We start from the raw sequence: 115,343 nt of genomic DNA on the forward strand, positions 1-115,343 counted from the left end.
ATATTTCGTAATCGCCGCCGTCAGCGTCGTCTTGCCATGGTCAACGTGACCAATCGTGCCGATGTTACAATGCGGCTTGGTGCGTTCAAATTTTTCCTTAGCCATCTTGGGCCTCCATCAATTTTCGCCGGAGCGTAAGTCGTCTTCGTTAGGGATCGCCGCTCGAAGAGAGCGGCGAAATTTGCTTATGTGTGTTTCTCGATAACCTCGGCGGCCACAGCTTGTGGAACCGGGTCGTAGTGATCGAAAGTCATCGTGTACTGGGCGCGGCCCTGGCTCATCGAGCGCAGGTTGTCGACATATTTGAACATGTTGGCCAGCGGCACCATAGCCGTCACCACCTGATCGATGCCTCGTGCTTCCGTACCGGCAACCTGGCCGCGACGGGAGGACAGATCACCGATCACGTCACCCATATAATCTTCCGGCGTCACCACCTCGACCTTCATGATCGGCTCAAGCAATTGTGCGCCAGCTTTCTGAGCGCCTTCACGGAAAGCAGCACGGGCAGCGATCTCAAATGCGAGGACCGAGGAGTCAACATCGTGGTATGCGCCGTCGAGCAGCGTGGCTTTCACGCCGAGCATTGGGAAGCCAGCGACTGGGCCGTTGTCCATGACCGACTGGATGCCTTTTTCGACGCCCGGGATGTATTCCTTGGGCACGTTACCGCCAACGATCTTCGATTCGAACTCGAATTCTTCGCTCTCGGTGTTTGGCTCGAACACGATCTTCACGCGAGCAAACTGACCGGAACCGCCGGACTGCTTCTTGTGCGTGTAGTCGATTTCAGCAGCGCGTGTGATCGTCTCGCGGTAAGCAACCTGCGGAGCGCCAACATTGGCTTCAACAGAGAATTCGCGCTTCATGCGGTCGACGAGAATGTCGAGGTGCAATTCGCCCATACCGGAAATGATCGTCTGACCGCTCTCCTCGTCCGATTTGACGCGGAATGAAGGATCTTCAGCCGCCAAGCGGTTGAGCGCGATGCCCATTTTCTCTTGGTCACCCTTAGTCTTCGGCTCAATAGCAATCGAAATCACCGGATCGGGGAATTCCATACGTTCCAGAATAACCTGATTGAGATTGTCGCAGAGCGTGTCGCCCGTCGTGGTTTCTTTCAGGCCTGCGATAGCAACGATGTCGCCTGCGTAAGCTTCTTTGATGTCAACGCGGTCGTTAGAGTGCATCTGCAACATGCGGCCGATGCGCTCTTTCTTGCCCTTAACGGTGTTCGTCAACGAACCGCCCGTTTCCAGATGACCGGAGTAGATGCGGCAGAACGTCAACGTGCCTACAAAAGGGTCGTTCATGATCTTGAACGCCAGCATTGAAACAGGCGCTTCGTCCGAGGACTCGCGGGTTGTTTCAGTTTCCGTTTTAACGTCGATGCCTTTAATGGCTGGGACGTCAATTGGGCTTGGCAAGTAATCAGTAACAGCTTCAAGAAGCGGCTGTACGCCCTTGTTCTTAAACGCAGTTCCGCACATCATCGGGAAGAACTCAACAGCGATACAGCCCTTGCGGATAAGCGCGCGCAGCTGGTCGTTGTCAGGCATATCGCCCTCGAGGTAAGCTTCCATCGCAGCTTCGTCTGCTTCAACAGCCGTCTCAATGAGAAGCTCGCGGTATTCTTCGGCCTGATCTTTGAGTTCGTCGCGAATGTCGCGAACATCCCACGCAGCGCCGAGGTCTTCGCCCAGCCATACGTGCTCTTTCATCTCGATCAGATCGACGATGCCTTCGAATTCGCTCTCAGCACCGATTGGCAGCTGAAGAACGCATGGCGTTGCACCGAGGCGCTCTTTGACCATCTCGACACAGCGGAAGAAGTCAGCGCCGGTCTTGTCCATTTTGTTGGCATAGATCATGCGCGGAACGTTGTATTTGTTGGCCTGACGCCAGACAGTTTCGGTCTGCGGCTCAACACCGGCATTGGCGTCCAGTAGAGCAACGGCACCATCGAGAACACGCAGCGAACGCTCGACTTCAATGGTGAAGTCAACGTGGCCGGGCGTATCGATGATGTTGTAGCGGCGCTTCTTGCCATCACGGCCTTGCCAGAAAGTCGTGGTCGCAGCGGAGGTGATCGTGATGCCACGCTCCTGCTCTTGCTCCATCCAGTCCATGGTCGCAGCACCTTCGTGCACTTCGGCCATTTTGTGGATCTTGCCGGTGTAATAGAGAATCCGCTCGGTCATCGTCGTCTTACCAGCATCAATGTGAGCCATGATGCCGAAGTTGCGATAATCTTCGAGTTTATATTCGCGGGCCATTATTCAGGTCTTTCGAATTCGGGGGAACGGGTTACGCGGTTACCAGCGGTAATGGGAGAAGGCACGGTTGGCTTCAGCCATCTTGTGAGTGTCCTCACGCTTTTTGACAGCAGCGCCACGGTTGTTGGCCGCATCCATCAACTCGCCGGAGAGGCGCTCAACCATTGTCGTCTCGTTGCGCTTGCGGGCAGCAGCGATGAGCCAGCGGATTGCAAGAGCCTGACGACGCTCGACACGAACCTCGACGGGAACCTGATAAGTTGCACCACCAACGCGGCGGGAGCGAACCTCAACCTGTGGGGCAATGTTTTCCAGAGCGGTGTGGAACATTGGCAGCGCTTCGGCGCGGGCCTTTTCCTCAACCTGATCGAGAGCGCCGTAGACGATCTTCTCGGCAATGGATTTCTTGCCGTCCAGCATGATGGAGTTCATGAATTTGGACAGGACGAGATCACCGTATTTTGGATCCGGGTTGATCTCACGTTTTTCTGCGCGGTGGCGACGGGACATCTTTTATCTACCTTATTTAGGACGCTTGGCGCCGTATTTCGAACGGCGCTGCTTACGGTCTTTAACACCTTGCGTGTCGAGTACGCCGCGGATGATGTGGTAACGCACGCCTGGAAGGTCTTTCACGCGGCCGCCGCGGATCATGACTACGGAGTGCTCTTGGAGGTTGTGACCCTCGCCAGGGATATAGCCAATGACTTCAAAGCCGTTGGTCAGGCGGATTTTAGCAACCTTACGCAAAGCCGAGTTCGGCTTCTTCGGGGTCGTCGTGTAGACGCGTGTGCAAACGCCGCGCTTCTGCGGGTTTTGCTCCATCGCCGGAACCTTAGAGCGCTTGACCGGTGCCTTGCGCGGGTTGCGGACCAACTGGTTGATCGTTGGCATGAAAACATCCTTCAAATGTCAGACCGCCTGCCCACAATGAACAAACGACCGAGTGTCGTGCGTTGGCGAGGCTCAGGGTTCCCTGCTCCACAAGCAAAAAGCACCATCCGGCTTGCGTGTTGCAGCCGAGGCGCCCTCGTCTCGCAGAGGATCGGATGTCTCTCCGATCATGCCTCTTGAATCTGTTACTCGTTAGGTCAAACTCTGTTTGAGACCGCTTGCTCCAGCGCGCGTCGCGCCGAAATTCAGGACTCACATAAGCTCGGAGTGCGCGTTATCTACGACTAGCCGTGGATAACGTCAACCCCGCCTTGCCAAGAATTTGCCGCTTGTTGCAGCCCCTGCGCCGCCTGTAAACGGCCAACAATCCGCAAGGGGCGAGCTGTAGCGTTGGCCTTGCGATTCACGCCTTACATCTGGGGAATTTTGTCCCCGCTTCGGCTGGTTTTTGCAGCTTCAGCAATGCGTTTTTCGCGGGTGGCTGGCGTCTTGGCGAGTTTGACCCAGCGCAGCACATTGCGCCGATAGGATGGTGCCATGGCATCGAAATTCGCTTCCGCCGGAGGATGGGCCACAAGCGCGGCGCGCAGGTCGTCGGGCACGATCAGGGCGTCCACGTCATCCATGAATGTCCAAAGGCCGCTTTTCTTGGCCTCTTCGACGCTGCGCAGGCCGGATTCGTGCATCCGCCCTTCTTCCGTCAGTTTCGCCACGCGGTCCTTATAACTTTTGGCCCAGTGCTGGGTCTTTCGGCGGCTGAGCAATTGCATCGTGCGGGTGTCGTCCAGCTTGCGGCGGATGCCGTCGATCCAACCAAAACACAAAATTTCGTCGAGCACTTCCTCGCGTGAGACATACTTCTGCGGTGCCGCATCCTTTTTCCATGTCACCAGCCAAATACTGGCGTCTTGAGCGTGATTAGCTTCCAGCCAGTCGCGCAATTGCGCGGCGTTGGTGACTTCCACCTGTTCGTAGTCTTCGGTCTTCGTCATCGCATGTTAGGCCACCTTGGCCAGCAATTCGCCTTTGATTGAGGGCGCAACCCGCACGCGCAGGTGGAGCGAACCGTCTTCCATGTCCTGACGGTCCAGCACGTTGGCGTTTTGGTATATCCAGTTGAGATGGTTCATCTGGTCGATTGGCAAATCGAACTCGACCACGCCATCGGGCCCTGCAATGCGGTTTTCGATTTCGGCCAAAAGGCCATCGACCCCCTCGCCCGTGACCGCAGAGACCAGATGCGGCGGCTGATCGGTTTTGGTGCGTGTATCGCGGATCGCCTCAAGGGCATCTTTGTCGAGCAGGTCGATCTTGTTCCAGACTTCCAGCACGTTGGCATAGCCGTCTTCGCCGATGCCGAGCTGGCTGAGAATCGCGTAAACATCATCGCTTTGCGCCTGCGTATCCGGGTCAGCGATGTCGCGCACGTGGAGGATTAGATCCGCCTCGATCACCTCTTCAAGTGTGGCGCGGAAGGCGGCGACTAGGTGCGTTGGCAGATCGGAGACGAAACCTACGGTATCCGACAGAATGACGAGCGTGCCTTCCGGCAGGTGCAGACGGCGCAATGTAGGGTCCAACGTGGCGAACAGCATATCCTTGGCCATAACACTGGCGCCGGTGACATGGTTGAACAAGGTGGACTTGCCCGCGTTCGTATAGCCGACAAGCGCAACAATCGGGTGTGGCACCTTTTTGCGCTTGGAACGGTGGAGCGAGCGGGTGCGGCGCACTTTCTCCAGCTCCTTTTCCAGCTTGGTTATGCGGTCCTGCAACTGACGACGGTCTGACTCGATTTGTGTCTCGCCAGGGCCGCCAACTGTGCCCATCGAGCCGCGCTGACGTTCAAGGTGGGTCCACGAGCGCACCAGGCGGCCACGCTGATAATTCAGATGAGCCAGATCGACCTGCAAGCGGCCTTCTTTGGTTTGAGCGCGGGCACCGAAGATTTCCAGAATCAGACCCGTTCGGTCGATAACCTTGGCATTCCATTCTTTTTCCAGATTGCGCTGCTGAACGGGTGTCAACGGATGATCGATCACCACCAGCCCTACCTCCAGCGCTGATATCATGCCCTTCAATTCCTCCACTTTGCCGGAGCCAATAAGCGTGGCGGGCTTGAGTTTAGAGAGTGACAGCAGGCCAGAATGAACGATGTCCAACTCAATAGCACGGGCAAGGCCCAGCGCCTCTTCCAGCCGCGCGGAATCACTGCGCCTTGCCAGCGCTTGCGAAGCCTGTTCGTGGGAGACAGCGTTTGGCCCCAGAACGGGCACGATAACCATAGCCCTATCTGCCGGGCGTTCTTGGGAAGTATCAACTTGAAAGCGCGGTTTGCCGCGTTCGTGTTCAGCCAAAGGGGCGTATCCTGTGTGTTGCCGTGTCGGTTGCGGCGCGCCTTGGCATCAAGAGCTGCCGCCTTCTTCGCCCTCGAACATCTTCATCGGTTCACCGGGCATTATTGTGGAGATGGCGTGTTTGTAGACCAATTGCGAGTGGCCATCGCGCCGCAGAAGCAGGCAGAAATTATCGAACCACGTGACAACGCCCGTCAGCTTCACACCGTTGACCAGAAAGATCGTCAGCGAAATTTTGTTCTTGCGCACGTTGTTGAGGAAGGCGTCTTGTAGGTTTTGCTGTTTTTCAGCCATGGTTTTCTCTGATCTCGCACCATTTGCGCTGCCATTGTGCAGCAATTCGTTTCAACGCGCCAGAGTCTTTCAATGACCTCAGCGCGTGCGCCAATAATGGGTGTTCAGCAGGCCCAAAACCGCCAAAGCCTCAAGCCGCCCCAGCAGCATCACGATCATCAGGCCGATCTTGGCCGCATCGGGAAATTCACCATAGGTTGGCCAAGCCTGCGCCAACCCCGAATCCCAGCCGGAATTGTAAACCGGCCCAGCGGTTGAAAACGCGGCGATGGTGGCTGTGAGCGCAGCCTCAAATGGAATGCCCGAAGAAGCGATGAATATCGTGCCAACAGCGATGATGAGAATGGCGACCACGAAAAATGACCAGATCGCCTTCATCAGGTTTAGGTCGTAGTGCTGTGAGCCAAACCGTTTGCGCGCTACGGCGTTGGGGTACACGAGCCGATCCAGCTCGTTCCAAGACTGCGTTGCCATCGCGCCGAGGCGGTAATGCTTCAATCCGCCTGATGTCGAAAATGCGCTGCCGCCCAACAGCACGATAAAAAGCACGATGCCGAGCGGCAGAATGCTGAATATGCCAGGCCTGCTTTGCAGGCCGCTTGTCGCCACCAATGACGAAGCGTTCATCAGGCTTTCAGCCAAAACATTTGCATTTACGCCAGTGCCGGAAACGCGGTTGAGCGACCACACCAAGGCGAGGGTCAGCACAAACACCAGCGCCAGCACGGAATAGCTCTCACGGTGCTCCCGCAGCCGACGCCACTGGCCCTCCAACAACATGCGGTGCCAGAATACGCTGGTCGCTCCAAGAATAAGAACAATCGCAAAGATGACCATTCCTGCCGTGCCCAGCAGCAGATCGAGGCTATCGTCCACGGGCAGAAAACCGCCTGTCGATACCGCTGTCATAGCCAGCGTCGCCGCATAAAAGGGACGCAGGCCAAGCGCCGAAAGGGCAAGAAAGGCGAGCAGCGTAACCAGCAGATAAAACGCCCCAAAATTCCGCAACAGGTTCAAGACACGCGCATAGCCGGCAACTTCGCGGGTGCGGCCCTCCATAGAAATGGCGTTGGCCGTCAATCCGCCAATGCCCATAGGTGCCAGAACGGTGAAGACCGTCATGAGCGCGAGAAACCCACCGAGCCACTGGATCTGAATGCGCCAGAAGATGACCGATTGCGGCAGGCTCTCAAGGCTGGCAAACGTGCTCGCCCCCGTTGTGGTGAGGCCGGAGACACTTTCAAACAGGCCATCGAGAAAGTTCAATTCGGTCAAACCCACCAGCGGAATTGCGGCGCAGAGCGGAATGATGAGCCAGACGCACATCATCAAAATCAGCCCTCCAATCTGCGAAATCTCGCCTGCCCTGTCGCGCGTCGCCAAGACAGGTGCGGCAAACAGAAAAGAACCGAGCAGCGCATAAATCGTAAGGCGTTCCGCGATGGCCCCATCGCCTTCCAGCAGGGCCACAAAAATTGGCGCGATAAGCGAAACGGATAGAGCGAGCCCCACGCAGCCAAGATAGAAGACGACGGCCAGCATCTAGCGGCTCGCTTCGTGCATGAAGAAAAAGCGGGCCATGCGCCTAGAAGAAATCCAGGCTGACCCGGAACATCTGCTCAACCTGTTTCACGCGCTCGGCGGTGGCGAAGATGACGATGCGGTCCTTGGCCTTAATCATCATGCCACCGTCCGGCATAATGACTTTTTCGTCGCGATAAATGGCACCGATGCGAACGCCGTCCGGCAAATCGATTTCCCGCAGTGGAGTGCCTACCAGCATGGAGGTTTCAAGCGCTTCCGCTTCGATCACTTCCGCCGCACCATTCTGCACCGAATGGACACCGCGGATGCGGCCCCGGCGAACATGTTGCAGGATTTTAGAGATCGTCACCGCGCGCGGGTTGACGTGCGCGTCGATGCCCAGCGTCTTGGTGAATTCGTAATACGAGGTGTTGTTGAGCAGCGCGAGATTGGAATCGCAGCCAAGCCGCTTTGCCATCACGGATGAAAGAATGTTCACCTGGTCGTCATTGGTCAGCGCGACCATCAAATCGGCGCTGTCGATGCCTGCTTCCATCAGCACCTTTTGATCCAGCGCGTTGCCATGCAAAACCACGGTGCGGTTGAGCGTATCAGCCACGGCCACGGCGCGCTCTTGCGAGGCTTCGATGATCTTCACCCGCGCTTTTGACTGCCGCTGCTCGATGTTTTCGGCCACATAATGCCCGATATTGCCGCCACCGATGATCACGATGCGGCTGGCCGTTGGCTCATCATGGCCGAAGATGGACAGCGTGCGGCGCACCTTATCGCGCTTGGCAACAACATAGGCCAAGTCGCCCGCCATCATGGCGTCTGAGGAATGGGGGACGAACAGCGTGCCCTGCCGCCAGATGCCCACCACGACTGCATCAAGATCGGGAAACAATTCGCTCAACTGCCCCAACGGCGTGTCGATCACGGGGCAATCGTCAAGACATTCGATCGCCACCATCGCCACTTCGCCATCGGCAAAGCGCACAGCGTCTGTTGTGCCGGGCAGCGCGATACGGCGGAGAACCATTTCGCCAACTTCGATTTCCGGCGAAATGATCACGTCGATGGGCATGTTTTCGCGCGAAAAAAGATCGCCAAATTCTGGCCGCAGATAGTTCTGTGCGCGGATGCGGGCGACTTTAGTTGGAACATTAAACAACGAGTGCGCCACCTGACAGGCAACCATGTTGACCTCGTCATACAGCGTCACCGCAATGATCATGTCCGCTTCTTCTGCACCCGCAGCCTGCAAGATTTGGGGTTGCGAGCCGTGGCCTACAAAGCCGCGCACATCAAGTTGATCACGAATGGCCTGAACAAGGGTGGGTGAATTGTCGATGACAGAGACATCGTTGTCTTCCGCCGCCAGCCGCTCGGCGATGCCGTAGCCAACCTGCCCTGCCCCGCAAATAATGACGCGCATGAGTGTTCCGTGTCCCGCTTATGCCCCGAACGGGCGCGATGCCGAACCGCTCTTATAGACCAAGCGATTTCAATTTGCGATGCAAAGCGGACCGCTCCATGCCGACAAAAGACGCAGTCTTGGAAATGTTACCGCCAAAGCGCGTAATCTGCGCGTTTAGATAGTCACGCTCAAAGGCCTCCCTCGCATCGCGCAAGGGTAGCGACATAATGTGCTCGTCAGACGTGTTGGGCGTGGTCGGAAGCATATCAGAAATCTCACCCGGCAGACGGTCCGCACTGATCGGCTCTCCATCATCTCCACGAGAGAGAATCATCAATCGCTCCACATTATTGCGAAGTTGGCGTAGGTTTCCCGGCCAGGAATGCGATTGCAGAACAGCCATTGCATCGTCACCGATCACGCATTTTTGCACGCCGGATTGCGCCGAGATCTGACCCATAAAGGCATCGATCAATTCACCGATATCGTCACGCCGGTCTGCCAGTGCAGGCACCTGCACGGGAACAACCGCGAGACGATCAAACAGATCTTGCCGGAATGCGCCTTCAGCAATCCGCGCCTCCAGATCGACGGAAGTTGAGGACAAAATGCGCACGTCTACTGCTACTTTCTTTGAGCCGCCAACGCGCTCGAATTTCTGTTCCACCAGAACGCGCAAGATCTTGTTCTGCGTTTCGCGGGGCATTTCGCCCACTTCGTCAAGCAGAAGCGTGCCGTTGTGGGCCTCTTCCAACGCGCCCACCTTGGGTTCGCGCCCCTCGCCCGGCTCCACGCCGAAAAGTTCCGTCTCCATGTTTTCGGCGGTTATGGCAGCCGCATTGATGATGATGAAAGGACCATCGCTGCGATGAGATTGGCGATGGATGGCGCGGGCCACCATCTCCTTGCCCGAACCGGAAGGCCCGATAATCATTACCCGTGAATTGGTCTGCGCAACCTTGTCGATGGTCGAGCGCAACTGGTTCATCGCCTGCGACGAGCCGATCATTTCCGGCATATCAGGCGTGCGCTTTTCAAGATCCGCCACCTGTTTGCGCAAATTCGACGTTTCCAAAGCCCGTTCGGCCACGAGAATCAGACGGTCCACCTTGAAAGGCTTTTCAATATAATCATAGGCACCAATCTTGATGGCGGAGACGGCGGTTTCGATGTTGCCGTGGCCGGAAATCACCACTACCGGCAGGCCGGGATGTTGCTCACGGATGACGGCGAGCAGTTCCAGCCCGTCAAGGCGACTGCCCTGCATCCAGATATCGAGAAAGATCATCGATGGGCGGCGGTCAGAAATGGCGGCTAGCGCGGAATCGCTGTCGTGGGCCGTGCGGGTTTCGTGGCCCTCGTCCTCCAGAATCCCGGCTACAAGGTCTCTGATGTCGGCTTCGTCATCGACCACTAGAATGTCAGACGCCATTCGATATTCCCTCCAAAACGATTGTTTCCCCGCAATCGTGATTAAACATTTTCAGCCGCCGTTTGATCTTCTTCACTGTCGCTTTCGCTTGCGCTGGCAATAATGGCCGGTATGACCACGCGCACCATTGCCCCGCGACCACCGTCTGCCACTTGGGGCGCGTCGCGCAACTCGATTGTGGCGTTGTGCTCTTCCAGAATTTTACCGACGATGGCGAGGCCAAGGCCCGTGCCCTTCTCTCGAGTCGTCATGTAAGGCTCCAGCAGGCGCTGACGGTTTTCCTGCGGCAAGCCCTTGCCGTTATCAATGATTTCGACCGTATGGTTCAGCTCACCGGGCAGCAAACGGATGGTGATGGTTGGCCGCTCGCCTTTTTCAAACTCCACATCTTCCATCGCCTCAGTTGCATTTTTGATGAGGTTACCGAAGGCTTGGCCCAGGAGCCGAGAGTCAAACTGCGCTTTGGCCGGTTTGTCGGGCAGTTCAACCTGAAAATCGATTTCCTCGTTCGACACTTTAAGCAGGAAGATCGCCTCGCGTAGCGTCTCAACCAAATTGCCCTGTTTCATGCTGGGCTTGGGCATACGCGCAAACGAGGAAAATTCATCGACCATGCGGCCAATATCAGCAACCTGCCGGATGATCGTCTCGGTGCATTGGTCGAAAACCTCGCGATCCTCGGTGATCTTCTTGCCATAGCGACGGCGAATGCGCTCTGCCGACAATTGAATTGGCGTGAGAGGATTTTTGATTTCGTGGGCAATGCGCCGCGCCACATCGGCCCAAGCAGACGTGCGTTGGGCGGAGACAAGGTCTGTAATATCGTCAATTGTGATGACGTGCGATTGCGACTGCTCGTCAGAACTCTCCACCGCCACCTGCACGTTCAATATCCGCTCGCGGCCATCATGGGCCAGTGTGATCTGCTCAAGATAACTCGGCCTGCCCGATTGCTGGGCCTTGTCGACCACATCTGCCAGCGCCGGACTGATCTCACGCAGCGGGCGTCCAATCAGGCTTTCATCGCCGTCATGGGCAATCAGCGCTTCGGCAGAAGAATTGGTGATCGCCAGACGTCCTTCCGGGCTAACACCGATGACGCCAGCTGTGACGCCGGACAGCACGGCTTCGGTGAATCGGCGGCGGCGGTCGGTCTGTTCCTGGTTTGCAAGAATTTCATCGCGCTGCGAACGCAGGTTCAGCGTCATGGCGTTGAATGTGTCAGTGAGCGAGCGCAATTCGCCCTCGGTGCGCACGGTTGACACCTGCCCTTCAAGATTGCCGGCACGCACTTCGTCTGCTGCCGCAATCAATTGCCGGATAGGCGCCACCAACCTGTCAGCAACCGCAATGCCCATCCAGATTGCGGAGAGCAGAACAGTTAGGCAAATGCCCACATAGAGCAGCGCAAACGCGATTTGCAGCGGGAGCCTTCCGGATTCAAGACTTTGATATTCGCTGGTGATTTCCCGCATCAACTGGATGGAATTGAGCACTGAAGGGTTCACCCATTTCAACGTCCACAGATACGCGGCCCCATCGAGATTGCGCACGGGCACGAGGCAGGCTGCGAAATTGGTTGTGTTGGGCGCGAGACATGACCCTCTGCCCGCTGCTGCCTGAACCAGAAGATCAGCAGGGGCGCGAGGAAGTTCTTCGCTGCCAGGAATGTTGCTGACAACGATTTGCTCGCCGTCCTTGTTGAGCACAAAAGCCCCCCGAAGGCCGTAGACCCGCGCTTGGCTCGACATGAACAGCACGAAGCCTGACCGGTCGAGCGCAAACTGTTGACCGTTGCGCGAAAGCGAATTCGACATGGCTAGCGTCTGGCCCTGCAATTCCTGCATCGCCTCGCCAAGATAGGATTGGGCGACGCTGACCGAGTTGTCGATGATGGTGCGTGAACGCTGATCAAATATGCGGTCCAAGCCCAAATCGAGCGTGATGCCTGCAATGATCGCCACCAGAATGGCGGGAAACGCTGCAACGATGCCGAACAATCCGACGATGCGGATATGCATACGCGCCGCTGCCCTGCCCCTGCGCCGCGCTTCCAACAACGTCATTACCTCACGCCCGACCAGCAGCAAAAGCGCTGTGACAAAGACGCCGTTGACGACCATCGTGGTTACGATGACTGGAAAAGTCGGTTCAATCGGCGTCAGGCCGAGCAATATGAGGAAAGAGACAACGCCAAAAACGATGGCGAGCAGAACCAGAACCAGTCCAAATTTTCGGGCGTAGCGCAGAGTCGACAACCGCGAGACTGGCGGGTCAAACATCATTTCTGCCGAAGCTGCATCCGTCGAAGCCATGAGCGCCGTTCTGGGAGGTCTTTTGTGACCTATGTGCAACAAATGTGGCCGAAATGCAACAAATTCACTGGGTCAGCTAACTTAATCCACGCATCACTTCGATGTTCAATTCGCGGATTTTTTTGCGCAACGTGTTGCGGTTCAAGCCCAGCACTTTCGCTGCTTGTATCTGATTGCCCTTGAACGCACGCAGCGTCATTTCAATCAGCGGGCGCTCCATTTCGTGAAGCACTGTCGTGTAAAGATCTTCGATGGGCGTTTCGTCGTTGTGGGCGTCCAGAAGCGCGCGGGAATATCCGGCCACAGCAGATCGAACGCTCTCGTTCGTGCCGTCGGCAAAGTCGGTTGTTTTGTTGCCCGGGCGGGCGGAGGCAAGTTCTTGCTCCACCTGCTCGGCACTGATTTGCTCTTGCGGGTGCAACGCCACAAGGCGCTGAACAAGGTTTTCCAACTCGCGCACATTTCCCGGCCACGCATAGGCGCGTAAACGGTCGATAGCGGCATTGTCGAAAACTTTGCGCGGCAGGCCGTTGCGCTCCGCCTGTGCAAGGAAGTGACGGGCAAGGTCCGGCACATCGGCAATGCGCTCGCGCAGGGGCGGCAAACGCAGCGGCACGACATTCAACCGATAGTAGAGGTCTTCGCGAAACTGGCCGCGATCAATCAAACTGGTGAGGTTTTGATGGGTTGCAGCCACGATCCGCACATCCGTCGAGATGGGCGTGCGGCCGCCCACGGTCGTGTATTCGCCTTCTTGCAATACGCGAAGAAGACGGGTTTGCGCTTCCATCGGCATATCACCGATTTCATCGAGGAAAAGCGTGCCACCATTGGCCTGCTCAAAACGGCCTGCGGAGCGTGACTGTGCGCCGGTGAACGCGCCGCGCTCATGGCCGAACAACTCAGATTCAATCAATTCTCGCGGAATGGCCGCCATGTTGATAGCAACGAAAGGGCCGCTCTTGCGCTTGCCAAATTCGTGCAGGGCGCGGGCGACGAGCTCTTTGCCGGTGCCGGATTCGCCGTTAATCATCACCGTCAGATCGGTCTGCGTCATGCGTGCGATAAGCCGATAGATCTCCTGCATGGCAGGCGAGCGGCCCACCAGCGGCATGTTTAGTTGGTCTTCACTCTCTGTCGGTGCGGGCTTGTTCAGAGGCTGCGCCAAAGCGCGCTCGACCGTGGTGACGAGTTCCTTCAGATCAAATGGCTTGGGCAGATAGTCGTATGCCCCCTTCTCTGCCGCCGTGATCGCTGTCATGAACGTGTTTTGTGCGCTCATGACGATAATCGGCAGATCGGGGCGCACGCGTTTGATGCGCGGCATCATGTCGAAGGCTGTCTCGTCGGGCATGATGACATCGGTGATAATGAGATCGCCCTCGCCTTCAATAGCCCACCGTGAAAGCGTGGCGGCGTTCGACGTCACACGCACCTCGTATCCCGCTCGCGACAGCGCTTGCGAGACAACTGTGCGGATGGCAGCGTCGTCATCGGCAACCAGAATTTCAGCCATTGGCCGCTTCTCCCTCTCGCTCTGTCTGCGGTTCGCGCCACATTGGCATCAGCACTTCAAATGTCGTGCCATTCGCATCGCTCTCGCACGAAACGATACCGCCGTGATCGCCCACAATCTTGGCAACCAGTGCAAGACCGAGGCCGGAGCCGTTCTGCTTCGATGAGATGAAGGGATCAAACATATAGGAGCGCAGATCGTCCGGCACGCCGGGGCCGGTGTCCGAGACTGTCATGGAGATTGGCAGCGACACACGTTCCGGCGAACCGGGGGCAGCGATGCGAATGCCAGGGCGAAAGGCCGTGCGCAGGGTCAATTGCGGTTCGGGCGTGTCGCGCATGGCTTCGCTGGCGTTCTTCACCAGATTGAGAAAAACCTGAACGAGCTGGTCACGGTTTCCCAAGACAGGCGGAAGCGACGGGTCATATTCCTCGACAATCGCAACATTCTTGGCAAAGCCCGTGCGTGCGACCTGTTTCACCTGCTCCAGAACCGAATGAATGTTGACCGGATCGCGCTCGATGGGCCGCTCGTCGGAAAAAACCTCCATGCGATCAACCAGGCGCACGATACGATCTGTCTCGTCTGTAATCAGGCGTGTCAGCGTCCGGTCGTCTTCGCTGCCAGCCGCCTCCAGCAGTTGTGCTGCGCCGCGTATTCCCGATAGCGGGTTTTTGATTTCGTGGGCAAGCATGGAGGCCAACCCGGTGACCGTCCGCGCCGCACCCCGGTGGGTCAATTGGCGGTCCATCGTCTCTGCAATCGAGCGCACTTGCATCAGCACAACCACTTCGTTGGGTCGCTCGTTGTTGGGAGAGACATAGACATCAACCAGTTTCTCCGCCCCTGTGCGAGGCGACGAGAGGTCCATTCGGTATTCGCTGATCGGCGAGTTGCTGCGCCGAACTTGGGCGATCAACGAAAGCAGCGGCGATCCTTCAGTAATGTAATGGGTAACCTTGCGTTTCAGCAGAACGGAGAGGCTGGTCTGAAAAAATATCTCTGCCGATGTGTTGGCGAAACTGAACACGCCGTCACCATCAAGCATGAAAACGGGATGAGACAGAGCATTGAGCACCGACAGTGGCAACAGCGCTGCATCGCCAAACACGCTTTTGGATTCGGTCAGAACCATTTCAGGCAGCTTTCGCCGTTAACGCGTTTTCAGGCTCAACAAGCGCGAACAGATCGAAGGCCACACGCAAAATTTCCGATACATCACGGCTCGTCATCATGGCGCGTCTTGTATCGGAATAATCCTGCGAGACTGGAAGATGGGCGCAATACCAATCGAGATGTTTGCGCGCGTTTCTGATGCCCAGTTCCAGCCCATAGTGAGAGAGCATCGCCTCGTAGTGTTCGCATACCAAGTCGGCAAAATCCTTGCCGCTTGGCCTTTGCGGTACGACATGTCCCGCAAGCGCTTCGCCGAGCTGGCCCGGCAACCAAGGCGCACCGTAGCTCGCGCGGCCCACCATCACACCGTCAGCGCCGCTGGCGGCCAGTGCTTGTCGGGCGGTCGCCGCGCTGTCGATATCGCCATTGACGATCAGCGGCACGGAAATCTCTTCGCGCACGGCGCGAACGGCGTCCCAATTGGCCTGGCCTTTGTAAAACTGGTTCCGAGTGCGGCCGTGAACGGTGATCATCTGCACACCAGCTTCAACGGCGCGACGGGCCAATTGCGGAGCGTTGATGGAGTTTTCATCCCAGCCAAGCCGCATTTTCAACGTTACGGGTTTTTCGGTCGTCTCCACCACCGCATCAATAAGCGTGAGCGCGTGGTCCAAATCCCGCATCAGCGCCGAACCGGAATAGCCGTTTGTTACCCTTTTTGATGGGCAACCCATGTTGATGTCGATCACGTCCGCACCAGCGGCCTCGGCAATCAGCGTCGCTTCGCGCATCCATTGGGGTTCTTTGCCCGCCAATTGCACGATGTGCAGCGGTAGGCCTGCGCTTTCGGCCTTCAGCCGCATTTCCTCTTGGCCGGTGGTGAAGGCTTCGGAGGCAACCATTTCAGACACAACCATGCCTGCCCCAAAACGCCATGCGAGACGGCGGAACGGCGCGTCGCTCACGCCAGACATAGGCGCAAGAAAAGCGGTATTGCGCAGGCGGTGCGAACCGATGCGCAATTCGCCTGTGCTTGCGCCTTCGCGCCTGTTTGTTGTGCAATTCTCATTCATGGCGTTTTTCTAAGCACCGTGCCGCACGATAGCAAGCGAACTAAGAGCGCAGTTGCGCCTTTGGGTGCCCCGTGCCAAATCGGCTGCATGAGTGAACCCTTGAAAATTGCAGCCATCATCGTCGCCGCAGGCCGTGGCGCACGTGCCGGCGTGGCTGATGGGCCAAAGCAATACCGCATGTTGGGCAGCAAGCCCGTGCTTGCGCATACCCTACACGCATTTGTCCACCATCGGGCGGTTACCAGTGTTCTGACCGTAATCCACGAAGACGATGGCGCTAGCTATGCGAAAGCCGCGCCGGAGAACCCGAAGATTCTCCCTCCCGTTCACGGCGGCGCGACGCGTCAGGCGTCAGTGTTTGCTGGCCTGCAAGCCTTGGCACAAGATGCGCCGGACCTGGTTTTAATCCATGATGCAGCACGGCCTTTCTTGAGCGCAGCCGTGATCGACGCGGTGATTGCGGGCCTAGGTGAAGCGAAAGCCGCCCTGCCCGCCACAGCCATTGTCGACACGATCAAACGCAGCGCAGAGGATGGCAGCGTGGCGGATACGATCTCCCGCGATGGATTGTTCGCTGCTCAGACGCCACAAGGCTTCGACTTTGCGACGATCTTGGAGGCTCATTCAAAGGCCGCAGCAGCAGGGCTGAACGATTTCACTGACGATTCCGCGCTGGCCGAATGGGCGGGCCACAGGGTTGTTCTGGTGGCCGGAAGCCGCGACAATCTCAAACTGACGACGCAGGACGATATCGAAAAGGCGCAAAGCTCAATGGGCGAGCAGATAACGGACGTGCGCGTGGGCCACGGCTACGACACGCACCAATTGGTGGCTGGCGAAAAAATTACGCTCTGCGGAGTGGAGATACCGTTTGAGCGAAAACTGTCCGGCCATTCCGACGCTGATGTGGGCCTGCACGCGCTCACCGATGCGCTGCTGGGCACGATTGCAGACGGTGATATTGGCTCCCACTTTCCACCTTCCGACCCGGAGTGGAAGGGCGCACAATCCGATCAATTTCTGGCCCACGCCGCCTCGCTGGTCCGTGCCGCGGGTGGCACGATCACCCATTGTGATGTCACTCTGGTGTGCGAAGCGCCAAAGATTGGGCCGCACCGCGATGCCATGCGGGCGGCAATGGCGGCTATTTTGGACATGGATGTTACCCGCATTTCTGTCAAAGCAACCACCAACGAACGCATCGGCTTTATCGGGCGCGAAGAAGGCATGGTCGCGCTGGCAACTGCGACCGTTGTGATGAATGGCACAACGCTATGATCCACCCTCAAGCACAACAATTGATCGAAGCAGCAATTGCACAATCCGTCATCATCTCCACCGCAGAAAGCTGCACAGGCGGCATGATTGCTGCCGCTTTGACAGATGTTGCAGGCTCCTCGGCAGCGTTCGACCGTGGTTTCGTGACCTATTCCAACGAAGCCAAAGCGGAAATGCTCGGCGTACCGCTGGAACATACGCAAGGCCCGCCCGGCGCAGTGTCGGCGCTGGTCGCGCAGGAAATGGTGGCCGGCGCGTTGGCGCGTTCTGCTGCAAATCTGGCTGTGGCCGTCACAGGCATAGCCGGCCCGGGCGGCGGCAGCGAAGAGAAGCCGGTTGGGCTGGTTTACGTGGCCGTGCAACGCGAGGGATCAAGCGCAAACGTACGAGAATGCCGCTTTGCGGAAAGCCACGGCGCGACGACGCGCGAAGCGATCCGCCAAGCGACCGTCGATACCGCGTTGGAAATGATGCTGGCGGCGCTCTAGGCGTTCACGTCCTGGCGGCCATAGAGCGCATCCGCACGCTCCTCAAACGCCTGCGTAAAATGGGCGAAAGCGCGGTCGAACATTGACCCCATCAACATCGCTAGAGTGCGGCTTTTGAATTCGTAATCGATGGAGAAATGCACATCGCACTGATCGTCGCCGACCTGTTCAAAATGCCAGCGATTGTCGAGATATTTGAACGGGCCGTCGATATAACTCGCTTGAATTTTCAGCGCTTCGCGTTCCAAAATCACTTGGCAAGTGAATGTCTCGCGGATGGCCTTATAGCCAACCGTCATATCAGCCAAAGAAATCGTTCGACCGGCTTTTTCACGCTCAGAATTGACTTTAAGAGACTGACATAACGGCACAAATTGCGGATACTTTTCGATATCCGCTACCAGATCAAACATATCTTGTGCGCGGTGGTTTACGCGGTGAATCTTGGAGAATTTGGGCATTGCCTCAGGCCGCGCTCATCTGCGCTTGCCTTGCGGCTTTCAGCTTCGCGAAGTCTTCACCAGCATGATGAGACGAGCGGGTTAGCGGGCTGGACGATACGAGCAGAAAACCTTTTGCATAGGCCGCCGTTTCGTAAGACTTGAACTCTTCCGGCGTCACAAAATGGCTAACTGCATGATGCTTTTTGGATGGTTGGAGGTATTGTCCAATGGTCAGGAAATCCACATTTGCCATGCGCAGATCATCCATCATTTGAAGCACTTCATTGCGCTCCTCGCCCAGTCCGACCATCATGCCGGACTTGGTGAACATAGTCGGATCAAGCTCTTTCACACGCTCCAACAGCCGCATCGAATGATAATAGCGTGCGCCGGGGCGAACGGTCAGATAGTTGCCGGGCACCGTCTCAAGATTGTGGTTGAACACGTCAGGCTTGGCTGCAACCACGATTTCCAGCGCCCCATCTTTGCGCAGAAAATCCGGCGTCAGAACTTCGACCGTGGTGTTGGGCGAGCGTTTGCGGATTGCAAGGATCGTATCAGCAATATGCTGCGCCCCACCGTCATCGAGGTCATCGCGGTCAACCGAGGTGACGACAACGTGGTTCAAGCCCAGCTTCTCCACCGCATTGGCGACATTTTCCGGCTCTTTGAGATCCAGCGCAGCGGGCTTACCCGTGCGCACGTTGCAAAACGCACAAGCCCGGGTGCAGGTGTCGCCCATTATCATCATGGTGGCGTGCTTTTTCGACCAGCACTCGCCGATATTGGGGCAACCGGCTTCTTCGCAGACGGTAACGAGATTGTTCTCGCGCACGATGTTCTTCGTCTCGGTAAAGACTGGAGACGAGGATGAACGAACCCGAATCCAGTCCGGCTTTTTCATCACCGGCTGGTCAGGCCGATGGGCCTTTTCAGGGTGCCGCGGACGGTCGCCAATCGTGTCGAGAAGTGTAGCCATAAAAACCCTGTGCGCCCCTTGTGGATACTAGCGAGACTGGCGGCTCTTGAAACCGCGATAAAGCGCAATGCAAAGGCATGCACCAATCGTTGCAGTCACCAGCGTGTCGATGAAACCCTCTGTTTCAAGCCCGATCAAGCCAAACGCCCATCCGCCGACCACGCCGCCCAAAATGCCGAGGCCAATATTAGCCAGTAAGCCATAGTTGCCCTTCATAAATTTTTCAGCCAACCAGCCAGCCAGTCCGCCGATAATGATCCATCCGATAAAGTTCATTATTCTGTTCTTTTCCCGCGCTTCAGGCGTTTTCAGGAACGGGCGGCGCGGCAGCGACAAGCGTGACGCTTTCACCACAACCACATGCCGAGGTTTGGTTGGGGTTGTTGAACACAAAACCGGTGCGCAGGGTTGTCACTTCATAGTCCAACTGCGTTCCAAGCAGGAACAAGGTTGCGGCCGGGTCCACGTATACAGCAGCATCGCCCAGATCGACCTTGTCATCGCCCGCATGTTCATCTGTGACCATGTCGATTGTGTATTCCATGCCAGCGCAGCCGCCGTTCTTGATACCGATGCGAATGCCAAGCGCATCAGCATCAGCACCAGATACAATTTCGCGCACCCGGTCCTTGGCTGCGTCTGTCAAAGTGAGAATCGCGAAGCGGCTCATGTGGCTCTCCATGTCGTTGCACAAAACATAGGGTGCAGGTGGCCTAACTGCAATGTTTTGGATGCTCCAGTCGATGCAATGATGATGCGGCGCTCCCGCGCAGCATCATTGCATCAAAGCACTAAGACAAATTTTAGAAATTCCATGCAGTTTACAGACAAGCAAGGGGATTTTCATGTTTCGAATAGCAACAGCGTTGCTTGGCGCACTCGCACTGGCCGGATGTAACGAACAATCAGGCGACCCGAATTCCAAAGTAAAGCCGGCGGAATACGGAATGGCCGCACAGCCGACTGTGCTGGTGTCGGGCGAAGGCAATTACCACTGGATAAGCGAGTTCGTGGATGGCTTCCGGTTAAGCGCGGTCACTGGAAACCCTGCGACAGTCAAGCAACTGGCTCGCAACGGTTGCGCGGTCGCTCAACCGACCGATGAACAGGAATTCCATAGCGTGATGACATACAGCTCGGGCATGAGTTCGCGCATTTTCGCCTACAACCGTGCCGATTTGCTGGCGGAAGCCGCTACTTATGTGAAAAGCGCGAAAAACAACCGGCGGCCCTATCAATATATGATAGGTGGCCGCACGCCGAAGGAAGTCTTGAACGTCAACGACGTTATGATCGCCAAGCAAGACAAGCCGGCCTATCTGGTGCTGATTTCCGGCGTCGAAAACGTTGTCTGGAACATCCACCCGGCGGAAGGCGCGAAGATCGACCAGATCGTCTTGGTGGGCGAAAATACCCAAGGCATTGCCAATGTGCCGGAGGGCACGAATGTTCACTCAATTATCGGCTCAACACCAAAGAAATGTGGTGGGCGGGTTTGGTTTCGCTACACCGAGAACGGACGTATTCCGCGCAAATTGAACGATCCAACCAGCGGATGGGACAAAGACGCGCTTCGTGAAGGGCTTGAGAAAGTCACCAAGAACCATCGAAAATTTGCCCTTTGGTTCCGTAAGACGTTCGGCAAAAACCTGGAGAAATCCACCATACAGATGGACCGCGCAACGCATGTCCTGTTTGGGCAAATGACGACTGGATCACCCAAGATCACCTATCAGCCGATTGCAGGCTCGGTCGTGCATCTCGCGCGGCACGATCACTACCATTTCGGCGATCAAAAAGAGTTTCGCGCGAAGTTTGAAGCGCAAGTCATGGATTTGCTGAACAAAGAAATGGGCATCTCGCTCGACGAATTGGCCAAAAAATAAGGGGCACAGGCAATGAATATCAACACAATATTTTGGGGTCTCTCGCTGCTTCTGGCCATCTTCGGTTTCGGCATTCAGATGTTCGGCGGCTACATGATGACTACGAAAGCGAATGCGTTCTTCGCGCCGACAGGCTTGCCGGATACTGAATTTAAGAAACTCCAGGTCGAAAATGCTTATGAGTCCAAACGCGGTTGGAAAGATTCCTACGTAGCGATGTTACAGCCTGATAAATTGGTCGCGGACAGAGCAATCAGCTTTGAAACGCGGGTTCCTATCAAAGCCATTGCGAATTCAACGGGCATCAAGATTGACAACGATTTGACGTTGAAGCTTGCTGCGGAAAAATGGGCCGCAAACTATGGCCCTAAGGAGTGCGGAAGGGCCAAATTGCGTTTGGCCGATTCCTGCGAGGTGTCTGTTGCAAGAGTAAAGATAAAAGAACCACGATCCGGCAAAAAATACGTCTCAGCATATTTTCGGTTGCTATATACTTTGAAGGAGCCGCAAACCCTGCCATCTGAAGATCGCAGTTATCGTTTTGTGTCCGATGCAATGCCCAAGGCCAAAACAGCAAAGCGACATAAAGCTTCAAAGACATATAGCTTTGAATCGGCTGCAAGGTATCGCGCCAAGGAATATGCAAGCACTGCAAGACTCTGCAAAAAACTGATCAAGAGGAACGGTTTGTGTTCCGCAAACATACTTCTCAATGCATATTCGTCCCGCAAAAGCAAAAGTGGACGTTGGGGGATGAGTTCAACAACACTGGCGGCAACCCTGGTGGACCTTGGTCCCCGTGAGGACCACTTGGCAAACGCCGGGGGCTAATCGGCCCTCAAATATACCAACCGAGTGCTACCTGAGCTTCCTCAGAAAGGCGCTCAGGGGTCCAAGGCGGGTCAAAGCTCATCTCCACGCGAACGCCCGACACGCCTTCAACAGCACCAACCGCGTTTTCCACCCAACCGGGCATTTCCCCCGCCACAGGGCAACCCGGCGCTGTGAGAGTCATAACAATGTCGACCATGCGGTTATCGTCGATGTCGATCTTGTAGATCAGGCCGATTTCATACACATCGGAGGGAATTTCGGGGTCGTAAACCGTTTTCAGCGCAGCTATGATATCGTGCGTGAGCCGCTCTAGTTCCTGGGGCGGAATAGCCGAGCCGGTTTTATCAGAAATATCCGGCACATGCGGGCCGCCTTCCGGCAGCAGATCGTCGCGCAGGTTTTCATCAACTTGATCGGTCATGCGAAAAACTTCCTAGCCTTTTCCAGCGATTCTACCAAAACATCGACTTCCTGTCGCGTGTTGTACATGCCAAACGAGGCGCGGCAAGTGGAAGTAACGCCAAAACGCTTCATCAAAGGCTGGGCGCAATGGGTTCCCGCGCGGACCGCCACCCCTGCCCGGTCGATAACCATCGACACGTCGTGGGCGTGGATTCCGTCGAGTTCGAACGAGAAGATCGCGCCTTTGCTCGGCGTGTCGCCGATGATCTTCAACGCATTGATTTCGCGCAGACGCTCGCGGCAATAGTCGCGCAGATCCATCTCGTGAGCCTCGATGTTTTCACGGCCAACGCTCTCGATATAGTCGATCGCAGCGCCAAGGCCGATGGCCTGGACGATGGGCGGCGTGCCTGCCTCAAAACGATGGGGCGGGTCGTTATAGGTCACATCGTCCAGCGTGACGTCGAGGATCATCTCGCCGCCGCCCTTGAACGGCTGCATGGCTTCAAGCGCCTCTTTGGTGCCGTAGAGCGCACCAATGCCTGAGGGGCCGTAGAGTTTGTGGCCCGTGATGCAATACCAGTCGCAACCGATATCCTGCACGTCGACCGGCATGTGAACCGCGCCCTGCGAACCGTCGATCATCGTGCGGATGCCGCGCTTGCGCGCCTCGGCGCAGACGGTTTTGACATCCACAACCGTGCCCATGACATTCGACATATGGGTGATGGCGATGAGTTTGGTGCGCTCTGTGCAAGCAGCCGCGATGCTCTCGGCGGTGATGCCGCCATGCTCGTCGCAATCCACCCAGACAAGCTTCACGCCCATGCGTTCACGCAGGAAATGCCACGGCACGATGTTGGAATGGTGCTCGGCGATGGTGAGAACGATTTCATCGCCCTCGCCCATATTGTTCATCGCCCAGCCATAGGCGACCAGATTGATGGCTTCCGTTGTGCCGGAGGTGAAAACGATGTTCTCGTCGCTCTCGGCGTTCAGAAACCTACGTAACTTCGAGCGGGCAGCCTCATAGGCGTCCGTCGCGGCATTAGACAAATAGTGCAGACCACGGTGGACGTTTGCATATTCGTTTTCATAGGCGTGGCTAACCGCATCAATCACCTGACGCGGTTTTTGGGCCGAAGCGCCATTGTCGAGATAGACCAGTGGTTTCCCGTGCACTTCGCGGTGCAAAATGGGGAAATCAGCACGGATCGCATCAATGTCGTAACCGGTATTCATGGTTCAGGCTCCCTCGGCGCTGCGTTGCCCCTTATGTGGCGTCACAGACCGCAAATTGACATGCGACTTAACCGACGCTCGCGCTAGACATGTTTGTCCAGCCAGACGTCCATTCGCGCTTCCAGCGCTTCTTCCAGCGGCTCGTCTATCATCTCTTGAAACGCTTCCGCCACAAATGCCTTGATCAACATGCGACGTGCGCGTTCTTCGGTTATGCCACGGGCCATAAGGTAGAACAGGTAGCTTTCTTCCAAATCTGTCACCGTCGCACCGTGAGCGCACTGCACATCATCGGCAAAGATTTCAAGTTCCGGTTTGGCAGAGAAATCGCAATCATCCGAAAGCAGCAGCGTGTTGCAGGCCATTTGCGCGTCAGTGAGTTGCGCTGGCTGCGCCACATTGATCTGGCCTTGGAACACACCACGACCGTGACCAGTAGCCACGTTGCGCATCAATTCGTTGGCGTTGGTATTCGGCACCAGATGATCGATGCGCGAAGTCACATCGATGTGTGCCTTGCCGCCCACCAGATTGACGCCCGCAATGTTCAACTCGGCCTGTTCGCCAGCCATGACAAAATTGATCTCTTGGCGAACGACATTGCCGCCGACATTGAGAATGAAAAGATTGAGAACAGAACTTTTGCCAAGCGTTGCGTTGAAACGGGCAAGGCGCGTGGCTGCGTCTCCGTTTTCGTTTGACAGGATGTAGTTGACCGTGGCGCCCTCACCGATTTCCAAATCGACAATTGCAGACGAAAAATAGTTGACGCCGTCTTTGCCAACCACACGGTCGATTATTTCACATTCGGCTTCTGCACCCACTTCGATGCGGTTGCGTATAGCGCCGATAACGTTTTCCTCGCCCGTATGCGCGTGGGCAAGGCCGATAGCCCTTTCGACTTTGGCACCGGCGTCGACTTTCAGCGTTGCACCGCCATTAGCGAAAAGCGTGTTCACCTGTTCTACAGCGTTGGCGGCACCTTCGGCCAATTCAAACCCGTCAGGAATTCCAATTTCAGCGCTTACGCCTGCTGGTAGATCTTCTTCCCAATCAAAGAAGTAGCCATCTCGGAAATGCAAAACCGTTGCATCTTTTGCCAACCGAACAAAACCCTTCGCAGCATCTTTCGCTGCTTCAACACTTGGCTTTTCGGCCAAAGCGTATTTGCCGGCCAACAGCGAACGCATGTCGGTGTAGTGGAAATATTCGATCCGCCGTGTTGGCAGACCGGATTGCTTGAGCGAGGCGAGCGCAAGCTCCCGCAGCTTTGCAAGGTTGGGCGTATCGCCTGCGTGGGGCTTTGCAGCCTCAAAAAGAGCGGTTTCACCTTCGGTGAAAATCTTGGTTGTATGGGCTGTCATGGTTTATGCCGCCGCTGCCGCGATGATGTCGGCATAGCCCTTCTCTTCCAGTTCCAGTGCGAGCGATTTGTCGCCCGATTTGATGATCTTGCCGTCGGACAGCACATGCACCGTGTCGGGCACGATGTGGTCGAGCAGACGCTGGTAGTGGGTGATGACGATCACTGCGCGGTTGGGGTCGCGCAGATGGTTCACGCCATCGGAGACGACCTTCAGCGCGTCAATATCGAGGCCGGAATCCGTCTCGTCCAGCACGCAAAGTTTTGGCTCCAGCAGGCTCATTTGCAAAATCTCAGCGCGTTTTTTCTCGCCGCCGGAGAAGCCTACGTTCACAGGACGCTTCAGCATGTTGAATTCGATTTGCAGATCTTTCGCCGCAGCGCGGACCTTTTTGATGAAGTCGGGCGTCGTTAGTTCCGCCTCGCCGCGCTGCTTGCGCTGCGCGTTCATGGCTTCCTTCAGGAACGTCATGGTCGGCACGCCGGGAATTTCCACCGGATACTGAAACGCCAGAAACAGGCCAGCCGCTGCACGCTCGGAGATGTCCATTTCCAGCAGGTCTTCACCGTTGTAAGTGATCGACCCTTCGGTGACTTCGTAGTCCTCCTTGCCCGAAAGCACATAGGAAAGCGTGGATTTGCCCGAACCATTCGGCCCCATAATAGCGGCAACCTCGCCGGCTTTGACCGACAGATTCAGCCCTTTGATAATTTCCGTGCCGTCTTCTTCGATACGCACATGCAGATTTTTGATTTCAAGCATTTTAGTTCTTCCAATACGGCCTAACCGGCCACCCATTTCATGTTCTTCTGAATTCCCTGCACGATCACCAGCGCGAAGGGTTCATCCCCGCCGGAGCCGTGCAGTGTTTTTCCGTCGAGCCATTCGATGACCCATGTTTTGTCTTTCGCCGGATAAATATCCGCAATCGCATCCGCCTTGCCCCGCCACTGCCCCGGAGCAAACACCGAAATAATGCCCGACTTGCCGTGCATTACGAGGTCCAACTCCATCCCCGCCTTCTTCAAGGCGCGAACGAGAATGGGATAGAAGTCCTCGCTGGTGGTGACGGGGTTGAAGGTCATTGTGTTATCCAAAGCCGCGTTCGCGGATCGTGTGGCATGGATTGTCCCGCTCATAGCAGGTTTCGAAAAGATCGTCCCAATCAGGGTTAAAGCCTTCAATCAATTCGAGCTTCCAAGCACGTCGATATTTCTTCAGTTCCTTCTCTCTTTCGATGGCAGTGACGATACTGTCATGGCGTTCATACCAGACCAGGTCCCTACAGCCGTGTTTGCTGGCGAAGCCGGGAAAACGAGCTGACTTATGTTCATGGGCTCGCCTTTGGAGTTCGCTTGTCACACCGGTGTATATCGTGCCGTTGCGTTTACTCGCCATGATGTAGACCCAACCGGACATTCTATCTAGCGCCGTCATTCCGGGGCTGCGAAGCAGAACCCGGAACCCAGAACGGAGAGTTCTCGGCACTGGGTTCCGGGTTCTCGCCATGCGAGCCCCGGAATGACGGAGTGAAAAACATCACCCCACACTCCCCTCCAGCGATATCCCGATCAGTTTTTGCGCTTCGACTGCGAATTCCATCGGTAATTCCTGAATTACCTCTTTCACAAAGCCGTTCACGATAAGCGCGATGGCTTCCTCTTCCGGGATGCCTCGCTGGAGGCAATAGAAGAGTTGGTCGTCCGAAATTTTCGACGTTGTTGCCTCGTGTTCCAGCTGGGCGTCTTGGTTCTTCGTCTCGATATACGGAACCGTGTGCGCGCCGCACTGATCGCCGATCAGGAGCGAGTCGCACTGCGTAAAGTTGCGCGCATCGCTGGCCTTACGGCCAATGCTCACGCGACCGCGATAGGTGTTGGACGAACGGCCCGCCGAAATGCCCTTGGAGATAATCCGGCTGGTCGTGTTCTTACCCAGATGTAGCATTTTGGTGCCGCTATCGACCTGCTGCATCCCGTTGGACACGGCAATCGAATAAAACTCGCCGCGCGAGCCGTCGCCGCGCAGAATGCAACTTGGATATTTCCACGTGATCGCGGAGCCGGTTTCCACCTGCGTCCACGAAATCTTGGAATTCTTGCCACGACAATCGCCACGCTTGGTCACAAAGTTGTAGATGCCACCCTTGCCGTTCTCATCGCCCGGATACCAGTTCTGAACCGTCGAATATTTGATCTCGGCATCGTCCATCGCCACAAGCTCGACCACAGCAGCGTGAAGCTGGTTCTCGTCGCGCTGGGGCGCCGTGCAGCCCTCCAGATAAGAAACGTAAGAGCCCTCTTCCGCGATGATGAGCGTGCGCTCGAACTGGCCGGTATTCTGCTCGTTGATGCGGAAATAGGTCGACAATTCCATCGGGCAGCGAACGCCTTTTGGAATGTATACGAACGTGCCGTCGGTGAAGACCGCACAGTTGAGCGTGGCGAAATAGTTGTCCGTCACAGGCACAACCGTCGCCATGTATTTCTTCACGAGGTCTGGGTAGTCCTTGATGGCCTCGCTGATGGAGCAGAAAATCACGCCCGCTTTAGCAAGCTCATCGCGGAATGTGGTGACGACCGAAATTGAATCAAACACAGCATCCACCGCCACGCGGCCAGATTTATACATCTGTTCGCCGAGGTCATCTTCGCCGTCGTCGCCAGCATCGCCATTCTTGGCGGCCAGCGCCTCCTGGGTTTTCGTCACGCCCGCAAGAATTTCCTGCTCGCGCAGGGGAATGCCGAGTTTCTCGTAGGTTTTCAACAGTTCGGGATCGACCTCATCGAGCGACTTGGGGCCATCCTCGAAATTCTTCGGCGCGGCGTAATAATAGATGTCCTGATAGTCGATCTTGTCGTACTCGACGCGCGCCCAATCCGGCTCTTCCATTGCCTTCCAGCGCTCGAAAGCGTCCAGACGCCATTGCAGCATCCATTCGGGTTCGCCCTTCTTGGCGGAGATGAAGCGGATCGTGCTTTCATCCAGCCCCTTGGGCGCCTTGTCGGATTCGATATCCGTTGAAAAGCCGTACTTATACTGGTCGATATCCAGCGTTTTGACGGTGTCGATGGTTTCCTGAACGGCGACCATGGTTTTTCTCCAGATTTGTGGCGCAGCGTTATGCGGCGCCTGAAATTTCTTGTTGTTCGTCCCGCCCGACCATTTCGGCCAAACGGCGGGTTATGCGTTCAAACGCTCGTTCGAAATGGGCAACATCAGCCTGCGTTGAGTTCCAACCCAAACTCACCCGTATTGCACCGCGGGCGATTTCTTCGTCCACGCCCATTGCTTCAAGCACATGGCTGCGGCCAACCTTGCCCGATGAACAGGCGGAGCCGGATGAGACAGCAACGCCGTCGAGGTCAAAAGCGATCAGTGCCGTTTCGGCTTTCAGGCCGCGCACCGAAAACAAAAGCGTGTTGCCGATGCGTGGTGCACTTTGGCCGAAAACTTCAATTCGATCCTCCGCCAAATCCTGCTTTGTGCATATAGGAATGAGCATGCCCTCTATCGAGTCCCGCAACTGCGTTATTTGGGCATAGTCAGCGGCGTTTTGGGCGGCTTCTGCGGCCGCTGCTCCAAATCCGGCAATCGCGGCAACGTTTTCCGTGCCCGCACGGCGGTTTTTCTCCTGCCCGCCACCGCGAATCGCAGACGGAATATCCAAGACCTGATGGGCAATCACCAAAGCGCCAATGCCCTGCGGACCGCCGAGCTTGTGAGCCGAGAGCATCAGGAAATCGACGCCCAATTCCGCCACATCAATCGGCATGCGCCCTGCGGCCTGCACGGCATCGCACAGTGTATAGCCGCCTTTAAGACGAACCTTTTGGGCCAGCTTGGCAACTGGCTGGATCACCCCACTTTCGCTGTTGACCAATTGCAGCGCCATATACGGTACGCCTTGGGCGGTGTCGTGAGCATCCAGCATGGCGTCAAACGCGGCTTCATCGACAACGCCATTCGCAAGTACGGGAATTTCAGAAATCTGCGAGGCTTTGAACCGCCCGCCCTCCAAAACGCAGGGGTGCTCGGTCGCCAAAACATACAAATGCGAGGCCGGGCGTGGGGTGCCATCGCTGGTTATGTCTGGTGTCAGTGCCAGATGGGCCGCTTCCGTCGCGCTGCCGGTGAAGACGACTGCATCTTTCTCCGCACCCACCAGCGTCGCCACCTGCGCACGAGCGCCTTCAATCGTTGCTCGCGCCGCGCGCCCCTCGCCGTGGATCGAAGACGGGTTACCGCAAGCATGCATCGCAGCGATCATTGCATCACGCGCAGCAGGGCGCAGGGCGCTGCTTGCATTGTGATCCAGATAGGCACGATTCGGCGTCATGGTCCTACGGTTTCCTCGGTTTTCGCACGCCCGCCACAGGTGTGGAGCGATGCACTTGCATCCAAACAGCGCTAAAGGAGTGCAGCCCGCCGTGTTTTCCTTGAAAAAGGCAGCGTACTTGACCTATGTAGCGGTTCGAAAAGGGCGGACACGCCGCCCCCAACAGATTTGAACAGTTCTAAACTAGGGATAAGAACCGCCCATCGCCCCGTCAAGCGGGGCCAGCGGTCTTTCTGGTCGCACCTCGTGAAACGATTGTTTCAACCCCTTGGGGTTTGCAAACTACGGCGGTGCTAATAGCCAGACCCAAGCGAACGGACCGAGCCGGAGTGCGACGATGCCTGAAGTTATTTTTACCGGTCCTGAAGGACGCCTTGAAGCCCGCTATCAGCCTTCAGAAGACAAGAATGCGCCCATCGCGATCATCCTGCATCCGCATCCGCATCCTCAGTTTGGCGGCACGATGAACCATCCCATCGTCTACAATCTGTTCTATATGTTTCAGGAGCGCGGCTTCACGACCCTGCGCTTTAACTTCCGGGGCGTTGGCCGCAGTCAGGGCGAATTTGACCACGGCATTGGCGAATTGTCCGACGCCGCCGCCGCTCTCGACTGGATTCAGGGTCTACACCCCGATTCGACAGGCTGTTGGGTCGCTGGCTTCTCTTTCGGTTCCTGGATCGGCATGCAGCTTTTGATGCGCCGTCCGGAAATCGAAGGCTATATGTCGATTGCCCCGCAGCCCAACATCTACGACTTCGCCTTTCTCGCCCCCTGCCCGTCTTCCGGCCTCATCATTCACGGCGAAGAAGACCGCGTTTCGCGGCCCGAACACGTGCAAACGCTGGTCGACAAACTGCGCAGCCAGAAGGGCATCACGACCACCCAGATCACCATGCCGGGCGCTAACCACTTCTTCACCGAGCACCAGGAAGAACTGATCGACGAGTGCGCGCTCTATCTCGACAAGCGGCTGGGCTATATCGAAGGCGGCATCGAAGAGACGATGCTGCTGCGGTAATAACAAAACGTGATGGGTCTGATTGGACGGGGTGGTTCGGTCTAGGTAAGCTGAAAGACCGCGCCCCACCTCAAGGACAGCTCATGCGTCGACTTACTCTCGAACTTTTCAGCCATGGCGTGGTTCTCGCCATCGGTTTCGCTTTGGGCATATATTTTCTACCGATCCTGACTGCTCCACCTTCTCCAGATGCTTCAACGCTGGAACAAGCGGCGAAAGACGCGGTCTTCGAAGTTGCCTTGGCCGAGGGTTTACGCGGCAACGACACGCTTCATCGGGGGGAAGGCAAGGTCAGTATCACGCGAACGCAAATCGTCCATACAGGTCGGCTCGCGCCGGGACCGGATTATATGGTCTATCTTGTGCCCCAATTCGTTGAACACAAAGACGAGTTTGCTCCGCTGAGAGAAAAGAGCCGCGTGATCGGCTCGGTCAAATCCTTCAACGGTTTCACACTGGATCTGCCGGGTGACGTTGACCCCGCTCAGTTCACAACCGTGCTTATATGGTGCGAAGCCTTCGGAGAATTCATCGCTGCGGGGAAGTATCGATAACCTACTGATGTTTGATCAGACACTCAAAATGAACTGCGCTGCATGATCCCTGTCTCGCGACGCCCATCCTTGGGGGTGGCGAGTGATGAAAGCCAGACCGCCGTCAGCAGTCCGATAAGCTTTTACTTTACGCACGGTGTCAGGCACCGAAAACTCTTTGAACCCTGCCTTTGATAGATAACCTTCAAGCGCGCGCTGCTGATAGCCAAGGGTAGTGAAAACCGACTTATGTGGCCTCAAAGAAGTGAGCTCATCTTCCAGCGCCTTCAGGCAGATGTCTTCAATTTGCAGCCATTCACGCCCCATCGGCGGTCGTGAAACCAATGTATCTATCTTGGCCAAGTTGCTCCAAGCCATCAAACTCCGATCTGAACACAACTCATCGGCAAATGACCAAAACGCAGACGGATTGCGCCGCTCCATCATCCATCTTGTTGATGCAACGGCTCCAGCCAATTGGTCTAAAGTATGCCCCACTTCGCTTATCCTTGGACCGCCGGCCTTTCCGACATAGAAGATTGAACCAGCGCTGCCAGGTGAGTAGGAAGGGCCGACAGCAGTAGCGAACGGTTCGGGTGTTGCCCACGATGACAAGGCAGAACTGTTGGCAAGTTCGCACAATTCCTCCCAATTTTGTCGTCTTATGAGGCTTTGTTTGAGGGCGATCATCACGCTTTCACTCAAGCAGCGCTCAGTTTTTCCATCACCTCGTCGCTGATTTCGAAGTTTGAATAGACGTTTTGCACATCGTCGTCGTCTTCCAGCGTGCCGATGAGTTTCATCAACGTTCCGGCCTTGTCTTCGTCAACCGGGATGGTGTTTTGCGGCTTCCAGATCGTATTGACCGATTCCGCTTCACCCAAAGCCGCTTCGAGGTTCTTGGAAACTTCGCCGAGGTCTTCAAAGGCGCACAAGATGGTGTGGCCCTCACCCTCTTCCGACATGTCCGAGGTCACGTCGTCGGCACCAGCTTCGATGGCGGCTTCCATCACCGTATCCTCATCGCCCACCGATGCGGGATACTTGATCTCTCCTACCCGGTCGAACATGAAGGACACAGACCCCGTTTCCCCCATTTGCCCGCCGTTCTTTGTGAAATAAGACCGCACCGCGCCAGCAGAGCGGTTTTTGTTGTCCGTCAGACATTCCACGATGACCGCCGTGCCGCCGGGGCCATAGCCCTCGTAGCGGATTTCGAAATAATCATCTCCGTCACCCGCTTGCCCCTTGTTGACAGCACGGAGGATGTTGTCCTTCGGCATGGAAAGGCCGCGGGCATTGGCAATTGCCAGGCGCAGGCGCGGGTTTCCGTCCGGATCCGGTCCGCCCATTTTGGAGGCGACGGTGATTTCCTTCGACAGTTTAGCAAACTGCTTTGAGCGCACAGCGTCCTGACGACCTTTGCGGTGCATGATGTTTTTGAATTTGGAATGGCCGGCCATGTTCCAACTCCGCTTCTTTGAACCTGTTTGGCCGCTTATAGGCAAGCCGCCAGAGAGGGGCAAGACAGAGCCAACACATCAGGAAGGCGGGCAAGGCTAGCCAAACAATTCCCGGCTCAGCCGCTCGTGATAAGCTACCAAATTCGCATGCGCCTTCACCATACGGCCCGATGGCGTGTCCAAGGTACACGGAATCAGACCTTCCAAAGCGCCAAACAGGCTCGCGTCAATGCTGCTGATTTTGTCGCCCATGAAATAGCGCTGATCGCCCAACTGGGTGGCAAGCGCATCGACATCATCCTGGGTCATCGCCTCCATCTGCTCGCGGGTGTGGCGGCTTAGCCCCGTCATGTGGAGCATCTTTGTGATGTTCCTGTTGACCACTTTGAAGATGATGCCGCGCAGCAGTTTTGGCGCGTCGGCAAAATAACCGTCGCGCACAGCCTGCGGATGGTCGGCCCAGCGGTAATGGGCATTGAGGTAATAGAAGTGATCCTCAATCAGACGGCGGAACGCTGTCGCATGGGCACGTTGAAGGTCGCTGAGGTGACTGTCAAAATCGATGTTGTGGACCTGTTCCAGATGGGTCTGAATGTGCGCCGTATCGGGGATAAGCGTGCCGCCATCATCCAGCACGGGCAGCTTGCCACGCGGGGCTTTGCGCACGTCGGAAACTTCCGTCGTATAGTCGAGGCCCGACATGGCCAGCAGCGCCTCGCCTTTTACCGCAAAGGGGCTGGGTGAGCGGGTCCCAAGGCAGGGAGCGAAGGTGAGAAGTTTGAGCATGGGAGGTGTCTTTCGCGGCTGTGGTGTTGTCTGACAGTGTTGTAACCCATCACTGCTGACAGCATGGTGTCAGTAGTGAAATGCGAGTATACCCCATGAGACGCGCTGACCGCCTGCTTCAGATTATCCAATTGCTGCGCCGCGCGCGCGGGCCGATCACGTCTGCGCAAATGGCAGCGGAGCTGGAAGTCTCGCAACGCACACTCTACCGCGATATCGTCAGTTTGGAGAGCACGGGCGTTCCCATTCGCGGCGAAGCGGGCATTGGCTATGTGCTGGAAGACGGCTTTGACATGCCGCCGCTGATGTTCACCACGGCGGAACTGGAAGCGCTGGTTTTGGGCGCGCGGATGGTGGACGGGCGCGTGGATAGCCAGCTTTCCCGGGCCGCAAAGGACGCCATTGCCAAGATCGAGGCGGTTGTGCCGCCCGGCCTGAGGGAAGTCTTGCTGGACACGCCACTCTACGCTCCGCTGTTTGCGCCGCGAGACGAAGAACGTGACGCGCTGGTGCAGACCATCCGCACCGCCTTGCGGCAGGAGCGCAAACTTGCGCTGCACTACCGCGATCTGAAGGGGGATAAAAGCCAGCGGATCGTCTGGCCGATCCTGATTTCGCTGTTCGCGGATGTGACGGTTTTCGCAGGCTGGTGCGAGATGCGCGAAGACTTTCGCACCTTCCGCCTCGACGGTGTTGTCGCCTGCGACGTGCTGGACGCCAAACTGCCTGAGCGCCGCCGCAGGCTCTATGCACGATGGCGTTCAACGCAGGCGGCAAGTTACCGCGAAGGCAGTTTGGCGAAAGCGCGGGGGGCGCAGGTGTTTGGCATTTGACCTCGATCTTGAGGCTCTTACGGTGTGGCAACGATTCGCAAATCATCAAGCCAGACCATGCTCGACACGCCAGCCACCCTTCCCGCCGTCCGCGCCATCACCGCAGACAAGCGCGACGTGCTGCGCGATGTTTTCGGCTACGACAATTTCCGCCCCGGTCAGGAGGAAATTATCGACACGCTGATCGGCGGCAAATCGGTTTTGGCGGTTATGCCAACGGGCGCGGGCAAATCGCTGTGCTTTCAGGTGCCGGCATTGGCGATGGATGGACTGTCCATCGTCATCTCGCCCTTGGTCGCGCTGATGCAAGATCAGGTTGCCGCGTTGAAACTGGCGGGCGTAGCGGCGGAAGCCATTCACTCGGCGCAGGACCGGGAGGCCAATGTGTCCGCCTGGCAGAGGGTTGCGTCAGGCGAGACGCGCATCCTCTACATGGCGCCGGAACGGCTGATGACAGAACGGATGCTGGATGCGCTGTCGCGGTTCGAGATCAGCCTGTTCGCCATCGACGAAGCGCATTGCATGTCGAAATGGGGGCCGTCGTTCCGACCCGAATACGCGCAGCTTGGCGTTTTGGCGCAGCGCTTCCCCGGCATCCCCATCGCGGCGATGACGGCAACGGCAGACGAAGCAACGCGGCGCGACATTGAACTGCAATTGTTCGACGGCACGCACCGCACTTTTGTCTCCGGCTTTGACCGCCCGAACATCACGCTGAACGTTGCGGTGAAGCAGCGGTGGAAAGATCAGTTGCTGGATTATCTCGACGCGCACCGGGGCGAAAACGGCATCATTTACTGCCTGTCGCGCAAGAAGTGCGAGGAGGTTGCCGAAATGCTGTCAGGCGAAGGTTTCGATGCCATCGCCTACCATGCAGGGCTGGACAAGGACGACCGTTCGGCGCGGCAGAACAGATTTGTAACCGAAAGCGGTGTCGTTATGTGCGCCACCATCGCCTTCGGCATGGGCATCGACAAGCCGGACGTACGTTTCGTGTTTCACACGGACCTGCCCGGTTCCATCGAAGCCTATTATCAGGAAATCGGTCGAGCGGGCCGCGATGGCGATCCGGCGGATGCCCATATGCTGTTTGGTCCCGGCGATATCCGTCTGCGGCGGCAATTCATCGAGCAGGAGGACAGCGAGGACGACCACAAACGCCGCGAGATCAGCCGGCTCAATTCGCTGATTTCCTATGCAGAAGCCCAAGGTTGCAGACGCCAGACGCTGCTTTCGTATTTTGGGGAGACGACTGAACCGTGCGGAAATTGCGACAATTGCAAAAGCCCGGTGACGCTGAAAGACGGCAGCGAAGAGGCGAATTTGGTCATTTCGGCCATTTTGGAAACCGGAGAGATTTATGGCCAAGCGCACATTATCGACGTAGTGCGCGGGGCGGAGACGGAAAAGGTCCTCAAAGCAAAGCACGACAGGCTGCACTGCCACGGCACCGGCTCCAGCATTTCGCGCCCGCAGTGGCAATCTATCGTTCGGCAAATGGTGGCGGCCGGTTTGGTGGAGATTGATATCGCCGGTTATTCAAGCCTTAGGCTAACGGACAAAGGCAATGCGTTCACGAGAGGTGACGGGGCATTTAACTACCGCGAGGAAGAACCGCGCCTTCGCCGCAAGACAACCAGCGATTCCGGGCCGTATCGTCCTGCCGTCGCGCTCGATTTGTCCGACCGGGATATGGATCTTTTAGGCGCGCTGAAAAAGAAACGGCTGGAATTGGCGCAGGAGCGCAACGTTCCTGCTTATGTGATTTTTCCCGATAAGACACTGGCCGAAATCGCCAGCCGCCGCCCGACGAGTATTGAAGAGTTCGCGGAGATTAAAGGGGTTGGCAAAAGCAAATTGTCAGCTTTTGGCGCTCTGTTTATCGACGTTGTGAAAGGATATTGAGAACGATGATCACCTTGCCCCTCAAAGGTGGCTGCCAGTGCGGGCAACTGCGCTACGAAATCAACGCCCTGCCCCAAACCCTCTATTGCTGCCATTGCACGGAATGCCAGGCGCAATCGGCCTCCGCATTCGGCACCTCGCTTCGGTGCGACGGGGCGTCCGTCAAACTCTCGGGAGAGGCCAAGAGCTTTCGGCGCGATAAAGGCCGTTCGACAGAAGTGGAATGCTTGTTCTGCCCCTATTGCGGATCTCGCGTTCTACACAGGCGAGACTCCAGTTCGGTCGATTGCAGTATCAAAGGCGGCTCGCTGGACGACAAGCATGGAATGGAGCCAGTCGGCCACATTTGGACGCGCAGCAAGCAGGGTTGGGTAGAATTGCCGGACGAGACGCTGCAATTCGAAACGCAGCCCGAAGACGGCTATGTCGAATTGATCGCAGCCTTCTCCAAGCGCTACGGCCCGTAGGCTCGCCATAGATAGACGGCGCTGACCAAAAGCCCAAACGCGATCACCAAAAAGCGCATGACGGGTTGGGACAGTTTTTTCGACAAAACACCGCCAGCCGCCCCGCCAATTGTGGCCCCAGCCATCATGGCGAAGGCTTGAGGCCACGCCACTAATCCCGTTGATGCAACTACACCTATACTGACCAATGCAATAACTGTCCCAGCGGCGTTCTTCATCGCGTTGGCAATGTGGGCGTTCGTGTAGCCAGCGATTGTAAACGAAGCGAGCAAGATAACGCCCAATCCTGCACCAAAATAACCGCCGTAGATCGAAAAAAAGAACAGAAGAACACGGCCTAGAATGTCAGACCCCCTGTCAGCTAGCAGTCCTTCAATGCCTTTTCGTATTTGACGACCGGCAGCAAAAATAATCACGGCGCTAAGCATCAACCACGGCAGCAGCTTGGTGAAAGTCCCTTCGCCAAGCCAAAGCAAAACCAAAACACCAACCAGACCACCAGCAGCACAGATGGCCATATCAACCCAAAGTCTGCGGCCTAAGCCAAGTAATTCGTCTTTGAACGCAGGAACGGCAGCAGCATTGCTAGGCAAAAGCGCCACAAAATTGGTTGCGTTTGCGACCAGTGGCGGCAGACCCGAAGCCATCAGAACAGGAAAGGAAATGAATGTCGCGCCACCCGCGATGGAATTAAAAACTCCGGCAATGATGCCGACAAAGAAAAGGATGGCCAGTGTCGTCAATTCCATATCAGGCGTCTTTCGCTTCTTTAGCGGGGGCGAAAACACCTCCAGACATTGGCTGTGGACAACCCGTCGTCGTCGGGAAAGTAAGTGGCAGATCGGCGCGGGCACGAATTGCCAGATATGCGAAGGCTTGCGCTTCCATCATATCGCCATCGAGATTGACGTCTTCGGCTGAGTGAACAGAAGCAGAGTATTCGCCAGCCAACTCCCGCAGATCAGACATGATCGCCCTGTTGTGGCGACCACCGCCGCAGACGATCCAGTTTTTCGGCGGCTCAGGCAGATGGTCTAGACCAGCGAAAATGGCTTCCGCTGTCAGTCGAGCCAAAGAGCGAGCACCATCGCTTAAATCTGCCTCGCTTGGGTCCAGCGCAGGGAAATCGAGGCGGTCGAGCGATTTTGGAAGCGTTTTCTGGAAATAGGGCGTGGCCATATAACGCTCAACAACGGTGCCGACGACTTGACCTTCAGAGGCTATCGCACCTGCAGCATCATAAGGAATTCCACCAACTGTTTGCATCCATTGGTCGATCAGAGCATTTCCTGGGCCGGTGTCAAAAGCCACGGGCGGATCGCCCTCACGCAAATAAGTGATGTTCGAAATACCGCCGATGTTGACGAAACAAATCGGGCCTTCGATATGCAGTCGGGTCGCGAGCGCTTCGTGGAACACCGGTACGAGCGGCGCACCCTGACCACCAGCAGCGATATCCGCAGCGCGCATGTCGAACACCGTGTCGATGCCAAGTTCCCTGGCAAGCATGTGACCGTCTCCGATTTGGACTGTCAGCCGCTCATCGGGACGATGCAGCACAGTTTGGCCGTGAAAGCCGATGAGATCGATATCGGAAGGGCGCAGGTTGTTGACTTTGAGGAATTGACCCACAGCTTCAACATGGCGCTGGATGATCATGGCTTCAGCGTCACCCAGCGCTCCGAGACGTTCGGTGCGAATCCTAATTTGAGCGGCGTCGACAAGCGCTCGTTCCAAAAGAGTCCGGTCAGAAGGAGAATAGCCACAAGAGATGCTGGGGCCAAATTCTATCCACCCTTCGCCATCGCTTGATAGCATGGCCACATCGATCCCATCCATCGAAGTTCCACTCATCAAGCCAATTGCCGTTTTCAAGGCGTCTCTCCGGTGTTAGACGGTGCGCACACCGCATCCGGGCGCGTATGCCCGTTTGCCCGCAAATCCACAAGACGAAACGCATTCTCTCCCATGACCGCATTCAAATCCGATTTCCTGCGCATGCTCAATGAGCGTGGCTTCATCCACCAAACTTCTGACGACAGAGGGTTGGACGACATGCTCAGCAAAGAGACTGTGACCGCATATATTGGCTTTGATGCAACAGCCAAAAGCCTGCACGTCGGCTCCATGACGCAGATCATGCTGCTCTATTGGCTGCAGCAAACGGGCCATCGCCCAATTGTTTTGATGGGAGGCGGGACGTCTATGGTGGGTGATCCTTCGGGCAAAGACGAAGCACGTCAGTTGCTGACCGCTGAGGGCATTGAGGCGAACAAGGCAGCGATCAAGAAGTGCTTTTCGTCATTCCTGACCTTCGGAGAAGGTTCTACAGACGCCGTGATGGCAGATAATGCGGAATGGTTGCTGAAACTAAACTATGTCGAATTTCTTCGAGACTATGGCCGCCATCTTTCAGTGAACGCCATGCTTGCCCGCGACTCGGTCAAAACACGGCTTGAGCGAGAGCAACACCTCTCGTTTTTGGAATTCAATTACATGTGTCTGCAGGCCTATGACTATGTAGAACTAAACAAACGCTTCGACTGCCGCTTGCAGATGGGAGGATCGGACCAATGGGGCAATATCGTCTCTGGTGTTGATCTTGGCCGCCGCGCAGGCGCTGAACAACTCTATGCCCTGACGACACCGCTTCTGGCCACGTCTTCGGGTGCGAAGATGGGCAAAACAGCCGATGGTGCTGTGTGGCTGAACCCGGACATGCTGCCTGTATTCGATTTCTGGCAATACTGGCGCAACACGGAAGACGAAGATGTCGGCAAGTTTCTGCGCCTGTTCACCACCCTGCCGCTTGATGAAATCTCGAAATTGGAAAGCTTGCAAGGTGCCGAGTTAAACGAGGCCAAAAAGGTGCTTGCGACGAATGCGACGGCGCTTGTTCATGGTCAAGACGCCGCTGATAAAGCCGCTGAAACTGCGCGGCAGACCTTTGAACAAGGCGCTATCGCGCAAGACTTGCCCACCGTCACAGTGCCGGAAGCGGCGCTGGCCAGCGGCATTGGGATTCTCAACTTGGTTGTCACTGCAGGTCTGGCTAAGTCGAACGGCGAAGCGCGACGGCACATTCAGGGTGGCGCTGTGAAGGTGAACGATCAGGCGGTCACGGATGCCACTGTTTCGGCAGACTTATCATGGCTCAACGAAGATGGCGTGATGAAGGTGTCGTTTGGCAAGAAGAAGCATGTTCTCGTTCGACCGGAATAGAACTGCTTCCCTTGACTAGAACTCGAAGAGTTTGCGGAACACGCCTGGCGTGAGAATAGAGATCGGATTAACGATAAGCTGTGGGTTGCTGTAGGCCCCGCGCAGCCTGAATGTAATGCCAATCAAACCACTGCTGCGGCCACTGCCGAAGGCAAGTCCGATGATTGGAATTTTAGAGACAAAATTGTTGAGGCCGTAGGCTGGCAAAAATGTTCCGCGCAGGTCAGTGCGGTTGTTAGCATCATAGACCAGCCCCTCAAAAGCTGCGCCAGCATCGCCACCTTTCAAGCGCCCCTTTCGCACGACGAGAGTTTTCGGTCGCATTTCAATACGGGCGAAAACATCATCAACCAGCACACGGTTTGGATCGACCTTGATAATCTCCCGCACCGCTCTTTCGCCATCCAGTCGACTGTTGGGAATGCGACCCGGCGGCTTCAGCAATGCGCCCAAACGCGGTTCGTCCAACAGGGTAAAGTTCTTGGCAATAACGGTTCCTCTTCGACGCCCACTGCCATTGTCTGTCAGATCAACAGAGATCGTTCCGCCACGAACCTTGGAATAAATATCTAGAAAACGAAGAATCGATCCGGCATTTTCTCCTACCAGCCTCGTAACCATGCCATTTGCACCAGGCTCGATGATAAATCGCGTTGGAGCGCCGCCAGGAGCGAGTGCACTCACATCAGCCTTACGCACACGGCCGTTCTCTTGCGTGTAGTCGACGGACAAGCCAGTCAAAGTCTGCTTTTGAAAACCGATTAGCTTGGAAATCTCTCCCCGCACTCTGACGCGTAACCCGCCGGCAGTTTGTCGTGTCGACTGATTGTCATTCATCAAAGCTCGAATAATCGCTCGACCATCATAGGCTCGCGCATTCAGCCGCACGTCGTATCCTCCCTTCACGCGCTCAACCACCACATCCAGATCATCGGTTCCATTCAGACGCACGTTTTTCATGTCTGCCCGAACAAGGCCGTTGCGATCGGCAACAATGGTGCCATCCGCGCGAAAGCCTTTTCCGCGCAGTTTGAAATTCCGTAGCGTGCGGGTTTTGCCTTGCGATTGCAGGTCGAATGATGCGGTCGCCCCAATGCCCTTGCCTTTGCTCCATCCGATCCAAGGAAGCTCCAGTTTGGCTTGGCGCAAATCGATATCCAGCGACTGAACCCCGGTTCCCTTCGATCCGATCGAAACATCTGTGCGGCCGGACAGAAGCCCCCCTGTTACGATCCCGAGTTTTTCACGCTCGGCATCGTTGAGCGACAGTGTGACCGATCGCTGCCCGCTTTTCGCACCAGGACCAAAATTCTCAACCATCGCGATATCGGCTTGAATTCCATTCACCCGCGCCGTGCCATCAATCCTTGCGCTACCTGGCTGTGCTTTGATGGTTACATTGGCATTTTCGAAACGAGTACCCTCGATAGGTTGAGTGGAAGAGAACTCTTTAGCCTGGGCCTCGACTTTCCAATCAACCTTGCCAAAACGGCCACCTTCGAGAAGCACGGTTTCCAACTTCACATCACCAGAAATGCTGCCCTTCACTTCGCTTGAGCTTAAATTTAGGGCCTTAGTGAAAGCCAAAGGCTGCTTGGTCCCCAATTCCAGCATCGCTTGCGCAGATCCGGTCAAAGCCAACTCTGCACGGGTGGGCTGAGCATCAAGAGAGAAGTCGTCGATAGCCAGTTTGCTGGGCTTGATCGTTATTTTGCGCCCACTAGGCAATTTCATATCGGCACTCTCGATATCAACTATCGTATCCATGCCACGTTGAAGCAGAGTTCCTGATGCGTTTAGAAGCGGCGGCAAAGCGCCAAGTGTTTTCACCGTTGCTCCAACAAGAGGAACATCGGCGGACAATTGCAGAACTGTCAGCTTTTCTTTTTCACCCACGCGACCAAGTGATCCGGCTGGAAAATCCAATGCCACTTTCGCGTTGCGCATTTCACCACCGGAAAGCCCATCGAAAGCCCAACGCCGCGCACCAGTCGCAATCATCGGAGGCCAAAACTGCTTGAACTCGTCAACGCTCAGTTTCGTTGTTTCGAGAAGCAGCGATACTGCGGTGCCACCGGGCTGATCATCAATGACACCGCGTCCCCGTAATTCTCCGCTCGTCATTTTGATGTTGATCTTGTCAGCGCGCAGCGTGCGCCAATCGTTCTCGAAATGTCCGCCTATGCGAATAGCCGCTTGGCCCGGCCGCTGTTTATCATCGTATGCCGTTGCGACAGTATCGTTCGCAATCAGCTCAAAAATTGCCCTACCTCCGAGTTCTTCGTTTCCTTCGGGAAAACGAAGTCCGCCAATAAGTTCAGTCCGTATATGATCAAATACAAACGGAGAGCGTTCGAGTTCGATCTGATTGTTTTCAGGCATCAAGCGGAGATTGACGTTTGCACCACGAAATTGGCTGTTGAGCTCCTTGTCGATGCGTACATTTCCTGCGCCGAGCAACATTTGCAAAGTTGCCTGCTGTGGGGCACCGGCACTGGAAAAGGGAGCTGCGAAACGAAACTCCAAAGGCGCTTTTGCGGCGACGTAGGCGCTGTCTCCTTGAGCGGTGAACTCTACAATATCCAACCCGCGCCCATCCAGCGTAAACAGCGCACCACCATCATCCAAAGTACGCCATTGGCCGGAAAAGCTGATGTTGGAGCGGGCGGTTTCGAGCAGTGCCTTAAAAAACAGTCCTTCCTGAAAGCGCAGATTACGCTCCAGTGAAAAACTGACTAAGCGTGCCTTCTGTGTGCGCAGGCCAAGTTTGGAGAAATCCACAATTTCAGTGTTCTTAACAAACAGAGCATCTAAGCCGCCCTTTTCGATTGCTTCAGCGGCTCGGGCGAAGGTGGAGGCAAGCGACCGTAGAAACCGATCCACGCTAAGCTGCTCAGGATCTGGGAACAGCATCTCATTCGACGTACTAAGCGCCTCAGCATCAGGCTGCGGTTTGTCCGACAAGAACGGAGCCAAAGCAAACTGACCTCCGTCTAGTGTAATTTTTTCCGCGACCACTTTCCCGCTAAGCAAAGGCAGAGCCCGTATGTTTACCGAAACGGCCGATGCTATGCCAAGATTGGTGGTTTCGTTCTCCAATATACGCACATTGGTTGCGTCAATCGCGATCAGTCCGTTGTGACCAACAGCAAACTTTGCCTCGCCGATACGGGCGCTTCGATTGTCACCCAATAGCGTTGCCAATTGCGTTTCGGCCTCGGTCCGCAGACGCTCGCTGGAAATCGAACCTTGCGAAAGCACATAATAGCCGGCGCCGATGACAATGGCGGCAAGCAACCCAAGAAAGATAGCCAAGCCAATAATCAAACGCAGCAACCGAAAGCGACGAACTTTTTTCGGACGAACGAAATCCAATGGGGCCGAATTCTGCGCCTTTGCAGACGGGAAATCAGCTAGGTCCGGTTTGTTCGAGGTATCGATGCCCGAAATCATGGGTCGGTAGTGGCTCCGAATCGGGGCACTGTTAAACGGCTGCCCCAAGAATATTTAAACACGGCTGCCCGCCGCGTCAGCACTTTTCTTGCTTTCGACGTTTTGACGCGCTTCGATAGCGCCTGCTGCGAACGTGTCGCACAGGCTATTGCAATCAAGTGTGTTGATAATAGGCCGTAAATCTTGAAAAACCGATACCTTGGCGCAGCGTTGCGCTTTTTAATGTGCAGAGAACAAGAGGATGGAAAAATGGCAATTGATGTAGGCGATACAGCACCAGCTATTGAGTTGGACGGCAGTGGCGGAACGAGCATCTCATTAAGCGATATGAATGGTCCTACGGTCGTTTTCTTCTACCCCAAAGACGACACGCCCGGTTGCACAACAGAAGCAAAGGACTTTACGGCTCTGCGAAGTGATTTTGATGCAATCGGCGTCAACCTGATCGGCATTTCACCCGACACGGTCGCAAAGCACGACAAATTCGTCGCCAAGCACGATTTGAATGTGATGCTCGGCTCTGACGAAGAACAGAAAGTGCTTAACGCCTACGGAGTTTGGGTGGAAAAAAGCATGTATGGAAAGACTTATATGGGCGTTGAGCGCAGCACGTTCCTGATAGGCGCCGATGGTGTCGTGAAAAACGTCTGGCGAAAGGTCAAGGTCAAGGGCCACGCCGAGGCCGTTCTGGAGGCAGCGAAAGAACTGGTTGGATAGGCTTTGGCAATGCAAGCCACAAAGGCCGACGCCTGGGTCAAACCGGAGGAATGGCCGGAGCGCTGGCGGTTGCCAGATGAAGACTTCATACCCACGACGCTGCAAGCCGGGGCCGTGTCAGCGTTGAGTGCGGCCAACCTGTACGAAAAAATTTCCAGCACACGTGCTGTGGCCAAATCATGGTTTAGCGGCGAAATGGCGATCGGCGGAGGACCGCTGAAAGTCGTGCCGGATCGGCCAGGCCGGCCTCCAAAGCCTGTTTTGGTTCCGCCAGGACACGTGAAACGCCGCTCGTTGCGTTCTGACGCGGGGCTTTTCGCGATGCTGCATGCAATTGCCCATATCGAGCTGAACGCAGTTGATTTGGCTTGGGACATTGTCGCGCGGTTTGCCAATCGCGGTATGCCGCGCTCTTTCTTCGATGGCTGGGTGCGAGTTGCATTGGAGGAAGCTAAGCATTTTTCATTGCTGCAGGAGCGGTTGGCAGAACTTGGTGGCGCTTACGGTGATTTGGATGCCCATGATGGACTTTGGGAAGCGGCGCAATCGACCGATCATTCGCTCACAGCTCGTTTGGCGGTCGTACCGCTCATACTGGAAGCCCGTGGACTGGACGTTACTCCTGCCCTCATCACTCAGTTGGAAGAGATCGGAGACCAACGGACTTTGCGCATCTTCAAGATCATCTACCGTGATGAACAGGGCCACGTGGCCGTTGGCGCAAAGTGGTTTCGTTTTCTATGTGCCCGCGAAGGAGTTGACCCTGTTGCCACCTTCCAAAAGCTTGTCCGCACGCACTTTCGAGGAGCTCTTAAACCGCCGTTCAACCATGCGGCGCGGGCGCGAGCCGGATTGACGCCCCAATTCTACCGTGCCCTTTCAAGCCTGTCTCGATAGACAAAATAAACCGAAGATTAACCATGTTGGTCAAGACTAGCCCTCTAAAGCGAGAGGCTAGTTAGCGACTCATGGCAAAGACCTTCGGTAAACCAGTTCGGCAAAATCGCGGCTTTCATCGAACCACGCAAGGCAAAGTTGTTGCCGCCTGCAGCGATCCAGTTTTATCGCCTATTGTGCTGACTTGTCTTTTTTTATGCGCTCTAGCAGTCAGTGGCTCAACGTGGTTAGTGCTGCAAAATGATCGCGCTGAAAACGCGAAAGCTGCACAGACCGCGCAACGTCTGAAGATAGATCGCGAGCGTTTTGCTGCCCGTGCCGCAGTCGATACGGTTGCAGCACGCAAAATGTCGGAGGAGCGCGTGCTGGCCTCGCGCATCCGCACACTCCAAGAACATTTCCTTTCTCACAGCCAACGCCAAGATCTAATCAAAGCAACGATGGGCAAGGCCAAAGGTATTGATGGCATTGCTCCTGTGCTTGCCGACGCCATGATAACTGGCTCAATCTCGCCTGCGAAAACGGATGCAAATGGTCTGCGTCTGACAACGCTTGCACCATCCAAGGCGCTGCGCGGCGCAATGAGCGATCTGCCTGATATCGACGAATTGAAGACGATAGCCGAAGATCCCACTCGCTATGCGGAAACCGAAGAAAAACTGAACGAGAGCGAAGACGAACAGATTGCCGCCCTGAAGCGAGCACGCAAGAAGGCCGGGGCGAAGGCGCAAAGTATCGCCAAAATTCTTAAGAAGCGCGGCATCTCACTTCCCGATTCCCTAGAGGATTCCGTCGGAGGGCCGTTGATCGAATTGAAGACGGGCGACCGCTTTCTCGACACAATCAATGCGCTCGACGAAACACTCGCAAGTCTCTCGCACATGCGCACATTGGCCGACACCCTACCTCATGGTTCACCAGTTCCAGGTAAGAAGATTTCCTCACGCTATGGCGCACGCTACGATCCATTTACGGGACGACGCGCGGTTCACGGAGGACTGGATTTTCGGGCGGGCACGGGCACACCCGTTTTGGCAACGGCTTCTGGCAAGATCACGAAGGCGGGACGTCATGGGGGCTATGGCAAGTTGGTTGAGATCGATCACGGCAACGGGATGACCACGCGCTATGCGCACCTAAGCCGCATCAAAGTGAAGATCGGTCAGAAAATTCGCCGTGGCGTCGTGATCGGCAAGGTCGGCAGCACGGGCCGTTCAACTGGGCCTCATCTGCACTACGAAGTGCGCCGAAAGGGTCGCACCTCTGATCCACTTGGCTTTGTGAAACTGGCAAAGCAGCTGAAACCGCTGCTCTAGCCACACTACTCAACGTCTTCAATAACCTTGTCTTCACCACTTACCTGATGGGCAAGCGCGGCCTCCATGAAGGGGTTCAGATCTCCGTCAAGAACACCATTGGGATTGGTTGATTCGATACCTGTGCGAAGGTCTTTGACCAATTGATAGGGTTGCAAAACATAAGATCGGATCTGGTGGCCCCAGCCAATGTCTGTCTTGTTGTCGTGAGCAGCTTGAGTGGCTTCCTCGCGCTTCTTCATTTCCATATCATACAAACGCGCACGCAATGCCTTCATGGCGTTGGCGCGGTTTTGGTGCTGCGACTTCTCCGATGAAGTGACCACAATGCCCGTGGGCAAGTGGGTGATGCGGACGGCCGAATCGGTTGTGTTGACGTGTTGGCCGCCAGCGCCCGACGAGCGGAACGTGTCCAAGCGGATATCGCTGTCAGGAATATCAATTTCGATATTGTCGTCGATCACGGGATAAACCCAAACAGACGAAAACGAGGTGTGGCGGCGTGCGTTGGAATCGTAGGGGCTAATCCGTACGAGACGGTGAACGCCTGATTCCGTTTTCAACCAGCCGAAAGCGTTGTGGCCTTTGACGAGCACGGTGGCAGACTTGATACCCGCTTCATCGCCCGGAGTGGTCGCCTGAATTTCGACTTTGTATCCGTTCTTTTCTGCCCAGCGCACATACATTCGCAGAAGCATATTGGCCCAATCGTTCGATTCTGTTCCACCAGCACCGGCGTGGACCTCGAAATAGGTATCGTTGGCGTCCGCCTCGCCAGAAAGCAGTGTTTCGACCTGACGTTTGCCCAATTCGCTATGAAGCGTGCGCAAGCTTTCTTCGGCTTCCTCAAGCACAGCCGCGTCGTCTTCCATCTGCGCCAACTCGATCAAATCCCGAGCGTCATTCAATTCCGTCTCAAGGCTGTTGATGGAGGTTATGCCGCTTTCCAGTGCCTGACGTTCTTTCATTAGCGCCTGAGCTTTGCCAGCGTCGTTCCACAGGTCCGGGTCTTCGGCTGCGTCGTTGAGTTCGCTCAAGCGTTTGTTGGCTTTTTCCCAGTCAAGATGCCGCCTTAACAGGCTGATGGCCTGTGTTATTTCATCGGCAAGGGTTTGCATTTCTGCGCGCATGGAAAAGCCCCGTTTTTGGTGTGCCGCACAAATAGGTTTTTGGCCCGAACGTGTAAAGAGAAAGCGCCCATGCGCCGCTCCGAAACAGCAAAAAGCCCGCGCTGATAGCGCGAGCCTTTGCCGGAGATCAATCCATTGTTGTGGAACGCAGTAAGCCTAGTAGCCTGTGCGCGGCGTGTCGTAGAAACAACGATGGCCGATATAGGCACCGCGAGCGCCACGCGCCCGCAAGTCGCGGCGAGCGCGGTTGGCGCGAGATTTGCTGCTAGGCCCGCGGGCCACGGTCCACCAGCCCTGCCCTGCATTGGGCGAGTTGGACGCGTCGACATCAAACACCCGTCCTCCGACGCGGTTAGCCATGCGCACAGCCGCACGTTCGCTTTTGGTAGCCATGGCAAAGGCATACCAACCGCAAGCAGCTTGAGCGTGGGCTTGGTTGGCAGACGCGGCCATTATTGCGACAGCGCCGGCAAGCAAGGTTGTTTTGAAAAATGTGTTCATCGGTTTTCCCTCCAACGTTTCATGCCCCGCGACATGAGTTTTGATGGACTTAAGATGAACTGGTCCTGAACGAACTTCTGTGCAGAAAATCACACTTGTAGCAAAGCGACTTACCATTACCGCGAAGGTGGCGGTGTTTCGTCCGATGTTTGCTTGCAGCCAATAAGCCACACATCGTTCACCGGATGCTCAATTGCATTGAGGCCTGGGCTTTCAGCAAACATCCAACCGCTGAAAATCCGCCGAATGCGGCTGTTCAATGTGATTTCATCAACCTGTACGAAAGTCGAAGTTTTGGGTTGTTCGGCAGCGCCGCGCGAATAGCAAACACGGGGTGTTATTTGCAGTTGTCCGAACTGCACCGTTTCATCGATGTAGACATCAAAACTCTTAATTCGACCTGTGATTTTATCGAGGCCGGAGAACACGGCCACGCGGTTGCTCACACGCTCTGCGGAAGACGGCACTGTGTTTACCGTGGCGAGCGTCAGGGCTGTCAGAACCGTAAAGAGCAGGCGCATGGGGTATGATCGCAGACGTTTCATTGAGTTTGGAAAGACCGTCCCCCGACCGGCACCACTAATATAATTGCTTAGCCTGGTTTATGGTGTCCAAGCCTCATAGTCGCCCGTTACTTCCGGACGTTTTTCCTGTGTGGCAAGCGAACCTGCCGGGCGATACGCGCCGCGTGTTCCGGTCAGGTTTTCTTTGTGAGGCATTTCCCACTCGCGCATTACATAGTCTTCTTCAGAGGGTGGTGTATCTGTGCGGTGGTGCATCCAACCATGCCATCCGGCAGGAATACGGCTGGCCTCGGCGGCGCCGTTATAAACAACCCAGCGCTTACCCTCTGCAGATTTGTAATAGACGTTGCCTTCGTCGTCTTCGCCAACTTTTTCACCCTTACGCCATGTGAAGAAGCGGGTTCCGATGGTTTGACCGTTCCACCAAGTGAAAAACTGAAGCAGAAAATTCTTCATGGAGCTCTTTTTTGGTTCGCTGTCTTGTTAGGCGAAGTGCGGTTTTCTGCGCGCGCCTTTCTGCTCAGCTTATGTCCCATGGAAGGGTCAAAAGTCCAGCCTGAAATGGGTGCATGGCCACGGTTCAGCCTCATCCGATACAATTTTATTCAAACCCCACAGGGTAATCTTAATAACAGCTAAATACCTAAGGCTTCGACAGGTTGTGCAAGTATTCAAGCGAGAGAGACGGTGAACGGTGCCGTCTTTGCTAGAAAACTTAGGAGACAGCCCATGTGGACCAACCGCATTAAGGCCATCGCCGTCGCTACCTTAACAGCCGCATCTACAGTGATGCTGGCATCAGGAGCGGCGCAGGCTTGGGAAACCAAAAAACATCATCGCAGCGGCAAAGCCTTGGCTTGCTATAAGCAAGTACATACTCAGCCACGCTACAAGATCGTCAAGCGCAAGGTTTTGGTGCAGCCCGCCGGGTCCTACGTTGAGACGGTCCCTGCGCAGTACGCAACACGCCATGTTAAAGTGAAGGTTGCTCCGCGCAGCGTTAGCTACAGCCATCAGCCGGCCCAGTATACATATCGCGAGCGCCGGGTGCAGATTGCACCCAGGCAGGTGCGTTATCATGAAACGCCCGCTGTTTATGAACACCGCACGCATCGCGTTTTGGTGCAAAAAGCTGGTCGCATCGCGCGCACGGTGCCTGCAACCTATAAGACTGTGCATAAGAAGGTGATGATAGAACCGGCGAAAATCGCTTGGACGACAAAGCTCGACAAACACGGCAATCACGTGAAATGCAAAGTCAAATATCCGGCCAAATATGGCACGGTTGCGCAGACCGTTGTAGCACACCCTGCCCGCACCGTTTATCACAAAGTCCCTGCCCGCTATGAGCATCGCACCGAGCGCGTTTTGGTACGTAAGGCCCAGCGCCACAAAGTTGTGACGCCTGCAAAATACAAAATCGTTCGCGAAAAGGTTCTTTTGCGAAAGGCGAAGCGCATCAAACACGTGCAGCCAGCACAATATGCGACGCGCACCGAAACAGTGTTGGTTCGCAAAGCCCGCCACAAGCGCCATCACACGCGCGCAAAATATCGCTATGTGCGCGAGAAAGTTCTTGTGTCACCTGGCAAAGCGAAATGGGTGAAGGTGAGCGCCAAGCACGGCGGTTGCTAAGACCGGTTTCACTTGCAAGACACGAAAGACCCGCCTCCATTTGGCGGGTCTTTTTGTTTGTTCGCTAATCCAGCAGCAGATTATCGAGAGGCAGCTGGGTTGTGTATTTCATCTGTTCCATCGCGAACGATGAACTAACATCGGTGATATCGATGCGGGTAATAAGGCGCTGGTAGAATGCGTCGTAGGCGGCAATATCAGGCACGACCACGCGCATGAGGTAATCGATCGAACCGCTCATACGATAGAGTTCGACAATTTCTGGAAATTCCGCTGTGACTTCGGAAAACCGCTTTAGCCATTCCGCGCTGTGAGACGATGTACGGATTGAGACGAAAACCGTCACCTTGGCGTTAACGCCAGCGGGGTCAAGCAAGGCCACTCGCTTGCGAATGATACCCTCCTCTTCCAGCTTTTGGATGCGCCGCCAACATGGCGTAGTCGAAAGCCCAACCTTCTTGCCGATTTCGGCAACAGGCATGGTGGCGTCTTGTTGGAGCAGGTTCAAAATACGTCGGTCGATTTTATCCATTATGAAATGTGCCCTGAAAATCGAGTGTCTTGGAATTGTGTTGCGCGCTTTACGCAACTTCCATGAAATGCTGGTCGATTCTGGCTCACTTTTCAGTCACGACGCAAGTTTATTCTAAAACCAAACTCTGCACGGCTTGCCGCAAAACAGGCAGGACTTCCACCTCGAACCAAGGATTACGCTTTAGCCACGCCGTGTTGCGCCATGAGGGATGAGGCAGCGGCAGCAAGGCGGGAGTTTCGTTTCGGCGAAAGGCCCGTTCCCAGTTTTGCACTGTTGCAGCAACGGTACGCTCTCGCAGATCGCCTAGATGCCAAGCCTGCGCGTATTGCCCAATCACCAAGATCAACTCGATCTGCGGCATGGCTGCGAAAATCTTTTCGCGCCACAGCGGCGCGCATTCGCGGCGCGGTGGCAGATCGGAGCCGTTTTTGTCGTAGCCGGGAAAGCAAAAACCCATCGGCGCAATAGCGATTCGGCTTGTGTCGTAAAACGTTTCGCGGTCAACGCCCATCCAATCGCGCAAGCGGTCGCCGGATCGATCATCGAAAGGAATTCCACTCTTGTGGACACGCAAACCCGGCGCCTGACCTGCTATACAAAGTTTCGCCGTGGTGGACAGCCAAGCGACAGGGCGCGGCTCATGCGGCAGCGGAGACTTCAGCGGATTGTCAACACAAACGCGGCAAGCGGAAATTTCCTCCTGCAAGCCCCTGACCTTATCGGCATCCGTCATCCCGCTCATTCAAGCCTTTGCGGAGGGGCGTGACCTAACCCGTTCGTGCCAGGCCAGCAGATTGGTGAATTCTGGAGGTGTCTCAAGTCGAGCAGGCTTCATGAAATCCATCGAGACCAGAGCGGTTATGTCAGCGATCGTATAGCGATCACCCGCGATGAATTCACGTTCACTCAATTCGTCGTTCAGCCATTCCAGTGTCTTCATCACTTTAGGGCGGTTGGATTCGCTGAATTCCTTGATCTGCGGAACCTCCCACTCAGCCATTGCCCGGTGGGCGTGACGGAACACGTTGGCGACCAGAAGGAGAAAATTCATTTCCATGCGGCGTTGCCACATCTCCACAATGGCTTCGTCTTTTGCACCCACACCCATCAAGGGCGGTTCGGGGTGCAATCGTTCGAGGTATCGGCAAATGGCAACGCTTTCGGAAATGATTGTCCCATCGTTCAACTCCAAAATCGGCAGCCTTTGCAATGGATTACGCCTGGTTATTTCATCTGATTTATGACCTAATTGGGTCATATCAACCGGTTCGAGTGGAATGTCGATACCCTTCTCCGCCATGAAAATTCGCACGCGTCGCGGGTTCGGCGCGAGGCCGCCATCGTAGAGTTTCATTGTGATTTTCCTATTTTTGGCTTCAGGTGATGCTACTGTGAGAGTGCACCACGGTTCAATTCGCGCCAAACGTTGGGGCGATCAAACTCACTTTGCCAGATTCCTAGTTTTTGCTGCTCGGCCTCGCGCTCGGCTGAAGGATAATCACCAAAATCGACTGCCCAACCTTGCTCAACCATTGCACGGTTGACGTTTACTTCTCCCACGCGGCACGTGCCTAACCAGCGATCGTACTGATCAACGCTGCTTGCATCGCATACGACATCACCGCTGCGGACTAGCTTGCGCAAGGCATCGCGGCTGGCAATCCCGCAGCGCCAATCACGGCCACCGCGAATGCAAGTTTGTTGGTATTCCGGCGCATCAATACCCTGAAGGCGGATCTCGCGGCCATCGACAACGAGACTGTCACCATCAATGACCCGAACAAAGCCGGAAAACTGTTGCGCATTTCGCTCGTTCAGCCAAATCACGGTTCCCATTAGCATCGCTAGGCCGATGATTGTCAGGGTCCAGTCGAGCAATCCGCCGGAACGATCGGTAGTTCCACCTTTTCTTCGCCTTCGAGCCATTGCGTCGCGCTTTGATTAACGATTCGTTTGTGTCTCAAAGTGCATTATTGGCTTTCCATACATATGGCGAGACTTGCCCCAAAAATGCCCCTCGACGGATACGACAGCGCTGACAAGAATATTGTTGAACGCCGCCACAGTGGAAACGCTGCGCGATACGCTTTGCGTGGCAAAGCCAAGCCGCAGGGCGAACAGGCACCGGAACCGTCAAACTTCGCCTCGGAACTGTTGCAGCGTCACGCCGATATTCACACGAAATTCTATGTGCCGCTAATCGCTTTGGTGTCTCTGCTTGCTTGGGCCGCCTGGGAGCAATTACCCCTCATGCAAGCGGGATTATGGGGCTTGGCTGCGCTGCTCGTGGTGGCGCTGCGCTTTCTAAGCATCCTTCGCTTCAAGAAGTTGGAAACTCTAGCTGGCCAAGAACGCCATTGGCTGCTGACCTTCAACGGCCTTCAGGCATTGACTGGATTGGTTCTTGCAGCGTTTTTGATGTCGATCCCTAACAGCGTGGAGAGCATTTCAGTCGCATCCGCTTTGTTTGCAACCGGCATGGCGTTGATCGGTGGCACGGTGCTCACCTCCTACAACCTGCGTTTCGGTGTTCTCATCACGGCACTGCCTGCAGCGACTGTCTTGGCCGTATTGATGGTTATGAACAAAGCGCCGGCGACGACGGCAATGGCGGGGATCTTGATCGGCACAACGATTTTTTGCGAGTTACTCGCAAGCAAAATTCGCGGTATGACCATCGCACAATTGCACTCTGAAGTCGTGCGCGATCAGCTTATAGTCGATCTCGAAGCGGCAACTGCCATTTCCGACGAGGCACGACGCCGCGCTGAAGAGGCGAATCTGGCCAAGTCACGCTTCCTCGCCACCATGAGTCACGAATTGCGTACGCCGTTGAATGCGATTTTAGGATTCTCGGAGGTTATGTCGAACGAAGTGATGGGTCCGCTGAACAACGACTTCTACAAGGAATACGTCTCAGATATTCATCGTTCCGGATCACACCTGCTGAAACTCATCAACGAAATTTTGGACCTGTCGCGCATTGAAGCTGGGCGCTACGAAATGAACGAAGAGCCTGTCAGCATCACCGATGCTGTGGAAGAAGCCAAGCAGATGATGAAGCTGAAGGCGAAGCAAAAGCACATCAAAATCAATCTGCAATTGCAGCCTGCCCTGCCCGATTTGAAGGCAGACGCCCGCGCTATCCGTCAAATTGTGCTGAACCTGCTTTCCAACGCACTGAAGTTCACTCCAGACAGCGGTGTTGTGACAATCAAGGTTGGTTGGACGGCGGGTGGCGGGCAGTATGTCTCCATCAAGGATTCAGGCCCCGGCATTCCCGAGGACGAGATCCCTGTGGTTCTTTCATCCTTCGGCCAGGGCTCCATCGCCATCAAGAGCGCAGAGCAAGGCACCGGTCTTGGATTGCCGATTGTTCAGGCGTTGGTCCACATGCATCAAGGCCATTTCGAGCTCAAATCAAAAATGCGCGAAGGGACGGAAGTTGTTGCCAGCTTCCCGAAATCGCGTGTTATTGCGCCCATGCCAGCCAATAACATGGGCATACCCCATCAGCCTTCCGGCACCCCGCCCTTTGCCTCCAACCGTCAGACAGTTGCCGCACCACCGATGGTCGGCGTTGGTGGCGTAACGGAAAAGAGTGCCTAGCCGTCTTCGCGGTTGCTGACGGCAGCTTCTTCGAACGTCGCCATGCCGGAATGGCAAAGTGCAGCAGCTTTCACTATGCCAGCGGCAAGTGCAGCGCCCGTCCCCTCGCCAAGACGCATATCCAAATCCAGCAATGGCGTCTTTCCCATCGCTTCAAGCGCAGCCTTGTGCGCCGGTTCGGCTGAGACATGCGCAAACAGGCAATGGTCCAGCGCGGTTGGATCTGCTGCGTGAAGGATTGCAGCGGCGGACGATGCAACGAAACCATCGACAATCACGGGAATGCGCTGTGCTCGTCCTGCCAGAATTGCCCCCGCCATAGCCGCGATTTCACGGCCACCGAGACGGCGCAACACCTCAAGAGGATCGCCCAGATGATCTTTGTGGAGCGCGATCGCACGCTCAATCACCTCAGCCTTCAAAGCCATGCCTTTTTCATCATGGCCTGTGCCCGGCCCAACCCAGTCCGCAGCTTTGCCACCAAACAGTGCGCAGTAAATGGCCGATGCGATAGTGGTGTTTCCTATGCCCATCTCACCGATGCAAAGCAGGTCTGTGCCGCCTGCAATGGATTCCATGCCGAATGCCATAGTGGCAGCGCAGGTGCGCTCGTCCATCGCTGCTTCTTCGGTAATATCGCCCGTCGGCACCTCCAGCGCTAAATCGAAGACTTTGAGGCCCAGATCGTGAGCGATGCAAATTTGATTGATGGCGGCGCCGCCGTTTGAAAAATTCGCCACCATTTGCGCGGTGACATCGGACGGGAAAGGCGAAACCCCCTGTTTGGTCACCCCGTGATTGCCGGCAAAGATCGCAACGAGCGGACGCGTCACAGCAGGTCGGCGGCCAGACCATAGCGCTAGCCATTCCGCGAGTTGCTCAAGTTTACCAAGGGCGCCAGGCGGTTTGGTGAGTTGTGCATCGCGCTCGGCAACCAATTGTGCTGCACCTGTGTCTGGGCCCGGCATATTGGCGATAAGTTCGCGGATATCATCAAAGGGCATGGCAGTGGGGTTCATTGAGGGATGTTCTTTCTTTAATTTCATTTGTTGCGCTGTAAGGCACGATTGCGCTTGACCAAACCAGCTATAGAGTTTGTGAGCGGCACCCCATAGAACCGAGGCGAAAAGAATCGGTGCAAAAGCGACCTAGCGTCAATCTGCCAACCAAGGAACGTATGAACGATGGAACGCCTGAACGGCATCGTTGACGCCACATTTTCCAGCACGACCTTCCTCTCACGGCTTCCCACTTGGCGGCTCAAGAGCGAAGAAGAGGCGTCGTCACTGCCCAATTTCCAGCGTTCGGCGCATGCTTTTCCGCTAGCGGGCATTGTAATCGCTTTGCCTGCGGTGATTGTCTTTTGGCTGACTTCGCTCGCTGGTCTGCCCGCTACCATCAGTGCGCTTCTCACTGTTGTTGCACTCATGTTCACAACTGGCGCGCTTCATGAAGACGGCTTGGCTGATGTTGCGGACGGATTTTGGGGCGGCCATACTCTGGAGCGTAAACTGGAGATCATGCGCGACAGTGCAATCGGCACCTACGGTGTTTTGGCATTGGTCGCCTCGTTTGGATTAAGGGCAGCCTGTATCGCCGCGCTGGCAATGGTGCGCACGCCGGAAGAAGTCGCGATGCTTGTAATTGCAGTGGCATCGCTTTCTCGTGCTGCGATGGTTTGGCCTTGGGTGCTCTTGCCCGCCGTGCGCCCCGCTCAAAGCGATGGATTGATATCCGGTATTAAAGAAGCGGGCGGACTTTCCGTGCGCTATGGGGAGCCGGATCGGCAGACAGGACTTTGGACGCTGATTTTTTGCGCTCCAGCGCTGCTTTTGTTGCTTTCCGCGACAGGCTTGGTTGGAGCCATCAACGCGGTACTGATTGGTGCGCTTTTTGTGACCGGCGGTATGTTGGTTGCGCGGCGGCATGTCGGTGGGCACACAGGTGATGTTCTGGGGGCAGTTCAACAGATGTGCGAAATAGGGCTTTATATCGGCCTGTTGATCGCTATTTAGAGCGCATGGAACCTTCAGCTATTAAATCGCCCTGTATTCTTGTATGCGCCATCGAGCCAGTCACTGGACAGTGCTATGGCTGCGGCCGCTCACGCGACGAAATAACATCGTGGGTCAAATATTCGGATCAAGAACGCGATATCATAATGGCAGAATTGCCGGACCGCGTGGCAAAGCTGGAGCGCCGCCCGCGCCGCGTTACCCGCAGAAGCCGCGCCAAAGGCACCCAAACCCGCGTCACCAGCCTTTCTGACAGCGCCTTTGGCGACACTGACGGCTGACCAATGGGACGCATGTTCTGGATATTGATGTCGGTTATGGGGGTTGCCCTGGTTTTGCTGGTACTGAACCATGACAGCGGCATGGTTATGGGCATATCAACCGGCGCCTTCGCCTCTCTGGTTGCGCTGCTGTGTTTTGCGTTGTTTGTCGGCAGCGGAGCATTGTCGATGCAACAAAGCTGGTCGTCTGCCGTCGGGCAATTTCTGATATGGGTGACTATATTTCTCGTTATGATGAGCGGATATGTGATTTACCAGCTATATTTCGCCCCGCCTGCCCCTCCAATTCTCGAACCAGTAAGAGACGCATCGCTTTTGGTCGCGCAGGCACTTGCTTGGTCATGAGCCGCTCTAAATGGCCGCACTCACTGCGGGCTCTCGCTTGGGGATGACCAGTTCGACGCTGGTTCCTTTCATACTGCTTGGAACCCACCGCAGTTGAAGCCCGTTTTTGGTTGCGTATTCGCGGGCGATAGCCAAACCAAGGCCCATGCCTTCGCTGTTGCCTGAATTGGACAAGCGCACCTCGCGATCACAGGCCCGGCGAAAGTCATCCTCGCTCAAGCCGCATCCGGTGTCTGACACGCGAACGATCAATGCGCCTTTGATATCGTCTACTTCGATAACCACCCTACCCGCGTCTGTGTATTTTATTGCGTTTGACACCAAATTTGAAACAATCCGTATCAACACCAGCGGATCTATCGGGACAGACAAGTCTGACTTTTCGAACTTCAGTTCCACACCCTTTTCTTCTGCATCAACTAAGAACATTTCTTGAATGCTGCCGAGCACTTGCTGCAGTCCCAGTTCGTCACTTTCTTCTTTCACAGAGCTTTGCGATGATGCGGCAGCACCGTTCTTGTTGCTCAACTGTTCTGCGACCAGCCCTTCCAGATAGTTAAATGTCGCTTCCAGATTAGCGGCGGCATCGTCGCTTTGCGGCTGTTTGCGGAGAAGATTTGTCACGCTGATACGCAATGCATGGATCGGTTGGCGAAGATCATGAACGGTGTTTTGAATGTGCTCGTCGCGGTTGCGAGCAAATTCGGACACGACCGAGTGTTGATGCTCCAGTTCCAGCAATCGCTCGCTGAGTTCGATGTTCCGGTTGGCTTTGCTAAGGCTGTCGCTGAGAGCCGCTTGCCGCGATTGCCGCAATTGGTGGTAGCGGTCTGCGATGGCAAACCCCATCATGGCGGCATCAAATACCATGACGCCTCGCATGCTGTCGTAGAGCAGCTCTTGGCCTATATTGAACCCGAAAATATGGTTCAGGTTGAGCAGCGTTGCCGAAATAACGGCACCCACCCATGCGAATAGATAAAACCGCACCTCCCTGAATCTCTTCGAGGCTGCGATGATTGCAACGAGCGTGAAGGTGATGATTGCGACCAACGACATCGCCACCAACGCTTTTTTCAGCATTTGCGGATTGGTGGGAATCATCACAACATTCATCATGACGGTGACGAAAATTACCGCCAACAGAACCTTGTCCATGATCGGGTGCCGCTTTTTTGTTTTGATGAAGACACGCGAGAAGACAGCACCGAAAATAATAATCCCTGAACCTGCATAAACCGACGCCATAGAATTAAGCGCGGGCCAGTTAGGCCACAAATACTGAAACGTAACCCCGTCAGCATGCATGACGTACAGCAGCGCAGAGGCGGCATAGCCGCTATAAGCAAGAAAAATCAGCTCACGGAACAAAGCCAGACAGCCCAGCGCAACGACGATGAGCAGCACCATCATTCCATAAAATATAAAGTTTTTGGCCGTGTCACGAGCTGCCAACATCGCGAAACTCTCGACCGTCTCGACCGAGAATTCGATATAAGAGGAACCCTCAGACCACAGGCTTATAAGTACCGTGACCTCTTCTCCCGGCGCTATGTCGGCTGCGACCACCAATTCAGGATATGGAATTGTACGCTCGCTGAACGTGCTATCGCGCTTAAGTGACAGCACATTTTGAATCTCACCATTTTTGCGAAGAATCCAAACGTCAAAGATTTGCTTGAAATTCTCGGAAAAAAATATCCGCCATTCGCTAATGTCGGTTGTCTGATTAATCAGGCGAGTGCGCAGCCAGATTTTTGATTGTGTGTATCCAAAATCGGGGTTCTTTTTCAAAATTGGCTTGAACAGTGAAGCACCGCGTCCAGCCATTTCCTCAACGGTTCTACTCCAATCGTCATCAACATAGTGGTCGATATGGCCGCGCATTCCATCCTTAGTAACAGGGCCGTTCAGAACACGAGTTGGGCTTTGTGCGGATGCAATTGACCCGCAGAAAAGGCCCAAATACACTAGCATTAGTGTTATTTTAATCAGACACTTGCGCCACACGACCATCATTTTCTTGGGAGGGGGATGTATTGCGAAAAATCGTGATTGCCGACGACCACCCTTTCACCAGCGCGGGCATGGCGGCCGCGTTGGGCGCTCTTGAAGGATTTATAGTCGTGGGCGTCGCATCCAATGGAATTGACGCGATAGCCGCTATCAAACGCTTCAAGCCCGACTGCGCTGTGCTGGACTTTTCGATGCCAGGCGCAAGCGGAATTGATGTTGCGGTTGAAGGGCAACGTTGGTCTCCCGATACCCGCATTGCTTTCGTAACGGGCACATCTTCGGCAGCAACATTCCGAGAAATGCTTGAGTCTGGCGCAAGCGGATTGTTTGTAAAATCCATGAACCCGGATGACATTTGCAAAGGCATAGCGAGAGTGGCCGATGGCCATATTGTCATCTGCAAAGAGGCCAAGACGGTGCTGGACTGCGACACGGGCACCAACAGTCTGACACTGCGCGAGATGGAAGTTCTTCGATGCATCGCACGGGGTCTTTCCAACTCCGCTACATCTCAGCATTTGGGTATCAGCATCAAAACCGTCGACAGTCACCGCACAAACTTGATGAGGAAATTGTCTGTGAATTCCACAGCCACCCTGCTTGTTCGTGCCATGCGCGATGGCCTGATCGACATATCGTTCGAAGGCATACAAAGCGAAGACCTCCCCTCATCTCCAAAAGACTAGCGCAAACAGGCGTTTCTCAAAATGGGGTGATCACCTGATACCGAAGATATTTTCGACCTTGTACAATTTAGTCTCCGCGGGGAGCTATAAAGGGTTGAGGAAATCACATGACAACCGAACTGAGCCAATTCGGCGCCAATCTAGTCCAAGGCCGGGCAGCAGCGCTTTCCGCGAAAGAACAGATCGATCGGGCCGGTGAAGCTGTAGAGCTGATTTCCAACGTCATCGAAATCCTAGAAGAGGTCGATAAAGACGCGGAATCGTTGCGAAATATCGCATCCGGTTTGGAATCGGCCCTCAAACTTGTTGAAAAAGTGGGGCCGCTCAAGTTCGTTGCCCGGGCTCTCAAAACGGCAGTCGATACGGTCAAGAACCGTGCAGACGATATTGAAGATACCATCAAGGCGGGAGACGAGCCGGAAAGTATCTTTGATGATCTCTCTAACGTGTTGACTGCGCTGGATTTGGCCCTAACCGGCGCTTCGTTGACGCTGGAAAACAGCGTCGCGCAGATTGATGCCATTTCTGCCGGAGCGGAGGACGCTGCACGCCTTTCGACGCTGACAGACCCCACCCTGCCCGAAAATCAACGCCTCGATATTCCCGCTGGCCTCTTGGCTGCGTTGGCTGCAGGCAATGATACCGTCGAGCCGATAAACGATGCAGCTGATGATGTTTGGGTGGCTGTGGGGAACGCACAGACAGTTGTCCAGAAGATCGACGATGTTGTCGATACAATTGACGGTTTCTTCGATCCAGTGCGCGAAGCTGGAACGACTTTGGTCCAATTCGCCAATGATCTGTCGAATGTTTTGGGAAGCATCGACTTCCTAGAAGGCCCGTTGGAAACTCTCAGAGCCGTATTAAAGCCCATAGAATGGGCGCTTGACGCAATTGGCTTCCTTTTCGATACGATTGTCAGCCCCGTACTGAATCCCATTCTGGATGCACTCGGCGTCACGGCGCTTTTTGATCGTATTGCAAAAGAGGTCGACAAACTTCTGCCTGAACTCAATCCGTTTGATTTTGTCACTTCAGCTTTGGATGATGTTGCTGAGCAGATCGGTGACGCAGTGTCGGGACCGGTGGATGATCTGCGTGATGAAGCGCTGAAAATTAGCAGCGCTATCGAAACGTTCATCGAAGGCTTTGATCCGGCCAATCTCGTTTTGAACAACCAAGACAACTTGGGTATCGGTAACGATGGCCTGCCCGGTTTTGGCACTGGCCGACTTGGAGACGGCGGGACCGTTCTGGCTGGTAAGGCGGGCAACGACTTTCTCGCAGGCGGTTTGGGCAATGATGATCTGCGTGGCGGCCTTGGCAACGATATCTTGATAGGCGGCGATGGCAACGACCTGATCGATGGCGGTGCGGGCGATTCCGATGGTGCGGTCTATTTCGGAAACTTTGGAGACTACAATTTCTGGACTTCCGATGTAGGCAACACCGTCACCGTCGAGCAATATGTCGTAAGCCCCGGCGAGGTCAGCCAGGGCATCGATACGGTCAAGGATGTTGAATATTTCATTTTCTTGGACCGAACGCTTCACGTTAGTGATTTCGAAAATTTTTACTATCCCAATGCCGACGGAGTGAAAGGAACAGCTGACGACTTCATTTCGGAGGGAACCGACGATGACGACTTTGTTTTCGGCTTTTCCGACGACGAAACACTCTATGCGTATCTCGGAAACGACTATTTGAACGGACGTCCCGGCGCAGACATTCTTTATGGCGGCAAGGGCAATGATTTTCTGGAAGGTGGAGAGGGCACAGACATTATCAATGGCGAGGAAGGCATTGATACCGCCTCCTATCTCTCGGAACGCAAAGACATCAACAAAATTGCACTGAAGCAAGATTCCACGGTGCCATTCGTATCCGACGAAGTGCTGACCGGCATCGAAAACCTAAGTGGCGGGCCAAGTGAAGATTGGCTGTGGGGGGATAGCGGTGCCAACACCCTCAACGGCGGCGCTGGTGTTGACGTGTTGTATGGCGGTCGTGGCGATGACGTTCTGGATGGTGGACAAGGAGGCTTCGTCAATGAATTTGGTATCCGCCGCGAGGTGGGCAATCTGCTTGTCGGGGGTATCGGCAACGACATTGTTCGTGGCGGATTTTATTTTCTTCCTGACCCGGTCGACCCAAACACACGCTACCGGCCAGTGGATATTTTCGTAGGTGGGCCGGGTTACGATCACTACATCAGTGGCGATCAAAGCGTGTCCGTTTTGTGGTATGGTTCCCGGGTAGTATCTGCTGATTGGACCGATCCTTACGGGCTGGATCCAGACGACGTGAGCCGCCTGCCCGAATTGCCTGACATTGGCTATTCGCCGGAAGACATCGCGATCCTTATACCTTCGCGGGTTGTCGTAGACCTAGTTGCTGGAACGGTGAATAAGTTTAACGGCAATGGGTCGCGCACTGGCACCGATACGCTTACCGATATTTACGTAGTATCTGGCTCAGAAGGCGACGACGAATTCTACGCATCAGCGAACCAAGAGGCTCTCATTGGCGGCGGTGGTGACGATACATTTATCGGCGTTGAGGCCAACAGCCGTGCGCCTTGGGCGTCCAATCCGTATCAAAACCAAGACATTTATCAAGGAGACAAGGGAAACGACACCTTCAATCCTGCAAAGGGATCTACAATCGTTTTTGCCGGGGAAGATGATGATACGCTGATTATTGACAATACAGGTTACATTTTGGCCTCCGGCGGCGATGGCGTTGATACCATCGACTTTTCAGCCAGTGTCAGCGAGTGGATCGTTGACGCGACAGGCACATTCTTTGGCGATGAGCTTGCAGGGCTCGGATCAGCGGAAGGCTACGAATCTGGCTCGAGGCCAAGGCTCACTCTAGAGAATTTTGGTAAATACGTTGGCCTGCAAAGGCGGCTTACTACTTTGCAGGATTACATAGATCTAATTCTTGCTCCCGAGAACCCTTACATCGAGTTTGGCACCTTTGAAAACTTCATCGGGTCTCGCTTCGACGATTTCATAGCGGGCAATGACACAGCGAATGTGATCAAGGGTGGCGCGGGACGAGATACGTTGATCGGCTTCAGAAACAGCGATGCCTCAGACATCGACGTGCTCGAAGGTGGCGACGGCAATGACGTTCTGTTGGCGGGCAACGCGGGCGACCGGTTGATCGGTGGCATGGGTGACGATGTTCTCTACGGCGGCGGTGAAAACACCGGCGAGCTCGTCGGCTTTATGAATGGAGGCAACGGTGACGATGTTCTTCTGCCGACAGCTGGCACCCATCAACTCTTCGGGGGCCACGGCAGTAACCTCGTAGACTTTACTTATTACTATAACGCAGGCGGGTTCTTTCCCAGACTCGGCATTACAGCGGATCTGGAAGTAACGGAGATATCCGACACAAGCGACTTTTCGTTCTCCAAAATTCAATCGCTGCGTGGGTCATCATTCAACGACACGCTCTCAGGAACGGCAGCGGGAAACCGTATCATCGGGATGCAGGGCGATGACGAAATCAACGGGCGCGCGGGCAATGACGTTCTCTACGGACATGATGGTGATGATACAATCGACGGTGGTTCCGGCGATGATCTGATTTTTGCAGGTCGCGGCTACAATGCAATTGAGGGCGGAACAGGAAACGACACACTTAGCTTTGTTCCCGAACAGTTTGGCGAGAATCCCATCACCCAACCCGATTTTGACTATGGCGAATTGAACGGAACGGTCGTAGCCGATCTCCAAGCGGGTTTCGCAGTCTTTGAAGAAGAGGCACTAAGTCGCCCAGAACTCAGTAGTATTTCCGGCATCGAAAACCTGGTCGGCGCGTCCGGCGGAAGCAAATTGCGTGGCGACGGCGGCTCTAACAACCTGACGGGCGGAGACAGCCTATTGGCTAACGACTTCCTCGAAGGCCGTGGCGGAGACGATTACCTCACCGGTGGTGCTGGCACGGACACACTCTATGGCGACTTCCGCGCCGGCGAAGGTGTTGCGATGGTTTCATTGAACCAGGGAACGGAGACACGACAAGGGCTACAAATTGACAATTTGGACGCCATGCCCACAGGGCCGCTAACAGTCGAAATGCTTTACCAACACACTCCGTCTGCAGAGCAAACAGAGGAAGGCATCTCGTTTTTCTCCTATTCGGTACCGGGGTCGAATGTGGAATTGGGAATGTTTGGCGTGATTGAGCCATTTGCCGGGCTCACATCAACCAACATTCGGCTCTTCGTCGATGGAACGCTCATCAATACGAACGTTTCAACCGAAAGATTGCTTGATGGCGCTGTCCACAGACTATCGCTCGTCGTCGACCCCACTTCAAACGTGGTCGGCCTCTACATCGACGGCATTACCGATTTTTTTGTGGGGGAAGGATTTATAGGAGACATAGGGCCCATAACTCCGGGCGGAAATATGCTGATTGGTCAGTATATAAACGGGGCCGGACAGTATGCCTCCGCTTATCCCACACACGCCAATGTGGGCGATATTCGCATCTTCAACGAGGCGCGAAACGCCAGCGAAATTTTTAACAACTTCCAAGAGGCGATCTCAGACCCAAGTTCGGAGCCCGGGCTTGTGGTGAATTGGCAAGTGGATGGCGTTACAGGCGAAATTCCTGACGTGGTGGGCGGAGCAGCTTTGGAAGCGTTTGCTTACGACGGTGGGCCCGCGCCGGAAATCATCTCACTCGGCGTCGGTGGAGACGACGTTCTCCACGGCGGAGCCGGCGGAGACAGGATGCGCGGCGGTTCTGGTATAGACACAGCGATTTACAATGACTCCCCTGAAGGCGTTACCGTCGACTTGGAGTGGTCGGGTAGACAAATTTCCGCAGGTGACGCGCAAAATGACGAACTTGTCGAAATCGAGAACTTGATTGGTTCGGCGTTTGACGACGTTCTTCTAGGCGCTCAAGGCGCAAATGAACTGTCTGGAGGAGCAGGATCAGACACTCTCGACGGCCGTTCAGGTGCAGATCTGCACAAAGGCGGCGCTGGCAACGACCGCTACTATGTCGATGATTTGGGCGACGTAAACATCGAGAAGGCCAACGAAGGGTACGATATCGTCTATGCGTCCACCGCCTCTTGGACGTTACGAAACAACGTTGAGCGACTAATCTTCACCGATACGGGAAATCACGTTGGTCGCGGCAATGTTCTGGACAATCGTCTAAACGGCAACGCCGGAAACGACAAATTTGTAATCGATGCCGGTGGCGCCGATATATTCTCCGGTGGCAGCGGAACGGATACGTTTGACGCGCGATCAAGCGACGTTGGTATTCGCGTCTATCTCAACAATCAGGACTTCAATGGTGGCGCAGCCGCTGGGGATATCTTCGCCTCGATTGAAACTTTTGTCGGTTCCTCTACCGCAGATGATGTTCTGAGAGCCGGTGAGGCCCGCGCCCGGTTTTCCGGGTCAGGCGGGGATGACCGCCTCTACGGCAACAACAACACGGACTATATCCGCGGCGATGACGGCAACGATGATATCCGAGGCGGCAACGGCAACGATATTCTGATCGGAGGCACGGGCAATGACGAGATTTATGGCGGCAAAGGAGCCGATCAGTTCCGCTACGCCGAAGCTGACTTTGGATATGACATTATACGAGACTACGAAGACGCGGACACTTTCCGGTTCCACTCCTCCGCTGCATCGTCCCTCGATGATCTGCGCATTCACGCCAATGGCAGCACCAAAGTGCGGGTGATCGACCGAGATGATAGCTCCAACTACATAGACGTCTTTGCATCCGATGGCGGAACTTTGACGTTGGATGCAAGCGACTTCACGTTCTACTAAGTCACCCTACTGTGCTGAAACTGCGCAAATGGCATGAGACTGGGCAGGGTTTGGATCGCCCCCTGCTTGCCGGATTAGTTGCTGTTCGGGTTTTCTCATTCTCCGGCGGCGAATTTCATATGGCCCACTAAGGCGAGGTATACGAAGAAAATCGATATGCTTTTCCTCAAACACTCGATGGTGCAACTCGTGCCAACAACATTCGTTGACAGAGCTTTCAAAATCCGTATATCGACACCAACGCCCTTATAGCTCAGCTGGTAGAGCAACTGATTTGTAATCAGTAGGTCCGCGGTTCGAGTCCGTGTGGGGGCACCATTTTTCTTGAAATAGTTTTATTTTGATTGCCTGACCCAGCGTTGCCGCAAGCGCTTGGGTTGCCCACTTGTACGCTTTTTCAAAAGCCGTTCACGAAGTGTGACAAAAGTCACACTGCTGAAATTCATAGCCCATATGGGCGATTGCGGCTTCCGCGACTGCCGTTCACGATGTTCTGCAATGAATTACCGTTGTTTTTCAACGGTCATTCAGGAATTCGGAGGAGGACGGCGGTTTCGGCTGCTTATCATTTCAGTTTTGCATCCTCTGAAAATTAGCGCGCAAAAACCGGCGAAAGCGGGTCGAGCCAATGACGGGGCATTGTCTGCTAACACCTAGGGAAAATACTATGACAACCACACCGCTCGAATGGAAAAACCAGTTTCAGGTAAATACTTTTGACGACGACGGGAGCCGCAACGACCAATTTCAAAGCCAAGTCACACAATTGACCAATGGCAACGTTCTCGTTGTATGGGCATCAAATGCTGATCCGTTCGCAGGACCGGGATCGACAGACAACACGGACATCATTGGCCGGATATTTGATCCGCTAGGCAACGCTGTTACGGGCGAAATCCAACTGAACTCCATAACTGGCGGCTTAGCCACCAGTGCCGGCTTTCCAAGCATCGACATCCTGCCTGGCGGCGGGTTCCTTGTCTCCTATCGCTCCTTCTTTGCTTCCTTAAGCTCGCCCAACCTTTCACTTGAAGTTGATGTGTACGACAATTCGGGCAGCTTCCAACGCAACATTCAAATTGCAGACATAAGCAACTTGCCGCTTGGGAGTGAACGGCTGGAACTTCCAAGAGTGGCCGTCGCGACCGACAATTCCGCGATCATCACCTATGGTTCAGACGGAGACGTACTGGCCACAGCTTTCAACCCCAGCACCGGCGCAATCATTGGATCTGAGTTTAAAATTGCGGACCAGAACGTTGGGGACTTCAACGGCGCAGACATCATTCGGTATGCCAACGATCTCTACGTTGTGGCGTTTGCGGATCGCGACTCGGGTGTCGATGAAGTCTATTTTGCCCTTTATGATGAAAACGGTAATGCCGTCACGGTCGCTCCGATCCTCATCTCCAACGCCACTCAACAGGCCAGCGATCCACGCATTGCGAAACTGTCAAACGGCGACATTGTGGTTTCTTGGGACGTTAATAATTCCGGCGGAACAGATTCCGGCGTGCGTTTTGCGATTCTGGAGAATGTTCTCTTCGGTTTCAGCGTCGGCGCCACGCAAAACCCGCTGACAACGACAGCCGGTAATCAGGTTCATTCGTCGATTGTTGCTTTGGAGGAAGGCGGGTTTGTCATCGCTTGGTATGACGAAAACTCTCACGACATTCTGGCCCAACGCTTCGACAACAACGGCAACGAAGTGGGTGTCGAGTTTCCGATCGTCCAATACATAACATCCGAAATAACCAACATTGATATGGCGCAGTTGGAAGATGGTCGTTTTCAGGTCTCTTGGACCCGCAATACGTCCTCTAACGATGCCGATGTTGAAACCGCGATTTGGGATCCTCGTGACACCGCAAACGATATTCCGGTCTACGACAACAATGCGATTATCAGCACACCAAGTGGCACGATAAACCCCGTCCCGGCAGCGGGCGAAAACATGTATGGCTCGGATGGCAATGACACGTTCTGGCTCAACACAGACAGTCCAAGAATTGGTGCGACTTATGATGGTGGTGATGGCACTGATCGCGTCGGTCTGGTTGGACCTGGCACATACAATTTTTATTCTGGTGGAACGGATACGGTGTTCACAGATGTGGAGACCTTCCAGTTTAACGCTGGGGGGTCAGCTGGCTTAAAAACTGCACTATTGACCGATAATCAGGCGCTGCAATTCGAGACTTTTGATTTCGCTCAGGGGGGCGCAGACAAAGCCGATACTCTGGTTATTGCAGACACCAATTCCGGCAATACGTTTGATCTCTCGGGTCTAAGCATTGTTGATTTTGAGAGCCTTTACGACGAAATCAGAGTTCGCGGGTTTGGTGGCGATGACAACATTACCGGCACCACGACAAACGACACAATTCTTGGCGGCACCGGTCTTGATACGCTTGATGGAGATGGTGGTCTGGATACGTTGGACACCTCCGACTCCGGGTATTCCGGCGATGTGTCGATCAACTTTATCACGGGCGCAATCACCAGCAGCCAGGGAGCAGAAACAGCCGTCAACTTTGAGAACTTCAGCGGGTCATCTGCAAATGAAACCGTCGTTGGCACCGATGCTCATGCAAATGAGATGTATGGCGGAGGGGGCAACGATACTTTTGACGGCGGTGATTTATCCGACCGTCTCTATGGTGAAGGCGGCAATGACACGTTCATCATCAGAGAAGCCGATGACATTGACGATGGTTTCGAAATAATCGACGGCGGCTCGGGAACAGATACGATTGCAGTTGGCGCAGGTGTCACAGGAAACCAAACCTACAATCTCCGGCAGGACAGCCTCAGCAGCATCGAGGCCTTGGATTTCTACGGAGCATTAACTGGTAGTGTTTCCGTCCAGACGGCTCAATTGACGGCCAAACAATTCAACGATGGTGACATTTCGTTGACCAGTAACATTGATGGTTTTGACTTTGCCGGTCGGGAAGAAATCCTTGAAGTGTTCCTGACCAGCAATTCGGAGATTGATCTCAGCGGATTGACCTTCTCGAACTGGAACACCGACGATGACCTCGTTCGTATCAACGGGGACGCGACTGGTGAAATGATAACAGGCACGATCACAAATGACGAAATCAACGGAAATACCGGTGATGACGTTATGTTCGGCTTCGGTGGTCGGGACATTATCAATGGTGGCAGTGGTAACGACACCATCTACCTCCAAGGAGAGGCTGATAAGGGCTTTGGTGGCAACAATGATGATACTTTTGTTGTCACCAGCATTGTGACGCATTTTGGTTCCACTGAAAGCCATACTATCGACGGCGGTAACAACACTGACACGATTGACTTCAGCAGTTGGACCGATGCCACAACACTCAACCTCGGCGCTGAAACCTGGGTAAACGATCTGACCGGCGTGAACATTGCTGACACCATAGAAAGCATTGAAAACGTGGTTGGTGGTGCCGGAAACGACACGATCATTGGCGACAGCAATGTGAATGAACTGGACGGCGGCGCGGGTAGTGATGATCTTGATGGCGGGATCGGTGCTGACATAATGCGCGGTGGGATCGGCAATGAAGAGTATTACGTCGACGATTTTGGCGACCAAACAATCGAGAACGAGGGCGAAGGCTACGATCGCACATACGTCAACGGTCTCGCCTCTTGGACCCTATCTGCCAACAACGAGCGATTGACCTTCACCGATACCGGCAACCACACCGGCAAGGGCAACGAACTCGACAACCGCTTGGAGGGCAATGCAGGACTCGACAAGTTCCTATTGGACAGTGGGGGAGCCGATATCTTCTCTGGCGGATCAGGGAGCGACTCTTTCGACGCCCGTCTTTCCACCAACGGCATCTCAATCAACCTCATCACGGGCATTCATGGTGGCGATGCCACTGGCGATACATTCGCCTCCATTGAGAAATTCTTTGGCTCGAATACCGAAGATGATTTCATGCGCACAGGTGAGGCACGGGCCGATTTCTCGGGCTTTGGTGGCAACGATACGCTGATTGGCGGGAATTCCATTGACAAGGTCAACGGCAACGCTGGCAATGATACGCTCTTCGGTGGCGCTGCCCGCGATACGCTGAACGGCGGCACCGGAAACGACATAATGAATGGCGGATCAGGAAGGGATACTTTCCTTTATGTCGATGCAGCCTTTGGTGAAGATACCATCACCGATTGGCAGGATGGCACAGACGTGTTCCGCTTCTTCTCCGCAGTTGCCACCGACTTCTCGGACTTCACCGTTACGGGCAACGGCACGAGCACCGCGCGGATCACCCTCAACGCAGACACTTCAAACTTCGTGGATATTGAAGGTTCTGCCGGATCGCTTGTCACCATCGATGCGAACGACTTCACGTTCTACTAGGATGAGGGCGTCCCCCTAAGGCGGATTGAACAAACTTAATGAGGCGGTCTGGAACCATCCAGACCGCCTCTTCTATTGTTTCTGCGTGCAGTCTTGCCCTGTGGTCGTTTTTAAACCGAACGACCGCTGATTTTAGTAGAACAGGAAGTCTCCAGCGTCGATTGTAAGGGCAGAGCCATCGTGGCTGTTGATATCGATGTGATTTGACGTGTCACTTTTCAGTGTGACGCGGACTGTAGCCGAATTGTTGTTGCTGATCGTGAAATCGCTGAACGAGTCGGCGACTGCAGAATAGAAGCGCAGGTAATCGAGCCCTTCCTGGTAATCAAAAATGACATCTTGGCCAAAGTCGCTATCGACAAAACGGAACTGGTCGCGATCATTGCCTCCGCGAAGATCATCGTCGCCGGTGCCGCCATGGATCGTATCGCGTCCATTACCGCCGCGCAGATCATCGTCGCCACCATCACCACGCAAATAGTCTGTGTTGTTGCCGCCATATAGCCTGTCATTTCCGTCCGAACCGGAGAATCGAGCCCGGCCATCGCCAGCGCGCATAATATCGGCGGCGCTGGAGGAACCGATGAAGGTTTCAATCGAAGCGAAGAAGTCGCCCGCAGTTGCGCCTGCGTTGGCGTCTTGATTGTTCAGGTATACACGAATGCCTGTATCGGAGGATCGGGCATCAAATGTGTCCTGCCCGGAGCCACCGGAGAATGTGTCCGCGCCACCATCGTCGATGATGAATTTGTCTTTGCCTGCATTGCCGCTGAACCGATTATCTCCGCTGTTTCCGCGCGCGGTATGGTTGCCGTTATCAGTGAAAATCAACCGCTCTGTGTTTGAAGGCAGGGTGTAAGACGACAGATCGGTATAAATCACATCATAGCCCTGCCCCGCTTTCTCGACGACTTTGTCACTTGTGTGGTCCACCCAATAGCTGTCATTGCCATTGCCGCCCGCCATCGTGTCCGCGTCTGTGCCGCCATTAAGTTTGTCGTTACCGTTGTGACCAAATAGCGTGTCGCGACCAGCGCCGCCAAAGATTTCGTCGTTGCCATTATAGCCGCGATAGGTGTCATCCCCGTCTAGCAAATCAATGACATTTGCAGTGTTGTCGCCTTCCAACACGTCAGAGCCGTTCGTTGGGGTGACGCCTTCAATAATCGGGCCACCACTGGCATCGACTTCTTGGCCAAACCAAACGTGCGCGATGCCCTTATGGATGGCAACGCCAATTGAAGTGAATGGAAAGCTCGCCCAAATTCCCTGGCTCAACATGACATCGTTGTGAGGTGCCGAACCTTGCCAATTCGCCAAAGCATTTTCTGCAGTCATGGTCGCGGTTGCGACAGACGTGCCAGAATAGCCAGTCGATATCTCGTAGCCATTGCCTGTATAGCCCGTTCCAATGCGCTCCGGTGCATCCCACATGTTGGCGTAAGTAGAGCTATCACCGCTTACATAGGGCGCATCACTCCAGCTGTGACCGGAATAGACGCCCATATTGTACACCGTATCCAAGGTGTGGCGGCTCGCCGTAATCGTGAGCGCATTTGACAATGCAAGCTCTGTCTGGCCGTTCGCAACGCGGTAGGCGTTGATATAGTTGAACAGCTTCAGCTCTTCGGCGTCTATCGTGTCTTCGGACGTGTCGGTGTAATAGTTGATTGGCATATCGCTCTCCCGTGTTCACGATCATGCATACAACGCAGAATATGCTTTGAATGTGATATCCATCACAATTCAAGGCTCCCCGTTTTGCCCATCAATCCGGCTGTCTAAGCCATGATGCTTTCGCCAACGGCCATGTCCACACCCCCAATACATCCCGACGAGACTTAGCCGTAACGCGCCGAACTTAAGGCCTAATTGGTCTGGGACAACGCTGGAAGGTTGTGGCAGAAACGTTCATAACCCAGATGGGCTACAATTGTTTTCAATGTGACGTTTCCTCACAAAGCAAGGCAGAAAGCGCGGATGGAGCAGGACGCAAAAAAGAAGCTAATTAGCGAAATTTATGAAGTGGTGCTCGATCCAAATCGATATGACCACTTCATGGGGCTATGGGACGACTACATGGAAGGCCAACTTCCTGCGTTGATTGAAGACTATGAGAACGACAGGATAAACCCCGAGACCAGCCATGACCCTGAAATCGCGGAGCATTTCCAGCGCTCGTTCGAGATCATGGAGCGCTTATCACTCGATGCCAAAACGACGACGACGGTGAAGAAACTGACAGACGGCAACGATATGCCAACAATGGTTTTTGACCGATTGGGGAATGTTGTTGGCCGATCTGATACTGCTTCAGATTTTTTCGGCCCAGCAACCCGCTTGCAAGATATTTCCGACGCATTTGAACCGACCGACCTGAAGGAGCTAGCCACTCTGATTACCCGCGTTGAGTCCTCCACTGTGCTTCAGCAGAGCTGTGTGGTGCGATTGACGAGCAGAAACCATTTGGAAGCACTTGAACCCAACAACGAAAGGTCGGGCATTGCAATCGCAAAGCCGCAATATTTCGAAGACCATGATCGGATGTTCACAGTGCTGACCACGCTGGAGGTTCCGTGGAGTAAGCAATTGGAAAGTGTGCTGGAACGCACGTTCCAGATAACCAGTAGCGAAGCAGAAATTCTGCGCGGACTTTGCCGTGGTATAGCTCCCAACGATCTGGCGGACCTTCGGGCACGCTCGCGTCATACAGTGCGTGCGCAGGTAAAAACCCTGTTGCGTAAGACTGGCTGTCGCAGCCAGTCGGACCTCGTTCAACTCACCACGAACATCGCAAGCCATGTCGCCAAAGTGGGCAATGTTCCAGTGGGAATGCTTCGCGAGCAGTTTTTGAACTTGGGCACCATCACGCATGTCCAAGTCGATAAAGAGTTCTCCATACCCGTACATGAAATTGGCCCGGCAGATGGCAAACCGGTGTTCTTTATTCACGGTGTTCTGGACGGTGTCGCCGTGATCGGATTTCTGACACGGCTTCTCAACCGGGCGGGTATTCGACTCATTGCCCCTGTTCGCCCCGCTTTCGGCTCCTGCCCTTCGCGCTATGAAATCAAAACCGCTCCGACGGAATTCGCCGATGATTTGATACGAATAATGGATTGGTATGAAATTCCACGCGCTCCAATAATTGGGCATATGTCAGGCGCTCTTTTTGCTTTTGCGGCCGCCAAACGACATCCAGGCCGTGTCCAGCATGTGTTGAGCGTTTCTGGTGGTGTTCCGATTGTCTCAATGAAGCAAATGGCGATGATGAATACCCGTCAGCGCATAGTGGCCTTAACAGCAAAACTCACTCCTTCCCTGCTCAAACCGATCCTACGCGCTGGTATTTCACAACTTCGCAACGGCGATGAAGATAAATTCATGAGGTCGCTTTACGTGGAAGGATCGCCGGATTGGAAACTCATTTCAGATCATCCAGACATTCGAGCCGCGATCAAAGAAGGATATGACTTCGCCGTCGCGCAAGGACATCGCGGCTTCGAAATCGACGCGAGCCACGTCACTCGGGATTGGTCGGAGTTCATTGACGGCCTTCAATGCAAAGCGACCCAGGTTCACGGCATTCACGACCCTGTGGTGCGCATAGAATCCGTGCGAGAGACAGCCGAGCGATACCCGCATTTGGAACTGATCGAGCTGGAAAAGTGCGGGCAATTGCTGTTCTACGACAATCCCCAGTTGATCCTGTCCTTACTCAAAAAATTGTGCGCTGAACCAGAAATAGCTGCCTAATAGAAAACAAAGTCTCCAGAATCCACATTGATCGCAGCGCCGTTATCACTCTGCAGAGTGATGGAGTTGTTGCCTGTGCCATCATTTAGGGTCAGCAGAACAGAAGAAGTTCCGTTGTTTGTGATGGTGAAATCAGAGACGCTATCTGCAACCGCGCTAAACACCCGCAGATAATCGAGGCCGTCTTGATAGTCTGTGATCGTGTCGTGATCGAATTCGGCAAAGACATACTGGAAATAATCACGACCAGCGCCACCACTCAAAATGTCATCACCCGTAAATCCACGCAGGCCGTCGCGGGCTCCCATGCCGGAAAGAACATCATCACCTTTGCCGCCGTCGAGATAGTCGACGCTGTCGCCGCCCGTTAGGGTATCGTCGCCGCCGAAGCCGTAAAACTTGGCACGAGCGGCTCCAGTTTGCATAGAGTCGTTGGCGATGTTGGAGCCCCAAAACACCTCGATGGAAGCAAACAGATCACCAGCAGCATCGCCTCCATGAGTGCCACTTTGAAGATCAAGTTCTAGGCCGAGTGATCCCAGTCGCGCGTCAAAGGTATCCTGCCCCTGCCCGCCGGAGAAGATATCGGCCCCGCCAGCATCAAGAATGAATGTGTCGTTTCCTGCTCGCCCGGCAAATCGGTTATCCAAGGCATTTCCCTGACCAGTGTGATTGCCGTCATCAATGAAGTTGAGCCGCTCCAAATTGTCGCCGAGCATATAAAACGAAAGGTCGGTGTAGACTTCGTCGTACCCTTCATTGGGAAGTTCAGTGATCGCGTCATCGGCATTGTCGACGAAGTAGTCGTCATTGCCTGTTCCACCAATCAAGGTGTCCGCACCATCCCGCCCGTCTAGAACGTCATCGCCGTCATTGCCCATAAAAACGTTTGCGCCAGCTGAGCCAATGAACTCATTGTCTTGGTAGTTGCCGATGGCATTTTCGAAGCCTGCAAATGTTGAGGCGTGGGCTACAAAGATTTGGCCGGGAGCGCTGAAATCAATGGCGTTGGCACCATTGAACGATTGTACTGAGCCGGAGAAATCCAGCGTGTCGTTGTCCTCACCACCATCGTAATTATCGCCATTCAAGAAGGCCAGAATGAACAGATCGTCCCCCTCTTCGCCGCGGATGTCATCAATGCCGTCAGCGAGCGAATCAGGGGAAAATGGAACTCCGACGGGCGAGTTTCGAAACGCATCCAATAGATCAGCTGGAATTTGGCCGTCGATGATTGTGTCATCACCATCGCCCGCTTCGATGATATCATTCCCCGTGCCGCCGTCGATGCGATCGTTGCCGTCGTCTCCGTCGATGCTGTCGTTGCCCTGAAATCCAAAAATTACATCATCGTCATTGGTTCCGTTTAGGTTGTCGTCAGCGCCGAATTCATAGCTAACCACCCGATCCTCAACCAAAACGCTGGCGAGAAGGAACGTATCACTGCCTGATTGAGCAAATTGGGCATCAGATACGGTCAGCAGATTTGCTTCGCTGGTCGCAAGCTCCAATGAACCATCGGCAGACATATGATAAATGCTGATTGAGCTGGACAGGTTGCTGGCGCTGGCAATGAAAGTCTCCCCTTCGACTTCCACAACCGACAAGCTGTTGACGCCATTAAGTATGGAACTGTCCGTGCGAAATAAATGGCTTAGAGTGCCTTGCGCGTTCACTTCAAACACGCTGATTTGGTCGCTGAAAAATCCGGCGGCAATGAGAAACGTCTTGTCTCCAATGGAAACGGTGATCATCGAGTGGACTTGTTCAATCTCGGTATCTGCGGTGTCCACGATGGACGAAAGGAAGATCAGATTGCCTTGATTGTCCAATTCATAAACGTTGATGGAATCGTCGTTGTTTCCAGAAACAAATATGTACTCGAAACCATCGAAGAACTTTGCGCTTGCAAGCGCCCACGCACCATCCAGCAGTGCTACAGAATTGCCGGAGACGTTTGCGGTGTTTGTTAAAGTGCCGTCCGTTTCAACGCGAAAGACGCTCAAGCCATCGTCGTTGCGTCCTGTTTGAACGACAAACTGGTTGGCAGCATCCATCTCGATGAACAGTGGCTTTCCCACGTTGTAGTCCAGCGAAAGGCTGGCATCGTCAGCAACATTCTCCACCCACGTCAGCGAACCATCACCGCCTATTTCAAACACGGTGATACCATCTTCGTTGGTGCCATTCACATAAAGAAAATGATTGCCGTCTTGAATGCCGGATACGAGGCTTGATGCGCCACCCAAGAGAAGTGAGGTGCTGTCTTCAATGGCTTGCACGAACTCGAGATCACCGTTGGGAATCAACTCAAAGACGCTCAAGCCCTCCGTCTGGCTCGCGATATAGACGAATTTGCTACCAGCGATTGAAACGATTTCGATCCCGATGGGGCGCGTTAGACTGGTATCGTTCTCGTCTTCCACCTCATCTCGTTCAACAAGATCTCCAACAATCAAGGCCATCGCTCGCTCTCCCAGCTAAGTCGCTGAAGAGTAGTTACGTTGCGTACGCAGCGCTTATGAATAGCCCATATTGGGTAAAATCGCCGATCTCTTGGGAATTTTTGAGTCTTGGCAGACGAAAAAACCGCTTTGGAGCAACAAAGTCGCTAAGCGACGACAGGTTGCGCTGCTGATTCCAATTGTTTCGCAAAGCACTCTACGATGACCTCAGGATGGGTGTGGAGAATGTTCTGGCCTCCGTTTTCAACCCTTTCGAATGTCCAGCCCGGCACGCTCTTGGCGGTTGCCGAACAAGTCTCAAACGGGACTGATCTGTCTTGAACACCATGTATGAAATGGCGCTTGTGGGAGCCTTTGAAAAAATCCTCCGCAAACGGTGTCGCACCTGCCTGACAATCGTGAATAAAGGCGCTGCGACCGCTGTCCATGAGATGCCTCATGCCCGCCTTAAGGATGCTAAAAATCTCCGGATCATCGAGACAGGCCAAGTCGCCCGGCGCTCGTGCGAAAATCTGAGAAAGGCATTTACGTTCGTTACCCTCGCGCAGGTAACGCTCACCCATTCTTGCAATGAAATTCATGGTCGAAGGTGAATAGCGCGCCGCGAGCATGGCTATTCTTTGCATGTTGTTTTGCTGCCTCAATTGCTCCGTGAATTCGACAGGCACCACACCGGAAATGCTGATCGCGCAAGCTATGCGGTCAGGATGGCGAGCGGCAAAGCGCGACGTGATGTAGTTGCCGATCATGTGGGAAGCAATAACGGCTTTATCGATCTTGACCGTGTCGAGCAGATGAGCCATGTCGTCGACGCTGCGATTTGTGAAATCGACCTTGTCTTTCGCGACCGGCGTTGCTCCGAAGCCAGGGCGGGACGGAGAAATGACGCGAAGGTTTTGTTCGTGGCACAGTTTCTGAAACCGTCTGGTCGCAAAAGGACCCTGCAAAAGCCCGTGAACAAACAAAATCGTTCTTTCCGGCGACGCAGATTTGATGCCCGCCATGTCGGTTACACCAAAGGATTGCCCCCTGTGCTGCACCACTGCGGGTGCAGGCGGCACAAATGAGAACCCGACAGGATCCGCAGCGTTTTCGTGCACATCAAATTTGTCGGATAATGCGATAATCTCGCAAGCCAGCCGCACAAGAGCAGTTGTATCTTTCAACTGGGTCTTTGAGAGAATGGATTTTATCTGACTGCGCACCGTCTCAACCGAACGCTCGGTTTCGACCGCAATATCCTTGGGTCTCTGGCCCGTCATTAAAGCGCTAACTACCTTGGTTTCGGCCGATGTCAGACCAAAATTACGTTTAAGGGCTTCGTCGGTGAAGGCGTTCCATTTCAAGTGATCGAAAAACAGGATTGCGATTCCGGCCTTAGGGAACGGCCGGATGTTGCACAGTTGTATGTCAGCGTTTTCGTCAAGTTGCACAAAGAGCAAACGATCTCGGGGGCCTTGCTCGGTTTCGCCCAAGACTGTTTGTATTGCCTGCAACAGCGATTTTTTCTCACTGTCGCGCATATTGAGCGTTCGGATATGGCGATCCTCAATTGAACCAAGACTGGTCTTGGCCGCTTCGCTGATGGCGAGGACCTTCAGGTTCTTGTCTACGGCAAGACAAGCCAAGGGCCCGTCTATGAACTTCTGAATCTGCTCTTCGTCAGTGTTCTCAACAATCCTGTCGTCCAACTGCGTTGCAATAGCGAAGTGTGTCTCAAGCTCTTCAAAAACACTGAGTCGGTCTGGCATTTTGCCCGTTGTGATCTCAGAACGCGCCAGCATAGTGATGGCCTGATCAAGATCGCTAAGCAGGTCACCGTATTCTTTTCCCTGAAGCCGGTAGGAGTACACAGTCTCCAAAACCGCCATCGTGCCAATGTCTTGCTGTTGGTCGCTCACGCTTTTCCTCTCTCTATGTGACTTTTCTCACACCGCGACGAACACTTGCCCCCTTCTCGCGATCCATCACCAATTTGGGTGATGTTTGAAAACGCCATCCTCTCCAATCTTCAGTTTCAGCGCATTCGTTTTACCGATGTGTGCGCCCTGCATCACAGATTAAAGCGCAACTCTGCGCTGGTCTGTGAAGAAGAACACACTGCGCTTTTTTGGCGCAACAAACCATTTGGAAGGTTTAGACCATGCTTACCACGCCCCAATTGTGGACTTCCCTGCCCTCTTACGGAACACCACTATTTGAACGAACCGATGCTGTGGCAACTCAAATAGACTCGATATTCGGTGAGTCGATTATTGCTGCGTTTACTCAGGATAACCGGGACTTCACCTCGCCGGGCCAACCTGTGAATGGCTCCAGTGTTTTGGCTTGGCGCTATACCGCTTTGGGGGAAGCTATTGGCACAGCCCCAGTGGAGCTTTCCACCCAAGCAACGGATGGCTTCGCTTACGATGCAGATATCGCATCGTTCGAAGGTGGCCATACTTTCAACTCTGGCCAGTCTGCCTTCGCGGTCGTTTATACTCATGACTATGAAGACAGTTTTGGCGTTGCCAGAACGCGAATTGTCTACGAACAGTTTGAGCGCGATGGGGACTTCCGCGCATTTACGGTGCTGGCGAACACAACCAGCAGTTCCGTCTCTTCTTTATCCGAGCCAAAATTGGCAATCGGCAGCGATGGGCAGGTTCTGGCCGTCTGGGTGCAGAATGGAGATGTGGTAGGCGCGAACATCGACGCATCAGTTCCCCGCATTGAAGAGCAATTCAACATCTTCAATGGCGATCCAACCAACCAAATCGATGGTCTGGCAGTAACCGCACTGGAAACAGGCAAATTCGCTGTCAGCTTCGGCGATGTTGATACCAATCCTGACAACGATGACCTCTATTTGAGCCTTGTGGACATCACATCTTCCGCTGTTGTGAACAGTACGATCTTGTCCGAGCAATTTGACGAAGAGGGCATGCCCAGCATGGCGACGCTACCGGATGGCGCGATTGCTCTGGCTTGGATCATTGACAATACCGGCGGTACGGACACCGGGATACGCGCAATTGTTCTAGAAGCGGACGGCACCGTTCGTCGCGATACGTTCACCCCGACGACGGATGCCGGCAACAACCAACTGCTCGCAGAAGTGGTGGAGAGTGGCGATGGCGGTTTCTATGTCTTGCACTATCAGGAAGATGAAAGCGTCATCAAGGCGCTGCGTTTCGACAGCCAAGGCGTTCAACAAGGTGCAGAGAGCAATATCAGCTTTGGATCCCAGATCTTCTCTGATCTGGACGCGAAGCTGCTTTCGGATGGCCGCTTGATGATCAGCTATTCGGGCGGCGATGGCGGTATATTGAACCCACACTATGCGTTCAGTCAGATCTGGGACCCACGAGAGAACGCAAATGCAGAAGCAACGACCAGCGGCTTGCAGGTGGGCACGCCGGACAACGACGACTTCTTCTTTGATCGTGGCGCTTTCACCATTGATGCCTTTGAAGGCAATGACGCGTTGCGTTTCAATCCGGGCGATGCAGACTTCTTCGTCATCGCGAAAGCCGATGGTGGCATAGGCACCGATCGCTTGATTATGGAAGGTGACGGCACATTCGATTTCACTCGGCAGGTAGCTGATCGATATGTCAATTGGGAGACTTTGGCTTTCAACGAATCTGGTAGCGGTGAAAGCCTTTCAAAATGGCGTGCGGACCAGATCGGTCAATTTGAGACGTTCGACTTCTTCTCTAACCCGAACACGTACGAAACAATCAGCATCGAAATGGGATTGGAAACAACCCTTGATCTGCGGGGTGTTGACGTCATCGATCAGACGCCATTCGTGGATCGCGTTCTTATTATTGGAGACGGCGACGCAGAGAATATCACCGGGTCGGAGGGCCGTGATCACATCATCAGCAACGGTGGCAATGATGGCATCGATGGCGGCGAAGGCAACGACCTGATTGAGGCAGGCGACGGCGGCGACACCGTGATCGGCGGGCTTGGTGATGATGAAATTTACGGCGGCGCTGGCAGTGACGATTTGTTCGGCGGCAGCAACAATGACACCATTTTTGGCGGCTCGGGCGACGACTTTATCGAAGGAAACTCGGGCAACGATACCATCGTCGGCGGCCTTGGCGAAGACACGATGGATGGCGGCGCTGATGTCGATCTTCTGGACCTTTCGCAAGGGGACAATGGCGGCTTGGGCTGGGATTTTGATATGGAAAGCGGCGTTTTGTTTAACGGCGTATTTAACCAGTCAGCTGTGAACTTTGAAAATGTAATCGGCACTTCCATCGGCGACAACATCAAGGGCAACGCAGAAGCGAACCACATCATGGGCGGGGCTGGTGCTGATACGCTGAACGGTCGTGGCGGTTTGGATACGGTGGATGGTGGCGAGGGTGATGATCTAATCATCATGCAAAGTAGCTCCTCCCCGAGCTACGCAGCATCGGGTATCGAGACGGTGATTGGCGGCAGCGGTTTCGATACAATCATCATGTCAGGTTCCGGGACGATGGATCTGCGTGGCGATGCAATTTCAGGCATTGAGCAGCTTCAATTCGGTTCGGGCCTCGACAACACGCTCGTACTGGATGCAACGACCGTGCAATTCGGCATGACGTCGAACGCGACGATAAAGGGGTTCAACAGCCCACTTGCTGGTGCACAAGACAGAGTTCAAGTCGATTTGACGGGCGATGAAGATGTCGATTTGCGGAAATGGCAATTCGAGGACTTCGACTACGAAACCGCCGTCAACGCGCCTATTACCGAAAAAGATCACATCCAAATCTTCGGCGGTGCTGGCAGCAATAAAATCGAAGGCTCTATCACCAGTGACATTATCAGTGCCGCTGCTGGCGACGATGAAATTTGGGGCGATATCGGCAACGATTTCATTGATGCGGGCGAAGGCGCTGACACAGTCTATGGCGGTGCTGGCTACGATATTCTGATCAGCGGCATGGATGCAGATATCGATCTCCTGTACGGAGGAGAGGGTCGCGACCAACTGGTTTCATTCGGTGGCCCCGACAAGCTCTACGGCGGAGCTGACAACGACGTCTACTTCCTCACTGGAACCGATGGCGCCCGCATATTTGAAGATGCTGATGAAGGCTACGACATCATCAATGCTTCAATTCGTCAGGTCTTAATGAGCGACAACATAGAGCGATTGAACTTCACATCGGACATCGACCACGTTGCCCGCGGCAATGAGCTAGACAACCGCATAAACGGCAATGCCGGCGATGACAAATTCATCATTGATGCGGGGGGTGCCGACATAATATCTGGCGGTAGCGGACGCGATACATTCGATGCCCGCTCGTCCAGCGAAGGCATTCGGGTTTATCTCAACAACCAAGACTTCAACACCGCTGCTACAGCAGGCGATTTCTTCGCTTCGATTGAAACCTTTATCGGTTCATCAACCGCAGACGACGTAATGCGTGCCGGAGATGGTAGAGCCCGTTTCTCTGGTTCGGGCGGAGAAGACCGCCTCTTTGGCGGCAACAACATCGATTTCCTGCAAGGTGGAGATGGTAATGACGACCTTCGTGGCGGAAATGGCAGAGACACACTCATCGGCGGCAGAGGAGATGACGAGATGCAAGGCGGTAAAGATCGTGATCAGTTCCGCTTTGTTGACAGTGACTTCGGCCAAGACGCAATCTTGGACTATCAAGATGGGTTGGACACGCTCCGCTTCTTCTCCGCAGTTGCCACTGACTTCTCGGACTTCACTATTACTGGCAACGGCACTGCGAATGTAACAGTGACGCTGGACGCCAATCCTGCAAGCCAGATCGAGTTGACGTCGGCAAACGGCAGCAACATGTTGATCGATGTTTCAGATTTTCAATTCTATTGATCGACGAGAATTTGCAACCCTTCAGATTGCAGCCTAATTTTGCAAGATAAAAACTTTTAGTCTGCAAACTCAAATAATTAATGGGTCGCTGTTCTTTGTATCAGCGACCCATTTTTTTGCCTTCGCCAAAATTTTGAAGAGAACGAAATCAAAATTATTTGCTGAAAATGCCACTCTATAATGCAATTGCACTTTGTTTTTTCGTTATCGGTTAGGTGACACACGAAGTCGTACGACCAGACGTGGTTCGTATGCGGTGCTCGAAAATGGATACACGTGTGATCATCCAGCCACAGACGTCCTCGCTTGGACTGTTTGCTGGTATCCTTCCGCCCCTCACGCCACCAAAAGCGTTCGATGCGTCCATCACCAACAGTCAATCCCGCATTTCGCAAAAGTGCTACTATGCAACGGGTGCCGCATCGACCGTATTGTCGAGCCAGTTAGATCATGTCAGCGACCAGTCGCTCTTCGTCTTCTCGACCTCGTGGCACATGACGCTTTGTGGAGCGATGTTGACCAAGCACACGACAAGCGCGACGTTCGGAGGCGCCCAACTCATTACGTACCCGGTCAATGCACTTGCGACGACGTGCGGGGCTTGAGACACTTTCCCCGCGCAGCTTCCGCCAGTATCTAATTGTCCAGCGTCAGATGGGAAACAGTCCTTTGAAGCTGCTCGTTCGCCTTCTGAAGCTTCTTCAGCTCTTTCAGTTGATCTGTTCCCATCCCGCCACACTGTTTGCGCTGGCGGTAAGAGATCTACTAACCTGACGGATTGCATCAGGACAGGGCATTCCCTGTCCTGCCAGCATATCAACCTGACGCAGCTTCGTGATAATCTCCTCCGGTTTGTGACGTTTGCAACCCATCTGTGGTCCTCCTTCTACTCAACAATAGGGTGGACCAATTCATTCGGGGACGATCGATTTTTGCTGGATTCGATCACGATACCATCACTGACTATCTAGATGGCCTCGATTATCTGTGCGCATTCTCCAACGTGGCCGATGAGGTCTCCGACTTCACCATTGCAGGCAACGGAACTTCGACAGTGGTTTTAACGCTCAACGATGGAACTGGAGACAACACGATCACGCTTAACGGCGAAGGCGGATCAAACGTCACGATTGATGCAGGAGACTTCCAGTTTTATTGATCGCAGAACGCTATACACGGCGCTGATGCTGGTGCTTGCGAAAAAACAGAACCCCGCCGCCACACCCATATGGCGCAACGGCCGGGCTACTCCTCCACCCCCCAGTGGTCTGAAACCCTAGTAGAACTGAAAGTCTGAGGCCGTTAGCGTCACGTCCGTACCGTTGATGCCGTTCACGTCAATGTAGTTGGCAGGCGCGCTGTCCAGCGTCACACGCACGGTTGACGTGCCGTTGTCCGTGATTGTGACATCACTGAAAGACGTAGCCATCACGTTAAACACTTTAAAATAGTCGAGCCCGTCCTGATAATCAGTGATCGTATCCTGACCAAAAGATGCCTGCACAAAATTAAACTGGTCTCGCGCGTTACCACCAGTCAGCATGTCGTTGCCTTTACCGCCGTTGAGCGTATCGCGCCCGTTACCGCCGATAAGCGTATCGTTGCCATTGTCGCCGCGCAGGAAGTCAATGTTGTTGGCCCCAATCAACAAATCGTCGCCATTGCCACCTTGAAAACGGGCCCGCCCATCGCCACCGCGCATGATGTCGCCATCGGTGATGGAATTGGAACCGGCGAAGATTTCGATGGATGCGAACATATCCCCCTCCGCTGCGCCGCCATTGAGAGCCTGATTGTTCAAGAAAATACGGATTTCGTTATCGCTGCCCCGGGCATCGAAAATATCGACACCAGGGCCGCCGGAGAATGTGTCCGCACCTCCTTCATCGATGAGGAACCGATCGACACCTGCATTGCCGTTCAGGCGATTGTCGAGTTCGTTACCCTTGCCTGTGTGGTTGCCGGTGCTGGTAAAGATAAGCCGCTCCAGATTGTCACCGAGTGTATAGCTCGACATTTCTTCAACGTAGACGAAGTCTTCGCCCTCACCTTCCAACTCCGTAATCGTGGACGCGATCTCTCCGGTTAGAAAATACTGGTCGTTGCCGGTCCCACCAATCATTTCTGTTTCCAAACTACCGGAGCGAAGCAGGTCGTTGCCGCCGAGCCCCATCAATGTGCTCGGTCCAAAGGTTCCCAAAAAGCCGCTATCCGTGAAGCCCGTTATGTCGTCGCTGTAGATTGAACCGGTAGCGTTTTCGACGCGGTCGTAAGTATGGTCGGTAGCCGCACCACCAAAGCCATTCCCGCTGTTTCCCCCGCCGCCAATCTGTGAGGACAGACTTAAAGATGCCCCTTGTGATGCGTTCTCGTAAGAAATTGTCTGCACGCCATCATTGCCGATAATACGCAAATCAGTGCCTTCGTTGGCGATGATCTTCTGATTTGCAGTTGCTGAATCATTTCTGACAATAAATTGGTCCGAGCTCGTCCAGTTCGTGAAGGTGAAGCCGCTCGCATCAAACGTGTCCGTCTCGCTATCGAGGTAGACTGTGATTTCGTCAGCGAAGTCATCGGTAACACGACCCTGGATCACTAAGTCATTGGCCAAGCCCGTGCCAAACTGGGATTGATTGAACTGAAGATGACGCCCAATGAAGTCGCCCGGATTGGATATGTCTCCAGAAATAACCTGCTCGATTCCTGCAAACTCGACAGTTCGGAAGTCAGTGATGAAAGTTCCGAAGTTTACATCGCCACCTAACACGGTCACGGTATCGAAGTCGGCACCGCCATCGATGATTTCTGTGCCACCATCTAGATCGTTGCCAGTTGACGAGTTTCGTATGAAGAATACATCACTGCCGGCGCCGCCATATGTGGCGTCAGCTCCAAGGCCGCCAATAATGAAGTCATCGCCGTCATTGCCTTCAAATACGTTGGCTGTGGGGGTCGTTGTAGCGTCGAACAGACTGTCCTGCACTTCTGAACCGATGACATTTTCAAAATTTTCGATTGATGCAACATTGCTCGCACCACCAACAATTGAAATTGAACTTCCTACGTCCCTAAACACAACTGCTCTGGTAAAGCCGGTCGTTGCACCAGTCAGATCTATCGTGTCGATGCCGTCGTGACCGTCGAGCCCGTCGGTGTTAAATACCCCTTCTGCGCCCAGCTTGAATGTGTCGTTGCCCACGGTTCCCGTGATATTATTTTGCTGTAAGTCAGGCGTGATGTTAATTTTCACGCCTCGGTCGGTGCCAGCCAAAAACGGCGTGTAGGAAACAAGACTAATTCCAGAGAGATCGAAATTGGCCTGCCCGAACTTTGTTTCAACATTGATGTCAGCTCTGAGGGCAAGGCCACTTCCAGATGCAAACCCCATCGTGGGTATAGAGGACAGTTCATCTCCGAAAATCGTCAATTCAGCAACGGAGGTGGTGATCGATTGTCGATTGAAAAATAAGTCTTCAATACTTGTGATTGAGGCAGTTGATTGGGTGAAATCGAATGTACCGGTTCCAAAAATTTGCAACTGGTCGGTTCCATCGCCTCCATCGTAGTTCAGCGTTGAAATGCTGTTTCCGCTGCTCCCGTTGCCGACGATCAGCGAATCATTTCCCGTATGGAGCGCATATTCGACGCCATCCACGGCCGTGATGATGTCCACGCCAACAGTGCCGACAACGAGATTGTTGGTATACGCAGGGTTTGCCGTATTGGCTACATCGCGCGGGTCGAAAATAGCGAAGCGGATATCGTCATCGCTGGCGCTGAGTTCCCGTGTCCAGGATATTGCGACGCGGCCGTCTTCCAGAACTGTTGCATCCAATTCCTTGAGGAAATTGGCCCCGCTAACAACTCCAAACTCGCCTCCGTCGAATGAGGTGTCCGCATTAAACCGCTGCCCCCAGATGGTATCGTCAAAATCGTCAAAGCGGAAGACAATGAAATCGCCATCCGGCAGCCCGACAATAACAGGCGACAATTGCGGGCCCAAAGTGCTGGACGATGCGAGGAAGCTGCTTTGCGACAACGAACCATCGGCGTTGCGAATTGCGGCACGAACTTCAGTATCCCCCCCCGTCAACTCTCTGACCCAGGCAATCGCAAAACGACCGTCGCTGAGCGCTGCAACGCTGGTATCGGAGTTTTCACCATTCGAGTAGACAGAGATTTCGCCGGAAACTGCGGTTCCGGTCGTGTCATATATTACGGACTGCACAATATCGCTGAACCCGTCGACATCGCGCACCCAGGACACGACAAAATTACCGTTGTTCAGCGTTGCGATGTCCAGCCCTGCAACCGTGTCTCCTGGGATAGGTGTTTCAGCGATATTGATCTGACCGCCAAAACCGCCGGGGTTCAGGATGGTGCCGTCAGCCAGCAAGATATTACCATTGATCGCATCGTTAGCCTGCGTAACCCAGACATTCATCGAAATATCGCCGGATGAGGCCGCAGCGATTTCGGATTGAAAAGTGCCGAACGGGTCAAGAACATTTGATGTCACAAATGCCAGATTGGCATCGTAAGTCGCGATAAAGATATTGTCCTGCATCCCGGCCGGATTGGCGGCAAAGTCGACACGATATGTTACGCGGAAGCCGCCATTGGCCAATGCCGTAATGGCAGGCCACTCTGCATCGTCGCCAACCGCACCCGGGCTGAGCAGCACATTGTTTTGCAGAAGATTGCCGAGCGGATCGTATAGATCAGCCGCAATATCTGTGCCGCCTTGCGACGTGTTGCCGGAATTGTCAGCGGTCTCGTAAACAACAAGAAAATTGCCGTTCGTCAGTTGCGTTATGCTGCTGCGCTTTTCATCTACGAACGATGTAGCCACAGGTGTGTTGCCTAGCCATTGAACGGGTGCCGCCATGATAGTCTCTCCTCAGTGGAAACGGCGAGACGCACGCGGCTGGCCAGTTTTGATCTGTTCACTTAACCCCAACGCTGAATCATTTTGCGCGAAATCCGGGGTGCCCTCCCGATAAATCTATCGGGCCTTCAGCTTGCGAGCATGATGCATATGTACTATTTCGGTGGTCTTGTTGGTCTTTTTTGGCGTTTTAAGTGAGCACATCCACCGACCAATTGGTCAGCAAAATCGGCGACCTCGTCAACCAACCGCATCAATACGATGGCTTTATCGAAGAATGGCGACGCCATATCGCTGATCTCGATACGGTTGAAGAACAACACGAGACCGACCGTTTCACCATAATCGAAACTGCGGCACTAAAAGCCCTATCCGACATGAGCGAACGGGATGACAAGCCAGAAGGCTCTCAGGTCGTCAATCTGGAGATGCTCAAAACGCCTGCCTTCTGTATCAGCGCTCGCGGTACAATCTTGGCGCTTAATGATGCGGCGTGGGCGACCTATCAGGTTGAAATTGGCAACAGTGTCTAGGCCATACGGCTGGAACTAGACGCAAGCGAAGCGCTTTCAAGCGTAATCGGGAAAATCATAACTTCAAACACAACCGGAGAGAGCTTCGCCCTCAAGCGATGTACCGATCCGCAATCAGGTCTGCGGACCAGCCTTGTGGTGACCAAAATCCCGGGCACCGGACTCGATGAACCGATGGTGCTTGTCAGCGTTGAAACCAACGAAAGCAGCGAGGCTATGAGCGATCTGTTGGCAGATGGCTGTGGCTTGACCGAAACCGAAGCGGCTTTGCTAAAGCTGTTTCTGGAAGGGCGGCAGTTTGCAGAAATTGCCGAAATCCGAAACCGATCCACCACCACAATCCGCAATCAAATGCAGTCGATTTTCGAGAAAACTGGATGCGCCAGCCAAAGCGAGTTGATGCGGCTGGGCTACTCGCTAACCATTATGGTTGGTTCAATCGGAACGGTGCTGGAAACGCGGTCTCGCCCCCACAGACGCCGCTTCGATCTTTTGCGTGACAGCGGCAGAACACTGAGTGTGGAGATGGCGGGCAGCCCGACCGGTCAGGTCGTGATTTCACTACCAAGTCTGTTTGGCCACGCCCTGACTCCGGCAATTGAACAGCAATTCGCCCTTGCAGATATTAGAATGCTCTGCGTTTCCAAACCCGGAACGGGAAAAACTGACACCCCTGCCAACGGCATGTCGACTGATGAGTGTGTGGCACGCGACATTGAGGCGGTGTTGGATCAAGTCGGGGCCGAGCGCTGCATTCTGATGGGTCGCGCGTCCAACGCCTATCTTATTTTTCTTGTCGCAGGCCTCATTCCCCACCGCATAGAGCGGGCTTGTGTGGTCAATGGCGTAATGCCCAAAACGTTTGAGGAAAGCGCCCATGTGGCATCTCAATGGACGCGCTCCCTCATCGAGGCAGCTAGGCGATCACCGGCTTTGGCTGGGCTCATTTTACGCTCTGGCAGACGGTTGATGCAGTTGCTGGGAAGCAAACGGTTCATTGCCCGCATGTATGAAAATTCACCTGTTGATGTGGCTCTCACGGAAGATCCTGACGTTCTGGAATCCATCGAAATCGGCTCGCTGATGACCACTGAACAAGGGTTCGAGGAACCCAGTCGGGATATGATCCGCGCGATGTCAGACTGGTCTGATTATGCCAAATCATGCCCTCACAAAATAACGCTGTTTCAAGGTGCGTTTGACCCAAACGTCTCACAAACGGCTTCCACCCGTTTCGCACAAGCCTTTCCCGATGCTTGTGATTTGCATCTCGTGGAGGACGGTGGCGGGCTGATGAATTACTCGCACGTGCCGATGATCGTTGATTGGATTAAGCGTGGTACAACGCCCTCCAGAAGAGCTGGGTCCTCTAGTAGAACTGGAAGTCTGAGGCCGTTAGCGTGACGTCTGTTCCGTTAATGCCGTTGACGTCAATGAAATTCGATGTATCCGAATTGAGCGTTAACCGCACACTGGATGTTCCGTTGTTGGTTATGGTGAAATCGGTGAGATCCGTCGCGATTGAACTGAAGATTTTGAAATAGTCTAAACCGTCTTGATAGTCGGTTATCGTGTCTTGCCCGAATTGCGCTTGGACGAAGTTGAACTGATCGCGGGCGTTACCGCCAGTCATCGTATCGTTATTGCGCCCACCATTCAGCGTGTCGCGGCCATTACCTCCGATCAGGGTGTCATTGCCATTGTCGCCGCGAAGGAAGTCGATGTTGTTCGCGCCAATTAAGAGATCGTCGCCGCTGCCGCCTTGGAAGCGTGCACGGCCTTCCCCGCCTCGCATGATGTCCCCTTCCGTCAGGGAATTCGAACCTGCAAAGATTTCGATTGAGGCAAACATGTCTCCCTCAGCCGCTCCGCCGTTCAAACTTTGATTGTTCAAGAAAATACGGATTTCGTTGTCGCTGCTGCGGGCATCAAAAATATCGGTGCCATTGCCGCCTGAAAACGTATCTGCTCCGCCCTCGTCAATGATGAAACGATCGACGCCGGAATTGCCGTTGATGCGGTTGTCACCGGCGTTTCCCTTTATCGCGTGATTGTTGGCATCGCCCAAATTCAGCCGTTCGGTGTTCTCCGGCATCGTGTAGCTGTAAGCGCCGCCAGATATGTTTACGTTGAGAATATCAAAACCTTCATCGACAAGCTCAATGACGACATCGCCGAGATCATCGATGAAATACTGATCGTTGTCAGTTCCACCAGTCATCGTGTCCGCATCAGCGCCGCCATCGAGTATGTCTCGCCCACCCCCGCTCTGGATGAAGTCAATTCCTGCGCCAGTTTTGATAACATTGGCAAGAAAATTGCCGCGCACGCTATCGTTGCCAATTCCGGTTTCGACGTTCTCGAATTCTTGAATGGAGTCGCCAAGACTGCTTAAGCCGAATATCAAGTCGACCGAAATATCGACGGACACATCATCGAAAAGCACGGTATCGATGCCGTCGCCACCATTCATAGTGTCAATTCCATCCCCTCCTCGAATGATATCGTTTCCACCGCCGCCGGACAGACTGTCTGCGCCCTCATTCCCATCCAAGGTATTGGCCAGATTGTCACCGACGATCACATCGGCGTTCGCGGTACCCGAGACATTCTCAACATTCTCAATTGTTTTTTCTGAGCCAGCTATGTTGGTCCCGCTGTAAAGCCCATCGGCCAAATTGACCGTGTAGCCAGAAAACAGGTTGTTCAACTGCAGTGTATCGATGCCATCCCCACCGTCGATGGTGTCATTCTCGCCATCACCGAAGACCTGAATAATATCATCCCCGGCACCCCCGATTATCGTGTCTTCGCCGTTAAGCCCGTTAAGAATGTCATTACCACCACGACCGATGAGCACATTGTGTTCAAACACCTGTCCGGTGAGAACATCATCAAAACCGGAGCCGGTAATGTTCTCGAAACCGTTGAATACATCTCCATCAGCGTGCCCGAGCCCTGCAGACGCATTGGCTGCTGTGCCGCCCGGAAGGCTCACAATCACGCCGCCGTTCGACAATGAATAGCTAAGTGTGTCGGAGTCGCCATCGTTCCCGCTGAGTATGTCGGCCCCCAGACCGCCCTCGATCGTGTCGTCCCCTGCCCCACCAGAAATATCATCGTCACCATCGCCGCCAAAAACGGTATCGTTGCCACCCTCTGTCAGGATGTTGTTGGCAAGAGAACTGCCGTGGATTACATCGTCGCCGCTGCCGGTTTCTACGTTCTCAAAATTGATCGCCGTCTCTGAAGTGTTCGTAACACCCGTCGTCATATCGAGTTCGTAGTCGATAAAAATATTCAGCGATTCAGCAAAAGAACCAAAAACTCGCAACGTGTCCGTTCCATCACCACCATCCAACTGGTCATCGCCTAGCCCACCCGAGACAATGTCATTACCATCGCCTGCATCAACGATATCCATTCCACCATTCGTATTGATGACGTTTGCCTGGTCGGTTCCTACGATAACGTCATCGCCGTTGCCGGTGGTCACATTCTCGAAGTTGATGGCCGTCTCGGCAAAATTCGTCACTCCGGTTATAAGGTTCAATTCATAAGCGCCGTTGAACTCGTCAACGAGCAAAGTGTCTATGCCATCACCCCCGTCCATGATGTCGCTTTGATCGCCACCACGAATTGTATCGTTGTTGTCACCGCCGTTAATCGTGTCGATGCCTGCACCACCGTCAACTACATCATTTCCCGCACCGGCATTGATGACATCGGCTCCACCATTGGTGATGATGATGTTAGCTCCAGACGTGCCAACCACGGTGTCATTCGCAACACCCGTGGTAACGTTCTCAAAGTTGACCGCCGTTTCGTCAGTTTGACTGATAAACGTGACCGGATCCCGTCGGGATGTTGCACCTGTTGTTAGATTGATTTCATAGCTGCCAAGAAAATCGTCCACCAGAAGCGTGTCATTTCCCGATCCGCCATCCATGGTGTCGGCGCCTGCACCACCGCGAATGGTGTCGTTGTTGTCACCGCCATTGAGCGTATCAGCACCGTCACCTCCGTCGATAATATCATCGCCGCCTTCGCCATTGATCGTATCGGAGCCGTTATTGGTTATGATCACATTGGCGCCTGAAGAGCCCGTCACGTCGTCATTGCCGACGCCCGTCGTCACGTTTTCGAAATTGATAGCGGTCTCAATTACTAGCAGCGGTATGCCGCCATTGTTAACAATCTCGAATACATTGGTAACACCGTTGGCGAGATTGATCGTGTAGTCGATGGTCAATTCGTCAACCAGAAGGGTGTCGATATCATTGCCGCCATCTAATGTATCCGCACCAGCACCACCGCGAACGATATCGTTTCCGTCGCCAGCGCTGACGGTGTCACGACCGCCATTGGTGATGATTGTATTGGCGCCTGACGTTCCAGTGACCGTGTCATTGCCGTCCCCGGTGGTGACATTCTCGAAGTTTACGGCTGTCTCGGCCGAATTGGTGACGCCGGTGACAAGGTTGATGACATATGTGCCGTTAAATTCATCAACCAGAAGCGTATCGATATCGCCCCCACCATCCAGAATATCCTGACCGGCGCCGCCCCGGACGATATCGTTTCCAAATCCCGCATCGATTGTGTCGTTGCCTGCGCCACCGCTGAACACTTCGTCGGCGTTCCCCCCGAACAAGGAATCATTCCCACTGCCGGATCGCACAACTTCGAAATTTCGCATGAAGCCACCGAAGTTTGTGAAACCGGTAGCGAGAGAAAGGGTGAGGCTGACGGTCAGGTTCTCTGCATTGATGGTGTCAAAACCCGCCCCGCCATCCAGCTCATCGCCCTCGGTGCTGCTGGCATCATCAAGAAAAAACAGATCGCCGCCGATACCACTGCGTACCCGATCAAACCCAAGGCTTGCCCGGAATGTGTCGCCGAACTGATCCTGAAGTTCTGCAACGGTCCCCCCAGAATAGCCAACCAACAAGCCGGTGTCCGCATCCGCAAAATTGTCGAACTGATTACCGATAAATACCGCCATGATGTTGGCCCTTCAGATTGAGCCAACTCACTTGGCAAGGGGAGTGTTTGGAGCTTCAAAAGCCCCTAGTAGAACTGGAAATCCGACGCGGTCAGGGTGACGTCTGTTCCGTTGATGCCGTTGACGTCGATGAAGTTTGACGTATCCGAGTTCAATGTCAGCCGGACCGTCGACGTTCCGTTTCCAGTGATGGTGAAATCACTGAGATCGGTCGCGATGGTGCTGAAAATTTTGAAGTAATCCAGGCCGTCCTGATAATCGGTAATCGTGTCCTGCCCGAAATCTTCCTGAACAAAGTTGAACTGGTCGCGGTCGTTGCCGCCGCGCAACGTATCGTTTCCACGCCCCCCATTCAGCGTATCGCGCTGGTTGCCGCCGTTTAGGATATCGTCGCCGTTATCGCCGCGCAGGAAGTCGATGTTGTTGCCGCCAGTTAGTACATCGTCACCGTTGCCGCCCTGAAAACGCGACCGCCCATCGCCTCCGCGCATAACGTCAAAGCTGGTGGAGGAATTTGATCCAGCGAAAATTTCGATGCTGGCAAACAAATCGCCTGCGGCCGCGCCCGTATTGTTGGTCTGGTCGTTGAGATAAATCCGAACGCCTGTGTCGCTGGCGCGGGCATCGAAAACGTCTATGCCCGACCCGCCCGAGAACGTATCAGCGCCGCCCTCATCGATCAGGAAACGGTCATTGCCTGCATTACCCGCAAACCGATTGTCGAGAGCATTGCCCTTGGCCACATGGTTGATGGTATCGGTGAAGTTCAACCGTTCGAAGTTGTCTGGCAATGTAAAACTTGCAACGCCAGAAGCGTTTATGATGTCATAACCGCCACCAACGCTTTCGATGAACGTATTGTTCGCTGAACGGATAGAGTAGGTATCATCACCTTCACCCCCATCCAGGGTGTTGCCTTCGCCAAAACTAACAAGCGTGTCTTTGCCACCAAGGCCAATCAAAGTGTTCTCGCGACCATTACCGTTAAGAGTGTTGGCAAGTTCGTTACCCCCCAAAGTGGCACCCAAAGCGGAGCTGATGTAGGAGCCATTTTCCACGTTGTCGGCGAGAAAATAACTGGAGGCGACACTGAAGACGATATCTGTTCCCTCGTTTTCCTGTTCGATTACCACGTCGGCTGAATCTCCGACGGAATAGACGTCATCGCCATCCATTCCGATCATGGTGTCAATGCCGATGCCACCATTCAGGTTGTTGGTGCCCATGCCGCCGACCAGTCTATCATCGCCTTGCCCACCAGAAGCGCCTCCACCGGAATCACCCAGCTCGATAACGTCATTAATGGTTGTTCCGGTGACAAAGCCGTTGGTCCCAATATTGCTGATCACCACAGAATCAGTTGCGTCACCAACATTCTGGAACTGGAACTGGCTCAAATCCGCACTTGAGGCTCCTCGGAGGTCGATCTCAATCTGAAAGTCGACGGATGCTGGCACGGTGCCGATGGTGTTGAATGCTGCGAACGACTGCGGTCCAGACGTATTGAAGTCATCCAATTCAAAACGCGCTATGGCTGTGAACGCATTGGACGAGTTCAACTGAAACGAAAAGAGCTCAATGTCATTGATGATCGAGCCGCCAAAATCGAATACGCTGAAGCCTAAATCAGACCCCATGATGAGTTGGTCGGTATCGCCACCACCATCATAAACTTCTCCCGGCCGTATGTCCTGTGGCCTCACCGAAAGGCGGTCCAATCCGGCACCTCCATACAGTTCGTCACGTCCGCCGAACCCGGCCAGAATGTCAGCGCCACCATTGCCGACCATGATATCAGTGACGTTGTCGTCCAACCCACTTATGCTTGAGAAATCGTCATCTGCTCCATCACCAGTGTATGTGCGTACGATTTGCTGCAACTCTGCGCGAATGTCGCCGCCGCCAATGGCGTCATCAAAATAGGTGGTAACGAATTTGCCATCGCCGATGCTTGAGATTGAGGTGTCATACTCCAGTACGTTCACTGTCCCCTCAAGCAGTCGCTCAGGATCAATTGAAGTGCCGTCGAGCCCGAAAACCTTGGTTTTTATATCTTCATCGCCTGCCGCAAATTCCTCAGTCCAGCTCACGGCGAGATATTTGTCTTCAATCAGTGTTACGCGAGGCAGGTCTTCGTCTCGCATGTTGTTCGGACTGTCGACCCGCGCACTAGCAAACAAATTGCCGTTCTGGTCATAAATACCGAGAAGCAGCGTCAGCCCATCATCCCAGACAACCGCAAATCGATCGCCCGGCAGACCGCCAACTGCATCGAGAAAGTCGATAGTGCCGTTTGTCGGGCCAAAGAGCGGTAGGCCACCTGAGCTAATCGTGCCATTCGGTTCGTAAACTTGGGCGTAAACATTGCCTTGCACTTGAGTGGTTAGGCCGCCATCGTCCTTGTAAATGACGACAAAACGCCCGTTGCTCAACACTGCAGTCACGCTCAATTCACCCAACGCGACAAAGGTTTCGGGAACTATGATATCGCCACTGTTGTTGCGCACCTGAAAGAAGGCGCTGGTCAACCCACCGCTGCTTTTGCCATAGGAAATCAGTGCATTGTCGCCCAACGCCGTAACATTGACCAATTCAGCTTGCCCGGCAATCACATCGAAAATGGTAAAGAATCCGCCGTTGCCAAAATTCACAAAGCCGCGCGTGATATCGGCCGTTTGATCATAGGCAATCGTCATGATCCCGCCGTCGATTTCGGCTATTGTGGGTGGTCCGTTGAAGGTGGGTGAAGAATTCGACATCAACAGATCGTAACTCTGCGTCGAGAGGCCGTTTGCGTCCACATCCCATTCCGTGATGCGCACGGGTCCGCCACTGGTGTAATAGGCAACCGCAAAGCCACCGCTTTCAAGGCCGATGACGTCTCCCTTGAACTGAAAGCCAGAGGTTATGCCTGTTGCAGTGAACTCGGGCCCCAATAGGTTGACCGATGTGTTTAGCGTGATTGCCATTTGGTATTACTCCCGATTATGAGCCCCATGAAAAAATACGATGGTGTTTGATTTCAATGTGAATTCTGATGGTTATTCCTTTTTGATATCAACTTTCCCCTCTTTTGGGTCTGCTGTTTATTGCGAAGCGTCGATTTTCGGCCAAACACCGTAAACGCCTGAAGAAATCGCAGCCCCTAGTAGAACTGGAAATCCGACGCGGTCAGGGTGACGTCTGTTCCGTTGATGCCGTTGACGTCGATGAAGTTTGACGTATCCGAGTTCAATGTCAGCCGGACCGTCGACGTTCCGTTTCCGGTGATGGTGAAATCACTGAGATCGGTCGCGATGGCGCTGAAAATTTTGAAGTAATCCAGGCCGTCCTGATAATCGGTAATCGTGTCCTGTCCGAAATCTTCCTGAACGAAGTTGAACTGGTCGCGGTTGTTGCCGCCGCGCAACGTATCGTTTCCACGCCCCCCGTTGAGCGTGTCGCGCTGGTTGCCGCCGTTTAGGATATCGTCGCCGTTATCGCCGCGCAGGAAGTCGATGTTGTTGCCTCCGGTCAGTACGTCATTGCCATCGCCACCTTGAAAGCGCCCGCGTGCATCGCCCGCGCGCATGACATCGAAACTGGTTGTGGAATTTGAGCCGGCAAATATCTCGATGCCCGCGAATAAGTCGCCAGCGGCAGCGCCGGTATTGTCCGTTTGATCGTTGAGGTAAATCCGAACGCCCACATCGCTGGATCGCGCGTCAAAGACGTCTGTGCCTGATCCGCCGGAGAAGGTGTCATCCCCGCCTTGGTCGATCACGAAACGGTCGTTGCCATTGTTGCCGTTGATGCGGTTGCTTTCTGCATTGCCTTTCAGCACGTGGTTGTTGCCATCCAGCATGTTCAACCGTTCGGTATTGGGAGGCATGGTGTAGCTATAGGCGCCGCCGAAGACCCCGACATTGAGAATATCGAGGCCTTCGCCCGCATTCTCCACTACGATGTCGCCCAGATTGTCGATGAAATACTGATCGTTGTCCGTACCACCGATCATCGTGTCCGTGCCGAAGGTTCCGTCAAGGATATCCCGGCCGCCACCGCCGTTCAGAGTATCTGCTTCGAACCCACCTATTATTCTGTTGGCCGCCGCGTTGCCTGTCCCGGTGAACTCATCGGCACCGATGTATTCAAGATTTTCTAAATTGTCGTCGAGAGTGTAGCTGGCAAGCCCGGTTTGGATTGTGTCGGTTCCCTCGCCCGCCAGTTCAACAATCACGTCGCCAGCTTCGACATTGAAATATGTGTCGTCACCTTGACCCCCTTGCAACTCATCAACGCCACCTGCACCGTCGAGTAAATTGTCATTGCTGGTTCCGATAATTAAGTTGTCTAGTTCGTTACCAGTTCCGCTAAACGCTCCACTTACTAGAGTCAGGTTCTCGACGTTTGCGCCGAGTGTGTACGAGACAGAAGCGGAAACTGCGTCCACTCCCTCATTCAAGTCTTCAACTACGACATCGCCGACGTTGTCGACAAAATACAAATCACCGCCACCCTTACCGATCATGGTATCAGCGCCGGTGCCGCCGTTCAGAAAATCCGTTGTTGAACCTCCTTCGAGCGTATCACTGCCCGCACCACCTCTAAGATCGTCAAAGCCTTCTCCACCGATGATGGTGTCGTCTCTCAGGCTTCCTGTGATGATGTTATTGTTGTCATTGCCGAGTATCCTGAACTTGGTTGTTCCACCTGCGGATACGCTCGCGAAAATTTCGCTCAAATCAAGGAAATCAGAAGTTGTGAGACTGATTTCATACGTGCCTTGACCGCCGGTTAAATTAAGGAAGTTCTGGGTAACTTTTCCATTCCCATCTTTGTTGAGTTGGCTTTCATCGAGTTGGAACAAGATGTCGGTCACGCCAGAACTCGGGGCGTTAAGCGCAAAAGTCTCGATATCGACTATTATGTCATCTCGCGCATCAAAAATGTTTAGACCGACCTGGTTCGGCTGAAAGAACAGTACGTCGAAGCCGTCACCACCATCGTACCGCTCAGACCCGAATGCGTCCGTCCCGGTTTTAACGATCAATGAGTCGGAGTCGTCTCCCCCAAAAAGATCGTCACGCCCGCCATTGCTGGCGAGAACATCATCGTCACCGTTGCCGAAAAAAATGTCTCTGAAATTATCGTCCAGATTTGGAATGTTGCGAGAATCGTCGAAGCCCGTACCCCCATTGTGCGTGCGCACGATCTGCTGCCCGGTTCCGCGGACGGCTGTGCCACTGCCATCACCAGACTCATCGGTGAAGGACGTCATGAACACGCCGTCATCCATTCGTGATCCGGCGATGGTCGACCTGTTTTCATCAAAGTTCGTAGGCGCAAGCGTTGCCGCGCCGACCACCGTGTTGCCGGCAAGGTCGAACACCTGCTGGTAAACGTCGTCATCGGTGCTGGTGAAAGCGTAAGTCCAGCTCGCTACGATGTGAGAATCACCAACCAAAGAAAGAGACGGCTCTGACTCGGGGCCGGCGCCAGTTCCAGCCAAGATAATATCGCCACCGGGCGTGATGTTGTCGCCGCTTGAGTTGTAGATGCGCAGCAGAAGGCCAACACCCTGTTTAACTGCAACGGCCCAGCCACCGCCCGGCAGACCGATGATCTCGGTCTCGGTCGGGCCACCCCCAACGAAAATGTTTGGCGTTGCGTCAATCGTAATTCCGACCTCGTTGCCGTTGGCATCAAACCTTTGGATGGAAACAGTGCCTGAAGGCGGTGAGTTGACCGTGAAAGGTACGCCCTGAATGTGCGCGGTCACAAACCCGCCGGTTGTCAGCGCTGCAACCGAGACGTTGCCGCCACCGTCGATCGTCAGGTCTGTTACGTTATTGCCTGCTGTGGTAACCAGCTTCACCTTCGCAGAATTGGTTGCCGAAATGTCATTGTAAGCAACGACGTAATTGCCGTTGGTCAACGTAACAGCGTCCGGACCACTTGCGGTTGAGGGGCCGCCGAGTGAGTAGGAGTCTGGAAAAGTGCTTGGTCCGAACTCCCGCGCCACCATGTTTGTGCCAGGCGTACCAACATCAATCGCAGCTGCAAAAACGGCATTGCCTGTACCCGGATCCAGATCCGTCAAAGCGACACTGGAGACGGCTAGACCGCTTAGAAAAAGAAACTCTGTTCCAAAATCGAAGTTTGCATCAATGATCCGCGCAGAGGCCTGCGCGCCATTTTTATAAGCAACCAAGAACCCGCCTTCCTCAGCGCCTATGAGATCCACATTCGATTGGTCCCCCGAGGTAGAAGTACTGAGGGTGAATTCAGATTTTATAGTCTGTACTGAAAAAGTGGTCGTGAAGGCCATTGATATGTCTTCCCTGTTGGGAGCGCATCAGCCAAATACAACCAGAATTGCACACAGCCCAGCGCTCATCGATTTCGAGCGTTGCCATGTGAACCATTCCCCACGGCTAATAAGAATTAACCGCCCCTGACTCGAAATCTAGCAAGCATTCGCATCGCTTCGCAATCGAAAAGATATTTATCTTCAAGCGCTAAAGACCTTTTCTAACGTAAGCTGCGATGGTGCTGGCTCGCCGACGTTTCGGCTAATCCTTTCAGAAATTGAGACAATCCGTCGCTGGCGTCTCCGCAATTGAACCACGCATCTTCGCGCTGGTTTAATTGCCTTGTTCCCACCTCCCCCTTATAAGCGGCAGACTTTATCAAGCTATTGCTTCGGGACGGAGGGTGCGTGATGACAATTATCGGAACGCCGAAGGAGACCTTTGCGGGCGAGAATCGTGTGGCGATGACGCCGCAGTCTGCTCAGGATCTTCAAAAATTGGGTTTCACCTGCATGATCGAGAAAGGCGCAGGCGCAAATGCCCGCTTTTCAGACAAAGACTACCGCGATGCCGGAGTGAAAATTGCGAAGTCTGCCGCCGAGTTGTGGCGCGAGGCGGATGTGATCGCCAAGGTGCGTGCGCCATCCGCTGCGGAAATCAAGAAATTCCGCAAAGACCAGACGGTCATCAGCTTTATGGCGCCGGGCGAGAACGAGACACTTCTGAAAGCCGGAGAAAAGGCTGGCACCACTCTGGTTGCGATGGAGATGGTGCCACGCATTTCACGTGCCCAGAAAATGGACGCCCTGTCGTCCATGGCGAACATTGCGGGTTACCGCGCGGTGATCGAAGCGGGCAATTCGTTTGGACGTTTCTTTACCGGCCAGGTGACGGCTGCCGGCAAGGTTCCGCCAGCCAAGGTACTGGTTATCGGTGCCGGCGTGGCCGGTCTTGCCGCCATCGGCACAGCACAGTCTTTGGGAGCCATCGTGCGGGCCTTTGACGTCCGCCCCGAAGTGGCCGAACAGATTGAATCAATGGGCGCAGAATTCTTGCTGCTCGACTTTGACGAAGACGCATCGGGCGATGGCGGATATGCAGCGCCCTCTTCGCCAGAATTTCGCGAGAAGCAGCTGGAGCTGTTCCGCGAACAGGCCAAAGACGTCGATATCGTGATTACGACTGCGCTGATCCCTGGTCGTGACGCGCCGAAACTTTGGCTGAAAGACATGGTGGAAGCCATGAAGCCAGGCTCAGTGATTGTGGACCTTGCAGCCGAGCGCGGCGGCAATTGCGATCTGACCGTCAAAGACGAGAAGATCGAGACACCCAATGGCGTCACGGTTATTGGCTACACCGATTTCCCAAGCCGTATGGCTGCGCAGGCATCCAATCTCTACTCCACTAACATCCGCCACATGCTGACCGACCTGACGCCGGAAAAAGACGGCGTGATCGTTCACAACATGGAAGACGACGTTATCCGCGGCGCGACAGCTACGCACGCAGGCAAAATTACCTTCCCGCCCCCTGCTCCGAAAATTCAGGCAATTGCCAAGCCTGCACCCAAAACCGTTGAGCCGACTGCTGAAGAGAAAGCTGCTGCCGAACTGGCTGCCTCGCGCCAAGCCGGCATGCGTGAAATTGCAATGCTGGCCGTTGGCGGCATTCTGATGCTGCTTGTCGGGCTGGTTGCGCCCGCAAGTTTCATGCAGAACTTCATCGTCTTCGCCCTGTCGTGTTTCGTTGGTTTCCAGGTGATCTGGAATGTAGCCCATTCGCTCCACACGCCTCTTATGGCTGTGACCAATGCTATTTCATCGATCATTATTCTGGGCGCACTGATGCAGATTGGATCCGGCTCGTGGTTGGTGATGGTTCTTGCGGCACTGTCTGTCTTTATGGCGGGCATCAATATTTTTGGCGGCTTCATGGTGACACGGCGAATGCTCGCCATGTTCCAGAAATCGTAAGCGGAGGAGGCTTCCATGGAATACGGATTCACAACCGCCGCTTACGTCGTTGCGGCCATTCTTTTCATTCTCTCTCTCGGCGGCCTGTCGGGGCAAGAGAAAGCCAAACGTGCTGTCTGGTATGGCATTGTCGGCATGGCACTAGCGGTCTTTGCGACGCTTACTGGGCCTGGCTCCGGGCTTTGGTTGATATCGCTTGTGTTGATCGCCGCTGGTGGCGTGATCGGGTGGCAACTCGCCAACCGCGTGCAGATGACGCAAATGCCGGAACTTGTTGCAGCCATGCACTCGCTGGTTGGTCTGGCTGCGGTGTTCGTTGGGCTGAACGCTCACATTGAAATCGAACGTGTCACGGAGGCCTACGCAGCCATTAATCTGGTTTTCCCGGCAGCCGAAAGCCTTGCTGGCAATCCCGCAGCTGCTACCATTATCGATACTTTCCAAGGCTTTGCAGCTATTGTTGCCAAAAAGACCAATGTCGAGATCAACATTCTGCGCATCGAATTGTTTCTCGGCGTGTTCATCGGCGCTGTGACATTCACAGGGTCCGTGATTGCCTATGGCAAGCTTGCCGGTCAGGTTAGCAGCGCTGCCATTCAACTGCCCGGCGGCCATGCGCTGAACGCAGGCGCAGCGGCTTTGGCCGTGATCGGGCTGTTCTGGTATCTTTCAAGTGGCGGTATGCTGCCGTTGATCATCGTCACGCTGGCTGCCCTCTTCATCGGCTATCACCTCATCATGGGTATCGGCGGTGCTGACATGCCGGTCGTCGTGTCCATGCTGAACTCCTATTCCGGTTGGGCAGCGGCTGCGATCGGCTTCTCGCTCGGCAACGACCTGCTTATCGTTGTCGGCGCGCTGGTGGGTTCCTCCGGTGCGATCCTGTCCTACATCATGTGTAAGGCGATGAACCGGTCGTTCATCTCGGTCATACTGGGCGGCTTCGGTGGCTCCTCCGGCCCGCAGCAGGAGATTGACGGCGAGATGGTCGCAACATCTGTCGATGAAGTGGCAGCATCGCTGGAAGCGGCGGACAGTATCGTCATCGTTCCCGGCTATGGCATGGCGGTAGCACAGGCGCAGTCGTCTATTTCGGAAATGACCCGCCGCCTTCGCGCTGCTGGTAAAACAGTCCGTTTCGCCATCCATCCTGTAGCAGGCCGACTGCCCGGCCACATGAACGTGCTTCTGGCGGAAGCCAAAGTTCCTTACGACATCGTATTGGAAATGGACGAGATCAACGAGGATTTCCCAGAAACGGACGTGGTCATGGTCGTCGGCTCCAACGATGTCGTGAACCCCGCCGCGCAAGACGATCCCAATTCCCCCATCGCAGGAATGCCGGTGCTGGAAGTCTGGAAAGCCAAGCAGGTCTATGTATCGAAACGGGGCCAAGGTGCCGGTTATTCTGGAGTAGAAAACCCGCTTTTCTTCAAAGAGAACACGCGCATGCTCTACGGTGATGCAAAGGCCTCAGTCGACGCCTTGCTGCAAAAGTTGTCGTAGCGGAAGTGGACAGTTAGTGTGGCTCCATAGATTCTTTTGGAGCCACGCCATGACCTCGTTCTTTGCTAAATTTGTCGCTTTTTTCGGAATAATCATTGCCACGTTAGCTTTTCAGTCTGCGACGGCAAGCGCACAAGTGTGTAAGGGGCTGTCAAAAGGTTCATGCGAGAGCAGCAACAGCTGTTCTTACGTCAATGCATTTACCCGTTCAGATGGTGCTAAAGTGAAGGCGTTCTGTCGCCGCAAACCGGGCAGCGGTGCGTCTGCTTCCAGCAAGGCGAAAAAGAAGACGGTGGCGAAAAAACCATCTTCTTCGAAAGCAAAAACCGTCAAAAGAACATCATCGAGCGAAAGTGCTGCCAAGCCAGCCAGCGGCAACAGAACGAAGAAGGCTTCGAGCAAGAAAGCCACAGCGAATACGTCTGCCAAAAAGCTTGCTGCAACCGCAAAGAAGAAAACAGCCAAAAAGCCTGCAAAAAAGACCACCAAGAAGAAGGCAGTGAAAAGGAAGAAGGAGGCAAAAACCGTCGGAAGCTAACGTTCGGAAAATCGACCCGGCTTAATCACGCTGTCAACTTGCTATTGTTTGCACCTTCCGGCTGAGGCAAGACTGGTGGAATTGTGCAATGCGGGACTTGCCTATGGCCAAGCTGGCCCTTTCTTTCGTCGCAAATCGTACCCAATCGGCGCGTGATGCGCTTAAACGCCTAACCGAGAAATACGGTCAGGTTTCGCCATCCAATGCGGACGTTATAGTCGCTCTGGGCGGTGACGGCTTCATGCTTCAAACGCAACTCAAACACCTCAATTCAGGCACGCCGATCTATGGCATGAACAAGGGCTCGATCGGCTTTTTGATGAATGCTTATCGCGAAACAGGCCTGCACAAGCGGCTTGAAAAAGCCGTTTCCGCCCGTATTCATCCGCTACAGATGGAAGCCAAAGACGCACACGGCAAAGTGCACCGTGCGCAGGCATTCAACGAGGTCTCTCTATTCCGCCAAAGCGCTCAGGCCGCGAAACTTCGCATCGAGATTGATGGGCTAGAGCGAATGGAAGCTCTCACGTGTGACGGTGTCATGGTCGCGACCCCTCAAGGCTCCACCGCCTATAATCTGTCAGCCCATGGCCCTATTTTGCCACTGAAGGCACCACTGCTTGCGCTCACACCTGTCAGCGCCTTTCGGCCACGCAACTGGAAGGGCGCGTTGTTGCCCAATACAAGCCATGTAAAAATCACCGTTCTGGAACCGAAAAAGCGGCCAGTGAACGCGGTTGCGGACAATACAGAAATCAAATCCGCAATCGAGGTGAAAATTCACGAGGACCGCGAGGCGACCGGTATCGTAATGTTTGACCAAGATCACTCATGGGACGAGCGCATCTTGGACGAACAGTTCCGATATTAATCGTCTAAGCGGCCATTGGTGGCGCAAGCAATTTGATGTGGTGTTCATCTCGGAAATGTTCCCGAGTGGCTTCCGCCAACATGCGGTGAAGCATCGCCATCAAACTGGGCTCCGTCGTTGGGTCATCCTGAGCCTGCTCAACGATCTGCTCGACAGCGGCAGCGTAAAGTTCGGATTCTGACACCGTCGACCATTCAAACTCTCGCTGCAGTTTTTGCCAAACAGAGATGCTCGAACGGAACACGTTGAATGCTTTTTCTGGTAAATTTGTGCGAGCGTATAGTGCGCGGAATGCCGAAGAGCGGCCATCATCAATGATCGCTTGCACACGCTTTAACGACATGCCCGAAAGGTTGGCCAGAGCTGCTTCGAAAAACGTGCCGTGACCAGCGCAGATCGACCGTAAAATAAGCGCGGGCGTGAGTTGGGACGTTGCGCGTAAGTGATCGACATAGAGCACCATTGCATCGCAACCTTTGTCTTTTGTGTCGCTCAAACAATCGCCAGCAATCGTTAGTGTAGCTCGGTTAGCTGCATCGTTGGTGACGGTATTGAGGCGCTTGCTGTCGCACCAACCTGTGCCGGAAACAAAAGCGGCAAGGCTTGTTGATAGGCCGCGGACCAGCAACTGGCGCGTATGCGGCGCAAGGTCTTCGGTGTTGAGCAGCAAGTCACGAACGCGGGCATCGTTGCCATGTGCCGTTGCAATATCGTGCTTGAGAACAGGGCCGAGAACGATCTCCTCATTTTCCAGAATACGCGCAATAGCGCTGGCCGTACCTTTAGCGACAAGTGCGCAAACAATATCGCCTGAGAGACCGGAGCGTCCGGCAATGGCTGTCTGAATGACGTCACCTCCCTCTTCCACACCTGCCAACAACGTGCGTTCACAAAGGTGCTTTGATTGAGCATAGAGCGGCGCCGCAATGGCGGGCTCATCTTGCAGCAGGTTCCATACAAGCGCCTTGGGCAAATCCGGCACATCAGCCACTTGCGTGGCTAAGCGCTGGCGCACATTGGCGTCCGGGTCGGTAACAAACAATGCAAACAAGCGCTCGCACGCCGCCCGTTCCTTGCTGCCCTGTTCAGCATCGCGAAAGGTTTCCACCACATCCGCGATAGCTTCGATCTTTTCCCCACTTGCGGCCGATTTCAGCCACAAAACAAAACGGTCTAATACCATGACGCAAAACAACTCCACGCAACTCTACCAGGCGCAGAACTCTGCACCCCCTTCAATCACAGTGCCACGGAACGGTTAACCGAAGGTTCACCATGAATTTTTGCAATTCATTCACCATGTTTACGCATCCCAAGCCTTGAGCCGGTTGCCTTTCATGCTGCACAGTGCTGTCGGGAAAACCCTGTTTGGAAGAGCGGAAAATGGCCGGATTGTATCTGGACGAATTCGAAGTTGGTCAGATTTTCGAGCACGAATTGAGCAAGACGATCACCGAGAGCGACAACATGTTGTTCTCAACCATGACGCTCAATCCGCAGCCGCTCCATATTGATCGACATTTCGCCAAAGACACCGAATGGGGTGAACCGCTGGTCAATTCGATTTTTACCCTTGGGCTCGTGATTGGCATTTCCGTGGGTGAAACAACACTCGGCACAACCATCGGCAACCTTGGAATGAGCGAGACAACCTTTCCAAATCCGGTTTTCCAAGGCGACAGCATTCATGTGACCACAGAGGTCGCTGCCGTGCGCGCATCAAAATCCAAGCCTGATCGCGGCATCGTCGATTTCATCCATCGTGGTTATAATCAAAACGACGTTCTGGTGTGCCAGTGCCGCCGTCAGGCGATGATGCGCCGGAAGGTGGCGTGATGCGCTCGGCTCTTTTCGTTCCCGGCGACAGCGAACGCAAGCTGGAGAAGGGGTTGGGCAGCGGCGCTGATTGTCTGTTCATAGACTTGGAAGATTCCGTTGCGCTGGATGCCAAGGAAACAGCACGAAGCGTTACAGCCGAGTTTCTGAAACACGCCCTGCCCCAAACCAGTCGCCCTCGCCTTTATGTGCGCGTCAACGATTTTGATACGCAGATGACCGAGCAAGACTTGGACTCTGTTATGGCAGCCGCGCCCGAAGGCATTGTGCTGCCCAAAAGCGGCCATGGGCGCGATGTGACGGAGTTGGATGCACGTCTGCGGGTTCACGAAGCAAACCATGATTTGGCTGATGGTGCGACACGAATCATTCCCATCGTAACAGAGACCGCAGCCGCAACGCTTGCCGCTGGAACTTATTATCGAAGCAGCCCGCGTCTTGAAGCTATGACATGGGGAGCAGAAGATCTTGCGACCGATGTTGGCGCGCAGGAGCGGCGGCATGCCGATGGCACCTACCGGGATATATTCCGCTACGCCCGCGTGCAGACACTCCTCGGCGCTGTGGCAGCAGGTGTGCAGCCGATGGACACAGTCTATCCTGATTTTCGCGATGAAGCGGGCTTTCGGCGCGAATGCGAGGAAGCCGCAATTGATGGATTCACGGGCAAGATGGCCATTCATCCTGCACAGGTGTCGATCATCAATGATGTATTCACGCCGTCTTCCGAAGAAATCCAGAAAGCCCGTTCCATTGTTGAGGCATTTGAAGCTGCAGGTAATCCCGGTGTCTTGGCCGTTGATGGAGCGATGCTCGACAGACCACACTTGAAGAAGGCGCAGAACCTGCTGCGGCGTGTGGGAGAGGCTTAGTTGCTACATTCCGCCCGCGCCCGGCGGGCGGGCAAGTTCAAACATATCGCTGACCAGCGCATAATCGCGGTAGCCCGCACGCATGAGCGGGTCCGCTTTTTTTACATCAAAACGCCCATCGGTAATCATGGCATCATCAATGTGCACCCCTGTTACCTGTCCCAAGACGATCTGATAGATCGTTTTTTCACCGGACAGATCGATCGGCTGGATGATATCCAACACCTTGCATTCCAGCGCCGCAGGGACGCCAGCAACACGGGGGCATGCAACCGTTTCGCCCTTCACCTTTTCCAAGCCTGCGATTTCGAACTCGTCCTTGTCCGGTTCATAGCCGCCGGACGACAGGTTCATGGCGTCCGTCATTCGGCTAGAAGCGTAGTTGAAAGTGAACTCACCGGTTGCACGCGCATTCGTCAGAGAATCCTTTTCGCCGCCCGATGCGAACATCAGCATTGGCGGAGTATCGCTCACCGCATTGAAAAACGAATAAGGTGCAAGATTTGCCACACCGCCCGCAGACAATGTGGATATCCAACCAATGGGCCGTGGTGCCACGATGGCTTTGAGCGGGTTGTGGGAAAGGCCATGGTCTTCTTCAGCGCGATAAAACATGCAAGCCTACTCCGATACGAAAGAAAGAATGGTGTCGAGATCGGGGCGTGGACGCTCGGCCTTTGGAATGCTTGACGAGCCAATGTGAACAATGCCAGCGATCTGTTCACTATCGCTCAGTCGCAGGATGTCCCGCGCTTGATCTTCGTAGATATACCAAGCTGTTAACCACTGCGCTTCGAACCCAAGGGCGTTAGCAGCGTGAAGCAGATTCATGCAGGAGGCACCAGCGGAGAGGGTTTGCTCCCATACGGGGATCTTGGGATGTTCACTGGCCGTGCTAATGACTGCGATGACACAGGGGGCGTGCAACAACTTATCCGTGCCCTTCGCCAACTTTTCCTTGTCCATCAGGTCTGGATGCGCTTCCAGCAATTCGATCAAAGATGCGTGCATGGCTTTGCGTAACGAGGACGACCAGACAACGAAACGCCACGGAGCCAGTTTTCCGTGGTCAGGAACACGGGCAGCGATTTCCACCATTTCTCGGATTTGATCACTATCCGGACCTGGAGATTCTAATGTCATTGATAAGGATGAGCGTCGTTTCTTCAAGTGTTGGATTAACGGATTCATCAAGTCTTCCGAGAAGTGTTATCTGATCTATCCCCTTCCCTTAGACCATTCGAAGCGCCCTTGAAAATGCCATCAACTTGACGGACAAGTAGGCTCAATTCGCTACAGGTTTTTTGCATGCGTTTTATCGTTATTTTGTTGAGCTTTCTGCTATGGCCGGTGGCCGCGTTTGCGCAAAGCAATTCTTTGGCACCATCTGCGACGGGCGTGCTTTCCGGCGCAGGTCAGCCAGTCACGTTAACTGCCCAACTAACCGAAAAAGGAGAGCCAATCGAGCGGGGCCTTCTTTGGCGGGTATTCGGCGCTGTGAAAGGTGCTGACGGAAAGTTGCCATTGGTAGCCAGTGGCAAAGGCGGCAGTCAGCGTTTTGAGCTGCCAACCGGAACCTACATCGTGCACACCGCTTTTGGCCGCGCCAGCGCCACAAAGAAGCTGAACGTAGCAGATGGCGGTGCGGAAGAGACATTCATACTCGATGCTGGCGGGCTTTCGTTGAACGCCGTAGCGGATACGATGCCGATCAAGCCCGGCAATTTGCGCTTCTCGATCTATGGCATTGAACGCGATGAGGAAGGCAACCGCGCGCTCATCGTCAACGGCGTGCGGCCCGGTCGTATTGTGCGGTTGAAAGCAGGCACATATCACGTTGTTTCGAATTACGGCGACATTAACGCCAGTGTCCGCGCGGACTTGGAGGTGAATGCGGGTGAAGTCACCAATGCAGTCCTGCAACATCGGGGTGCGGAGGTGACGCTCAAACTCGTACTGCGCAAGGGCGGTGACCCGGTCGCGAACACCGCTTGGACGGTGCTATCGCGAGACGGCGAAAAACTGTTTGAAAGTAATGCCGTCTCGCCCCGTCTTGTTCTGTCCGAGGGCAGCTATGAAGCATCGGTGCGCAACGGCGACGAGGTCTACATCCACAATTTCGAAGTTGAAACAGGACGCAATACCGCCGTTGAGGTTCTGCTCGACTAAGCCGCCTTTTTGGCGTCGCGTTTGCGGCGCACGTCCGGCGGAACGGCCTCTTCGGTTAAGGAAGCGACCGCTTCTTGCAACGTCATCGTGGTCTGGTGCTTGGAGCCCAAACGACGGATGGAAACTGTTTGTTCCTCCGCTTCGCGGCCACCGACAGCGATAATAACCGGGATTTTCGCCAGCGAGTGTTCGCGCACCTTATAGTTGATCTTTTCGTTGCGGAAATCTGTATTCACCTTCAGCCCAGCATCACGCAGCGTCTCAGCGACTTTGTTGCCGTATTCGTCTGCCTCACTGGTAATCGTCGTGACCACGGCCTGTATGGGCGACATCCAAAGCGGCAGATGACCAGCGAAATGCTCGATCAATATGCCGATAAAGCGCTCCATTGAACCGCAGATAGCGCGGTGGACCATGACTGGCTCTTGTTTGTCGGAGTTCTGGTCGATGTAAAACGCACCAAAGCGTTCCGGCAGGGCGAAATCGACCTGCGTTGTGCCGCACTGCCAATCGCGTCCGATAGCATCGCGCAGCACATATTCGAACTTGGGGCCATAGAAAGCACCCTCGCCCGGATTGATCTCCGTGCGGATGCGGCCTTCGCTTTCACGTTCGATTTTCTCCAGCACATCGCCCATGATTTTCTCAGCGCGATCCCAGTTCTCGTCCGTGCCAACGCGCTTTTCGGGGCGGGTGGACAGCTTCACAACGATTTCCTCGAAACCGAAGTCGGCATAGGTCGTGAGAATCAAATCATTGATGCGAAGGCACTCTGCTTCCAACTGTTCCGGCGTGCAGAACACATGGGCGTCGTCCTGCGTGAACCCACGCACCCGCATGAGGCCATGCAGCGCGCCAGAGGGCTCATAGCGGTGGACATTGCCAAACTCGGCCATTTTGACGGGCAATTCGCGGTAGGAACGCAGTCCATTCTTGAAAATTTGAACATGGCCGGGGCAGTTCATCGGCTTGATTGCAAATTCACGGTCATCTTCGGTTTGAGTCGTGAACATGTTTTCACGATACCAGCCCCAGTGGCCAGACGTTTCCCAAAGCGCTTTGTCGAGAATCTGCGGTGCGTTGACCTCGTCGTAGCCGTGCTCCTGAATGCGTCGGCGCATATAGTTGACGAGGTGCTGAAACACGCTCCAGCCCTTTGCGTGCCAAAAGACGACGCCCGGCCCTTCTTCCTGAAAATGGAACAGGTCCATCTCGCGGCCCACTTTGCGGTGGTCGCGCTTTTGGGCCTCTTCCAGCATGTGCAGATAGTTTTTCAGCTGCTTTTCGTCGGCCCAAGCGGTGCCGTAAATGCGCGAAAGCATCTGATTGTCGCTGTTGCCGCGCCAATAAGCGCCAGCAACGCTCATCAGTTTGAAGGCGTTGCCCACCTGCCCTGTTGAAGGCATGTGCGGGCCGCGGCAAAGGTCCGTCCATTCGCCTTGGGAATAGAGTTTGACGTCATCGCCTTCGGGAATCGCGTCGAGCAACTCAACCTTGTAGCTCTCGCCAATTTTCTCAAAGAGCGCGCGGGCTTCGTCACGGCTGACCACGCGCCGCTCAAACGGCGCGTTGCGTTTGATGATCTCGCGCATCTTCTTTTCGATCTGGTCCAGATCTTCCGGCGTAAACGGCTCGGCGCGATCAAAATCGTAGTAGAAGCCGTTTTCAATCACAGGGCCGATTGAGACTTTCGTGTCCGGCCAGATTTCCTGCACGGCTTCAGCCAGCACGTGAGCGCAATCGTGGCGAATGAGTTCCAGCGCCCGGTCGTCATTGCGGGTGATGATTTCAAGCTTGCCAGATGCGGGTATCTCGATGTTGAGATCCATCAGCTCGCCGTTCAGCGAAATCGCGACAGCTTTTTTCGACAGCGATTTGGAAATGCCTTCGGCGACGGCAAAGCCGGTCGTGCCGGCGTCAAATTCGCGGACACTGCCGTCGGGGAATTCAAGGGAAAGGGGTGCGTTGGACGCCATAGTCGTATCTCCTATCCAGTCCCGCCTACAACGCGGGTGGTTTGTTTGCGCCCGCTCCATAGCCAAGGGATGCGGAATCGTCAAACCAGGGTAGGTTTAGGGCGTGAAGTCAACCTCAATCGGGAACCGGATCATGCCCTTCGCTCGCGCCCAATGCCTTGAATGGGCCGCATCTGGAGACACGCTTAGCTGTCAGCCAGCCGCCGCGCAGCAATCCATGCCGGGCAATGGCCTCATAACCGTATTCGGAGCACGTGGGAATGTGGCGGCAGGAATTGCCTATGAAGCCAGAAAGCGTGAGTTGATAAAGTCGGATAAAGCCCGTGCCAAGCATCCTGCCGGGCGTGCGCCGCCAAGGGCCGTTATAGTTTCGGGTATACCGTTTGGTCATGCCGCGTGGCGGGCAAGCGCCTGTTCCATGGCTTGCACCACCGCATCGTAGGCCAGCATGGTGGATGCGTGACGGGCGCGGTATTCTTTAACGGGAGAGAGAAATTCAAGCTCGGCAAAGCGGCCCGTCGGGGCGCCACCGTCTTCTTTTAGCATCGCGCGCAATTCTTCACGCCCTTGCACAAGCTCATCCATCGTAGCGCCAATAACGTTGGCGGCCAAAATGGACGCAGCCGCCTGTCCCAGAGCGCACGCTTTCACGTCGTGGGCATAGTCGGTCACGCGCTCGCCGTCGGTCATCACGTCTACGGAAACGGTTGAACCGCACAGTTTGGAGTGCGCCTTTGCGGACCCATCAGGGGCGTCCAGTCGGCCGATGCGTGGAATGTTGCCAGCAAATTCGAGCAGCTTTGAATTATATACGGCGTCAATTGTCATTGTTTATCCGGCACTTGTAGCAAATGTGAACCATTGCGACGTTTTGGAGCTTTCCACCCGCGTATTGTGGCCTATATTTAAGCCATGGCAAGGCGGTTTCCAATCGGGAAAGTGTCGCGCCGGTCACCGTGCCGAAAGGCCCCGGAACCAAAGACAAGTCCAAGAACGGTCCGCAATCGGATCACGGGAGTTCGTTGGGTGGCTTGGCTGGTTCGTGGATCGTAATGTTCGCAACACGTCAGGATATCCAATGGATGAGATCGTCGACAAAGCAGCCCTCACGGCTGCATCAAAACCTACCCCCAATGCACAATTGAAGCGACCAACGAGAGAGCAAGCGGAAGCAGCCGTGCGGACGCTCTTGCTTTGGTCAGGCGATGATCCATCCCGCGAGGGCTTGCTGGACACGCCCAAGCGCGTGGCGAAGGCCTATAGCGAGCTGTTTGAAGGCTATGGCCAAGACCCACACGAGGTTTTGGGCCGCACATTCGAGGAAGTCGCGGGCTATGACGACATGGTCGTCGTGCGCGATATCGAATTTCACTCACATTGCGAGCACCACATGGTGCCAATTATCGGCCGTGCCCATGTTGGTTACCTGCCGGATGGACGGGTGCTTGGTCTTTCCAAAATTGCGCGCGTGGTCGATATTTTCGCCCGCCGCCTGCAAACGCAGGAAAGCATGACCGCACAAGTGGCAGACGCCATTCAGGAAAGCCTTGAGCCACGCGGCGTTGCCGTGATGATTGAGGCCGAGCACATGTGCATGGCCATGCGCGGCATCCGCAAACAAGGCTCCACGACGCTAACGACTACGTTTACCGGCGCTTTCCGCGATGAGCCCGCCGAACAGATGCACTTCATGTCTTTGGTCAACAGCGCTAAGAAGTAGCCGCAGGCACTCTTATCCGAGACAGTTCCATTATGGGCGACACCAATGCGAATGAGCGCGAAGAGGGCACCGCTCTCCTTCCACGCTTTGATAAAGAAGGCTTGGTGACGGCAATAGTTGTTGATTCAACGTCGCTCGAACCACTGATGCTCGCACACATGAACGCCGAAGCTCTGGAGCGTACGTTACAGACGGGGGAAGCGCATTTCTGGAGCAGATCGCGTAGCAAACTTTGGCATAAGGGTGCGACTTCGGGAAACGTGCTTAAAGTTGAGGAAATTCGCATTGACTGCGATCAGGACGCCTTGTGGGTATCCGTTGCAATCGAAGGCCATGGTGCAGCATGTCATACGGGCCGAAAGTCCTGCTTTTATCGTCGTTTGGTGTCGGACGAATCCGGGGCAAGGCTGGAACCAACGGGTGATGCGCCGCTTTTCGACCCGAAAGATGTTTACGATAAATGACGGATTAATCTCCGTTTCATAGAATATTACACAAATTGTCTCATTATGGCTTCATGCGAGGAATGAACCATGATGTTCGCGTTCAAAGAGGCGCTCAGCGTGCCGGAAACGGAAATGACAGACACACCTACAGCGCCTGCAGCGCCGCTGCAGCAGGACACTAGACGCGGCATTGCACTTGCCCTCGGCGGAGGAGCAGCCCGCGGCTGGTCTCATATCGGTGTCATTCGTGCATTGGACGAAGCGAAAATTCCCATCAAAATGATTGCAGGCACTTCCATCGGTGCGATGGTTGGTGGTTGTTATTTGGCTGGCAAGCTGGACGAGTTGGAAGACTTCGCCCGCAATCTCACGCCGCGTCGGATTATCGGATTTCTCGATCTCAGCCTGCGCGGCTCTGGTCTCATTTCCGGGGTGAAGCTGGCAGAGCGCATGGAGCACCATATCGGCTTGGTGCGGATTGAAGATCTTGACCGCCCGCTGGTTTGTGTCGCAACGGAAATCAGCACGGGCCACGAAATCTGGCTGACGCAAGGACCGCTGATTGACGCTATGCGCGCGTCATACGCCCTGCCCGGCATCTTCGAGCCGGTGAAGCTGAACGGCCGCACGCTGGTCGATGGTGCTTTGGTCAATCCCGTTCCAGTGCCGGTCTGCCGTGCGTTTGAAGCTGATGCGGTTGTGGCAGTGAATTTGTCGTCAGATATTTACGGACGAGGAACAGTTGTCCGCGATGGCCACAGCCAGCCTTCAGACAAGGGCAAAGCGTTCAGCAACGATCTTGCAGATCATGGCATCGGCAAGGGGCCATTTGCCCGCGTGGGCAAAGCGATGGGCATTAGCGGCGTCATGGTTGAAGCCTACAACATCATCCAAGACCGGATCGCCCGCTCGCGGTTGGCAGGCGATCCGCCTGATATGTCGATCATTCCAGCGGTCAGTTCTATCGGTTTAGCGGAGTTCCACAGGGCTGACGAGGCGATCGAAGCTGGCTACCGCGCAGCACAATTCGAAATCGATCGCTTGCTGGAATTGGCGAATTCGCACCCGGCTTAAGACAAATACGTTCTGCGCTGGCCAACAGGGTCAAACGGCGCAAAAGCGAGCAGGCCAAACAAAAACCCTCCCATATGAGCCTCCCAGGCAATCTGGCCTTCAACGCCCGGCATTGGCACGACACCCGCGCCAAAAAGCCAATTGAAGGCGAACCAGATCACGACGAAAATCAAAATTCCGGGGTTCGACAAAGACTGCAACAGTGACATTGAAGGCCGCATCGCGCCGCTGCGTGGATCGTTGGGAGCAAAGCCAAAGCGAACGGCAGCCCCCATACAGGCGGATACGGCACCCGATGCCCCAATCACAGGCGATGCGCTGGTAGCATTAAACGCGAAATGCGCCAAAGCAGATGCTGCCGTCGACAGGACCAAGAATGTGAAAAACCGGGCGGTGCCGAAACGGCGAGCAACGGCGGAACCAAACGCGGCAAACCAGATTAGATTTGCGATCAGGTGGACCCAATCTCCGTGCAGGAAGAAATAGGAAACCGGGCTCCAAAATCGTGTAAGCGGCTCCAACAGTTCTGAAGGGCTGACCCAATAGGCGGCGGGTATGAAGGCAAACATTTCGATTACCCAAAAATATGTCGGCCGCGATAAAAACTGACTGATCGCGTGAACAGCGATCAATGCAAGCGATACGACCAGAACCGATGTCGGCAGATTGAAAGCCGGTTCATTTGGCTTCTCTTGTGTCTCAGTTGGTTCATCGTGCGGGAATTGTTGGTTCATATCGGTCTCAACTCGAGCGCTTTGAGCCACATTTAGCTATCGTGATGGTCAGGCCAAGGCCACACGCCCAATTGAAGGAAAAAAAAAGCCCGGTGCACTGGAGCACCGGGCTGCTTGTCGGTCACACTTCCCCGTCCCCCGACAGGAAAAAGGTGCCAAGCATAGGCTTGCGAAACGTGCGCCGTGCGCTGTTCCGCGAATTTGCCGGAGCGCGGTAAGGAAGCGCATCTCCGTGGAGTTCCCTCAAACCTTAACCAAATATTACCCCGTCGTGCAACGCAAACGCGCCATTAAGGTTAAAATCCGTAAACGAACTGCACGCTTACCTAATCCCCTGCTCTGCCATGGTTTGGCACGGTGCCTGCAAAGCTGGTGGCACAACGGCCTGCACGAGGCTTGAAGTGTTCCAGAAAGGGACATTCCAGCTCTCCTGTCCGCCGCAAAGCCAAAACGAGACAGCGAAAGCAGGACATCACCCATGAGACACGACAAAACCCGCAAGATGCAGGACTACTGGATGCAATTGTGGCTTGAAGCCGGGATGAAGCGCGACGGGCTGGGCCGTTCGATCTGGCCTGAGCGGCAAGCAGTGCAGCCTATGCATTGTCCTGAATTGCTGGGCGATATGTTCATTCTCGACATAACCAATGGCGCAGAAAGCTATCGCCTGGCGGGAACGCGGCTTTGCGCCATGATGGGGCGGGAACTTAAAGACGAACCGTTCAGTGCCAATTTTGATGATGCGGACCAGCGTGCCGCTGAAAGCTGGGCCACAGGTTTGGCTGACGATGATTATCTGGTTCTGATCTGTTCAGACGGGGTGTCGGCTGATGGGCGCGTTGTGCCACTGGAAACGCTGATGATGCCGCTCAACCACAACGGGCAGCGCGGCGAGCGCGTGCTCGGCATCACTGTGCCCTTGGAAATGCCCGCTTGGTTGCTTTCACAGCGGTTGGAGAGGCAAACAATTCGCTCCGTACGCATCTTGCGCCCTTGGGAATTAAAGCCCGCAGCAGAGCAGAATGACTTTGCCGCACTCGGGGTTCAATCGCCGGAATTCTCCAACGATTTCGACACACCGTCCTCCATAACGCCTATCAATCCCGCAAATGAACCGCTGATTGATGAAAACGGTGCCGTGCGTGGTGCACCGTTTCTGCGGGTATTGGAAGGCGGTCGTGGCGGCTGACAAAAGGTTAACGCAGATGTGAACTCCTGATCGCATCCGCAGAGAATATTTTAACAGACATGCTGCATTGTGCTCTCACGAACGTTGAGACCATC

At 54.5% G+C, this 115,343-nt stretch carries 92 protein-coding genes, 1 tRNA gene and 2 pseudogenes; 38 read left to right on the top strand and 57 right to left on the bottom strand.

The genetic code is table 11. The annotated features are described in order from the left end of the window. From ACFQ14_RS03555 to dusB, 14 genes are all read right to left on the bottom strand, one after another. Nucleotides 1-105 (bottom strand): GTP-binding protein (locus ACFQ14_RS03555; protein WP_377212059.1); only part of this gene is annotated, 105 nt, incomplete at its 3' end. A gap of 80 nt (nt 106-185) precedes the next feature. Further along, nucleotides 186-2,276 carry an elongation factor G gene (gene fusA / locus ACFQ14_RS03560; protein ID WP_377211340.1) on the bottom strand — a complete coding sequence of 697 codons (2,091 nt, stop codon included), beginning with the start codon at nt 2,274-2,276 and terminating at the stop codon, nt 186-188. 39 nt (nt 2,277-2,315) lie between these two features. After that, entirely contained in the window at nt 2,316-2,786 is a 471-nt protein-coding gene (rpsG, locus tag ACFQ14_RS03565; RefSeq protein WP_377211341.1) for a 30S ribosomal protein S7, read from the bottom strand. 12 nt (nt 2,787-2,798) lie between these two features. Next, on the bottom strand, nt 2,799-3,170 hold the full coding sequence (gene rpsL, locus ACFQ14_RS03570; protein ID WP_377211342.1) for a 30S ribosomal protein S12: 372 nt from the start codon (nt 3,168-3,170) through the stop codon (nt 2,799-2,801). A 410-nt stretch (nt 3,171-3,580) separates the two neighbouring features. Next, on the bottom strand, nt 3,581-4,162 hold the full coding sequence (locus tag ACFQ14_RS03575) for a YdeI/OmpD-associated family protein (protein ID WP_377211343.1): 582 nt from the start codon (nt 4,160-4,162) through the stop codon (nt 3,581-3,583). Between the two features lie 6 nt (nt 4,163-4,168). Continuing rightward, nucleotides 4,169-5,455, bottom strand: a complete 1,287-nt coding sequence (hflX, locus tag ACFQ14_RS03580) for a GTPase HflX (protein WP_377212060.1) — start codon at nt 5,453-5,455, stop codon at nt 4,169-4,171. Nucleotides 5,456-5,575: 120 nt separating this feature from the next. After that, a complete protein-coding gene (gene hfq / locus ACFQ14_RS03585) occupies nt 5,576-5,821 on the bottom strand; it encodes an RNA chaperone Hfq (RefSeq protein WP_377211344.1) in 246 nt (81 codons plus the stop codon). Between the two features lie 78 nt (nt 5,822-5,899). Next, entirely contained in the window at nt 5,900-7,363 is a 1,464-nt protein-coding gene (locus ACFQ14_RS03590) for a TrkH family potassium uptake protein (protein WP_377211345.1), read from the bottom strand. A gap of 43 nt (nt 7,364-7,406) precedes the next feature. Continuing rightward, the gene (gene trkA, locus ACFQ14_RS03595) at nt 7,407-8,783 is read right to left on the bottom strand and encodes a Trk system potassium transporter TrkA (RefSeq protein ID WP_377211346.1); all 1,377 of its coding nucleotides are present in this window, start codon (nt 8,781-8,783) and stop codon (nt 7,407-7,409) included. A gap of 52 nt (nt 8,784-8,835) precedes the next feature. Continuing rightward, nucleotides 8,836-10,197 (bottom strand): nitrogen assimilation response regulator NtrX, encoded by a 1,362-nt coding sequence (gene ntrX, locus ACFQ14_RS03600; protein ID WP_377211347.1) that lies wholly within the window; start codon nt 10,195-10,197, stop codon nt 8,836-8,838. Nucleotides 10,198-10,238: 41 nt separating this feature from the next. Beyond that, nucleotides 10,239-12,512, bottom strand: a complete 2,274-nt coding sequence (locus tag ACFQ14_RS03605; RefSeq protein WP_377211348.1) for a sensor histidine kinase NtrY-like — start codon at nt 12,510-12,512, stop codon at nt 10,239-10,241. Between the two features lie 76 nt (nt 12,513-12,588). Then, nucleotides 12,589-14,028 (bottom strand): nitrogen regulation protein NR(I), encoded by a 1,440-nt coding sequence (ntrC, locus tag ACFQ14_RS03610; protein ID WP_377211349.1) that lies wholly within the window; start codon nt 14,026-14,028, stop codon nt 12,589-12,591. Further along, on the bottom strand, nt 14,021-15,163 hold the full coding sequence (locus ACFQ14_RS03615) for a two-component system sensor histidine kinase NtrB (RefSeq protein ID WP_377211350.1): 1,143 nt from the start codon (nt 15,161-15,163) through the stop codon (nt 14,021-14,023). The genes ntrC and ACFQ14_RS03615 overlap by 8 nt, the downstream gene beginning before the upstream one ends. A 1-nt stretch (nt 15,164) precedes the next feature. Beyond that, complete coding sequence (dusB, locus tag ACFQ14_RS03620) at nt 15,165-16,217, bottom strand: tRNA dihydrouridine synthase DusB (protein ID WP_377211351.1); 1,053 nt, start codon at nt 16,215-16,217, stop codon at nt 15,165-15,167. A gap of 87 nt (nt 16,218-16,304) precedes the next feature. Between dusB and ACFQ14_RS03625 the strand changes: the two genes are divergently transcribed. After that, on the top strand, nt 16,305-17,495 hold the full coding sequence (locus ACFQ14_RS03625) for a bifunctional 2-C-methyl-D-erythritol 4-phosphate cytidylyltransferase/2-C-methyl-D-erythritol 2,4-cyclodiphosphate synthase (protein WP_377211352.1): 1,191 nt from the start codon (nt 16,305-16,307) through the stop codon (nt 17,493-17,495). Continuing rightward, nucleotides 17,492-17,983, top strand: coding sequence for a CinA family protein (locus ACFQ14_RS03630; RefSeq protein WP_377211353.1), 492 nt, complete (start codon nt 17,492-17,494; stop codon nt 17,981-17,983). Before ACFQ14_RS03625 ends, ACFQ14_RS03630 begins: the two co-directional genes overlap by 4 nt. On the opposite strand, the gene ACFQ14_RS03635 is transcribed toward ACFQ14_RS03630, so the two are convergent. Genes ACFQ14_RS03635 through sufA form a run of 4 tightly spaced genes read right to left on the bottom strand, consistent with a single transcriptional unit; the run spans nt 17,980 to nt 20,075 of the window. Continuing rightward, nucleotides 17,980-18,444 (bottom strand): type II toxin-antitoxin system RatA family toxin, encoded by a 465-nt coding sequence (locus ACFQ14_RS03635; protein WP_377211354.1) that lies wholly within the window; start codon nt 18,442-18,444, stop codon nt 17,980-17,982. The genes ACFQ14_RS03630 and ACFQ14_RS03635 overlap by 4 nt on opposite strands. Before the next feature lie 4 nt (nt 18,445-18,448). Continuing rightward, on the bottom strand, nt 18,449-19,405 hold the full coding sequence (gene lipA, locus ACFQ14_RS03640; RefSeq protein ID WP_377211355.1) for a lipoyl synthase: 957 nt from the start codon (nt 19,403-19,405) through the stop codon (nt 18,449-18,451). Between the two features lie 27 nt (nt 19,406-19,432). Next, nucleotides 19,433-19,681: a GlsB/YeaQ/YmgE family stress response membrane protein gene (locus tag ACFQ14_RS03645; RefSeq protein WP_377211356.1), complete on the bottom strand. Its 249-nt coding sequence runs from the start codon at nt 19,679-19,681 to the stop codon at nt 19,433-19,435. 22 nt (nt 19,682-19,703) lie between these two features. Further along, nucleotides 19,704-20,075: a Fe-S cluster assembly scaffold SufA gene (gene sufA / locus ACFQ14_RS03650; RefSeq protein WP_377211357.1), complete on the bottom strand. Its 372-nt coding sequence runs from the start codon at nt 20,073-20,075 to the stop codon at nt 19,704-19,706. A gap of 175 nt (nt 20,076-20,250) precedes the next feature. Here sufA and ACFQ14_RS03655 point away from each other — a divergent pair, with 175 nt between their 5' ends. Together ACFQ14_RS03655 and ACFQ14_RS03660 are read left to right on the top strand one after the other, a co-directional pair. Beyond that, nucleotides 20,251-21,291, top strand: a complete 1,041-nt coding sequence (locus tag ACFQ14_RS03655) for a hypothetical protein (protein WP_377211358.1) — start codon at nt 20,251-20,253, stop codon at nt 21,289-21,291. A gap of 12 nt (nt 21,292-21,303) precedes the next feature. After that, complete coding sequence (locus tag ACFQ14_RS03660) at nt 21,304-22,122, top strand: hypothetical protein (protein ID WP_377211359.1); 819 nt, start codon at nt 21,304-21,306, stop codon at nt 22,120-22,122. A gap of 7 nt (nt 22,123-22,129) precedes the next feature. Here the strand turns inward: ACFQ14_RS03660 and ACFQ14_RS03665 are convergent, their stop codons facing one another. The 8 genes from ACFQ14_RS03665 to ACFQ14_RS03700 all read right to left on the bottom strand — a co-directional run bounded on the left by ACFQ14_RS03665 (nt 22,130) and on the right by ACFQ14_RS03700 (nt 29,472). After that, nucleotides 22,130-22,546, bottom strand: coding sequence for an SUF system Fe-S cluster assembly protein (locus ACFQ14_RS03665; RefSeq protein ID WP_377211360.1), 417 nt, complete (start codon nt 22,544-22,546; stop codon nt 22,130-22,132). Beyond that, nucleotides 22,543-23,769 carry a cysteine desulfurase gene (locus ACFQ14_RS03670; protein WP_377211361.1) on the bottom strand — a complete coding sequence of 409 codons (1,227 nt, stop codon included), beginning with the start codon at nt 23,767-23,769 and terminating at the stop codon, nt 22,543-22,545. The genes ACFQ14_RS03665 and ACFQ14_RS03670 overlap by 4 nt, the downstream gene beginning before the upstream one ends. A gap of 83 nt (nt 23,770-23,852) precedes the next feature. Further along, complete coding sequence (sufD, locus tag ACFQ14_RS03675; protein WP_377211362.1) at nt 23,853-25,133, bottom strand: Fe-S cluster assembly protein SufD; 1,281 nt, start codon at nt 25,131-25,133, stop codon at nt 23,853-23,855. Nucleotides 25,134-25,136: 3 nt separating this feature from the next. Next, complete coding sequence (sufC, locus tag ACFQ14_RS03680; protein ID WP_377211363.1) at nt 25,137-25,895, bottom strand: Fe-S cluster assembly ATPase SufC; 759 nt, start codon at nt 25,893-25,895, stop codon at nt 25,137-25,139. A 20-nt stretch (nt 25,896-25,915) separates the two neighbouring features. Continuing rightward, nucleotides 25,916-26,218, bottom strand: a complete 303-nt coding sequence (locus tag ACFQ14_RS03685) for a hypothetical protein (protein ID WP_377211364.1) — start codon at nt 26,216-26,218, stop codon at nt 25,916-25,918. 4 nt (nt 26,219-26,222) lie between these two features. Further along, nucleotides 26,223-26,570 carry a GIY-YIG nuclease family protein gene (locus ACFQ14_RS03690; protein WP_377211365.1) on the bottom strand — a complete coding sequence of 116 codons (348 nt, stop codon included), beginning with the start codon at nt 26,568-26,570 and terminating at the stop codon, nt 26,223-26,225. A gap of 102 nt (nt 26,571-26,672) precedes the next feature. After that, nucleotides 26,673-28,226 carry a Fe-S cluster assembly protein SufB gene (gene sufB / locus ACFQ14_RS03695; RefSeq protein ID WP_377211366.1) on the bottom strand — a complete coding sequence of 518 codons (1,554 nt, stop codon included), beginning with the start codon at nt 28,224-28,226 and terminating at the stop codon, nt 26,673-26,675. A 28-nt stretch (nt 28,227-28,254) separates the two neighbouring features. Next, complete coding sequence (locus ACFQ14_RS03700; RefSeq protein WP_377211367.1) at nt 28,255-29,472, bottom strand: cysteine desulfurase family protein; 1,218 nt, start codon at nt 29,470-29,472, stop codon at nt 28,255-28,257. A 337-nt stretch (nt 29,473-29,809) separates the two neighbouring features. Between ACFQ14_RS03700 and ACFQ14_RS03705 the strand changes: the two genes are divergently transcribed. Together ACFQ14_RS03705 and ACFQ14_RS03710 are read left to right on the top strand one after the other, a co-directional pair. After that, nucleotides 29,810-30,493 (top strand): alpha/beta hydrolase, encoded by a 684-nt coding sequence (locus ACFQ14_RS03705; protein WP_377211368.1) that lies wholly within the window; start codon nt 29,810-29,812, stop codon nt 30,491-30,493. Nucleotides 30,494-30,576: 83 nt separating this feature from the next. Next, entirely contained in the window at nt 30,577-31,047 is a 471-nt protein-coding gene (locus tag ACFQ14_RS03710) for a DM13 domain-containing protein (protein ID WP_377211369.1), read from the top strand. A gap of 15 nt (nt 31,048-31,062) precedes the next feature. Here ACFQ14_RS03710 and ACFQ14_RS03715 read toward each other — a convergent pair whose 3' ends face one another. The 3 genes from ACFQ14_RS03715 to ACFQ14_RS03725 all read right to left on the bottom strand — a co-directional run bounded on the left by ACFQ14_RS03715 (nt 31,063) and on the right by ACFQ14_RS03725 (nt 33,275). Next, nucleotides 31,063-31,716 (bottom strand): hypothetical protein, encoded by a 654-nt coding sequence (locus ACFQ14_RS03715; RefSeq protein ID WP_377211370.1) that lies wholly within the window; start codon nt 31,714-31,716, stop codon nt 31,063-31,065. Nucleotides 31,717-31,727: 11 nt separating this feature from the next. Further along, nucleotides 31,728-32,489: a YebC/PmpR family DNA-binding transcriptional regulator gene (locus ACFQ14_RS03720; protein WP_377211371.1), complete on the bottom strand. Its 762-nt coding sequence runs from the start codon at nt 32,487-32,489 to the stop codon at nt 31,728-31,730. Between the two features lie 96 nt (nt 32,490-32,585). Continuing rightward, nucleotides 32,586-33,275, bottom strand: a complete 690-nt coding sequence (locus ACFQ14_RS03725) for a glutathione S-transferase family protein (protein ID WP_377211372.1) — start codon at nt 33,273-33,275, stop codon at nt 32,586-32,588. Nucleotides 33,276-33,370: 95 nt separating this feature from the next. On the opposite strand from ACFQ14_RS03725, the gene ACFQ14_RS03730 reads away from it, so the two are divergent. Genes ACFQ14_RS03730 through ACFQ14_RS03740 form a run of 3 tightly spaced genes read left to right on the top strand, consistent with a single transcriptional unit; the run spans nt 33,371 to nt 36,480 of the window. Beyond that, complete coding sequence (locus ACFQ14_RS03730; RefSeq protein WP_377211373.1) at nt 33,371-34,108, top strand: helix-turn-helix transcriptional regulator; 738 nt, start codon at nt 33,371-33,373, stop codon at nt 34,106-34,108. A 24-nt stretch (nt 34,109-34,132) separates the two neighbouring features. Next, nucleotides 34,133-36,013: a DNA helicase RecQ gene (recQ, locus tag ACFQ14_RS03735; RefSeq protein WP_377211374.1), complete on the top strand. Its 1,881-nt coding sequence runs from the start codon at nt 34,133-34,135 to the stop codon at nt 36,011-36,013. Nucleotides 36,014-36,018: 5 nt separating this feature from the next. Next, on the top strand, nt 36,019-36,480 hold the full coding sequence (locus ACFQ14_RS03740; RefSeq protein WP_377211375.1) for a GFA family protein: 462 nt from the start codon (nt 36,019-36,021) through the stop codon (nt 36,478-36,480). Here the strand turns inward: ACFQ14_RS03740 and ACFQ14_RS03745 are convergent. Together ACFQ14_RS03745 and ACFQ14_RS03750 are read right to left on the bottom strand one after the other, a co-directional pair. Continuing rightward, nucleotides 36,468-37,229 (bottom strand): sulfite exporter TauE/SafE family protein, encoded by a 762-nt coding sequence (locus ACFQ14_RS03745; protein WP_377211376.1) that lies wholly within the window; start codon nt 37,227-37,229, stop codon nt 36,468-36,470. The two genes, ACFQ14_RS03740 and ACFQ14_RS03745, sit on opposite strands and share 13 nt — an antisense overlap. 1 nt (nt 37,230) lies before the next feature. Beyond that, entirely contained in the window at nt 37,231-38,334 is a 1,104-nt protein-coding gene (locus tag ACFQ14_RS03750; protein WP_377212061.1) for an anhydro-N-acetylmuramic acid kinase, read from the bottom strand. 114 nt (nt 38,335-38,448) lie between these two features. Here ACFQ14_RS03750 and tyrS point away from each other — a divergent pair, with 114 nt between their 5' ends. Beyond that, on the top strand, nt 38,449-39,702 hold the full coding sequence (gene tyrS / locus ACFQ14_RS03755; protein WP_377211377.1) for a tyrosine--tRNA ligase: 1,254 nt from the start codon (nt 38,449-38,451) through the stop codon (nt 39,700-39,702). 15 nt (nt 39,703-39,717) lie between these two features. Here tyrS and ACFQ14_RS03760 read toward each other — a convergent pair whose 3' ends face one another. Continuing rightward, a complete protein-coding gene (locus ACFQ14_RS03760; RefSeq protein WP_377211378.1) occupies nt 39,718-43,155 on the bottom strand; it encodes a YhdP family protein in 3,438 nt (1,145 codons plus the stop codon). A gap of 249 nt (nt 43,156-43,404) precedes the next feature. Here ACFQ14_RS03760 and ACFQ14_RS03765 point away from each other — a divergent pair, with 249 nt between their 5' ends. The 3 genes from ACFQ14_RS03765 (at nt 43,405) to ACFQ14_RS03775 (ending at nt 46,085) form a co-directional block, all read left to right on the top strand. After that, nucleotides 43,405-43,872, top strand: a complete 468-nt coding sequence (locus ACFQ14_RS03765) for a peroxiredoxin (protein WP_377211379.1) — start codon at nt 43,405-43,407, stop codon at nt 43,870-43,872. Nucleotides 43,873-43,881: 9 nt separating this feature from the next. After that, nucleotides 43,882-44,769 (top strand): ferritin-like domain-containing protein, encoded by an 888-nt coding sequence (locus ACFQ14_RS03770; RefSeq protein WP_377211380.1) that lies wholly within the window; start codon nt 43,882-43,884, stop codon nt 44,767-44,769. Nucleotides 44,770-44,999: 230 nt separating this feature from the next. Further along, a complete protein-coding gene (locus tag ACFQ14_RS03775; RefSeq protein ID WP_377211381.1) occupies nt 45,000-46,085 on the top strand; it encodes a M23 family metallopeptidase in 1,086 nt (361 codons plus the stop codon). Nucleotides 46,086-46,090: 5 nt separating this feature from the next. On the opposite strand, the gene prfB is transcribed toward ACFQ14_RS03775, so the two are convergent. The 4 genes from prfB to ACFQ14_RS03795 form a co-directional block, all read right to left on the bottom strand. After that, a complete protein-coding gene (gene prfB / locus ACFQ14_RS03780; RefSeq protein WP_377211382.1) occupies nt 46,091-47,215 on the bottom strand; it encodes a peptide chain release factor 2 in 1,125 nt (374 codons plus the stop codon). Nucleotides 47,216-47,371: 156 nt separating this feature from the next. Further along, nucleotides 47,372-47,716, bottom strand: a complete 345-nt coding sequence (locus tag ACFQ14_RS03785) for an SPOR domain-containing protein (protein WP_377211383.1) — start codon at nt 47,714-47,716, stop codon at nt 47,372-47,374. A 116-nt stretch (nt 47,717-47,832) separates the two neighbouring features. After that, complete coding sequence (locus ACFQ14_RS03790; RefSeq protein ID WP_377211384.1) at nt 47,833-48,237, bottom strand: DUF2155 domain-containing protein; 405 nt, start codon at nt 48,235-48,237, stop codon at nt 47,833-47,835. A gap of 81 nt (nt 48,238-48,318) precedes the next feature. Then, on the bottom strand, nt 48,319-48,696 hold the full coding sequence (locus tag ACFQ14_RS03795) for an NADH:ubiquinone oxidoreductase subunit NDUFA12 (RefSeq protein ID WP_377211385.1): 378 nt from the start codon (nt 48,694-48,696) through the stop codon (nt 48,319-48,321). Between the two features lie 273 nt (nt 48,697-48,969). Between ACFQ14_RS03795 and ACFQ14_RS03800 the strand changes: the two genes are divergently transcribed. Next, complete coding sequence (locus ACFQ14_RS03800; RefSeq protein WP_377211386.1) at nt 48,970-49,875, top strand: hypothetical protein; 906 nt, start codon at nt 48,970-48,972, stop codon at nt 49,873-49,875. A gap of 64 nt (nt 49,876-49,939) precedes the next feature. Here the strand turns inward: ACFQ14_RS03800 and ACFQ14_RS03805 are convergent, their stop codons facing one another. The 4 genes from ACFQ14_RS03805 to ACFQ14_RS03820 all read right to left on the bottom strand — a co-directional run bounded on the left by ACFQ14_RS03805 (nt 49,940) and on the right by ACFQ14_RS03820 (nt 52,246). Next, nucleotides 49,940-50,407 (bottom strand): Lrp/AsnC family transcriptional regulator, encoded by a 468-nt coding sequence (locus tag ACFQ14_RS03805; protein WP_377211387.1) that lies wholly within the window; start codon nt 50,405-50,407, stop codon nt 49,940-49,942. 109 nt (nt 50,408-50,516) lie between these two features. Next, nucleotides 50,517-51,143 (bottom strand): uracil-DNA glycosylase family protein, encoded by a 627-nt coding sequence (locus tag ACFQ14_RS03810; protein ID WP_377212062.1) that lies wholly within the window; start codon nt 51,141-51,143, stop codon nt 50,517-50,519. A 9-nt stretch (nt 51,144-51,152) separates the two neighbouring features. Further along, nucleotides 51,153-51,764 carry a glutathione S-transferase gene (locus ACFQ14_RS03815; RefSeq protein ID WP_377211388.1) on the bottom strand — a complete coding sequence of 204 codons (612 nt, stop codon included), beginning with the start codon at nt 51,762-51,764 and terminating at the stop codon, nt 51,153-51,155. Between the two features lie 32 nt (nt 51,765-51,796). Continuing rightward, a complete protein-coding gene (locus ACFQ14_RS03820) occupies nt 51,797-52,246 on the bottom strand; it encodes a thermonuclease family protein (RefSeq protein WP_377211389.1) in 450 nt (149 codons plus the stop codon). 174 nt (nt 52,247-52,420) lie between these two features. Here ACFQ14_RS03820 and ACFQ14_RS03825 point away from each other — a divergent pair, with 174 nt between their 5' ends. Then, nucleotides 52,421-54,019, top strand: a complete 1,599-nt coding sequence (locus tag ACFQ14_RS03825) for a sensor histidine kinase (RefSeq protein ID WP_377211390.1) — start codon at nt 52,421-52,423, stop codon at nt 54,017-54,019. Here ACFQ14_RS03825 and cobT read toward each other — a convergent pair. Continuing rightward, entirely contained in the window at nt 54,016-55,038 is a 1,023-nt protein-coding gene (cobT, locus tag ACFQ14_RS03830; RefSeq protein ID WP_377211391.1) for a nicotinate-nucleotide--dimethylbenzimidazole phosphoribosyltransferase, read from the bottom strand. The two genes, ACFQ14_RS03825 and cobT, sit on opposite strands and share 4 nt — an antisense overlap. Nucleotides 55,039-55,203: 165 nt before the next feature. Here cobT and ACFQ14_RS03835 point away from each other — a divergent pair, with 165 nt between their 5' ends. From ACFQ14_RS03835 to ACFQ14_RS03845, 3 genes are read left to right on the top strand one after another with little or no spacing between them, the layout of a single operon-like run. After that, nucleotides 55,204-56,034, top strand: coding sequence for an adenosylcobinamide-GDP ribazoletransferase (locus ACFQ14_RS03835; RefSeq protein WP_377211392.1), 831 nt, complete (start codon nt 55,204-55,206; stop codon nt 56,032-56,034). A 5-nt stretch (nt 56,035-56,039) separates the two neighbouring features. Then, on the top strand, nt 56,040-56,315 hold the full coding sequence (locus tag ACFQ14_RS03840) for a DUF1289 domain-containing protein (RefSeq protein ID WP_377211393.1): 276 nt from the start codon (nt 56,040-56,042) through the stop codon (nt 56,313-56,315). Between the two features lie 3 nt (nt 56,316-56,318). After that, complete coding sequence (locus tag ACFQ14_RS03845) at nt 56,319-56,660, top strand: hypothetical protein (RefSeq protein WP_377211394.1); 342 nt, start codon at nt 56,319-56,321, stop codon at nt 56,658-56,660. 6 nt (nt 56,661-56,666) lie between these two features. Here ACFQ14_RS03845 and ACFQ14_RS03850 read toward each other — a convergent pair whose 3' ends face one another. Then, nucleotides 56,667-58,547: a sensor histidine kinase gene (locus tag ACFQ14_RS03850; protein WP_377211395.1), complete on the bottom strand. Its 1,881-nt coding sequence runs from the start codon at nt 58,545-58,547 to the stop codon at nt 56,667-56,669. A 152-nt stretch (nt 58,548-58,699) separates the two neighbouring features. Here ACFQ14_RS03850 and ACFQ14_RS03855 point away from each other — a divergent pair, with 152 nt between their 5' ends. The 4 genes from ACFQ14_RS03855 (at nt 58,700) to ACFQ14_RS03870 (ending at nt 69,559) form a co-directional block, all read left to right on the top strand. Next, nucleotides 58,700-59,362 (top strand): response regulator, encoded by a 663-nt coding sequence (locus ACFQ14_RS03855; RefSeq protein ID WP_377211396.1) that lies wholly within the window; start codon nt 58,700-58,702, stop codon nt 59,360-59,362. Between the two features lie 107 nt (nt 59,363-59,469). Continuing rightward, nucleotides 59,470-65,190, top strand: a complete 5,721-nt coding sequence (locus ACFQ14_RS03860) for a hypothetical protein (RefSeq protein WP_377211397.1) — start codon at nt 59,470-59,472, stop codon at nt 65,188-65,190. Between the two features lie 242 nt (nt 65,191-65,432). Then, a tRNA-Thr gene (locus tag ACFQ14_RS03865) sits at nt 65,433-65,508 on the top strand. Between the two features lie 349 nt (nt 65,509-65,857). Next, nucleotides 65,858-69,559, top strand: a complete 3,702-nt coding sequence (locus ACFQ14_RS03870; RefSeq protein WP_377211398.1) for a hypothetical protein — start codon at nt 65,858-65,860, stop codon at nt 69,557-69,559. 132 nt (nt 69,560-69,691) lie between these two features. Here the strand turns inward: ACFQ14_RS03870 and ACFQ14_RS03875 are convergent, their stop codons facing one another. Further along, on the bottom strand, nt 69,692-71,236 hold the full coding sequence (locus ACFQ14_RS03875) for a hypothetical protein (RefSeq protein WP_377211399.1): 1,545 nt from the start codon (nt 71,234-71,236) through the stop codon (nt 69,692-69,694). Between the two features lie 303 nt (nt 71,237-71,539). Here ACFQ14_RS03875 and ACFQ14_RS03880 point away from each other — a divergent pair, with 303 nt between their 5' ends. Further along, entirely contained in the window at nt 71,540-73,315 is a 1,776-nt protein-coding gene (locus ACFQ14_RS03880; RefSeq protein ID WP_377211400.1) for an alpha/beta fold hydrolase, read from the top strand. On the opposite strand, the gene ACFQ14_RS03885 is transcribed toward ACFQ14_RS03880, so the two are convergent. Both ACFQ14_RS03885 and ACFQ14_RS03890 read right to left on the bottom strand, forming a co-directional pair. After that, nucleotides 73,312-75,780 (bottom strand): hypothetical protein, encoded by a 2,469-nt coding sequence (locus ACFQ14_RS03885; protein WP_377211401.1) that lies wholly within the window; start codon nt 75,778-75,780, stop codon nt 73,312-73,314. The two genes, ACFQ14_RS03880 and ACFQ14_RS03885, sit on opposite strands and share 4 nt — an antisense overlap. 146 nt (nt 75,781-75,926) lie before the next feature. Continuing rightward, nucleotides 75,927-77,681 (bottom strand): alpha/beta fold hydrolase, encoded by a 1,755-nt coding sequence (locus ACFQ14_RS03890; protein WP_377211402.1) that lies wholly within the window; start codon nt 77,679-77,681, stop codon nt 75,927-75,929. Between the two features lie 242 nt (nt 77,682-77,923). Between ACFQ14_RS03890 and ACFQ14_RS03895 the strand changes: the two genes are divergently transcribed. After that, on the top strand, nt 77,924-81,625 hold the full coding sequence (locus ACFQ14_RS03895; RefSeq protein WP_377211403.1) for a calcium-binding protein: 3,702 nt from the start codon (nt 77,924-77,926) through the stop codon (nt 81,623-81,625). Nucleotides 81,626-81,771: 146 nt separating this feature from the next. On the opposite strand, the pseudogene ACFQ14_RS03900 reads toward ACFQ14_RS03895, so the two are convergent. Continuing rightward, nucleotides 81,772-82,497: pseudogene (locus tag ACFQ14_RS03900) on the bottom strand (IS3 family transposase); the annotation flags it as partial. Between the two features lie 2 nt (nt 82,498-82,499). Here ACFQ14_RS03900 and ACFQ14_RS03905 point away from each other — a divergent pair. Then, entirely contained in the window at nt 82,500-82,784 is a 285-nt protein-coding gene (locus ACFQ14_RS03905; protein ID WP_377211404.1) for a hypothetical protein, read from the top strand. A 117-nt stretch (nt 82,785-82,901) separates the two neighbouring features. On the opposite strand, the gene ACFQ14_RS03910 is transcribed toward ACFQ14_RS03905, so the two are convergent. Next, on the bottom strand, nt 82,902-86,513 hold the full coding sequence (locus ACFQ14_RS03910) for a beta strand repeat-containing protein (RefSeq protein WP_377211405.1): 3,612 nt from the start codon (nt 86,511-86,513) through the stop codon (nt 82,902-82,904). A 194-nt stretch (nt 86,514-86,707) separates the two neighbouring features. Between ACFQ14_RS03910 and ACFQ14_RS03915 the strand changes: the two genes are divergently transcribed. Then, a complete protein-coding gene (locus ACFQ14_RS03915; protein ID WP_377211406.1) occupies nt 86,708-87,046 on the top strand; it encodes a hypothetical protein in 339 nt (112 codons plus the stop codon). Between the two features lie 135 nt (nt 87,047-87,181). Continuing rightward, a complete protein-coding gene (locus tag ACFQ14_RS03920) occupies nt 87,182-88,450 on the top strand; it encodes a LuxR C-terminal-related transcriptional regulator (RefSeq protein WP_377211407.1) in 1,269 nt (422 codons plus the stop codon). Here the strand turns inward: ACFQ14_RS03920 and ACFQ14_RS03925 are convergent. The 3 genes from ACFQ14_RS03925 to ACFQ14_RS03935 form a co-directional block, all read right to left on the bottom strand. Beyond that, nucleotides 88,416-92,051, bottom strand: coding sequence for a beta strand repeat-containing protein (locus ACFQ14_RS03925; protein ID WP_377211408.1), 3,636 nt, complete (start codon nt 92,049-92,051; stop codon nt 88,416-88,418). The genes ACFQ14_RS03920 and ACFQ14_RS03925 overlap by 35 nt on opposite strands. Nucleotides 92,052-92,116: 65 nt before the next feature. Next, complete coding sequence (locus ACFQ14_RS03930) at nt 92,117-95,020, bottom strand: calcium-binding protein (RefSeq protein WP_377211409.1); 2,904 nt, start codon at nt 95,018-95,020, stop codon at nt 92,117-92,119. A gap of 176 nt (nt 95,021-95,196) precedes the next feature. Beyond that, nucleotides 95,197-98,244, bottom strand: coding sequence for a beta strand repeat-containing protein (locus ACFQ14_RS03935; protein WP_377211410.1), 3,048 nt, complete (start codon nt 98,242-98,244; stop codon nt 95,197-95,199). Nucleotides 98,245-98,754: 510 nt separating this feature from the next. Between ACFQ14_RS03935 and ACFQ14_RS03940 the strand changes: the two genes are divergently transcribed. The 4 genes from ACFQ14_RS03940 (at nt 98,755) to ACFQ14_RS03955 (ending at nt 103,232) form a co-directional block, all read left to right on the top strand. Next, on the top strand, nt 98,755-100,317 hold the full coding sequence (locus ACFQ14_RS03940) for a Re/Si-specific NAD(P)(+) transhydrogenase subunit alpha (protein ID WP_377211411.1): 1,563 nt from the start codon (nt 98,755-98,757) through the stop codon (nt 100,315-100,317). A 15-nt stretch (nt 100,318-100,332) separates the two neighbouring features. Then, nucleotides 100,333-101,823 carry an NAD(P)(+) transhydrogenase (Re/Si-specific) subunit beta gene (locus tag ACFQ14_RS03945; RefSeq protein ID WP_377211412.1) on the top strand — a complete coding sequence of 497 codons (1,491 nt, stop codon included), beginning with the start codon at nt 100,333-100,335 and terminating at the stop codon, nt 101,821-101,823. 49 nt (nt 101,824-101,872) lie between these two features. After that, complete coding sequence (locus ACFQ14_RS03950; RefSeq protein WP_377211413.1) at nt 101,873-102,361, top strand: hypothetical protein; 489 nt, start codon at nt 101,873-101,875, stop codon at nt 102,359-102,361. A 103-nt stretch (nt 102,362-102,464) separates the two neighbouring features. Then, nucleotides 102,465-103,232 carry an NAD kinase gene (locus ACFQ14_RS03955; RefSeq protein WP_377211414.1) on the top strand — a complete coding sequence of 256 codons (768 nt, stop codon included), beginning with the start codon at nt 102,465-102,467 and terminating at the stop codon, nt 103,230-103,232. 4 nt (nt 103,233-103,236) lie between these two features. Here ACFQ14_RS03955 and ACFQ14_RS03960 read toward each other — a convergent pair whose 3' ends face one another. Then, the gene (locus ACFQ14_RS03960; protein ID WP_377211415.1) at nt 103,237-104,415 is read right to left on the bottom strand and encodes a DUF2336 domain-containing protein; all 1,179 of its coding nucleotides are present in this window, start codon (nt 104,413-104,415) and stop codon (nt 103,237-103,239) included. 200 nt (nt 104,416-104,615) lie between these two features. Here ACFQ14_RS03960 and ACFQ14_RS03965 point away from each other — a divergent pair, with 200 nt between their 5' ends. Next, nucleotides 104,616-105,068: a MaoC family dehydratase gene (locus tag ACFQ14_RS03965; RefSeq protein WP_377211416.1), complete on the top strand. Its 453-nt coding sequence runs from the start codon at nt 104,616-104,618 to the stop codon at nt 105,066-105,068. After that, nucleotides 105,068-105,940, top strand: coding sequence for an HpcH/HpaI aldolase/citrate lyase family protein (locus ACFQ14_RS03970; RefSeq protein ID WP_377212063.1), 873 nt, complete (start codon nt 105,068-105,070; stop codon nt 105,938-105,940). The genes ACFQ14_RS03965 and ACFQ14_RS03970 overlap by 1 nt, the downstream gene beginning before the upstream one ends. A 3-nt stretch (nt 105,941-105,943) precedes the next feature. On the opposite strand, the gene ACFQ14_RS03975 is transcribed toward ACFQ14_RS03970, so the two are convergent. Together ACFQ14_RS03975 and ACFQ14_RS03980 are read right to left on the bottom strand one after the other, a co-directional pair. Continuing rightward, nucleotides 105,944-106,555, bottom strand: a complete 612-nt coding sequence (locus ACFQ14_RS03975; protein WP_377211417.1) for a flavin reductase family protein — start codon at nt 106,553-106,555, stop codon at nt 105,944-105,946. A 6-nt stretch (nt 106,556-106,561) separates the two neighbouring features. Continuing rightward, nucleotides 106,562-107,083 (bottom strand): nitroreductase family protein, encoded by a 522-nt coding sequence (locus ACFQ14_RS03980; RefSeq protein ID WP_377211418.1) that lies wholly within the window; start codon nt 107,081-107,083, stop codon nt 106,562-106,564. 165 nt (nt 107,084-107,248) lie between these two features. Between ACFQ14_RS03980 and ACFQ14_RS03985 the strand changes: the two genes are divergently transcribed. Then, a complete protein-coding gene (locus ACFQ14_RS03985; RefSeq protein ID WP_377211419.1) occupies nt 107,249-108,109 on the top strand; it encodes a hypothetical protein in 861 nt (286 codons plus the stop codon). On the opposite strand, the gene thrS is transcribed toward ACFQ14_RS03985, so the two are convergent. The 3 genes and pseudogenes from thrS to ACFQ14_RS04000 form a co-directional block, all read right to left on the bottom strand. After that, nucleotides 108,106-110,085: a threonine--tRNA ligase gene (thrS, locus tag ACFQ14_RS03990; protein WP_377211420.1), complete on the bottom strand. Its 1,980-nt coding sequence runs from the start codon at nt 110,083-110,085 to the stop codon at nt 108,106-108,108. The genes ACFQ14_RS03985 and thrS overlap by 4 nt on opposite strands. 121 nt (nt 110,086-110,206) lie before the next feature. Next, nucleotides 110,207-110,476, bottom strand: a pseudogene (gene yidD / locus ACFQ14_RS03995) (membrane protein insertion efficiency factor YidD); the annotation flags it as partial. Next, the gene (locus ACFQ14_RS04000) at nt 110,473-110,913 is read right to left on the bottom strand and encodes an iron-sulfur cluster assembly scaffold protein (protein WP_377211421.1); all 441 of its coding nucleotides are present in this window, start codon (nt 110,911-110,913) and stop codon (nt 110,473-110,475) included. The gene ACFQ14_RS04000 and the pseudogene yidD, both read right to left, overlap by 4 nt. 250 nt (nt 110,914-111,163) lie before the next feature. On the opposite strand from ACFQ14_RS04000, the gene folE reads away from it, so the two are divergent. The 3 genes from folE to ACFQ14_RS04015 all read left to right on the top strand — a co-directional run bounded on the left by folE (nt 111,164) and on the right by ACFQ14_RS04015 (nt 113,325). After that, nucleotides 111,164-111,805: a GTP cyclohydrolase I FolE gene (gene folE, locus ACFQ14_RS04005; RefSeq protein WP_377211422.1), complete on the top strand. Its 642-nt coding sequence runs from the start codon at nt 111,164-111,166 to the stop codon at nt 111,803-111,805. A gap of 32 nt (nt 111,806-111,837) precedes the next feature. Then, nucleotides 111,838-112,269: a phosphoribosyl-AMP cyclohydrolase gene (gene hisI / locus ACFQ14_RS04010; protein ID WP_377211423.1), complete on the top strand. Its 432-nt coding sequence runs from the start codon at nt 111,838-111,840 to the stop codon at nt 112,267-112,269. 114 nt (nt 112,270-112,383) lie between these two features. Continuing rightward, nucleotides 112,384-113,325 (top strand): patatin-like phospholipase family protein, encoded by a 942-nt coding sequence (locus ACFQ14_RS04015; RefSeq protein ID WP_377212064.1) that lies wholly within the window; start codon nt 112,384-112,386, stop codon nt 113,323-113,325. On the opposite strand, the gene ACFQ14_RS04020 is transcribed toward ACFQ14_RS04015, so the two are convergent. Further along, nucleotides 113,322-114,059, bottom strand: a complete 738-nt coding sequence (locus ACFQ14_RS04020) for a rhomboid family intramembrane serine protease (RefSeq protein WP_377211424.1) — start codon at nt 114,057-114,059, stop codon at nt 113,322-113,324. The genes ACFQ14_RS04015 and ACFQ14_RS04020 overlap by 4 nt on opposite strands. Before the next feature lie 478 nt (nt 114,060-114,537). Between ACFQ14_RS04020 and ACFQ14_RS04025 the strand changes: the two genes are divergently transcribed. Next, complete coding sequence (locus tag ACFQ14_RS04025; protein WP_377211425.1) at nt 114,538-115,248, top strand: PAS domain-containing protein; 711 nt, start codon at nt 114,538-114,540, stop codon at nt 115,246-115,248. Nucleotides 115,249-115,343: the final 95 nt, after the last annotated feature.

The organism is Pseudahrensia aquimaris (assembly GCF_042676045.1).
GTDB classification, from domain to species: Bacteria; Pseudomonadota; Alphaproteobacteria; order Rhizobiales; family Rhizobiaceae; genus Pseudahrensia; species Pseudahrensia aquimaris.

Excerpts from the sequence above, each read along its gene's own strand:
- ACFQ14_RS03660 (WP_377211359.1), top strand. The coding sequence starts at position 21,304 with ATGAATATCAACACAATATTTTGGGGTCTCTCGCTGCTTCTGGCCATC.
- ACFQ14_RS03870 (WP_377211398.1), top strand. The coding sequence starts at position 65,858 with ATGACAACCACACCGCTCGAATGGAAAAACCAGTTTCAGGTAAATACT.
- ACFQ14_RS03685 (WP_377211364.1), bottom strand. The coding sequence starts at position 26,218 with ATGACCTTCAACCCCGTCACCACCAGCGAGGACTTCTATCCCATTCTC.
- ACFQ14_RS03910 (WP_377211405.1), bottom strand. The coding sequence starts at position 86,513 with ATGGCGGCACCCGTTCAATGGCTAGGCAACACACCTGTGGCTACATCG.
- ACFQ14_RS03575 (WP_377211343.1), bottom strand. The coding sequence starts at position 4,162 with ATGACGAAGACCGAAGACTACGAACAGGTGGAAGTCACCAACGCCGCG.
- ACFQ14_RS03710 (WP_377211369.1), top strand. The coding sequence starts at position 30,577 with ATGCGTCGACTTACTCTCGAACTTTTCAGCCATGGCGTGGTTCTCGCC.
- ACFQ14_RS03810 (WP_377212062.1), bottom strand. The coding sequence starts at position 51,143 with ATGACGGATGCCGATAAGGTCAGGGGCTTGCAGGAGGAAATTTCCGCT.
- ACFQ14_RS03790 (WP_377211384.1), bottom strand. The coding sequence starts at position 48,237 with ATGCGCCTGCTCTTTACGGTTCTGACAGCCCTGACGCTCGCCACGGTA.
- hfq (WP_377211344.1), bottom strand. The coding sequence starts at position 5,821 with ATGGCTGAAAAACAGCAAAACCTACAAGACGCCTTCCTCAACAACGTG.
- ACFQ14_RS03925 (WP_377211408.1), bottom strand. The coding sequence starts at position 92,051 with ATGGCGGTATTTATCGGTAATCAGTTCGACAATTTTGCGGATGCGGAC.
- ACFQ14_RS03655 (WP_377211358.1), top strand. The coding sequence starts at position 20,251 with ATGTTTCGAATAGCAACAGCGTTGCTTGGCGCACTCGCACTGGCCGGA.
- ACFQ14_RS03945 (WP_377211412.1), top strand. The coding sequence starts at position 100,333 with ATGGAATACGGATTCACAACCGCCGCTTACGTCGTTGCGGCCATTCTT.
- ACFQ14_RS03840 (WP_377211393.1), top strand. The coding sequence starts at position 56,040 with ATGGAACCTTCAGCTATTAAATCGCCCTGTATTCTTGTATGCGCCATC.
- hflX (WP_377212060.1), bottom strand. The coding sequence starts at position 5,455 with ATGGTTATCGTGCCCGTTCTGGGGCCAAACGCTGTCTCCCACGAACAG.
- ACFQ14_RS03940 (WP_377211411.1), top strand. The coding sequence starts at position 98,755 with ATGACAATTATCGGAACGCCGAAGGAGACCTTTGCGGGCGAGAATCGT.
- tyrS (WP_377211377.1), top strand. The coding sequence starts at position 38,449 with ATGACCGCATTCAAATCCGATTTCCTGCGCATGCTCAATGAGCGTGGC.
- ACFQ14_RS03825 (WP_377211390.1), top strand. The coding sequence starts at position 52,421 with ATGCCCCTCGACGGATACGACAGCGCTGACAAGAATATTGTTGAACGC.
- ACFQ14_RS03725 (WP_377211372.1), bottom strand. The coding sequence starts at position 33,275 with ATGCTCAAACTTCTCACCTTCGCTCCCTGCCTTGGGACCCGCTCACCC.
- ACFQ14_RS03885 (WP_377211401.1), bottom strand. The coding sequence starts at position 75,780 with ATGGCCTTGATTGTTGGAGATCTTGTTGAACGAGATGAGGTGGAAGAC.
- sufC (WP_377211363.1), bottom strand. The coding sequence starts at position 25,895 with ATGCTTGAAATCAAAAATCTGCATGTGCGTATCGAAGAAGACGGCACG.
- fusA (WP_377211340.1), bottom strand. The coding sequence starts at position 2,276 with ATGGCCCGCGAATATAAACTCGAAGATTATCGCAACTTCGGCATCATG.
- ACFQ14_RS04015 (WP_377212064.1), top strand. The coding sequence starts at position 112,384 with ATGACAGACACACCTACAGCGCCTGCAGCGCCGCTGCAGCAGGACACT.
- ACFQ14_RS03950 (WP_377211413.1), top strand. The coding sequence starts at position 101,873 with ATGACCTCGTTCTTTGCTAAATTTGTCGCTTTTTTCGGAATAATCATT.
- ACFQ14_RS03835 (WP_377211392.1), top strand. The coding sequence starts at position 55,204 with ATGGAACGCCTGAACGGCATCGTTGACGCCACATTTTCCAGCACGACC.
- ACFQ14_RS03605 (WP_377211348.1), bottom strand. The coding sequence starts at position 12,512 with ATGGCTTCGACGGATGCAGCTTCGGCAGAAATGATGTTTGACCCGCCA.
- ACFQ14_RS03670 (WP_377211361.1), bottom strand. The coding sequence starts at position 23,769 with ATGAATACCGGTTACGACATTGATGCGATCCGTGCTGATTTCCCCATT.
- ACFQ14_RS03965 (WP_377211416.1), top strand. The coding sequence starts at position 104,616 with ATGGCCGGATTGTATCTGGACGAATTCGAAGTTGGTCAGATTTTCGAG.
- dusB (WP_377211351.1), bottom strand. The coding sequence starts at position 16,217 with ATGAATGAGAATTGCACAACAAACAGGCGCGAAGGCGCAAGCACAGGC.
- ACFQ14_RS03845 (WP_377211394.1), top strand. The coding sequence starts at position 56,319 with ATGGGACGCATGTTCTGGATATTGATGTCGGTTATGGGGGTTGCCCTG.
- ACFQ14_RS03665 (WP_377211360.1), bottom strand. The coding sequence starts at position 22,546 with ATGACCGATCAAGTTGATGAAAACCTGCGCGACGATCTGCTGCCGGAA.
- ACFQ14_RS03820 (WP_377211389.1), bottom strand. The coding sequence starts at position 52,246 with ATGGGAACCGTGATTTGGCTGAACGAGCGAAATGCGCAACAGTTTTCC.
- sufD (WP_377211362.1), bottom strand. The coding sequence starts at position 25,133 with ATGACAGCCCATACAACCAAGATTTTCACCGAAGGTGAAACCGCTCTT.
- ACFQ14_RS03765 (WP_377211379.1), top strand. The coding sequence starts at position 43,405 with ATGGCAATTGATGTAGGCGATACAGCACCAGCTATTGAGTTGGACGGC.
- prfB (WP_377211382.1), bottom strand. The coding sequence starts at position 47,215 with ATGCGCGCAGAAATGCAAACCCTTGCCGATGAAATAACACAGGCCATC.
- ACFQ14_RS03635 (WP_377211354.1), bottom strand. The coding sequence starts at position 18,444 with ATGCCCAAATTCTCCAAGATTCACCGCGTAAACCACCGCGCACAAGAT.
- ACFQ14_RS03970 (WP_377212063.1), top strand. The coding sequence starts at position 105,068 with ATGCGCTCGGCTCTTTTCGTTCCCGGCGACAGCGAACGCAAGCTGGAG.
- ACFQ14_RS03705 (WP_377211368.1), top strand. The coding sequence starts at position 29,810 with ATGCCTGAAGTTATTTTTACCGGTCCTGAAGGACGCCTTGAAGCCCGC.
- ACFQ14_RS03770 (WP_377211380.1), top strand. The coding sequence starts at position 43,882 with ATGCAAGCCACAAAGGCCGACGCCTGGGTCAAACCGGAGGAATGGCCG.
- ACFQ14_RS03815 (WP_377211388.1), bottom strand. The coding sequence starts at position 51,764 with ATGAAACTCTACGATGGCGGCCTCGCGCCGAACCCGCGACGCGTGCGA.
- ACFQ14_RS03980 (WP_377211418.1), bottom strand. The coding sequence starts at position 107,083 with ATGACATTAGAATCTCCAGGTCCGGATAGTGATCAAATCCGAGAAATG.
- ntrC (WP_377211349.1), bottom strand. The coding sequence starts at position 14,028 with ATGGCTGAAATTCTGGTTGCCGATGACGACGCTGCCATCCGCACAGTT.
- ACFQ14_RS03795 (WP_377211385.1), bottom strand. The coding sequence starts at position 48,696 with ATGAAGAATTTTCTGCTTCAGTTTTTCACTTGGTGGAACGGTCAAACC.
- ACFQ14_RS03590 (WP_377211345.1), bottom strand. The coding sequence starts at position 7,363 with ATGCTGGCCGTCGTCTTCTATCTTGGCTGCGTGGGGCTCGCTCTATCC.
- ACFQ14_RS03730 (WP_377211373.1), top strand. The coding sequence starts at position 33,371 with ATGAGACGCGCTGACCGCCTGCTTCAGATTATCCAATTGCTGCGCCGC.
- ACFQ14_RS03700 (WP_377211367.1), bottom strand. The coding sequence starts at position 29,472 with ATGACGCCGAATCGTGCCTATCTGGATCACAATGCAAGCAGCGCCCTG.
- ACFQ14_RS04025 (WP_377211425.1), top strand. The coding sequence starts at position 114,538 with ATGAGACACGACAAAACCCGCAAGATGCAGGACTACTGGATGCAATTG.
- ACFQ14_RS03960 (WP_377211415.1), bottom strand. The coding sequence starts at position 104,415 with ATGGTATTAGACCGTTTTGTTTTGTGGCTGAAATCGGCCGCAAGTGGG.
- thrS (WP_377211420.1), bottom strand. The coding sequence starts at position 110,085 with ATGGCGTCCAACGCACCCCTTTCCCTTGAATTCCCCGACGGCAGTGTC.
- hisI (WP_377211423.1), top strand. The coding sequence starts at position 111,838 with ATGGGCGACACCAATGCGAATGAGCGCGAAGAGGGCACCGCTCTCCTT.
- ACFQ14_RS03895 (WP_377211403.1), top strand. The coding sequence starts at position 77,924 with ATGCTTACCACGCCCCAATTGTGGACTTCCCTGCCCTCTTACGGAACA.
- ACFQ14_RS03800 (WP_377211386.1), top strand. The coding sequence starts at position 48,970 with ATGTGGACCAACCGCATTAAGGCCATCGCCGTCGCTACCTTAACAGCC.
- cobT (WP_377211391.1), bottom strand. The coding sequence starts at position 55,038 with ATGAACCCCACTGCCATGCCCTTTGATGATATCCGCGAACTTATCGCC.
- trkA (WP_377211346.1), bottom strand. The coding sequence starts at position 8,783 with ATGCGCGTCATTATTTGCGGGGCAGGGCAGGTTGGCTACGGCATCGCC.
- ACFQ14_RS03630 (WP_377211353.1), top strand. The coding sequence starts at position 17,492 with ATGATCCACCCTCAAGCACAACAATTGATCGAAGCAGCAATTGCACAA.
- ACFQ14_RS03880 (WP_377211400.1), top strand. The coding sequence starts at position 71,540 with ATGGAGCAGGACGCAAAAAAGAAGCTAATTAGCGAAATTTATGAAGTG.
- rpsL (WP_377211342.1), bottom strand. The coding sequence starts at position 3,170 with ATGCCAACGATCAACCAGTTGGTCCGCAACCCGCGCAAGGCACCGGTC.
- ACFQ14_RS03985 (WP_377211419.1), top strand. The coding sequence starts at position 107,249 with ATGCGTTTTATCGTTATTTTGTTGAGCTTTCTGCTATGGCCGGTGGCC.
- ACFQ14_RS03930 (WP_377211409.1), bottom strand. The coding sequence starts at position 95,020 with ATGGCAATCACGCTAAACACATCGGTCAACCTATTGGGGCCCGAGTTC.
- ACFQ14_RS03740 (WP_377211375.1), top strand. The coding sequence starts at position 36,019 with ATGATCACCTTGCCCCTCAAAGGTGGCTGCCAGTGCGGGCAACTGCGC.
- rpsG (WP_377211341.1), bottom strand. The coding sequence starts at position 2,786 with ATGTCCCGTCGCCACCGCGCAGAAAAACGTGAGATCAACCCGGATCCA.
- lipA (WP_377211355.1), bottom strand. The coding sequence starts at position 19,405 with ATGGCTACACTTCTCGACACGATTGGCGACCGTCCGCGGCACCCTGAA.
- ACFQ14_RS03750 (WP_377212061.1), bottom strand. The coding sequence starts at position 38,334 with ATGAGTGGAACTTCGATGGATGGGATCGATGTGGCCATGCTATCAAGC.
- ACFQ14_RS03875 (WP_377211399.1), bottom strand. The coding sequence starts at position 71,236 with ATGCCAATCAACTATTACACCGACACGTCCGAAGACACGATAGACGCC.
- folE (WP_377211422.1), top strand. The coding sequence starts at position 111,164 with ATGGATGAGATCGTCGACAAAGCAGCCCTCACGGCTGCATCAAAACCT.
- ACFQ14_RS03645 (WP_377211356.1), bottom strand. The coding sequence starts at position 19,681 with ATGAACTTTATCGGATGGATCATTATCGGCGGACTGGCTGGCTGGTTG.
- sufA (WP_377211357.1), bottom strand. The coding sequence starts at position 20,075 with ATGAGCCGCTTCGCGATTCTCACTTTGACAGACGCAGCCAAGGACCGG.
- ACFQ14_RS03625 (WP_377211352.1), top strand. The coding sequence starts at position 16,305 with ATGAGTGAACCCTTGAAAATTGCAGCCATCATCGTCGCCGCAGGCCGT.
- ACFQ14_RS04020 (WP_377211424.1), bottom strand. The coding sequence starts at position 114,059 with ATGAACCAACAATTCCCGCACGATGAACCAACTGAGACACAAGAGAAG.
- ACFQ14_RS03850 (WP_377211395.1), bottom strand. The coding sequence starts at position 58,547 with ATGCGCGGCCATATCGACCACTATGTTGATGACGATTGGAGTAGAACC.
- ACFQ14_RS03690 (WP_377211365.1), bottom strand. The coding sequence starts at position 26,570 with ATGACGGCGCTAGATAGAATGTCCGGTTGGGTCTACATCATGGCGAGT.
- ACFQ14_RS03720 (WP_377211371.1), bottom strand. The coding sequence starts at position 32,489 with ATGGCCGGCCATTCCAAATTCAAAAACATCATGCACCGCAAAGGTCGT.
- ACFQ14_RS03745 (WP_377211376.1), bottom strand. The coding sequence starts at position 37,229 with ATGGAATTGACGACACTGGCCATCCTTTTCTTTGTCGGCATCATTGCC.
- sufB (WP_377211366.1), bottom strand. The coding sequence starts at position 28,226 with ATGGTCGCCGTTCAGGAAACCATCGACACCGTCAAAACGCTGGATATC.
- ntrX (WP_377211347.1), bottom strand. The coding sequence starts at position 10,197 with ATGGCGTCTGACATTCTAGTGGTCGATGACGAAGCCGACATCAGAGAC.
- ACFQ14_RS03860 (WP_377211397.1), top strand. The coding sequence starts at position 59,470 with ATGACAACCGAACTGAGCCAATTCGGCGCCAATCTAGTCCAAGGCCGG.
- ACFQ14_RS03955 (WP_377211414.1), top strand. The coding sequence starts at position 102,465 with ATGGCCAAGCTGGCCCTTTCTTTCGTCGCAAATCGTACCCAATCGGCG.
- ACFQ14_RS03805 (WP_377211387.1), bottom strand. The coding sequence starts at position 50,407 with ATGGATAAAATCGACCGACGTATTTTGAACCTGCTCCAACAAGACGCC.
- ACFQ14_RS03615 (WP_377211350.1), bottom strand. The coding sequence starts at position 15,163 with ATGGTTCTGACCGAATCCAAAAGCGTGTTTGGCGATGCAGCGCTGTTG.
- ACFQ14_RS03785 (WP_377211383.1), bottom strand. The coding sequence starts at position 47,716 with ATGAACACATTTTTCAAAACAACCTTGCTTGCCGGCGCTGTCGCAATA.
- ACFQ14_RS03760 (WP_377211378.1), bottom strand. The coding sequence starts at position 43,155 with ATGATTTCGGGCATCGATACCTCGAACAAACCGGACCTAGCTGATTTC.
- ACFQ14_RS04000 (WP_377211421.1), bottom strand. The coding sequence starts at position 110,913 with ATGACAATTGACGCCGTATATAATTCAAAGCTGCTCGAATTTGCTGGC.
- ACFQ14_RS03715 (WP_377211370.1), bottom strand. The coding sequence starts at position 31,716 with ATGATCGCCCTCAAACAAAGCCTCATAAGACGACAAAATTGGGAGGAA.
- ACFQ14_RS03975 (WP_377211417.1), bottom strand. The coding sequence starts at position 106,555 with ATGTTTTATCGCGCTGAAGAAGACCATGGCCTTTCCCACAACCCGCTC.